Raw genomic sequence first — 115343 nt, forward strand, 5'->3', positions numbered from 1 at the left:
AGACATTGGCCGAGCGCAGCAACAGCGCGCTGGCGCGAAACTGGGCGGCGGCTCTGGCGCAGGCGGAGGCGCTTGGGGCCAGCCTGGGGCCGGTCTTGCGCGCGCAGGCGGCGCAATGCCGCAGCGATCGCCACACGAGGGCCGAGCAACTGGCGATGCAGGCGCCGGTGAAGATGCTGCTGCCGTTGATCGGCTGCATCTTTCCGTGCACGTTTATCGTGCTGGCGTTTCCGATTGCGGTTCAGTTATTGCAGAGCGTGCAATGAGCCGCCCCATGCCATTACGCGAAGGGCGCCTGCGGTTGCTGACCGTGAAGCGGTGGTGGGGGCGTATGCGTGGGTTGCTGGGGCGGGCCCCGCCGGGGCCGCGGGCAGGCGTGCTGCTGACTCCCTGCGCCGCGGTGCATACCTTTGGTATGCGCTACGCCATCGACGTGGCGTTTATCGGCCGGGACGGCCGGGTGGTGGGATTGCGCCGGGCGCTTGCGCCGTGGCGGGTGACGTTATGCCTGCGCGCCGTTGCCGTTGTCGAGATGCGTGCCGGGGTTATTGATGCCGAACACGGAGGTATAGGCCGGATAGAAGCTGCAGTACAGGACGCCGCCCGCCGCGATGTTGAACGGAATCTGCAGCGTGCCGGCAAATTGGGGCGATAAACCGACGGCAACCAGCAATCCGGCGCACAGGTCGATGAACAGGAACACCATGATCCAGCAAACGCCATACACCATGAACGGCAGCTTGTTGCGCCAGCACGCGATGCCGGAGAAGAACAGGGCTTGCGTCAGGCGCAGACCGTGCCAGGCCACCAGCACGGGCGCGTGCCAGAACAGGGCCGCGATCACCACGTAGCAAATTGCGAACAGCATCAGCGGCATGGCCATGGCCGACAGGATCGGCTCCATGCTCTTTTCGACCGAGGCGATGCGCATGCCTTCCATCATCGAATCGGAAAAGGGCAGGAAGATGGCCAGGCCTGTCACCAGGCAAAGGCCGGCATACAGCAGACCCATCAGGAACAGCTTGCGGAACACGCCGGGCTGCTTGAGCGGCTTGCCCCACATGGACGGCAGCATGACGCGGTCGGCCTCGACGTGCTTGCACGCCGACAGCGTCATCAGGGTGATGATGGGCATCAGGGCCACGACCAGCATCGGGCCGACCGGCGGCGTTGCCGATGCAAAGACGACGAGCAGGCTGATCGCCATGGCCCAGGTGAACATGGCCAGGGGTTGTTTGCGGAACAGACGGAATCCGTCGCGGACCCAAAGCCAGCCGGACGTCGCGGGTAGAAATGCTGCTTGCATGGCTCTCTAGAGGGGAGGTCTCTCAAATAGGGGATGCTGTTCCCATTATGGGGGGCGTAGCGGTTACGGCAAGACGGGCAGTTCCGAGCGGTGGCGCGCTTGCAACACTCTTTCGAAGTGGCGTGGGTCGTGCGGCTTGAGCGTCTGCGCCGGGCGGGGCAGGAAGAAGTCATACAACCGGGACAGCCAGAAACGCAGGGCTGCCGCTCGCAGCATCTGGGGCCAGACTTCGCGCTCGGCGTCCGTGAAGGGGCGCACCGCCGCGTAGGCAGCCAGCCAGGATTGCACCAGCTCGGGGATGAATTCGCCGGTGTCGCGCTCGATGCACCAGTCGTTGACGCTGACGGCCACGTCGAACAGCCAGGTGTCGCAGCCCGCGAAATAGAAGTCGATGATGCCGCCCATGAGCGGATCCTCGAAGGTGCCGGCAAAAAGGACGTTGTCCCGGAACAGGTCGCAGTGGGCGGGGCCGGACTGCAAGGCCTGCCATGCGGGAGTCTGGATGGCGGCCTGCTGGGCGGCCAGTTCGGACGTCAGCAGTTCGGCCTGGGCGGGGCTGAGAAAGGGCAGGACCTTGGGCGCGGTTTCGAGCCACCACGACAGCCCGCGCAGGTTGGGCTGGTGGATCGGAAAGTCCTGCGCCGCGACGTGGGCGCGGGCGAGGGTGGCGCCGGCGAGCGCGCAGTGGGCGGGGCCGGGGGCCGGCTCGTACCCGCCGGGCAGGCGCGACACGATGGCGCACGGCTTGCCGTGCAGCGTGGTCAAGCGGGTGCCGTCGCGCAGCGTCTGCGGCTGCGGCACCGGGATGCCGCGTTCGGCCAGGTGATACATCAGCTCAATGTAGAAGGGCAGCTGCGCCTGCGTCAGCACCTCGAACAGCGTCAGGACATATTCGCCCCGCGTCGTGTACAGAAAATAGTTGGTGTTCTCGATACCCGCCGTAATGCCTCGAAGCGAGACGAACTCGCCCAGATCGAAATGCGCCAGCAGGGCGCGCGCGTCGTCATCGGATACGGGGGTGAATACGGCCATGGATCTTCGGTATGAGGGTTGAACGGACGCGCGCACGGGCGTGCAGGGTCGCGGCGCCGCAATTTTAGACCACATGGCGGGCGGCCTCGGGCAGCGGTTCCACGTGGGGCGCCGATCCCGGCGGGCACAATGTCGCCAAGCACCGTAAAATACCGCATCCCCTTGTTTTGTAGAGTGATTCTTGGACTCCCCCGACTGGCGGCTTTGCGTCGCCCCGATGATCGACGTCACTGACCGCCACTGCCGGTACTTTCACCGTCTGCTGGCGCCGCGCGCCCGTCTGTACACCGAAATGATCACCACCGGTGCGCTGCTGCACGGCAACGTGGCCCGCCACCTGGACTTTGACGAGGCCGAGCATCCCGTCGCCTTGCAATTGGGCGGCAGCGAGCCCGACGCATTGGCGCACGCCGCCAAGCTTGGCAAGCAATGGGGCTATGACGAAATCAACCTGAATTGCGGCTGCCCGTCCGAACGGGTCCAGAAGGGCGCCTTTGGCGCCTGCCTGATGGCCGAGCCGGCCCTGGTGGCCGACTGCATGAAGGCCATGCAGGACGCCGTGGACATTCCTGTCACGGTCAAGCATCGCCTGGGACTGGACTACGACGAATCCTATGAGTTCGTGCGCGATTTCGTGGGCAAGGTCTATGACACCGGTTGCCGCGTGTTCATCGCGCATGCGCGCAATGCCGTGCTCAAGGGCCTGTCGCCCAAGGACAACCGCGAGATCCCCCCGCTGCGCTACGACGTAGTTGCGCAATTGAAGCGCGATTTTCCGGATTGCACGTTCGTGCTCAATGGCGGTCTGGCCGATGCCGGGCAGTCCGTGCAGGCGGCCGGAGCCTTTGATGGGGTGATGCTGGGTCGCGCCGCGTGGCATACGCCGCGCGTGCTGTCTGAAGTGTCAATGCAGTTGTGGCCGTCGGTGCGGCTGCCCAGCGATGCGCAGGTCGTGGACGCGATGACGGAATACGCCGCGCGTCAGGTTGCCAAGGGTGTGCCGTTGCGGGTGATGACGCGTCCGATGCTGGGGCTGGTGAATGGCCAGTCAGGAGCGCGCCGGTGGCGCCGGATGTTGTCGGATCCGGCCCTTTTGGCGGCGAACAATCCGGAACTGATCTACGACGCGTGGCGCAGCCAGCGGCATGCGCCGGGTGCGCGCGACGCGACGCGCGAGGCCGCGTCCGCCGGGATGTGAATCCGCAGCCGGCGCCGCAAGGGCGCCGGCGGGCTCAGGACTGGGCGGGCTCCGCGCTTTCGGCAGGCCAGTCGCGAATGTAGGCTTTCAGCATGTTGTTTTCGAACTGCTGCGCCGCGACGATGGCCTGCGCCATGTCGTAGAACGAAATGACGCCCATCAGGGTGGGGCCGTCCATGACGGGGATGTAGCGGGCGTGCTTTTCGAGCATCAGGCGCTGGACTTCGTCGGCGCTGGTGTTGGGCGAAACGCTGACCGGCGCGTCGTCCATGATGGAACGGATGGTCGTATCGCCTGCGCCGCCGTGCGCGTGCATGTGGCGGATGATTTCGCGGAACGTGAGCATGCCGGTCAGGGTGCCGAATTCCATGATGACCAGCGAGCCTATGTCTTGTTCGCTCATGGTTTGCACGGCCTGGGCCACGGGCATGTCGGGCGACGCCGTATAGAGCGTATCGCCCTTGACGCGCAAAATCTCACTGACCTTCAACATCGGTATCTCCTGGGGCGGACTGCGCCCTATGCTTTGCTATTTCTTGTTCGCTTCCAGTTGCAACACTGGGGCGACTCCATTTCCGGTATTTTGCGCTTCTCCGCAGAGTTCTTCCAGCGTTGGCGTGGTTTGCGGCGAATTTACGGACGATGCGATGCGCAGGATGTCGGGGTCATTGCGGACGCGGGATTGGCTTCGGTCCAGCAGGAAGCGATCCACGACGGGCGCCAGCGAGGTCTCGCGCGCGTCGCACGTCAGCATCCAGTTGTCTTCGGGACTGCGGGTGGCCAGTCCCATCTTGCTCAGCGTTTCCAGGACTTCATTGAGTTCATCCTGATGCAGCCGCAGCTCCGAGGCCAGCGTGTTGGCGGCCACGCCGCCGGGCGTCGAGAGCTGCGCGCGGCGCAGTGCGCGCAGCGCATCCAGCGCGTCGACGAACGAGGCGCCCGGGTAGCGGTTGATGTGCCAGCGTCCCAGCCGGATCAGCGGCGCGCTGGAAGCAAGCGTTGCGCCCAGCAGCACGGCCAGCCAGGACAGGTAGATCCACAGCAGGAAGATTGGCAGCGTGGCGAAGGCGCCGTAGATGACCGTGTAGGTGGGAAACCGGGTCAGGTAGAAGGCGAACGCCGACTTCATGATTTCCAGCACGATGGCCGTGACACAGCCCCCGATCAGCGCGTCGCGCCACAGCACATCGCGGTTGGGTACGACGACAAAGAGCGCGGCAAAGCCCAGGCCGGTCAGCACCAGCGGGATGAACGAGACGACGACACTGATGACTTCAGGGACGTCCTTGATGAGACCCAGCGATTCGCGGGCCACGAACGAGGTCGCCCACAAGCTGGCGCCCGCCAGGACGGGTCCGAGCGTGATGATGGCCCAGTACACCAGCGCCCGCTGCGGCAGGGGACGCTGGCGCGAGACGCGCCAGATGTCGTTGAAGGCCTGATCGATCGTCATGATCAGCAGCAGCGATGTGACCAGCAGGAACGCGCCGCCAATGGCGGTCAGGCGCGACGCCTGGTGCGCGAACTGGTTCAGGTAGTCCATGATGTTGTCCGACACGGACGGCGGCATCAGGCTGGTGGTGAGGAAGTCCTCGAGGGCGACCCGGAATTCCTGGAACACGGGAAAGGCCGTGAACAGCGACAGCACCACCGCGAGCATGGGGACGATTGCCAGAACGGTGGTGAAGGTGAGGCTGGAGGCAACCTGCAGCAGCTTTTCTTCGTTGGCGCGTTGGAGGACGAAACGAAATACGCGTCCGGTCCTCGCGACCCGGGAAATGCGCGAGGTTGGTCGTTCTTTGACCGCCGGCGTAGCGGCGGCGGGCTCGGCGGGGCGATTCATCAGGCGATAATAGCAGCATGAATCCCGAACTCAACCCCCGCTTGCGCCTCGTCGCCTCGGTTTCATTGTTTGCCCTGATCGTGCTGTGCGTCGCCTGGGAAACCGTGGTGGCGCCGGTGCGGCCGGGCGGTTCCTGGATGCTGCTGAAAGCCTTGCCGCTGGCGTTTCCGCTGCGGGGCATCGTGCGAGGCAATCTCTACACCTACCAGTGGGCGGCCATGCTGTCGCTGCTGTATCTGATGGAAGGCGTGGTGCGCGCCATGTCGGATCCGGCGCCGCTGTCCGTCTTGATGGCGTGGGGCGAGATCATCTTGTCCACCACCTTTTTCCTCAGCGCCATCTTTTATGTGCGGCCCGCCAAGCGCGCTGCCCGGAGTCAACGCGCATGAATGCCCAGTCCCTGTCCGAACTGCAAGCCGTCAACTCCTTTGCGGCCCTGCCCGAGGCTTTCTACACCCGGCTGGCGCCGCGCGGGCTGAACAATCCTCGTCTGCTGCACGCCAACGAACAGGCGGCCGCCCTGATCGGCCTGGATCCGTCGGTCCTGACCACCCCCGAATTCCTGCAGGTGTTTTCCGGCGGGCAGCCATTGCCGGGCGGCGATACGCTGGCCGCCGTCTATAGCGGCCACCAGTTTGGCGTGTGGGCAGGGCAGCTTGGCGACGGACGGGCGCATCTGCTGGGCGAGGTTCAAGGGCCCGAGGGCGCCTGGGAACTGCAGCTCAAGGGCTCGGGCATGACGCCGTACTCGCGGATGGGCGACGGGCGGGCCGTGCTGCGGTCTTCCGTGCGGGAGTACCTGGCCAGCGAGGCGATGTTCGGGTTGGGCGTGCCCACCACGCGCGCCCTGGCGCTGGTCGTTTCCGATGATCCGGTCATGCGCGAAACCGTCGAAACCGCCGCGATCGTGACGCGGATGTCGCCCAGTTTCGTCAGGTTCGGCTCGTTTGAACATTGGTCGTCACGGCGTCAGCCCGACATGCTGAAAACGCTGGCCGATTATGTGATCGACCGCTATTACCCCGAGTGCCGCGACGTGCCGACTGGCGATTCGGCGTCCGAGACGGCCCCGTATGTGAATCTTTTGCGTGAAGTCACGCGGCGCACGGCGTTGCTGATGGCGGACTGGCAGGCTGTCGGGTTTTGCCACGGCGTGATGAATACCGACAATATGTCGATCCTGGGGCTGACGCTGGATTACGGCCCTTATGGTTTCATGGACGGATTCCGGCTGGGTCATATCTGCAACCATTCGGATGCCGAAGGTCGGTACTCCTGGAATCGGCAGCCGTCCGTGGGGCTTTGGAACCTGTATCGGCTAGGCGGCAGTCTGCACTTGCTGGTGCAGGACGCCGACGCATTGCGCGCCGTGCTGGATGAATACGAAGCCATTTTCACGCGCGCGTTCCATGACAAGATGGCCGCCAAGATGGGTTTGGCGGCGTGGCGTTCTGACGATGAGGCGTTGCTGGACGATCTGCTTAAACTGATGGACGCCAATCAGGCGGACTTCACGTTGTCCTGGCGCCGGCTGGCCGACGCCACGCAGGGACAGCGCAGCGCCTTTGAGGATTTGTTTATCGACCGTCCCGCAGCTGGCGCCTGGCTCGACAAGCTGCTGGCCCGGCATGCGCAGGACGGGCGGCCTGCGACGGATACGGCGGTCGCCATGAACGGCGTGAATCCCTTGTACGTGCTGCGCAATCACCTGGCAGAACAGGCGATTCGCGCGGCCAAGGCCGGCGACGCCAGCGAAATTGAAACGCTCATGAAACTGCTGCGAAGCCCCTTCGTCGCCCAGGAGGGTTTTGAACGCTATGCCGGCCTGCCCCCGGATTGGGCTGGTGGAATCGAAGTGAGTTGCTCGTCATGAAGATAATTTTGCGATAACGTCGATGGCATTAATCCTGCGACATTCCCGGGATTAACAAAAAAATCTCGGTAAAAATGTGAAATATCGCCATTTTTTTCGCTGCAATCATTCGTTTCCATTGTAAAAGTCGTAAGATTGCCGGCTCCGGGGCATTTTTGATCGCGTGGGCGCTCCAGGGTTATTTGTCGACAATTTCAATGTAAAGCACTCTGAATATGCCTGGTGCAGATGGTTTGCTATGTATAGGACTGCTCGAGGACGACGCCGATTTCCGCGAGGAACTGGCGTTGGGCTTGGGCGGCTACGGTTTTCGCGTGGCGTTCGCTTGTGACAATGCAGTGGCGTTCTACCGCCGCCTGCAAGAGCAGCCGTGCGACATCGTCATTCTCGACGCCCATCTTCCCGGCGAAGACGGCTTTTCCGTTGCGACGCGCCTGCGTGCCTTGAGCCCGGTGGGCATCGTCATGCTGACGGGCCGCAGCGCCCTGGAAGACCGCGTCCGCGGCCTGGAGGGCGGCGCCGACGTCTACATGACCAAGCCGGTGGATTTGCTGGAACTCAGCTCCGTCATTCGCAGCCTGGCGCGCCGCATGCGGTTGGCCAAGGCGCCACGCCCGGCTGACGCCGAGACGCGCGCGTCGGCGGATACGAACTGGTCGCTGCAGGACGGCGGCTGGATCCTGGTGGCGCCCGACGGCGCCTCGCTGCACCTGAGCGCGCAGGAACGGACGTTCCTGGTGGCTCTGATGGACGCCGCGGGCAGTGCCGTCAGCCGGCAGGCGCTGGCTGAGCTCTTCCTGCCCGACAGCCCGGGCGGGTTTGAGTTGCGGCGTATCGACGTGCTGGTGAGCCGTCTGCGCGCCAAGGCGCAGAGCGCCGGACTCAAACTGCCGGTGTTGTCGGTGCGCGGTCAGGGCTACGTGTTCGCGGCCTGACCCGGCCGCGGCTGCGGCTGACGCCAAGGCCCGTGCAGCGCTTAAGCCGACTGCCCGTTGGCGGGCAGGGTGATGACAAAGCGCGTGCCCACGCCCACCTTGCTTTGCATCGTCAGCGAACCGCCCTGGCTCTGGCAGATGCGCCGGGCCAGATACAGCCCGATTCCCATGCCCTGGGTTTCGCGATGCGCGGACCGCCGAAAGCGTGGCTCGAAGATCCGGGCTTGTTCCTCTTCTCCAATCCCCGGGCCGCGGTCCACGACGGCTGCCCAGGTCATGGCCGTGTCGCCGACCCGTGTATGACCCGTCTCGATTCGCACCGGTTCGTTGGCCGGCGAATACTTGATGGCGTTGTGAATCAGGTTGCGCACGACGACGCTGGTGAGCGGGCGATCGCAGAACACCGGCTGCGGCGCTTGCGCTTCGAGCACCAGGGCATGCGCAGTATCCGGGCGCATGGCATTCACCACGTCGCGCACCAGGTCGGCCATGTCTGTCTGTTCGCCGCGCGGGCTCCAGGCATGTTCCTCGAGGCGATCCTGATTCAGCAACTGATCCATCAGCTCGGTCATCCGCGCAACCGACCGATGAATGCGCGCGAGCCGCGTGTCCACGGTTTCGCCACTGTCCGACAGGATCATGTCCAGCGATTGCGCCGCGGCGCTGATGGTGGCCAAGGGCGCGCGCAGCTCGTGCGAGATCAGCGCGTTCATCTGCCGTTGCGTGTCCAGCGCACCGGCCAGTTCGGCCAGCCGCAGTTCGCCTTGCGCCAGGTGTTCGGCGTCCGAGCCGGCGCCATTATTGCGCGCGGGCGCGGCACTGTTGGAGGCATCCAGCGCCAGCCAGACCAGCGTGCCCGACACCAGCATCAGTCGCAGCATTTCGAAGCTCGCATCCGTGGCGTCTGCGCCGCTTGCGTGCCACGCGTCGTGCCCGAGGATCCAGGCTGATGCGCCAAACGCGAGCATCAGCGCAAGGTTGGCCGGGCGGCCAGACCGCTGCCGCACCGCGCTGGCCAGGAACCACAGCGCCAGCGGCACGCTCAGCGCAGCGCACACGCCGGCAATGGCCGCAGGAAGCACTCCCGATTCCGTTTCATACACGAAGATCAGCGCCAGCGCCGCCACGCCGGACAGCGCAATGCTGATCCACCGGCACGCAACGCCCAGTCCGGTTGCAATGCGCGATCCCTGCAGCAGGGGCGCGGTCAGGGCGAGCAGGGCGGCATAAGAGGCAGCTTGCAGCGCGCCCGGCGGCATTAGATCGGGCAGCGAACGGAACAACCCTTCGACCAGCGCGAAGGCCATGCCTGCTGCATACAGCGCGTTGCGCGTGTGCGCCCAGGCCACGCCGCACACTATCGCGCAGGCGATGGCGACGCCGGCGGTCAAGCCTGAGTGCAGGTTCTCGTAGCCGGCATGTCCCCCGTCGGCATTCAACCCATAAGCGAGCGCGTAGGCCGGCCAGAAGCAGGCGCACAGCAGCAGACCGACTCCCGACCAGATGGTTGTCCGGAAGAAGCCGGGCTGGCTTGCGCGAAGGTGGCGAAAACGCCAGCGGGTGCGAAGAAACAATCCTTCCGTCAACTAGGAACCCATTGGTGATCATGCGCGAGGTCTTGCGCGTGGGCGGAGTTTACGACAGCTCCGCTTATCGCGCGGACGCCGATCCCTTCCAGCACGAGCTGCGTCGCCGTGTCCGGCACGTCAGCCGCATAGACCGACATGCCGAGCGTCATCGCGGTCGCGACTACGGTGGCGGCCAGGTGCTGGCTGCCGGGACTTTGCAGGAGACCGCCGATGAAACTGCCGCTCAGCGTCACGTACGAGACGGGAAATTCATGCAGGTGCTCCATGGCGCCAAATTGCTGTGACAGCCGCGCTACCCCGACCCGTCCGCCTGCGCCCATGACGATGTCGCAGAGTTGGCGCACATCGGCGCCTTGTTCGACGAGTCCCGCGGCGTCGACTTCCAGGATCAGCCGCGCCGACAGCGTGGGCCGGTCGTCGAGCATGCGTTCAAGACGCGCGAAGAAGGATCCTTGGGCAAGGGTGGCAAGCGATACCGGCACTGTGAGTGCGCCGTCATGAGTGAACAGCCAATCGAGACCCAGACGGATCGCCTGGATATCGCATTCGGCGGACAGGCCCAGGCGCACGGCTGGAGGCATGAAGATTGAAGCCGGCACGGGATCGGTGCCGGAAGCATCGTGCAGCGTCAGGCAGGCCTCGTGGTGCAGCAGGGTGCCCGACAGGTCATGCAACGGCTGTGCCGTCAGTGAGAACCGGTGCTGCTCCAGCGCCGTCACTAGCGCGTCGTGCCAGCTGTATTCACCGATGCGGGTGCTGTCGGCGGCCTGGCTTGCCGGCGTGATCTGGTCGTCGTCCGCGCTTTCGGCGCACATCAGCGCATGATCCAGACGCGCGAGGATGTCGCTCATGTTGTCGCCCGGCGCGAACGCCGCCATGGCCAGCGCCCACCGGCACCATCCGTATTTGTCCATCGGCACGCGCAGCGACCGCAGCTCGCGCCGCACGCGTTCGGCCAGCACGCTGGCCTGCGGCGCCGAAGTGCGCGGCAGCAGCAGGGCAAAATCCGATCCGCTGATCCGGGCGATCAGCGTGCCCGGACCGCCGAATTCCTGCACCAGCTTGCGCAGGCGGTCCGACGATGAGCGCAGCCACTGGTCGGTGAAGGCCCGCGACAGGTGCCGATTGATCTGTGCGAGGTCGCGTTGGCGGAACATCAGCAGATGGCCGCCGGCCTCGTCGGATTTATCTGCCAGCGCAAGCCGGAACTGGTCGACAAAATGCTTGCGGTTCGACAGGCGCGAGATGGGATCCCGGTAGATTTCGCTTTGCAGCGATTCGATGCGCGCATTCTGCTCCTCGACCGTGGCGGCGACCCGGCGCTGCGCATCGACCAGCGCCTGGTCCACACCGGGCACTTCGCACGAACCGCTCAGTGGCGCATCGGCGCCGGGCGCCAGCGCGCGCACGCGTTCGCAGATGTCGCGCGACGTGCGGGCTTCGATCCAGCGCACGAGATTGGTGGCGAACAGTGCCCAGAATGCGGCCGCGGCCAGCACCAGACCCAGAACGCGGATGCCGCCTTGCCACAGCGTGTCGCGAGCCAGGCGGGCATCGGCCTGCACGGTGAGGGTGCCTTTGCCTTGCCCGCCAGGGATGACGAACGGCCGGGAAATGGCCGGTGCTTCCATGTTCAGCCAGCCGGCGCGCCAATCGCGCTCCCGGCCTGCGGCAGCCGGTCCCGACCGGCGCTCCACACGCAGCGCGTTCCCTTCGTTCGTGATATTGACCAGCGAATACAGGCCCTGCCCGAACAATTCATCGGCAAGGGCGACCTGCTCGCTATGGCTGCCGGAACTGTGCGACAAGGCCCACGCGAGTGCATTGGCGCCCGATTCGCTTTGCTGGGCGAGCTGCGTATTCAGATAGCGGTGCGCCGCCAGCATCCCGAGGGCCTGGGCGCCCAGCAGGATAAAGCCGACCAGAAGGGCGGAGCATAAAAGCAGCCGGCGTAGTGTGGGCATGTATTGGCGAATCCCTTCCTGGGCCTGTGCGGGATAAAAACCTGGATATCAAACGTGACACACGTTACGAAACAACAGCCAGCAGCGGTGTCACGGTACTGGGACCTGTCACAGAACGCACAGAATATTACGAAATGCTCGATCGTATCCGACAAGGTGTGCAATTATTTCGCTCGTGAGAATTGGCCCTTTGAGAACTATTGAGACACTGCGTATTAATTTTTGGGGTTGCGGTGTCGTAGATGGGTCGAGGCGTGGCGAAAGGACCGGCCAGAGATCGCCAATCCGGGACCCCGCCATGACCGCTGCGAGCAACATAGGATCCGAAGAAAGTCAGGAGAAGGAGGCGCGTTGCCTCCGAAATGTGGCGTTTTTTTGCGAAAACAATGCATAATTTAAAATATGTTACAGCCCCTGGGCCCGTGATCGGGCCGCAACGCCGGGGGCGTTTGGATAGGGGGGCTCCGTGCGTGAGAGTTACCTGCTCGCACTGTGCCTGACGCTCGCGGGCGCACTTGCAGCGATCAGTCTGCTGTTCTTCCGCCGGGACCGCGCGCTGCGCCGCCGCCTGACGCGGGATGAACTGACCGGCCTCCTCAGCCAACAGGAGTTGCATCGTCGCGTGCGTACCTGGCTGGGCCAACCCCAGGGTACGACGCGCCGCGGCGCCTTTTTTCTCGTCAGTTTCGAACACTACGCGCAGATCAGCGCCATGCTGCGCGCCGGCGAAGACCAGGCATTGCTGGTGCAGGTGGCCGATCGCATCAGCCTGGTCGCACGCGCGCTCGGTGGGATGGCCGCGCGCTCCGGGGCCGATTCGTTCACCGTCTGTGTCCCCGGCGTGGACGAGGAGGGGGCTGCCCAGGTGTCCGCCAAGCTGCTGGCCGACCTGAGCGCGCCTTATGAACTGGGCGCCCGTCCCCTGATTGCCGTCTTCCGGATTGGCGCGGCGCTGTATCCCGCCCACGGCCGCAGTGTCGAGGAGTTGCAGCGCTGCGTGCAGGTGGCGATGGTGCCCCTCAAGGATCGGGGCGGCGAGGGCTGGAATCTCTTCGACTTCCGGCTGCTGGCGCGGCAACGGGATCAGCAGGGCCTGGAAAATGACCTGAGGCTGGCGCTGACGACACCGGCCATGGAGCAGTTTGAACTCTATTACCAGCCGGTCTGCGACAGCGCGACCGGCGTGGTGCAGGGGTGCGAGGCGCTGCTGCGCTGGCATCACCCCGTGCTGGGCAGCGTGTCGCCCGCCGTGACAATCGAATTGGCCGAGCGCAGCGGACTGATCGTGCCGCTGGGCGCCTGGATCCTGGAGCGCGCCTGCACGCAGGCGGCGCTCTGGCCGTCGGCGTGGCGCGTCCACGTGAACCTGTCGGTCAAGCAAATGAACGAAGACGGGTTGGTCCAGCTTGTATCGGACGTGCTGGCGGCCGCCCGGCTGTCGCCGCGCAAGCTGGTGCTGGAGATCACCGAATCCATCTTCATCCTGCACTACGAGCGGCACGTGAAGATCCTGAACACGCTGCGCGACATGGGCATCGGGGTAGCGCTGGATGACTTTGGTTGCGGCTATTCCAGCCTGAACCATCTGCGCCATCTGCCCATCGACTGGGTCAAGATCGACCGCAGCTTCATTTCAGCCCTGGAATCGGACGCCGGCAGCCGCGAGGTGGTCTCTGCGCTGTTCGGCTTGTGCCAGGCCATGCACCTGCCGGTCGTGGCCGAAGGCGTCGAAACCGAAGGGCAGCGCGAAATCCTGAAGTCGTTGGGATGCCGCGTGATGCAGGGCTTTCTGCTGGGGCGGCCGGCTCCCGCCGCCGAAATCCAGGCTTTGGCCGCGGCGGTGTCATAATCGGGGTTGCTTGCAAACCCGACCTGTTGACTCCTTATGCCCGGCAATACCCTAGGTACTCTTTTTACCGTCACGAATTTCGGCGAATCCCATGGGCCGGCCATCGGTTGCGTCGTGGACGGCTGTCCTCCGGGACTGGCCCTGGACGCATCCGATATCCAATACGAACTGGATCGCCGCCGCCCGGGCACCTCGCGCCACGTGACGCAGCGCCAGGAAGCCGACCAGGTCGAGATCCTGTCCGGCGTCTATAACGGGGTCACCACCGGCACGCCCATCGGACTGCTGATCCGCAATACCGACGCGCGCAGCAAGGACTACTCCAACATCGAGGACACCTTCCGTCCGGGCCACGCCGACTTCGCCTACTGGCGCAAATTTGGCGTGCGCGACCCGCGCGGCGGCGGACGTTCCTCGGCCCGGCTGACGGCGCCCACCGTGGCGGCCGGCGCCATCGCCAAGAAGTGGCTGGCCGAGCAATACGGCGTCAAGGTGCGCGGCTACATGAGCCAGCTGGGGCCTGTCGCCATCCCGTTCGTTTCGTGGGACGAAGTGCCCAACAATCCCTTCTATGCCCCCAACGCCGACGTCGTCCCCGAACTGGAAGCCTATATGGACCAGTTGCGCCGGGACGGCGATTCCATCGGCGCGCGCATCGAAGTCGTGGCAGAGAACCTGCCGGCAGGCTGGGGCGAACCCATTTACGACCGCCTGGACGCCGACATCGCCCACGTCATGATGGGCCTGAACGCGGTCAAGGGCGTTTCCATTGGCGCCGGCTTCGACTGCATCACGCAGCGCGGCTCGGAACATGGCGACGAGATCACGCCCGAGGGCTTCCTGAGCAACCACGCCGGCGGCGTGCTGGGCGGCATTTCGACCGGCCAGCCCATCACCGTGTCGCTCGCGATCAAACCCACGTCGAGCATCCGCGTCGAGCGCCGCTCGGTCAACCGCGCCAACGAGCCGGTGATGGTGCAAACATTGGGCCGCCACGACCCGTGCGTGGGCATCCGCGCCACGCCCATCGCCGAAGCCATGCTGGCGCTTGTGCTGATCGACCACGCGCTGCGCCATCGCGGTCAGTGCGGCGCGGCGCCCGTCTGATACGTTTTCCCGTAGTTGAATTGGCTTGGAGGCCGACATGAAACAGAAGCGACATTTTCTGCGCAATGCCGGGGCCGTGCTGTCGCTGGCCGTGCTGGCCGGCTGCACCAGCATGAACACCACGCAGTCAGGCGCCGTGGGCGTTGACCGCAAGCAATACATGTCCACGATGGTGCCGGCGCAGGCGCTGGAACAGGAAGCAAACCAGCAGTACGCCGACATCCTGCAGGAGGCCAAGTCCAAGGGCCTGCTGGATCGCGACGCCAAGCAAGTGGCGCGCGTGCGCGAGATCTCGCAGCGCCTGATCGCGCAGGCCGGCGTGTTCCGTCCCGATGCGGCCAACTGGAAATGGGAAGTCCACGTGCTGTCCAGCGACGAGGTCAACGCCTGGTGCATGCCGGGCGGCAAGATCGCCGTCTACACCGGCCTGATTTCGCAGATCAAACCGACCGACGATGAGCTGGCCGCGGTGCTGGGCCACGAGATCGCCCACGCGCTGCGCGAACATGCGCGCGAGCGCGTGTCCCAGCAGATGGCGACCAATCTGGGCTTGCAGGTGTTGTCCATTGCCACGGGATCCAAGGCGGCGTCGGACCTGGGCGGTGAGTTGACCAGCGTGATGTTCACTTTGCCCAACAGCCGCACGCACGAGACCGAAGCGGACCGGATGGGCGTGGAACTGGCGGCGCGGGCGGGCTACGACCCGCGCGCCGCTGTGACGCTGTGGCAGAAGATGGGCGCGGCCAGCCAAGGCAGTGCCCCGCCCGAGATCTTGTCGACCCACCCGTCGGCCGCCTCGCGGATCAGCGATCTGCAATCGGCTTCGCAGAAAGTGATGCCGCTTTACGAACAGTCCAAGGGTCAGGCCGCGCGTTAAGACGGCAAGGCGTTACGCTGACGACGCGGCCCGCGCGGCAATGCCTGCGCGGGCCGTTTTGCATGGTCCTTGCCTGGCGGTGGGGCCTGTCTGATCCCCCAACCGCAGGTCCTTGCGGTATTCCTTCGACTTACAAGGCGCTCGCCGTCTTGACGCCCTGGCCGCGCATGATCTCGATGCCCAGGCCGTGCAGAATGCGCTGCGTCTCCGCGTCCGGCACGTCTTCCGCGTAAACGGCAATTCCCAGCGAACGGGCCGTTTCCAGCACCGACGCCGTCAACTGCTGGCTACCCGGGCTTTGCGACATTCCCCCCACGAATCCCCCACCCAGCTTCACATAGGACAACGGCAGCGTGTGCAATTGCGCCACCGCGCCAAATTGCTGCGCCAGGCGGCGCACGCCGATGTGCGCGCCAAATTCCGCTGCGACACGCGCAAAGGCGGTGATCTGCTCGTGGCATTCCACCAGCCCGTGCGCGTCGATTTCCACGTACAGGCGGCGCGCCAGCGGACGGTTTTCGGTCAGCAGCAGTGCAAGCTGGCGCAGGAACTTCTGGCCGCGCAAAGAGGGCAGCGCCACGCGCACGGCAAGTTCGCCCGAATGGCTGGCCAGCCATTCCAGGCCAAGCCGCACGGATTCCAGATCGCATTCCGCCACCAAGTCCAGCCGCACGGCCGGCGGAATGAAGAGCGTGGCGGGGATCGGTTCCTGGTCGGGCGCGGTGCGCAGCATCAGCATGGCTTCGGTGCGCACGGTGCGCCCATCCAGCGCCAGCAAGGGTTCGGTGGACAGTTCGAACTGCCGGTTCTCCAACGCCGTCTGAATAGCGTCCTTCCAGGCGCGTTCGCCCGCTTCCGACGGCGACTGCATGTCGGTGGCGCCCGCGATCACGACCTGGTCGTTGCCCGCGCTTTCGGCGCGCATCAGGCCAAAGTCAAGGCGGGCCAGCACGGCGCCGGCCTGGCTGCCGTGACCGTAATCGGTCATGGCCTGCGCCCACCGGCAAAGATGGCCCTCACCAACCGGAATGCGCGAGGCATGCAGATCCGCGCGCACCTGCTCGGCCACCATCATGGCCTGCGGCGCCGCGCAGCCGGGCAGCAGCAGCGCAAAGTCCGACCCATTCAGCCGCGCCAGCATGGGGGCGGCGACGTGCATGCGCTTGAGCGTGCCCTGGATGCGTTCGCACGCGGTGCGCAGCCACTGGTCGATGAATTCGCGCGGCATGTGGCGGTTCAGGTCGGCCAGATCGCGCTGGCGGAACACCAGCACGTGCCCGCCGTCGATCCGCGACGTGCCGGCCGCGGGCCGGATTTCCAGCGCACGGCGGAACTCGTTGACGAAGTATTTGCGGTTGGGCAGGCCGGTGACCGGATCCTGGTTCAGCTCCAGTTCCAGCGACTCGATCTTTGCGTTCTGTTCTTCGACGCTGGCATGGATGCGTTCGCGCGTCTGGTTAAGCGCCTGCACTACGCCGGACAACTCCGGCACGCGCGCCTCGACCTGTTCGCCCGGCGCCTCGCGGCCGATGCCGCGGACGTGGTCGCTGATCTCGCGCAGGAGGCGGTTCTTGATCCATCCGACCAGCACGAAGGCAAACATGGCCCACAGGATGCCCGCGCCCACGACCAGCGCGATCATCTTCAGGCTGCTGCGCCACAAGGCTTCCCAGGCGTAGGCGTCGTTGGCGATCAGGGTGACTTCGCCGATCTGCCGCCAGCCGTCGCTGACCGCGTGGCTGGCCGCCTGGCTGTCCAGCGGCGCCAGCGCCTGGAACCACGCCGGCACGGAGGCGGCGGTGGCGGTCGACTTGCGTTCGATCAGGACCTTGCCGTCGGGATCCGTCAGGCGCACCAGCGAGAAGTGCCCCCCGTCGTAAAGCGCCGAGACCAGCAGTTCCTGCACGACCGGATCGTTGTTCGCCGGTTGCGACAGGGACAGGGCCAGGGAGACGGCCGCGTCGGTGCTTTGCACCTGAAGCTGGCCCGACAGGTACTCGCGCGCCGAATTGACGCTGAGCGCCAGCGTCCCCAGCAAAATCACGCTGATGGCGAGGGTCACACTGAGCAGTAGCTGACGAAGTATGGACATAGTCTTGTTTCCGGACATCAGGGGCGGATGCCTTCCCGTTCCATGCGTTGAAGTAGGTCGCGCCAGCGGCTAAGGCGGTCGACGGGCGCGGCCGCCTTGCCGTCCACGTAGACGCCGTCGGCGTTGAAACTGAAAACCGGCGTCAGGTCGCGCCGCTGCGTGGCCGGCAGGATGGTTGAGATCAGGCTGTCCAGCACCAGCGGGACGGCATTCGGGGTTTCGTAATAGCCCAGCACCATGTGGGCCACCTGGCTGCTGCTGGCCGCGCCGCCGATGCGGGCGCGTACGTAGATGAAGCGCAGCTTGTTGGCCGGTACGCCCATCGAGAGCAGGGTGAAATACTTGCCGATGACATAGTCTTCGCAATCGCCGGCGCCTTTGCCCAGCGACTCCAGTGGCGTGGCCCAGTAATCGGCTTGCTTCCAGATGATGGAATCCTCGCCGGAGAGCAGGGCGCGGTTCCAGAAGTCGTTGGCGACGGTGAGACGGTCGCGGTCGGTTGCGGGGGCCGGGCTGCGCAGCAGTTGCAGCCAGTTCGATACGGACTTTGCGCCCTTGGCGCCATAGCGGCTAGCCGACAGGCTTTGCAGCCTGTCGGTGTTGATCTCCAGCGCCGAGCTGCCGCTCCACCCGCAAGCCAGGCATAGCAGCGCCACACGGCACAGAGTCAGCGCGCTACGGTAACGGCGGGTTAAGGGCATGAAACGGATTTTCACATTTTTTCGGGTCGCTTAGACGTGCCCTTGAAAAAATGTGTCGGTCGGGAAGGGAGGGCCGAAGCCGGCCCTCCCGTCAGGTCGATGATCAATGATGATCGACGTTCAGCTTCCCCTTCTGCAGCAGGTCGTTGATGATGGCCTGGTTGCTGACGGCATGACCGTTGACGTCATGGGTGAGATCGACACCCTCCAGCACGATCTTCTGATCGGCACCCTGGCCGATCTGGCCCTTGGTGTTGATCTCGAGAATCGTATTGTTGGAGTTTGCCGGATCCTGCTTGAAGTTGAGGTAGTTGGACAGGTTGCCGTCCTTCTCGCCCACAAGCAGGTCCTTCAGGTCCAGCACATCGCCGCCGTCCGCGGGTTTGGCCAGGGAGAAGTCCTTGATCCGGTCCACGGCAGGGTTGGACGTCGTGCCCTGATCGTTGAACTCCCAGCGGAACGTATCCGAACCGTCGCCACCGATCAGGGTGTCGTTGCCCTTGCCGCCGACCAGCACGTCGTTGCCCTTGCCGCCGTTGAGGGTGTCGTTGCCATCGCCCGCAAGCAGGATCTCGCTCTTGTCGGTGCCCAGCAGCGTGCTACCCGCTTGATAGGCCACCGAAACATTGGCGCTATCGCTAAGGCCATCCGCCGTGTTGATCGTGTACGACGAATTCGCGGTGTCGGCAACGTGTGACGCGCCGGAGTAGTCGACGGTCATGGTGAGCATGTAGTCTTCTTCTCCCGTGCCGCCCCACGCCGATCCGTTGTCGTCGATGTTGACGATATGGATCTCGTAGCTGGCGCCGCTCGTCGTGGCAGGGATGGAGTCGCCACTCTTGAGCACGACGTAGTCGTCAGAGCTTCCGGCCAGGCGATATTCCATCCGGATCCAATTGGGTTGCAGGTTGTGATTCAGCGTCAGAACCTCTCCGGCCAGAAGGGCGAAGGTGATCGAATCCTGGTCATTGCCGCGGGCGGCGCCGACGCTACCGAGATATCCGTCCACCTTGATCTGCGCGCGATTCTGACCAACCTGGGCCAGGTCGGCGCGATTGACCGTCAGGAACTTGTTCGCGTTGTTGGTGCTGCTGGTGCCGTCAAATCCAAGCGTCTTGACCGACGAGGCAGCAAAGTCGCCTCCCTTTTCCTTCCAGCCCGTATTCACCGTCAGCGGTCCTACCGTCAACGCGCCCGTGCCGCGCACGTCATTGGCAAGCAACGATCCGGCCTGAACTGTCAGTTGCGAACTCAGGATGTTGGTGATCACCGTGTCGTTCACGGCATCCGGGTTTTGATGGACCGGCGCCGTGACCGTCAGCGTGAGGCTGGCGCTTGCCGTATCGCCGTCGCCATCCCTGACCGTGTACTGGACGGTGTCGGTGCCGGCGGTTTGCGGCTGGTAGCGGTAATCGCCCAGGTTTTCACCTGCCAGATCGATCGTGAACTTGCCGTGCGACGTCGTCACCGTCAGTTCGGACTTGGCCGAATCGAAGGTGAAGGTCGCGCCGGCGCTGGCCGTAACCTTGTTGGTCGCAACGTCGTAGTTGTACGTCTTGCCGTCGATCACCAGTTGCGTGATGCGCGCACCGGCCAGGTCGGCGCCCAGCGTGCCGCCCGCCGCGATGTCGCCGACGATCGGCGGCGCGATGGTGTCCGAAATCGCCGTATCCAGACCGTTCAGGTCCTTCACGATGATCGTGTTGCTGTCCTGCGGCTTGCTGGGGTTGTAGGACACCGGATCGATGTACGTGCCGGTGGCGGCGGTGCCCAGACCAATACCGTAGGAATTGATCTGGTTGTCCGTGAGGAACTTCTCCCACGTCGCCTGTTGAGCGGCGTAGACGGGACCGTTTTCGGGGTTTCCGTCGGTAAAGAAGTAGGAAATGTTCTGGACAGAGGCGCCTTCCAGCTTGCCCGTGCCAGAGTTGTTCCACGCGGTCATGGCGGCGTTCAGCGCAGCTTCGTAGTTGGTGCCGCCGCCGTAGCTCAAGCCATCGACAAGCGTCTTGGCCTGCGCCAGCGACATCCAGCCGCCTCCCTTCTGGCTTGCCGACGAGTTGAACTCCAGAATCATGACGCGCACGTCGCCGGACTCGCCGTACTGGTCGAGCAGCTTGCCGACCGAGGACTTCAGCACCTCCAGACGCGAGAGCTCGCGTTTGCCGCTGTAGACGCCGCTGCCGAAGTTCATGCTGCCGGACGTATCCAGCGTCAGCATGATGTTGGTGCCTCGTGACGACAGCGCGGCGCCGTCGGCGATCGGAACCAGCGTCGGCGCCGTGTCGGTGACCAACACGCCCAGGTCGCCCGTGGCCTTGCCGCCGAACTTGTCTTCGACCGTGACGGTGAAGTGGTCCTGGACGTTGGTGTCGTCGCCGGTGTGTTGCTGCGCGCCGCTGGTCTGGTACGTGTAGGTCACCTTGCCGGTGGCCGCGTCGTAGCCGGTGAGCGTCAGCGTGCCCTTGCTGGTGGTCAGCGTGAGCGGGTTGCTCGACAGGCCCGCCAGGCGGTCCAGGGTCAGCGTGGCATCGGCGTTGCCGGTGCCGTCGATCGAGATCGACTTCAGTCCGGCTGCAGCGGTGATCACGAAGGAACCGCTACCGGTGGCCTGCGCTTCGGACACGCTCAGGACGCCAGGGGCGCCGGCGTTGGTATCTTCGATCGTCAGGGTCGGTCCCGTCGGCTCGACACCACCGACCTGGAATTGGCCGTTGGCATAGTCGCCGTCCGCGTCCGTCACCTGGTACGTGAAGTCGATCAGCTTGTTGGCCGTGCCGTTCATGGGCTGGTACTGATAGAACTCCCACTTGCCGGTGGCCGGCGTCAGACGGATCTCGAACACCAGATTGCCGGACGCATCCAGACCCTGGATCAGGTTGCCGTTCGAAGCCACATTGGTCTTGATTGCGCCGCCATCACGCGTCGTCAGGCCGCTTTCCACGCCCGTCAGCTTCAGCGTGCCGGGGCCGTCAGCGCCGTACGCAAACTGCAGGTTGCCGTCGGCGTAGGCAATGGCATGGACATCCTGGCTGCCCAGGAACGTCACGCCAGTGACCGTGAAGTCGCTGTTGTCGCTGGACGAATTCTTGTGGTTGTCCGTGGCGGACACCACAATCGTGTCGAAACCGCCTTCCTCGACCCGGAAGTTCGCCGCGTAGTCGCCGCCGCTCTTGTCGGAGGTGAAGGTGCGTTCGGCGATCAACACGCCATCGCGATAGAAACGTGCAACGCCGCTTTCCACTTCGCCACCGTACATGGCGGCAAAGTCGATGGTTGCGCCGTAGGCGATCTTTCCGCCGGTGAGGCGGATCGTCAGTTCTTCCGACGCGCCTTTGCCGTTCAGTTCGCGGTAGTCCACCTCGTTCGCAATGTTGTGATACGGGGAACCCGTGCTCGCCACACCCAGCCCAGCGGTGCTCTGGTTGACCTTGGCGTCGATGAGCGTCAGGTCGTTGCTCGAGGTGAATCCCTTGGCCGAGACTTCCACCGCGCCGTTGCCGAACGTGAACTTCCATTGGCTGTCGCTGCTGGAGCTGCCCGCAAACGACACCTTGCCGGTGTAGACGTCCGGAATGCCGGCGGATTCGACGTTGACGGGCGCGTTCTGCTGCACGACAGGCGAATCGTCTTCGATCGTCACGTTCAGGTTGGTAGTGACCGGTGCATTGACGCCGTCAGCAACCTTGACGGTCACGGACAGGCTGACCGTGTCTTCCCGCGTCGTGTCAGGATGGTCCACCGGTGCCAACATCTGCACCGTGTAGGCGCCAGCGTTGTCGATCTTGATGATGATCGCGTCGGTGGAGCCGGCGCGGCCGGTCAGGGTATGACCATTGTCGGACAGGGTCCAAACAATTGGTACGCCGTCGGAGACGAGGCTGCCATTGGCCGGCGCCACCAGCGTGATTGTGTAGGCAGCTCCGCTGTTGTCGTCGGAGATGCTCAACTGGCCATTGGCCTTCGCCGAGTCGGTCGTGTCGGACGTGCCATTGCCGTCCTTGATGCCACCGGTCAAGCCTTCCTCGGACACCGCGACGGATGCGTTGCCAACGACAGGCGGCTTGTTGATATCCACGATGGCAGCGTTGCCGCTGTCCGAGATGCCGGCCGGCAGGGCCGTGCCGCTTGCGGTCTGACCGGAGAGCGTGGCGTTCAGAACCATGCTCTCGGTGCCTTCGTAGACGCCGTCCGCGGTCGTGGGCACTTGGACCACAATGCCACCGGTGGTGCCGGACGGAACCTTGACGCTGTACGAGCCGTCCGCGTTGGCCGTTACCGCCACCGACACGCCGCCGATCATCACGACGGGCTTGCCGTAGTCGGCTGCGGTGACCTGGCCTCCTAACGTGAAGGTGAGGGTGGTTTCGGCATCGACCGGCTTGCTCAGGGCGACGTTGAAGCTCGCCGTGTTGCCTTCCGTCACGTTGCCCGCGTCGGAGACATTGAGCGACGGCACATCGGCGCCCGGACCGCGGTCGTCAACGATGACGGCGCTGCCGGAATCCGTGATGTTGCCAGGCAGGGCGGCGCCGCTGGCGGTGTTGCCCGACAGCGTGGCGTCCAGCGTCAGTTGCTCGCGGCCTTCAAAGATGGTGTCGTTGATGGTCGGAACCGTGACGACGATGCCGCTGGTGGTGCCGGCAGGCACATTGATGCTGAAGGAGCCATCGGCGTTGGCCGTGACCGTGACGGTCTTGCCACCGATGGTGACCGTGGGCGTGCCGATGTCGCCGGTTTCGATCTCGCCACCGAGCTTGAAGGTGAGCTTGGTGTCGGCATCGACGGCCTTGGTCAGGGCCACGTTGAAGACGGCGCTGCTGCCTTCGTTGACGTCGCCTGCGTCGGACACGTTCAGGGCCGGCACATCGGCGCCCGGGCCGCGGTCGTCAACGATGACGGCGCTGCCCGAGTCGGTGATGTTGCCGGGCAGGGCGACGCCGCTGGCGGTGTTGCCCGAGAGCGTGGCGTCCAGCGTCAGCTGTTCGCGGCCTTCGAAGACCGCGTCGTCGGTGGTCGGGACGGTGACGACGATGCCGCCGGTCGTGCCAGCCGGCACGGTGACGCTGTAGGAACCATCGGAGTTCGCCGTGACGGTCACGGCCTTGCCGCCGATCATGACGGTGGGCGTGCCGATGTCGCCGGTTTCGATCTCGCCACCAAGCTTGAAGGTGAGCTTGGTGTCGGCATCGACGGCCTTGGTCAGGGCCACGTTGAAGACGGCGTTACTGCCTTCGTTGACGTTGCCGGGATCCGAGACGGTCAGGGCCGGCACATCGGCGCCCGGGTTCGGGTTGGACGGATCGGTGCTGTTGGTATCGACAATCGTGGCGCTGCCCGAGTCGGTGATGTTGCCCGGCAGGGCGACACCGCTGGCGGTATTGCCCGAGAGCGTGGCGTCCAGCGTTAGCTGTTCGCGGCCTTCGAAGACCGAGTCGTCGGTGGTCGGAACCGTGACGACGATGCCGCCCGTGGTGCCAGCCGGCACGGTGACGCTGTAGGAGCCATCAGCGTTGGTCGTGACCGCGACGGTCTTGCCACTGATGGTGACCGTGGGCGTGCCGATGTCGCCGGTTTCGATCTCGCCACCGAGCTTGAAGGTGAGCTTGGTGTCGGCATCGACGGCCTTGGTCAGGGCCACGTTGAAGACGGCGTTGCTGCCTTCGTTGACGTTGCCGGGATCCGAGACGGTCAGGGCCGGGATATCGGCACCCGGACCGCGGTCGTCAACGATGACGGCGCTGCCGGAGTCGGTGATGTTGCCCGGCAGGGCGACACCGCTGGCGGTGTTGCCCGAGAGCGTAGCGTCCAGCGTCAGCTGTTCACGGCCTTCGAACACCGAGTCGTCGGTGGTCGGAACCGTGACGACGATGCCGCCCGTGGTGCCAGCCGGCACGGTGATGCTGAAGGTGCCATCGGCGTTGGCCGTGACGGTGGCAGTCTTGCCGCCGATCGTGACGGTGGGCGTGCCGATGTCACCGTTTTCGATCTCGCCACCCAGCTTGAAGGTCAGCTTGGTGTCGGCGTCAACCGCCTTGGACAGCGCGACATTGAAGACGGCGTTGCCGCCCTCATTCACATCGCCCGCATCCGAGACGGTCAGGGCCGGCACATCGGCGCCCGGGTTCGGGTTGGACGGATCGGTGCTGTTGGTATCGACAATCGTGGCGCTGCCCGAATCGGTGATATTGCCCGGCAGCGCGACGCCGCTGGCGGAGTTGCCCGAGAGCGTGGCGTCCAGCGTCAGTTGTTCACGGCCTTCGAAGACGGCGTCGTCGGTGGTCGGAACGGTAACTACGATGCCACCGGTCGTGCCAGCCGGCACGGTGACGCTGAAGGAGCCATCGGCGTTGGCCGTGACGGTGACGGCCTTGCCGCCGATCATGACCGTGGGAGTGCCCACGTCGCCGGCTTCGATCTGACCGCCCAGCGTGAACGTCAGGGTGGTATTGGCATCGACCGGCTTGGTCAGCGCGACATTGAAGACGGCGCTGCTGCCTTCGTTGACATCGCCCGCATCAGAAACGGTGAGGGCGGGCACGTCGGCGCCCGGACCGCGGTCATCCACAATGACGGCGCTGCCGGAGTCAGTGATGTTGCCAGGCAGGGCGACACCGCTGGCGGAATTGCCCGAGAGCGTGGCGTCCAGCGTCAGCTGTTCACGGCCTTCGAACACCGAGTCGTCGGTGGTCGGGACGGTGACAACGATGCCGCCGGTCGTGCCAGCAGGCACCGTGATGCTGAAGGAGCCATCGGTATTGGCCGTGACGGTGGCAGGTTTGCCGCCGATCATGACGGTGGGAACACCCACGTCGCCGGCTTCGATCTGACCACCGAGCTTGAAGGTGAGCGTAGTGTCGGCATCTACGGCCTTGGTCAGGGCCACGTTGAAGACGGCGTTGCTGCCTTCATTGACGTCGCCTGCGTCCGAGACAGTCAGGGCCGGGACATCGGCGCCCGGGTTCGGGTTGGACGGATCGGTGCTTTCGGTATCGACAATCGTCGCGCTACCGGAATCGGTGATGTTGCCCGGCAGGGCGACGCCGCTGGCGGTATTGCCGGTCAGCGTGGCGTCCAGCGTCAGCTGTTCACGGCCTTCGAACACCGAGTCATCGGTGGTCGGAACCGTGACGACGATGCCGCCCGTGGTGCCAGCAGGCACGGTGACGCTGAAAGTGCCATCGGCGTTGGCCGTGACCGGGGCGGGCTTGCCGCCGATCATGACGGTGGGGGTACCCACGTCGCCGGCTTCGATTTCGCCACCGAGCTTGAAGGTGAGCGTGGTGTCGGCATCGACGGCCTTGGTCAGGGCCACGTTGAAGACGGCGTTGCTGCCTTCGTTGACGTCGCCGGCATCCGAGACGGTGAGCGCGGGCACGTCAGCGCCGGGGTTCGGGTTCGACGGATCGGTGCTGTCGGTATCGACGATCGTGGCGCTGCCCGAGTCGGTGATGTTGCCCGGCAAGGCGACGCCGCTGGCGGTAGTGCCCGAGAGCGTGGCGTCCAGCGTCAGTTGTTCGCGGCCTTCAAAGACGGTGTCGTCGGTGGTCGGGACGGTGACGACGATGCCGCCGGTGGTGCCCGCCGGCACGGTGACGCTGTACGAGCCATCGGCGTTCGCCGTGACCGTGACGGCCTTGCCGCCGATCATGACCGTGGGGGTGCCCACGTCGCCGGCTTCGATCTGACCGCCCAGCGTGAACGTCAGCGTCGTGTTGGCATCAATCGGCTTGGTCAGCGCGACGTTGAAGACCGCATTGCTGCCTTCGTTGACATCGCCTGCGTCCGAGACGGTCAGGCCCGGCACGTCGGCGCCCGGACCGCGGTCGTCAACGATGACGGCGCTGCCCGAGTCGGTGATGTTGCCGGGCAGGGCAACGCCGCTGGCGGTATTGCCGGACAGCGTGGCTTCCAGCGTGAGTTGCTCGCGGCCTTCGAAGACCGAGTCGTCCGTGGTCGGGACCGTGACAACGATGCCACCGGTGGTACCCGCCGGCACCGTAACGCTGTATGTGCCGTCCGGATTGGTCGTGACGGTGGCGGGCTTGCCGCCGATCATGACGGTGGGCGCACCCACGTCACCCGCTTCGATCTGGCCGCCCAGCGTGAACGTCAGGGTGGTGTCGGCGTCAACGGCCTTGGACAGGGCCACGTTGAAGACGGCGTCGTTGCCTTCATCGACGTCGCCGGCATCCGAGACGGTCAGGGCCGGGACATCGGCGCCCGGGTTCGGGTTCGACGGGTCGGTGCTTTCGGTATCGACGATCGTCGCGCTACCGGAGTCGGTGATGTTGCCCGGCAAGGCGACGCCGCTGGCGGAGTTGCCCGTCAGCGTGGCATCCAGCGTCAGCTGTTCGCGGCCTTCAAAGACGGTGTCGTCAGTGGTCGGAACCGTGACGACGATGCCACCGGTGGTGCCAGCCGGCACGGTGACGCTGAAAGTGCCATCGGCGTTGGCCGTGATGGTGGCAGGCTTGCCGCCGATCATGACCGTGGGAGCACCCACGTCACCGGCTTCAATTTCGCCACCAAGCTTGAAGGTGAGCGTGGTGTCGGCGTCGACGGCCTTGGTCAGCGCGACATTGAAGACGGCATTGCTGCCTTCGTTGACGTCGCCCGCATCCGAGACGGTCAGGGCCGGCACGTCCGCGCCCGGGTTCGGGTTGGACGGATCGGTGCTTTCGGTATCGACGATCGTGGCGCTGCCGGAGTCGGTAATGTTGCCAGGCAAGGCGACGCCGCTGGCGGAGTTGCCCGTCAGCGTGGCGTCCAGCGTCAGCTGTTCGCGGCCTTCAAAGACGGTGTCGTCGGTGGTCGGAACCGTGACGACGATGCCGCCCGTGGTGCCAGCCGGCACGGTGACGCTGAAAGTGCCATCGGCGTTGGCCGTGACCGTGGCAGGCTTGCCGCCGATCATGACCGTGGGGGTTCCCACATCGCCGGCTTCGATTTCGCCACCGAGCTTGAAGGTGAGCGTGGTGTCAGCGTCGACGGCCTTGGTCAGCGCGACATTGAAGACGGCGTTGCTGCCTTCGTTGACGTCGCCCGCATCCGAAACGGTGAGCGCCGGCACGTCGGCGCCCGGGTTCGGGTTTGACGGGTCGGTACTTTCGGTATCGACGATCGTGGCGCTGCCCGAGTCGGTGATGTTGCCCGGCAGAGCGATACCGCTGGCCGAGTTGCCGGTCAGCGTCGCGTCCAGCGTCAGTTGTTCGCGGCCTTCGAACACCGAATCATCGGTGGTCGGGACCGTGACGACGATGCCACCAGTGGTGCCAGCCGGCACGGTGACGCTGTAGGAGCCATCGGCATTCGCGGTCACGACGGCAGGCTTGCCACCGATCATGACGGTGGGGGCACCCACGTCGCCCGCTTCAATCTGACCACCCAGCGTGAACGTGAGGGTGGTGTCGGCGTCAACCGGCTTGGACAGGGCCACGTTGAAGACGGCGTCGTTGCCTTCGTTGACGTTGCCGGCGTCCGAGACGCTCAGGGAAGGCACGTCGGCGCCCGAGCCATGGTCGTCAACGATGACGGCGCTGCCGGAGTCAGTGATGTTGCCAGGCAAAGCGATGCCGCTGGCCGAACTGCCGGTCAGCGTGGCGTCCAGCGTCAGTTGTTCGCGGCCTTCAAAGACGGTGTCGTCAGTCGTCGGGACCGTGACGACGATGCCACCGGTGGTGCCAGCCGGCACGGTGATGCTGTAGGAGCCATCGGCGTTGGCGGTCACGACGGCAGGCTTTCCACCGATCATGACGGTGGGGGCACCCACGTCGCCCGCTTCAATCTGACCACCCAGCGTGAACGTCAGGGTAGTGTCGGCGTCGACGGGCTTGGACAGCGCAACGTTGAAGACGGCGTCGTTGCCTTCGTTGACGTCGCCGGCGTCCGAGACGCTCAGGGACGGTACATCCGCGCCCGAACCATGATCGTCAACGATGACGGCGCTGCCGGAGTCGGTGATGTTGCCCGGCAGCGCGATGCCGCTGGCCGAGCTGCCGGTCAGCGTGGCGTCCAGGGTCAGTTGTTCACGGCCTTCAAACACCGAATCATCGGTGGTTGGGACGGTGACAACGATGCCGCCGGTCGTGCCGGCAGGAACCGTAACGCTGTACGTACCGTCCGGATTGGCCGTGACCGTGGCAGGCTTGCCACCGATCATGACGGTGGGGCTGCCCACGTCGCCCGCTTCAATCTGACCACCCAGCGTGAACGTGAGGGTGGTGTCGGCGTCAACCGGCTTGGACAGGGCCACGTTGAAGACGGCGTTGTTGCCTTCGTTGACGTCGCCGGCGTCCGAGACGCTCAGGGACGGTGCATCCGCGCCCGAACCATGATCGTCAACGATGACGGCGCTGCCGGAGTCGGTGATGTTGCCAGGCAGGGCGATGCCGCTGGCCGAGCTGCCCGACAGCGTAGCTTCCAGCGTGAGCTGCTCGCGGCCTTCGAAGACCGAGTCGTCCGTGGTCGGGACCGTGACAACGATACCGCCGGTCGTACCGGCAGGAACCGTAACGCTGTACGTACCGTCCGGATTGGCCGTGACCGTGGCAGGCTTGCCACCGATCATGACGGTGGGGGTGCCCACGTCGCCCGCTTCAATCTGACCACCCAGCGTGAACGTCAGCGTGGTGTCGGCGTCAACCGGCTTGGACAGGGCCACGTTGAAGACGGCGTCGTTGCCCTCGTTGACGTCGCCGGCGTCCGAGACGCTCAGGGAAGGCACGTCGGCGCCCGAGCCATGGTCGTCAACGATGACGGCGCTGCCGGAGTCGGAGATGTTGCCAGGCAAAGCGATGCCGCTGGCCGAGTTGCCGGTCAGCGTGGCGTCGAGCGTCAGTTGTTCACGGCCTTCGAAGACCGAGTCGTCGGTGGTCGGAACCGTGACAACGATGCCACCGGTGGTGCCGGCAGGCACGGTGACGCTGTAGGAGCCATCGGCGTTAACCGTGACGACGGCAGGCTTGCCACCGATCACGACGGTGGGGGCACCCACGTCGCCCGCTTCAATCTGACCACCCAGCGTGAACGTCAGGGTGGTGTCGGCATCAACCGGCTTGGACAGGGCGACATTGAAAACAGCGTCGTTGCCTTCGTTGACGTCGCCGGCGTCCGAGACGCTCAGGGACGGCACGTCGGCGCCCGAGCCATGGTCGTCAACGATGACGGCGCTACCGGAATCGGTAATGTTGCCAGGCAGGGCAACGCCGCTGACGGTATTGCCCGACAGCGTGGCTTCCAGCGTGAGTTGTTCGCGGCCTTCGAAGACCGAGTCGTCGGTGGTCGGGACCGTGACAACGATGCCACCGGTGGTACCCGCCGGCACGGTGACGCTGTACGTACCGTCCGGATTGGCCGTGACCGTGGCGGGCTTGCCGCCGATCATGACGGTGGGGGTGCCGACGTCGCCGGCTTCGATCTGGCCGCTCAGCGTGAACGTCAGGGTGGTGTCGGCGTCAACGGCCTTGGACAGCGCAACGTTGAAGACCGCGTCGCTGCCTTCGTTGACATCGCCCGCGTCGGAGACGGACAGGGCCGGCACGTCGGCGCCCGGGTTCGGGTTCGACGGATCGGTGCTGTCGGTGTCGACAATGGTGGCGCTACCGGAGTCGGTGATGTTGCCCGGCAGGGCGATTCCGCTGGCCGAGCTGCCGGTCAGCGTGGCATCCAGCGTCAGCTGTTCGCGCCCTTCGAACACGGAGTCGTCGGAGGTCGGGACCGTGACAACGATGCCGCCGGTGGTGCCGGCAGGAACGGTGACGCTGTACGTACCGTCCGGATTGGCCGTGACCGTGGCAGGCTTGCCACCGATCATGACGGTGGGCGTGCCGACGTCGCCCGCTTCGATCTGACCGCCCAGCGTGAACGTCAGCGTGGTGTCGGCGTCGACGGGCTTGGACAGTGCGACGTTGAAGACGGCGTCGCTGCCTTCGTTGACGTCGCCGGCGTCGGAGACGCTCAAGGACGGCACATCCGCGCCCGAACCGTGGTCGTCAACGATGACGGCGCTGCCGGAGTCGGTGATGTTGCCCGGCAGGGCGATGCCGCTGGCCGAGCTGCCGGTCAGTGTGGCATCCAGCGTCAACTGTTCGCGGCCTTCAAACACCGAGTCGTCGGTGGTCGGGACGGTGACGACGATACCGCCGGTCGTGCCGGCCGGCACCGTGATGCTGTAGGAGCCATCGGCATTCGCGGTCACGACGGCAGGCTTGCCGCCGATCATGACGGTGGGCGTGCCCACGTCGCCGGCTTCGATCTGGCCGCCCAGCGTGAACGTCAGCGTGGTGTCGGCATCAACCGGCTTGGATAGGGCGACGTTGAAGACAGCGTCGTTGCCTTCGTTGACGTCGCCGGCGTCGGAGACGGACAAGGACGGCACATCCGCGCCCGAGCCATGATCGTCAACGATGACGGCGCTGCCGGAGTCGGTGATGTTGCCAGGCAGGGCGATGCCGCTGGCCGAGCTGCCGGTCAGCGTGGCATCCAGCGTCAGCTGTTCACGGCCTTCGAAGACCGAGTCGTCGGTGGTCGGAACCGTGACGACGATGCCGCCGGTCGTACCGGCAGGCACGGTGACGCTGTAGGAGCCATCGGCGTTGGCCGTGACGGTGGCGGGCTTGCCGCCAATCATCACGGTGGGGGTGCCGACGTCGCCGGCTTCGATCTGACCGCCCAGCGTGAACGTCAGGGTGGTGTCGGCATCGACAGCCTTGGTCAGCGCAACGTTGAAGACGGCGTCGCTGCCTTCGTTGACATCGCCCGCATCCGAGACGGTCAGGGCCGGCACATCCGCGCCAGAGCCATGATCGTCAACGATGACGGCGCTGCCGGAGTCGGTGATGTTGCCGGGCAGCGCGACGCCGCTGGCGGTATTGCCGGACAGCGTGGCTTCCAGCGTGAGTTGCTCGCGGCCTTCAAAGACCGAGTCGTCCGTGGTCGGGACCGTAACCACGATGCCGCCGGTGGTGCCAGCCGGCACGGTGATGCTGAAAGTGCCATCGGCGTTGGCCGTGACGGGGGCGGGCTTGCCGCCAATCATGACGGTGGGCGTGCCCACGTCGCCGGCTTCGATCTGGCCGCCCAGCTTGAAGGTGAGCGTGGTGTCGGCATCGACCGGCTTGGACAGCGCAACGTTGAAGGTGGCGTCGTTGCCTTCGTTGACATCGCCCGCATCCGAGACGGACAGGGCCGGCACGTCGGCGCCCGGGTTGGGGTTCGACGGATCGGTGCTGTCGGTATCGACAATGGTGGCGCTACCGGAATCGGTGATGTTGCCCGGCAGCGCGATACCGCTGGCGGAGCTGCCGGTCAGCGTGGCGTCCAGCGTCAGCTGTTCGCGGCCTTCGAACACCGCGTCATCGGTGGTCGGAACCGTGACAACGATGCCGCCGGTCGTACCGGCAGGCACGGTGACGCTGTAGGAGCCATCGGCGTTAACCGTGACGACGGCAGGCTTGCCACCGATCATGACGGCGGGGGCACCCACGTCGCCCGCTTCAATCTGACCACCCAGCGTGAACGTCAGGGTGGTGTCGGCATCAACCGGCTTGGACAGGGCGACGTTGAAGGTGGCGTTGCTGCCTTCGTTGACGTCGCCGGCGTCGGAGACGCTCAAGGACGGCACATCCGCACCCGAACCGTGATCGTCAACGATGACGGCGCTGCCGGAGTCAGTGATGTTGCCTGGCAGGGCGATGCCGCTGGCCGAGCTGCCGGTCAGCGTGGCGTCGAGGGTCAGTTGCTCACGGCCTTCGAACACCGAATCATCGGTGGTCGGGACGGTGACGACGATGCCGCCGGTTGTACCAGCCGGCACTGTAATGCTGTACGAGCCATCGGCATTCGCGGTCACGACGGCAGACTTGCCGCCGATCATGACGGTCGGCGTACCCACGTCGCCGGCTTCGATTTGGCCACCCAGCGTGAACGTCAGCGTGGTGTCGGCGTCGACGGGCTTGGACAGCGCGACGTTGAAGACGGCGTCGTTGCCTTCGTTGACATCGCCGGCGTCCGAGACGCTCAGGGACGGCACGTCGGCGCCCGTACCGTGATCGTCAACGATGACGGCGCTGCCCGAGTCGGTGATGTTGCCGGGCAGGGCAACGCCGCTGGCGGTATTGCCGGACAGCGTGGCTTCCAGCGTGAGTTGCTCGCGGCCTTCGAAGACCGAGTCGTCGGTGGTCGGGACCGTGACAACGATGCCACCGGTGGTACCCGCCGGCACCGTAACGCTGTACGTGCCGTCCGGATTGGTCGTGACGGTGGCGGGCTTGCCGCCGATCATGACGGTGGGCGCACCCACGTCACCCGCTTCGATCTGGCCGCCCAGCGTGAACGTCAGGGTGGTGTCGGCATCCACCGGCTTGGACAGCGCGACGTTGAAGACGGCGTTGTCGCCTTCGTTGACGTCGCCGGCATCCGAGACGGACACGGCCGGCACGTCAGCGCCCGGATTCGGGTTGGACGGGTCGGTGCTTTCGGTATCGACAATCGTGGCGCTGCCGGAATCCGTGATGTTGCCAGGCAGGGCGACGCCGCTGGCGGTATTACCCGAGAGCGTGGCGTCCAGCGTCAGCTGTTCACGGCCTTCGAAGACAGAGTCATCCGTGGTCGGCACCGTGACCACGATGCCGCCGGTCGTGCCGGCAGGCACCGTAACGCTGAACGTGCCGTCCGGATTGGCCGTGACGGTGGAGGGCTTGCCGCCGATCATGACGGTGGGAACGCCCACGTCGCCGGCTTCAATCTGGCCGCCCAGCGTGAATGTCAGCGTGGTGTCGGCGTCGACCGGCTTGGTCAGCGCGACATTGAAGACGGCGTCGCTGCCTTCGTTGACGTCGCCGGCATCCGAGACGGAGAGCGCCGGCACATCGGCGCCCGGGTTCGGGTTCGACGGGTCCGTGCTTTCGGTGTCCACAATGGTGGCGCTACCGGAATCGGTGATGTTGCCCGGCAGTGCGACGCCGCTGGCCGAGTTGCCGGTCAGCGTGGCATCCAGCGTCAGCTGTTCGCGGCCTTCGAACACCGCGTCGTCGGTGGTCGGAACGGTGACGACGATGCCGCCAGTCGTACCAGCCGGCACGGTGATGCTATAGGAGCCATCGGCATTGGCAGTCACGACGGCGGGTTTGCCACCGATCATGACGGTGGGGACACCGATGTCGCCGGCTTCGATTTGCCCGCCCAGCGTGAACGTCAGCGTGGTATCGGCGTCGACGGCCTTGGTCAGCGCGACATTGAAGACCGCGTTGCTGCCTTCGTTGACGTCGCCGGCGTCCGAGACGGTGAGGGCCGGCACATCGGCGCCTTCGCCCTGGTTGTCAACGATGACGGCGCTGCCGGAGTCGGTGATGTTGCCAGGCAGGGCGACGCCGCTGGCGGTATTGCCCGAAAGGGTGGCGTCCAGCGTCAGCTGTTCACGGCCTTCGAAGACCGAGTCGTCGGTGGTCGGGACGGTGACGACGATGCCGCCGGTGGTGCCGGCAGGAACGGTCACGCTGTACGTGCCGTCAGGATTGGCCGTGACGGTGGCGGGCTTGCCGCCGATCATGACGGTGGGGGTGCCGACGTCGCCGGCTTCAATCTGACCGCCCAACGTGAACGTCAGGGTGGTGTCGGCATCAACCGGCTTGGTCAGCGCGACATTGAAGACCGCATCGCTGCCTTCATTGACGTCGCCGGCATCCGAAACGGTGAGCGCAGGCACGTCGGCGCCCGGGTTCGGGTTGGACGGGTCGGTGCTTTCGGTATCGACAATCGTGGCGCTACCGGAGTCGGTGATGTTGCCCGGCAGCGCAACGCCGCTGGCGGTATTGCCCGAGAGCGTGGCGTCCAGCGTCAGCTGTTCACGGCCTTCGAAGACCGAGTCGTCGGTGGTCGGGACGGTGACGACGATGCCGCCGGTCGTGCCAGCCGGCACGGTAATGCTGTAGGAGCCATCGGCGTTGGCCGTGACCGTGACGGGCTTGCCGCCAATCATGACGGTCGGGGTGCCGACGTCGCCGGCTTCGATCTGACCGCCCAGCGTGAACGTCAGGGTGGTGTCGGCATCGACCGGCTTGGTCAGCGCGACGTTGAAGACAGCGTCGCTGCCTTCGTTGACATCGCCCGCGTCGGAGACGGACAGGGCCGGCACGTCGGCGCCCGGATTCGGGTTCGACGGGTCGGTGCCTTCGGTATCGACGATCGTGGCGCTACCGGAGTCGGTGATGTTGCCCGGCAATGCGACGCCGCTGGCGGTATTGCCCGAGAGCGTGGCGTCCAACGTCAGCTGTTCGCGGCCTTCGAACACCGAATCGTCGGTGGTCGGCACCGTGACGACGATGCCGCCGGTCGTGCCAGCCGGCACGGTGATGCTGTAGGTGCCATCGGCATTGGCCGTGACCGCGACGGGCTGGCCGCCGATCATGACGGTGGGGGTGCCGATGTCGCCGGCTTCGATCTGACCGCCCAGCTTGAACGTCAGGGTGGTGTCCGCATCGACCGGCTTGGTCAGCGCGACATTGAAGACCGCGTTGCTGCCTTCGTTGACATCGCCTGCGTCGGCTACGGTGAGGCTCGGCACGTCGGCGCCAGGACCGCGGTCGTCCACGATGACGGCGCTGCCCGAATCGGTGATGTTGCCCGGCAGCGCGACGCCGCTGGCGGTATTGCCCGAAAGCGTGGCGTTCAGGGTCAGTTGCTCACGGCCTTCGAACACCGAATCGTCAGTGGTCGGCACGGTGACGACGATGCCGCCGGTCGTGCCAGCCGGCACGGTGACGCTGAAGGAGCCGTCGGCGTTGGCCGTGACGGTGGCAGGCCGGCCGCCGATCATGACGGTGGGGGTGCCCACGTCGCCGGCTTCAATCTGACCGCCCAGCGTGAACGTCAGGGTGGTGTCGGCGTCGACCGACTTGGTCAGGGCGACGTTGAAGACGGCGTCGCTGCCTTCGTTGACTTCGCCCGCGTCCGAGACGGTCAGGGCCGGCACGTCGGCGCCCGGGTTCGGGTTGGTCGGGTCGGTGCTGTCGGTATCGACAATCGTGGCGTTGCCGGTGTCGGAGATGCCGGCGGGCAGCTGGGCGCCGTTGGCGGCCTGGCCGCTGAGCGTGGCCTCCAGCGTCAGGGTCTCGCGGCCCTCGAAAGTGTTGTCGTCGGTCGTGGGCAAGGTCACCACGATGCCGTTCGTGACGCCGGCGGGCAGCTTGAAGCTGTACGTGCCGTCTGCATTGGCAGTCACGGCCACGGCCACGCCGCCGATGGTGACGACAGGCACGCCGACATCCTGGGCTTCGACCTGACCACCGACCTTGAGCGTGATGGTCGTTTCACGGTCCAGATCGACCGTGTTGCCCAAGGTGATGTTGAACGTGGCGTTGCCGCCTTCGTTGATGACGCCGGCATCCGACACGGCGATCGTGGGCACGTCGAGCACGCCGACGATGGTGACGGCGACCGTTGCGGTCGAGGTGGCGCCCGACGGGTCGGTAATTGTGTAGGAAATGGTCGAGGTCGCGGTTTCGCCTTCGCCCAGGCCCTTGTATTCGCCGTTGGGATTGAAAACGTACGATCCGTCAGGAAATACCGTGAACGACCCGCCGTTCGAGCCGGGCACGGTCAGTCCGGCGCCGGTCATCGGACGGCCGTTGACGGATACCAGCGTCAGTGCGTCGCCATCGGCGTCCGCGTCGTTCGAGAGCAGGTTCCCGCGGATCGAATCGTCTTGGCGCGTGGAGACGGCGTCGTTCAGGGCATTCGGGGGCGTGTTGCCCGGAACCGGTGCGGCGGCGTCGCCGTCATCGCCGGTCAGGGCAGCGCCCGACACGCGCGGCAGCGTGTCGTCGCCACGCGCCGGGTTCGGGTAGGCCAGGTCCAGCGGGCTGGTGGTTTCCAGGATGCGGGCCAGGCGGACGAAGCTGCTGCCGCCGGCTTCGCCGCCGCCGGCCACGACCGCGGCCGTGGGATCCAACTCGTCGAACGGGTCGCGGCCGGCTTGCAGGGCGGCCAGCAGGCGATCGGAATCGGTGCCCGAGGGCGGCGCGACGGCGGCTTCCGTCGGATCGGCCAGCGGGCCGGTCATGTCGCCGTTGACGGCGACTTCGCGGCCTTCGCCGATCACGATCGGCATGCCGTTTTCAACCTGAAGCGAAACCGTGGCGCCCGAGGCAGTGACGATGTCGCTGCCGGCCGGGACTTTGCTGCCTTGATGCAGTTCGGTCAGGGAACCGTCGCTATTGCGTATCCACGCGCGACCGGAGATTTCGTTGACGACTGCGGGGGAGGAGTTGGCCATGTTGGTTCCGTTTCAGGGAGTTATCCAAGATGGCCAGATACTACGGGTCGCCGATGCCGGCGGATATTGTCCTTGAGGACAGGTTCACGCAGTGATTTTGCTGCGTGCGTCAGTGGGTGCGGAAATACCGTGGACCAGCAGGGCGAGCTGCAGGCGGTCGGTGACGCCGAGCTTGTCGAACACCGCCGACAGATGCGCCTTGACCGTGCGTTCCGTGATGCCCAGCGCCTCGGCGATCTGGGCGTTGGCCTGGCCGCTGGCGGCGTAGCGCGCGACGGTGATTTCGCGCTCGGTCAGCCGGCCGCCGTCCCAGGCGTGCGCGTCCTGCGCGCGCTCGGTGACAAGCTTGAGCAGGCGGGACACCAGTGAGCGTCCCATCCAGATGCCGCCGGAGGCGACGACTTCCAGCGCCTGCGCCATCGCGGCGGGCTGCGCATAGCTGTGGCAGTAGCCGTGCGCCCCGGCGCCCAGCGCCTGCGTGCCTTGCTCGTCGTTGGGGCTGGCGCTGGCGACCACGACATGCAGGCCGGCCAGCGTCGGCGTCCAGGCTGGATCGTGCCAGGAGGGGAGCTTGGGCACGTCGGCATCCAGCACCGCCAGCGTACGGCCTTGTTCTCGCCAGCGTTGCAGATCCGCCAGGCCTCGCCCGCGGGCTGCCATCCAGCGCGCCGGGTCAAGCGCGCGCCAGTGCTGCCAGAGCAGGTCGTCGTGCGTAATCAACAGGACGGGAATGGGTTTCATAAGGCCTTGAAGCTCTCCATTAACGTTCGGTGAAGGCGTTCGACTTCGCCCGCAGAATGGGCTTGAGCAGGTACTGGAGCACCGTGCGCTTGCCTGTCAGGATATGAACCTCTGCCACCATCCCGGGGATGATGGGCAACAGCTTGTCGCCTACGGTGCTGCGGTCCGTGCGCACGCGCACGACGTAGTAGGAATTGCCTTTCTCGTCGGTCACGGTGTCCGCGCCGATCTGTTCCACCCGGCCTTCCAGGCCGCCGTAGATCGCGAAGTCGTAGGCCGTGAACTTGACCTCGGCCTTCTGGTCCGCGTGCAGGAAACCGATGTCGCGCGGCTGGATGCGCACTTCGAGCAGCAGCGTGTCGTCCTTGGGGACGATCTCGATGATGTCCTTGCCCGGCTGCACCACGCCGCCGACCGTGTTGTTGAACAGGGTCTTGACGGTGCCGCGCACCGGGGCGCGCACTTCGGCCAGCTTGACGCGGTCGACCAGTGCGGCCTTGCCTTCGCGCAGCGTCGCCAGCTTGGTGTTGGTTTCAGACAGTTCGCTGCGGGCCTGGTTGCGGATGTTCAGCTCGGCTTCCTGGATCTTGCTTTCGGCTTCCTTGATGGAGGCCTGGAAGCGGTCGATCTGCGCCTCGGCGCCTTTCTGCTCCCCGCAATACCGGGCGACATCGCGTTGCAGGCGCAGGAGGTCGACCTCGGACACGGCGCCGCTCTTGAGCAGCGGCCGGGTCACCTGCAGCTCGCGCGAGGTCAGGCCGCAGCTTGCCGAGGCCTGGTCGCGCTTGGCGATGGTTTCGCGCAGGTCTTCCTGGCGTTGCTTGAGCTGTTCGCGGGCCACGTTGACGGTGGCGTTCAGCTCGGTGTTGCGTGCCTGCCAGGCGTTGCGTTCCATTTCGCCCAGGCCGGGCGCCTGCTTGAGCACTTCCTCAGGCGTGACGAAGGGCTCGCCCGTGGCCAGCGCTTTCAGGCGGGCGGACTTGGCCAGCAGCGATAGATACTCCGCATTGTTCTCGCCCAGCGACGAGGTGAAGCGGGTGGAGTCGATCTTCAGCAGGATCTCGCCGGCCTCGACTTCCTGGCCGGGGCGGACCAGGATCTCCTGGACGATACCGCCGTCCAGGCTCTGGATGATCTGCACCTGGCGGGACGGCACGACCTTGCCTTCGCCGCGGACCACTTCGTCGATGCTGCCAAAGCCCGCCCAGACGAGCAGACCCATGGTGGCCAGCAGCGAGGTCCACAGCAGGATGCGCGAACCGCGGGCCTGGGACTCGTGGATGACCCATTCGGCGTTGCCGATGTAGTCGGACCGCTGGACGGGTTTGCCTTTGTCGGCGCCGTCCAGGATGCGATCGAAGAAGAAGACGAAAAGGTTGCGCGGGGCGCGCAGCAGGTTGCCAAAGAAACCGTGCTTGGGGGCTCCAGGATTGTTCAGCATGGTCTTCTCAGCTTCCGCGTCCAACGCGTCCTTGACGCAGGGCTTCGACAACTTGTTCCTTCGGACCGTCGGCCACGATATGGCCGTTGTCGATCACGATAAGGCGGTCGACCAGTTCAAGGAGCGCGGTGCGGTGCGTCACCAGCAGGATCGTCTTGGTCGCGCTGGCCTCGCCCAGGCGCTTCCGAAGCTGGGCCTCGCTCTGGTGGTCCATGTTGCTGCTGGGCTCGTCCAGCAGCAGGATCGGCGGATCGTTGATCAGTGCGCGGGCCACGGCCACTGACTGGCGCTGGCCGCCGGAGAGCGATTCGCCGCGCTCGCCGATGATCATGTCGAAACCATTGGGGTGCAGGTTGGCGAACTCGGTCACGCCGGCCATGTTGGCCGCCGCCAGAATGCTGGCGTCGTCGGCGTAGGGCGCGCCCATCGCCAGGTTGTGCTTGAGGCTGCCGTAAAACAGCAGGGGATCCTGCGGAACGTGGCCGATGGCCCGGCGCACGTCGGCCGGGTCGATCTGGCGCACGTCCACGCCGTCCAGCAGCACGGCGCCTTCGGTGGGCTGGTACAGGGCGAGCGCCAGTTTTTCAAGCGTCGTCTTGCCAGAACCGATGCGGCCGATAATGCCGACCTTCTCGCCCGGCTTGAGCTTGAACGACACCTTCTTGAGCACCGGCTGCGTGCTGCCGGGATACGCGAAGGTCACGTCGCGGAACTCCAGGCCGCCGTGGAACACGGGGCGATGCAGGAATTCTGCCTCGGCCGGACGCTCGATCGGCATCTTCATGTAGTTGTCGATGGAACCGAGCGACGTGCGCGCGTTCTGGTACTGCATCAGCAGGCCGGCGACCTGACCGAGCGGCGCAAGGCAGCGGCCGGCGATCATGGATGCGGCAATGATGCCGCCCATCGACAGCGCCGATTCCTGGGCCAGATATACGCCGATGATCACGACGGCAATCGACACGAGCTGCTGGACCGCCTGCACGAAGCCCACCGTGGACGACGAGATCAGCTTGAGCTTGCCGCCCGTCTGCGCGATGAATTCGGTGGCGCGTTCCCAGTTGCGCTGGATTGCGCCCTGGGCGTTGAGCGTCTTGACGGCTTCCAGGCCGGTCAGCGCTTCGACGAGCGTGGCGTTGCGTTGCGACGAGGCCTGGAACGAGGCCATCGTCAGCGCTTCCATGCGCGCCTGCGCCGCCAGCGACACCAGCAGGATCAGCACAATGGCGACCAGCGGCGGCAGGATCATCCACGGTGAAATCCAGGCCAGGGCGGCCAGGAACAGCAGGATGAAGGGCAGGTCGACCAGCGTCGTGATGGTGGCCGAGGCGATGAAGTCGCGAATGGATTCGAACGAGCGCAGGTTGGCCGCGAAGGACCCGACCGAGACCGGACGGCCTTCCAGCCGCAGGTCCAGCACGCGTTCCATGATCTGCGCGGACAGGCGCACGTCGACCCGTTTGCTGGCGCTGTCCACCACATGGGACCGCGCCGTGCTCAGGATCATGTTGAAGATCACCACCAGCGTGATGCCGATGGCCAGCACCCACAGCGTTTCGACGGCGTTGTTCGGCACCACGCGGTCGTATACGTTCATGGTGAAGAGCGGCATCGCCATGGCGAACACGTTGATCAGCAGCGCCGCGACGAGGGCGTCGCGGTACAGCCGGCGGTTCTCCATGATGGCCGCCCAGAACCAGTGGCGCTCGCGCACCTTGGCGACTTCCGGGGCGCGGGCGTCAAAGCGGAATTGCGGGCGGACGAAGCACACCAGGCCGCTGTACTGCTCGGCCAGTTCGGCCGGGTCCATGTCGAAGGAGCTGCCGCCCAATTCAGGATGGCTGACCACGAATTTGCCGCCGTCCTTCTTGAGCAGCAGGCACGCGCGTTCGCCCTTGAGCAGCAGGATGGCGGGCAGGAGGTCCTGCGAGATGTCATCCAGGGTGCGCTTGACCACGCGCGCCGAAAGCTGCGCCCGCGCGGCCGCGCGGGGCAGCAGGGCGGGCGTGAGGCGGTGTTCTTCGAGGGGCAGGCCCGAGGACAAAGCTTGCGCGGTGGCCGTCACGCCATGCAGGCGGGTGATTTCCACCAGGCAATCGAGCAGCGGATCGTCGTGCGCGGCGCGGGCATCAGCGCGCCAATCCCGGGCGGCCTTCTCAGATAACTTGTCCATCTTCGTCATCCAACAGGTCGAGGTGTTCCGAGAGACGCGCACGCTGCTGCTTGCGCTGGGTGAGCTTTTGCTGGGCCTGGACAGGCAGGTCTGTCATCCGCAAGGTGCCGTTGGCGATCAACGCGTCAATTAAGTCTTCAAGGACGCGGACAAAATCCGCGTCCAACTGCGAGAAATCACTGCCCTTGTTTGCCATCGGGCCTCCTTGCGGCTGCGCCGGTCAGGGCCGGGCGGCAGGCGCGTTCACCGGCACCAGCGTGGGGGGCAGGGTGCCTTCGTTGTAATGCACGCGCACGGGAGCCAGTCGGGCGGTATCCGGAACGGTCGAATTGCACAGCTTGATCACTTCGTCCGACACTTCCAGCTTGCCGTTTTCCTCGGGCATCTCATTGCGCGCGGGTTGCAGCGCCAGCGCCGGCAGCAGGGTGTGGGACAGGGCCAGCCAGCGGTACTGCGCAAGACGCAGATCATAAATGGCATTGGTCAGCGCACGGCGCGATTCGAACAGTTCATTTTCCGTGTCCAGCAGGTCCAGCAGAGAGCGCTGGCCAATCTGGAACTGTTGCGCGTACGCATCACGCACCTTGGTCGTGGCCACCTCGTGGTCACGCAGGAAGGGCAGCTTCTGGTTCAGGCTGGTGATGTTGTTCCAGGCCACGGCCAGGTCCTGCTGCACGTTGCGGCAGGTGTAGTCGCGGATGTCGCGGGCGGCGTAGGACTGGTTGGCGGTCTGGCGCACGCGGGCGGAGTCCGCGCCGCCGCGGTACAGGTTGTAGCTCATCACGACCTGGACGCTGGAGCTCTGGATGTCGCGGCTTTGCGGGGTCGGATCGTTCTGGTCGCGGCCCGTGTTGGCCACGAATTCAAACTTCGGCGAGAACGCGCCCTTGGACGACTGCACGCCCGCCTGCGCGGCCTGCAGGCTCGCCTGCTTGGACAGGAAGCTGGGGTTGCGGCGCAGCGATTCGTTGAAATTGCCCGGGGCCTTGGGCAGCTTGTCGGCGATGTCAGGCGCCGGCAGCATCGATTCAGGCGGGAAGGCGCCGGTCACGCGCTGGAAGCGCTGTTGCACGTCCAGCAGGTTGGCCGTTTCGGTCATCAGGTTGGTCTGGGCCAGCGACAGACGGCCGCCGGCCTGTTCCAGGTCGACGCGCCGGCCCACGCCGGATTCCGTGCGCTCGCCGATCTGCTTGAGGGTGCTTTCGTGCAGCGAGTAGTTCTGGCGAGCCAGCAGCTCCATGTCGCGATAACGCTGCAGGTCGATATAGGCCTGCACGGCGGTGAAGGCGGTGTTGTCGCTGGTGGCCAGCACGTCATAGAAGCGCGCCAGCTTGTCGAAACCGGCCTGCTTGACGTCGTTGGTGGTGCGGAAGCCATCAAAAATCAGCTGGCGCAGTTCGACGCTCCAGCCGGGGCGGTTCCAGCTCTGCGAGCCGACGCCGGGCACGTTGTTGCGCCATTCGCGGCCCAGGTAACCCTGCGCATTGATCTGCGGGAAGTAGGCGGCGCGGGCGACGGCCTGGCCTTCCAGGGACGCCTGGAAGTCGTGGTACTTGGCCTGGATTTCGGGATTGCTGAGCAGGGTCTGCTCAACGATCTGATTCAACGTCACTTGCGGTTGCCCGGCGGGTGCGGCAGCGACGGGCGTCGCGGACTGTGCAAAAACGGCAGGGGCAAATGCAAGGGCAAGGACCGAGGTCGTGCTTTTGAGCAAAAACGAAGCCATAGTGATTATTCGCGAGTCAAGTTGAGATTGAATGGCCGCCATGTTGTATGTAAATGTCAGCTTTGGCGAGTCAAGATTTGTTAACTCTTGAGGATTATTGCTGGCGGTCCATAAGGTGAATTTCGCGCAACATCTAACTACTTCTTCGAATTTGCACGAACATCGCTTAACCTAACGCGGCTTATTTCTATTAATACGGATTATTACGTATTATTTCGAAGTAACAGCGTTCGGAGCGTGTGGCGATTATATCTATTTGAGAGTTCTGTATCTATTTTGTTTACCAATTTGTATCCGTCTCAAAAATATGAGCGTGGTTTATTTGTTATGCAACAAGTTGACATGGCGGTCGCTTTCGCCGGGGAAGCGCCGTCAGCATGGTAGTGGTGGTACTGGTATATAAGGTGTGCTTGTACTAGGTTTGGTGGCTGGGCATAATCCTTTTCATGCCGCAGCAGCCGGCGCGGCAGGGAAGCGTTTTACCCATCGCGCCGGACTCAAGCCGGATTGTCTATTTGCAGAGCGCATCCATGGCCCAAACCCTTTACGACAAACTCTGGGACGCCCACATCGTCCACCAGGAATCAGACGGCACCTGTCTGCTCTATATCGACCGCCACCTGCTGCATGAGGTCACCAGCCCGCAGGCGTTCGAAGGGCTGACGATGGCAGGCCGCAAGCCGTGGCGTACCGGCGCCAACCTGGCCGTGGCTGACCACAACGTGCCCACGATGAACCGTGCACAGGGCATCGACGACCCGATCTCGCGTTTGCAGGTTGACACGCTGGACGACAACTGCGGCAAGTACGGCATCACCGAATTCCGCATGAACGACCTGCGCCAGGGCATCGTCCACGTCATCGGACCGGAGCAGGGCGCGACCCTGCCGGGCATGACCGTGGTCTGTGGCGACTCGCACACCAGCACACACGGCGCGCTGGGCGCGCTGGCCTTCGGCATCGGCACGTCCGAAGTCGAGCACGTGCTGGCCACGCAGACGCTGCTCATGAAGAAAGCCAAGAGCATGCTCATCAAGGTCGACGGCGAGCTGCCGTTCGGCTGTACGGCCAAGGACGTGGTGCTGCACATCATCGGCATCATCGGCACGGCCGGCGGCACGGGTCACGCCATCGAATTTGCAGGCAGCACGATCCGCGCGCTGTCCGTCGAAGGCCGCATGACCGTCTGCAACATGGCGATCGAAGCTGGCGCCCGTTCCGGCATGGTCGCCGTCGACGACAAGACCATCGACTATTTCCGCGGCCGTCCGTTCGCGCCCACCGGCGTCGTCTGGGACCAGGCCGTCAAATACTGGCGCACGCTGCACACCGACGAAGGCGCCAAGTTCGACACCGTGGTTGAAGTCAACGCGCGCGACATCAAGCCGCAGGTCACGTGGGGCACGTCGCCCGAAATGGTGCTGCCGGTGGATTCCCGTGTGCCGGACCCCGACGGCGAAAAAGACGACGTGCGCCGCAGCGGCATGGAGCGCGCGCTGGAATACATGGGCTTGAAGCCCAACACTCCGCTGACCGACATCCGCGTGGATCGCGTGTTCATCGGTTCGTGCACGAACTCGCGCATCGAAGACCTGCGCGCCGCGGCCGTCGTGGCGCGCGGCAAGCGCGTGGCGTCCAATGTGCGCCAGGCGATGGTGGTGCCGGGCTCGGGCCTGGTGAAGCAACAGGCCGAACGCGAAGGCCTGGACAAGATCTTCATCGAAGCCGGCTTTGAATGGCGCGAACCGGGCTGTTCGATGTGCCTGGCCATGAACGCCGACCGCCTCGAACCCGGCGAGCGTTGCGCCTCGACCTCGAACCGCAACTTCGAGGGCCGGCAAGGGCAGGGCGGCCGCACGCACCTGGTCAGCCCGGCCATGGCCGCCGCCGCGGCCGTCGCCGGCCATTTCGTCGACGTCCGCACGTTCCGTTAAGCGACAAGCACCGAGTAGACATCATGCAAGCATTTACCACTCACGAAGGCCTGGTGGCGCCGCTCGACCGCGAAAACGTCGACACGGACCTCATCATCCCCAAGCAGTTCCTCAAGTCCATCAAGCGCACGGGCTTTGGCCCCAACCTGTTTGACGAGCTGCGCTATCTGGATCACGGCGAGCCGGGCATGGACAACAGCAAGCGTCCGCTCAATCCGGATTTCGTGCTGAACCAGCCGCGCTACCAGGGCGCCTCGGTCCTGCTGGCCCGCAAGAACTTCGGTTGCGGCTCCAGCCGCGAGCACGCGCCCTGGGCGCTGACGCAGTTCGGTTTCCGCGCCATCATCGCGCCGTCGTACGCCGACATCTTCTTCAACAACAGCTTCAAGAACGGCCTCTTGCCGATCGTGCTGTCCGAGCTGGAAGTGGCGCGCCTCTTCGATGAAGTGAAGGCGTTCCCGAACTACAAGCTGAACATTGATCTGGACCGCCAGGTCGTGATTGCCGCGGACGGCCGCGCCATGGGCTTCGACATCGAACCCTTCCGCAAGTATTGCCTCTTGAACGGCTTTGACGACATCGGCCTGACGCTGCGCCATTCGGACAAGATCCGCGCCTTCGAGGCCGAGCGCCTGGCCCGTCATCCGTGGCTCGAAAGCCGCCCCATCGCCTGATCAAACCATCGAAACAGGATCGTTTTTCAATGACCCACAACATCGCAGTCTTGCCGGGTGACGGCATCGGCCCGGAAATCGTCGAACAGGCCGTGCGCGTCCTGAAGGCGCTGGACGTTCCCTTCGACATCAAGGAGCAGCCGGTCGGTGGCGCCGCTTTCGACAAGTTCGAGCATCCGCTGCCGCCCGCCACGCTGAACCTGGCCAAGGAATCGCACGCCGTGCTGTTCGGCGCGGTTGGCGACTGGAAGTACGACACGCTGCCGCGCGAGTTCCGTCCCGAACAAGCCATTCTGGGCCTGCGCAAGGCGCTGGGCCTGTTTGCCAACCTGCGTCCGGCCATCCTGTATCCGGAACTGGCCAGCGCCTCGTCGCTCAAACCTGAGATCGTGTCCGGTCTGGACATCCTGATCATCCGCGAACTGACCGGCGACATCTATTTCGGCACGCCGCGCGGCGTGCGTTCGTCGCCGGACGGCGCCTTCACCGGCGAGCGCGAAGGCTACGACACCATGCGCTACGCCGAATCCGAAGTGCGCCGCATCGCGCGCATCGGCTTCGAATCGGCGCAGAAGCGCAACAAGAAGCTGTGCAGCGTCGACAAGGCCAACGTGCTCGAGACCTCGCAGTTCTGGCGCGACATCGTGATCGAAGTGGCGCGCGAGTACCCGGACGTGGAGCTGTCGCACATGTACGTCGACAACGCGGCGATGCAGCTGGTGCGCAACCCGCGCCAGTTCGACGTCATCGTCACCGGCAATCTGTTCGGCGACATCCTTTCCGATGAAGCGGCCATGCTGACGGGTTCGATCGGCATGCTGCCCTCGGCCTCGTTGAATGCCAGCGGCCAGGGCCTGTACGAGCCCAGCCACGGTTCGGCGCCGGACATCGCGGGACAGGGCATCGCCAACCCGTTGGCGACGATCCTGTCGGCCGCCATGTTGCTGCGCTACTCGTTGAACCTGGCGCCGCAGGCGGATCGCATTGAAGCGGCTGTGCGCAGCGTGCTGGCCAGCGGCCTGCGTACCGCCGACATCTTCGAGCCTGGCACGACGAAGGTCAGCACCGCCGGCATGGGCGACGCCGTCCTGAAGGCCCTGGGCTGATCCCTCGCGTTGGACTGCTGCGAGGCGGTCCTGACCAACGCGCGCTGCGTTAAAAGCGTGCAGCGGTATATATACAGAGGGGCCGCCCGGCGGGTGGCCCCTCTGTTTTGGGGGGCATGCATTGCTGTTGCCGCGATGCGCCGGACTCTTCCTCCCGGGCTTGCGGCCCCGTTTTTTTCGAGCTGCAGTGCAACATCCCTGCGTGCATTCTGATAAATTGTTGAATTGCACGAAATTTCCCCCTCCTTATCTTGTCACCCCCTTTAAAGAGCGATTGAAATGAATCAAGCAGTAGGCCTTGTCGGCTGGCGCGGTATGGTCGGCTCGGTGCTCATGCAACGCATGCGCGACGAGAACGACTTCGCACTGATCGAACCGGTGTTTTTCTCCACCAGCAACGCTGGCGGCGCCGCGCCCACTTGGGCAACTGGCGCAGGTCCGCTGCAAGATGCCTACAACATTGACGCTCTGAAAAAACTGCCGATCATCGTGACGGCGCAAGGCGGCGACTACACGTCCGAGGTCTATCCCAAGCTGCGCGGCGCGGGCTGGAACGGCATCTGGATCGACGCGGCCAGCACCCTGCGCATGGCCGACGACGCCATCATCGTGCTGGACCCGGTCAACCGCCCGGTGATCGACGCGGCGCTCAAGCGCGGCGTGCGCAACTTCATCGGCGGCAACTGCACCGTCAGCTGCATGCTGATGGGCTTGGCCGGCCTGTTCAACAACGACCTGGTGGAATGGATGACCTCCATGACCTACCAGGCCGCGTCCGGCGGCGGCGCGCAGCACATGCGTGAACTGCTGACCCAGTTTGGCGAGATCAACCAGTCGGTCAAGTCCCTGCTGGACGACCCGGCTTCGGCCATCCTGGAAATCGACCGCGGCGTGCTGGCCAAGCAGAAGGACGACGCGCTGCCCCACGAACACTTTGGCGTGCCGCTCGGCGGCAACCTGATTCCCTGGATCGACAAGGACCTGGGCAACGGGATGTCCAAGGAAGAATGGAAGGGCGAGGTCGAAACCAACAAGATCCTGGGCCGCGGCGCCGCCTTCGGCACGGCGCCCACTCCGATCGATGGCCTGTGCGTGCGCATCGGCGCCATGCGCTGCCACAGCCAGGCGCTGACCATCAAGCTCAAGCGCGACGTGCCGCTGGACGAGATCGAAGCCCTCATCGCGCAGGGCACGCAGTGGGCCAAGGTTGTTCCCAACACCAAGGAAGCCACCGTTTCCGCGCTGACGCCCGTCGCTGTCACCGGCACGCTGGACATTCCGGTGGGCCGCCTGCGCAAGCTGTCGATGGGCTCGCAATACCTGGGCGCCTTCACGGTGGGCGACCAACTGCTGTGGGGCGCTGCCGAGCCGCTGCGCCGCATGCTGCGCATCGCGCTGAACGAAGCCTGATGCCGGGGCGGGCGGCTGTAACAGCTGCCCGATTCACGCAACGATGCAGTCAGGGCACCTTCGGGTGCCCTTGTTTTTTGGTGCGCGGTGGGATGTGCGAAAGCGTCGGGTGCACCAACGTGGCGCAGCCGGGAAGCGCGCGGCGCGCGGCCCGGTTCGCAAAACGTCCCGGGTGTGCCCGCCGGCCAACGTGCGTGCCCCGTTCAGGTTTGTGAAATGCGCTTGATCCATTACACTTTTCGGGTGAATTGAGGCTGTTTTTTGCGCTGCAAATGGCGCGAATGGGCCGAGGCCCGTAATTCGATTACAAGAACGGAATTCCAGCTTATGACCCAGCGTTCGCGCCACGTGAAGCATGCCCGCCGTTTGAAAGCCCTTCAGTGGGCCATTGCGCTGGCGATCGGCTCAAGCGTCTGCGGGTCGGCGCTGGCCATGCGCGTCGGGCACTCTCGCGTCGTTTCCGTGCCGGGCGCGCCGCTGCAGGCGACCGTGGGTCTGCAGGAATTGACGCCCGAAGAAATCAGCTCACTCAAGGTTTCGATTGCCGACGAAGCTGCCTGGCAGCGCGCGGGCGTCAAGCCGCCGGTGCCGCTTGCCAGCATGGTGGTTCGCGTCGAAGACGGAATCGACCCGACGCGCAAGAATCTGCGGGTGCGGTCCACGCAGGCGCCGGCTAGCGGAGCCGTGGATCTGCTGCTCGACATCAATTCCAGCTCGGGACAGCGGCAGGTACAGGTCAGCATCCTGGTGCCGCTGCGCGGCACCAGCGCAGATGTCTCGCCCGCCGCCGTGGGCGCCCCTGGCCGCACGGGCGGCACGTCGGGCACGGTCACGGTCAAGTCGGGCGATTATCTGTTTGCCATTGCCCAGCGCAATGCGGTGCCGAACGCGTCGGTCTACCAGATGCTGGTCGCGCTGTGGCGCGCCAATCCGCAGGCCTTCATTCAGAACAACATGAATCTGGTGCGTTCCGGCCAGACGCTCAAGATCCCGGACGCCGCCACGGTGCGCGCCATCGATCCGGCCGAAGCCCGCCGCATCTTCAACGAGCATGCCGAGGCGTACGCAAAGTACCGCGGACGGGTGGGCGCAGCGGCAGGTGCGAATCCGTCGGTGGTCAAGGGCCAGGACGCCGCCTCCGGCACGGTCGCCCCGCCGGCCGATTCGGGCGTCGCCACGGCTGCACCGACGCAAGATCGCGTGCGTCTGTCGACCGGCCAGGCCCAGGACAGCGCCGCCGCGCAGGCCGAGGCGCAGGCAGACGCCAAGACGTCCGCCGACCGCGCGCTCGCGGACACGCAAGGGCGGGTGAATCAGCTTCAGGCCAATGTGGACGAACTGACGAAGGCTGTTGCGCAGCAATCGGCTGCGGCCAGCGCGGCTGGTGCAGGTGCGGCTGGCGCTTCGGGCGGCGCCGGTGCGGCCGGTGCGCCGGGCGCGGCAGGCACTCCGGGTGCTGCAGGTACTCCGGGTGCTGCAGGTACTCCGGGTGCTGCAGGTACTCCGGGCGCAGCAGGTACTCCGGGCGCAGCAGGTACTCCGGGTGCAGCAGGTACTCCGGGCGCCGCAGGCACTCCAGGTGCAGCAGGCACGCCGGGCGCAGCAGGCACGCCGGGCGCAGCAGGCACGCCGGGCGCAGCAGGCACTCCGGGCGCAGCAGGTACTCCGGGCGCAGCAGGTACTCCGGGCGCAGCAGGCACGCCGGGCGCAGCAGGCACTTCGGGTGCCGCGGGCACTCCGGGCGCAGCAGGTGCTCCGGGCGCAGCAGGTACTCCGGGCGCGGCAGGTACTCCGGGCGCAGCAGGCACGCCGGGCGCAGCAGGCACTTCGGGCGCAGCAGGCACTTCGGGCGCAGCAGGTACTCCGGGTGCAGCAGGCACTTCGGGTGCAGCAGGCACTTCGGGTGCAGCAGGCACTTCGGGTGCAACAGGCACTTCTGGTGCAGCAGGTACTCCGGGCGCAGCAGGTACTCCGGGCGCAGCAGGTACTCCGGGCGCAGCAGGTACTCCGGGCGCAGCAGGTACTCCCGGCGCAGCAGGTACTCCCGGCGCAGCAGGTACTCCCGGCGCCGCGGGCACGCCGGGCGCAGCAGGCGCTCCAGGCGCAGCAGGCACCCCAGGTGCAGCAGGCACCCCGAACGCGGCAAGCACCCCCGGCGCCACCACCTCCTCACCCTCCGACGCCGACAAACCCGTCGGCACGCTTCCGGACAAAACTGTGCAAACTGGCATGCCCGGCTGGCTGGCCGACAATCTTCTCGTAATCGTTACCGCGGTGCTGGCGCTGGTCGCCTTCGCCATTGCCTGGCTATTGCGCCGGGCCGCCGCGCGGCGTGACGACGATGACGAGGACAGCTATACCTACAACGAGCCCGCGCTGGATACGGCAGCGCTGAACCGCAAGCTCGACACCATCAATCTCGACCTGGACGTACCGCCCACGGACGAACCGCGCCGTATCGGCGGTCCTCGGGTTTGAAGCATGTCTAGAGTTGCATTGGGGCTGGCGTATGACGGCTCCGCCTGGCAGGGTTGGCAGACACAGCCGCACCGGCAGACGGTGCAGGATTCGCTGGAATCCGCCCTGGCCAGTTTCTGTGGCGTCGCCGATCCGGTGCCCACGATCTGCGCCGGGCGCACCGATACCGGCGTGCATGGCGCGATGCAGGTGGTCCATCTGGACACCGCGCTGAACCGCAAGACCGAATCCTGGGTGCGTGGCGTCAATGCGTTTTTGCCGCCCAGTATCTCCGTGCAATGGGCAGAAGAAGTCTCCGACGAGTTCCACGCGCGTTTTTCGGCGCGCGCCCGCACTTACGTCTATCTGCTCTGGCGCGGCCGGGTGCGTCCGGCGCTGTGGGCAGGGCGTGCGGGCTGGTGCTTTCAGCCGCTGGATGTGGACGCCATGCGCGCGGCTGCGCAGGCGCTGGTCGGCGAGCATGATTTTTCCAGCTTCCGTTCCTCGCAATGCCAGGCCAAGCATCCGGTGCGGCACATGCACAGCCTCGAGATCGAAGAGCGCGGACCGTTCCTCGTCTTCACGCTGAAGGCAAATGCCTTTCTGCATCACATGGTGCGCAACATCATGGGGGCGCTGCTGCAGGTCGGGCAGGGCAGGGAATCGGTGGACTGGATGACGCAGCTTCTGGCGTGGCGTGACCGCAAACGCGGCGCGCCCACCTTTGCGCCGGATGGCCTGTACCTTGCCAGCATCGATTACCCGGAAGCCTTCGGGCTGCGCGAACTCGATGGCGGGGCGTCGCTGCTGTCGCCCTTTACTCAATCCTATTAGGGAAGCCGCCGCTCAGCCGGCGGGATCCCGCGCCTTTCTGGAGGCATGCGCCATGCAACGCCGCGCGTTTCTGAAGCAGACCGCCCTGGGCGCCGCCGCCGGCAGCGCCGTGCTGGCCGTTCCCGCCATTGCGCAGGAAGCGCCCAACCTCACCTGGCGGCTGGCTTCGGATTTTTCGGCCGATGCGGTGACGCTGTTTGCGGGGGCCGCCGACGTCGCGCGTTATGTGGCCGAGGTCACGGACGGGCGCTTCAACATCGAGGTCTTTCCGGCCGGCCAGTTGTTCCAACCGGGCCAGACGCTGGAAGCCGTGCAGCACCGCATCGTCGAATGCGGCCATGCGGCATCGGCCAAGTTTTTCACTACCGATCCGGCGCTTTGCTTTGACGGTGGCGTGCCATTTGGATTGAACACGCGCCAGATGAACGCATGGATGCGGAAAGGCGAGGGTCTGACGCTGACGCGCGAGGCCTTCGCCAAGTTCGGCATCCTGAACTTTCCCTGCGGCTATACCGGCGCGCAGATGGGCGGGTGGTTCCGCGGCGAGATCAAGACCGTTGATGACCTGCGCGGCCTGAAGGTAGCGGCCGATGGCTTTGCCGCCCACATCCTGTCGCGACTGGGGGCGACGCCGGTCGACATACCCGCGAGCGATGTGCATGCCGCGCTGGCGCAGGGCGTGGTGGACGGGGCGGCGACGATCGGCCCGTTCGACGATGAGCGGTTTGCGTTGTTCGAGGTCGCGCGCAATTATTACTTTCCGGGCTGGTGGGCCGGCACGCAGCAGTTGTCGCTGTACGTCAATCAAGACGCGTATGGCGAGCTGCCCAAGGCCTATCAGACCGCGCTGTCCCTGGCCTGCGCCGCCGCATGCAACGACATGATTGCCGCGTTCGATGCCAACAATCCCGATGCACTGCGCCGGCTGGTGTCGCAGGGTGCGCAATTGAAGGCGTATCCGCGGCCAGTGCTGCAAGCTGCGCACGAAGCCACGGTGGCGTCCTGCAATGAATTAAGCGCGAAAGACGCGACGTTCAAGAAGCTCTACGACAGCATGCTGGCTTTCCGCGGCAAGCAGGTCCCGTGGTTCCGCATGGCCGAGGGCAGCTTCGACAACATGGTGGCGACGCTGGGCGCGCCCGGGGCGTAGGGGCCGGATATACTGGCCTATCCAGTCGCCGCGGGGCGACACATCCAGAAAATGCCATGCGTACACGCATAAAGATCTGCGGGCTGACCCGCGAAGAAGACATTGAAGCCGCCGTTTCGGCAGGCGCCGACGCGATCGGTTTCGTCTTCTATCCCAAGAGCAAGCGCTGTCTCACGCCTGTTCGCGCCGCGCAGTTGCGCCGCGGGGTGCCGGCGTTTGTCGACGTCGTCGCGCTCTTCGTGAATGCGCAAGAGGAAGAGGTGCGCACGGTGCTGGGCGAAGTCGGGCCCGACCTGCTGCAATTCCACGGCGACGAAACGCCGCTGGAATGCGCGCGCTACGGGCATCGCCACCTGCGGGCCTTCCGTGCCGGCGCGCCCGGCCTGGAGACGGCGGAAAACCTGGCAGCCACTTGCCGCGCATACGGCCAGGCCGCGGGATGGTTGTTCGACAGCTACAGCGCCGGTTATGGCGGCAGCGGACATGGTTTCGACTACGCGTTGCTGGATGATGTGCGGGCCGATCCCATGTCCCGCCCGTTGATTCTGTCCGGCGGCTTGAATGCAGAAAACGTCGGCGCGGCCATCGAATCCGTGCGGCCTTGGGCGATTGATGTGAGTAGTGGCGTCGAAGTCGAGCAAGGAATAAAAAGTTCTGATAGAATCTCGTTCTTCGTTGCTGCGGCACATGACGCAGACGCGAAATTGAAGGAAAAGAAGTAGTGCTTTAAAGCGCTTTAGAGCGTGTTGCGAAAGGGCAGTTTGGCAAGGCCGCAAGGTAAATGCCGCAAAACCCGAAACGCAATAAAAACTGCAAAAAATCTTCCAAGACGATTTGCACAGTTTAAAAAAGCACTATATAATTCTTCTTCTTTGCAGGCGGTTAGCTCAGCTGGTTAGAGCGCCACGTTGACATCGTGGAGGTCGTTGGTTCGATTCCAATACCGCCTACCAAATTCCTGCAAAGGTGTGTTCGATAGAGCTAGTCGGACACAGACCTGAAAAGCCGCGACAGTCTTATGACTTCGCGGCTTTTTGCTTTTCCGCGTGCGACGGTGCTTCTAGCAAATCAAGCGCGCGGCGCGATCCTCGCATCGGTTCGCACCATCGCTGCATGGGTTCGCACCATCGCCGCATCAGTATCGCAACGCTGTTGCCTTGGTATCGCAATAGCGTCGCATCAATACCCACGCAGGTATATTCCTTCTTTCCCAATTCAAAGCCCGCCCATGCACTGCACGTTGAAGGCGTTCGTTCTGGCTCAGTTGCTGTGGCTGCCCGGCTGCGCAATCAAGGCGCCGTCGCCGGCGCAAACGGCTAGCGACGAGGCGCCGATGTATGCCGGCGCAGATCGCCGCGCGGCCGCAGCGTTGCGCGCGGGCGATGAACAACAGGTTGCACTGGCCGCAAAGGCGTTTGCATCGCCATCGGCGGCGGCGCAGGCGCGGGTCGAAGAGGGCTATCGTCTTTTCCGTGAAGACCAGCCCGGCCAAGCCATGCGGCGCTTCAATCAGGCCTGGCTCCTCAATCCCGATAACGCCGAGGTATACGCAGGTTTCGCGGTCATTCTGGAAAGCCAGCGCAAAGTCTGCCAGGCGATGAGCATGATGGACCGCGCGATCAGTTTGAATCCGCCCGCGTTTCGCGGCATTTATGCGGACGCGGGCCGGATCGCGGCGCGTTGTGCAGCAGAAGACAAGACGCTGCCGCCCGAGGCGCGCATCGCGGCCACGACGCGTTCCGACGAGTGGTACCGCAAGGGCGAGGCCGTCGAGCCGGACAAGGGTTATCTGTATGCGTCATGGGCCACTTCCTACTACTGGCGCGGCCAGTATGGCGAGGCGTGGGCCATGGTTCACCGGTCGCGTGACGCCGGCGGCAGCCCTGATGCGGAATTCGTCAGGATGCTGCGCGCCCGCATGCCGGAGCCCGCCGCATCCTGAGCCGGTCGATGCTGGGGGCGTCGAAGATAATGCGGGCAGGGCAGACGTTGCGGGCACGGCAGACGATCCGGGCGGAGCAGGCAATGGACGCGGCACGAAGCAGCCGGTTCCGCTCGGGCCCATTTGCGATATCCTGCACACCATCATGATGAGAGCACTTTGGTTATGCCTGGGCTGCCTGATGCTGGCGCTGGGCGTCATCGGCGCCTTTCTGCCGGTGATGCCGACGACGATCTTCCTGATCCTGGCCGTGGGCTGCTTTTCGCGCTCGTCGCCCCGGCTCGAGAAATGGCTGCTGGACAGTCCGACATACGGTCCATCGCTGCGCGCCTGGCGTGAACAGGGCGCGGTATCGCGCAAGGGCAAGACGTACGCCAGCCTGGGCATGGCAGCGGGCTATGTGTTGTTCTACTGGAGCGCAAATCCCTCGCCGTTGCTGGCCATCGGCGTGGGCATCTTCTTTCTGGCCAGCGCGGCCTACGTGCTCAGCCGGCCCGGCCCGCGTGCCGATAGCCAGGCCACTGACCCCGCAGCCGAACCGCTCACCGAACCGACCACCGAACTGCCCTCCGACGCAACGACAGAATCCGCCTCGGACCCGGCCGACACGCCTGCTCGCAAATAGCCCGCACGGCCCGCATACCTCAATGCGAATGCCGCGGATCCCCGCGCGTCTCCACCACCTTCAAATACAGCGTCGCCGCCTCCAGGCACCCGCCCGTAGACAGTTGTCCCACGGTCTGCCGGTAGAGCTCCTGCCAGGGCGTCTGCGACGGCGGCGCTTCGTATGCCGGTTCCTGGCGGCGCCGTTCCAGTTCCGATTCATCCACCTGCAAGATGACCGACCGTTGGTTCAGGTCCACGCGGATCCGGTCGCCGGTGCGCAGAAGCGCCAACCCGCCGCCCACCGCGGCTTCGGGCGACATGTTCAGGATGGACGGGCTGGCCGACGTGCCGCTCTGGCGGCCGTCGCCCATGCAGGGCAGCGAGTCGATGCCGCGCTTGATCAGATGCGACGGCGGCGCCATGTTCACGACTTCCGCGCTGCCGGGGTATCCCACGGTGCCCGCGCCGCGGATCACCAGAATGCAATGTTCGTCGATGTTCAGGGCCGGGTCTTCAATGCGGGCGTGATAGTCCTCCGGGCCTTCGAAGACAATGGCGCGGGCGTCGAAGGCGTTTTCCGAACCGGGCTCCGACAAGTACGCGCGGCGAAATGCCTCGCCCACGACCGACATCTTGATGATGGCGCTGTCAAAGAAGTTGCCGGACAGCACGATGAAGCCGGCGCGGTGCTTGAGCGGCGTGTCGCAGCTTCGGATGACGTCGGTGTTATGGGTCTTGGACGCTGCGGCAATGTCGCCGATGGTCTTGCCCGACACGGTCCCGCAGTCAGGATGCAGACGGCCCGCGGCCAGCAGCTCGTGCAGCACGGCCGGCACGCCGCCCGCGCGGTGAAAGCCTTCGCCCAGGTGCTCGCCGGCCGGCACGCAGTTGACCAGCAGCGGCACGTCTTCGCCCAGCCGCTGCCAATCGTCCAGGCTCAGGTCGACGCCCATGTGGCGCGCAATCGCGATCAGATGCGGCGGGCAGTTGCTGGACGCGCCCAGTGCCGAGGCAACGACGATGGCGTTTTCGAACGCCTGCCGCGTCATGATGTGCGAAGGCCGCAGGTCCTCGCGCACCATGTCGCAGATGCGCATGCCGGTGGCGTAAGCCATCTGGCCGCGTTCGCGATACGGCGCGGGAATGCTGGCACAGGTGGGCAGCGACATGCCCAGCGCTTCGGCCAGCGAATTCATGGACAGGGCGGTGCCCATGGTGTTGCAGTGGCCGATCGACGGCGACGATGCCGTGGCCAGCGTCATGAAGCCTTCGTAGTCCAGCTTGCCTGCGGCCATCAGGTTGCGCGCGTGCCAGATGACGGTGCCCGACCCCACGCGCTGCCCCTCATGCCAGCCATCCAGCATGGGTCCGCCGGACAGCACGATGGCAGGGATGTCCACGGTGGCCGCGGCCATCAGGCACGCGGGCGTGGTCTTGTCGCATCCGGTGGTCAGCACCACGCCGTCCAGCGGATAGCCGTGCAGGATTTCAACCAAACCCAGATACGCCAGATTGCGATCCAGCGCCGCGGTGGGCCGTCTGCCCTGTTCGGCCAGCGGATGCACCGGGAATTCCATGGGGATGCCGCCGGCGTCCCGGATGCCCGCCTTGATGCGTTCGGCCAGCGCCAGATGATGGCGATTGCAGGGCGCCAGGTCGCTGCCCGTCTGCGCGATGCCGATGATCGGCCGCCCCGACTGCAGTTCCTGGCGCGTCAGGCCGTAGTTGAGATAGCGCTCGACGTAGATCGCCGTCATGTCGGCGTGCGAAGGATCGTCGAACCATTTCTGGCTGCGCAGTCGGCGGGGTGTCTGGGACATGGCTGTCTCGCTTCGGTTGCATACTGGCCCGGACCAAAAGCGGATCCGGGCCACCATTGGCGCTAGTTGCGCGCCTTCTGGATTTCGTCGTTCAGCTGCTTGACCAGTTCCGGGCCGAGCTCTTGCGTGTACTTGTCGACCACGGGCTGCACCTTCTGGCGCATGCGGGCCACTTCTTCCGGCGTGACGGTGTTGATCTTCATGCCGTTCTTTTCAAGCGTACCCATGGCCTTGGTGGAATCGGCGCGGCTGTCCTGCCGTTCGAAGTCGCGCGACGACGCGGCGGCCTGGCGGATCAGCTTCTGCTCGTCGGGCGACAGCGTGTCCCACCACTTCTTGGACGCCAGCACCACCCACGGCGTGTAGACGTGGCGCGTGATGGTCAGGTAGGGCTGCACCTCGTAGAACTTGCTGCTCTGGATCGTGGTGATGGGATTTTCCTGGCCGTCGACCGTGCGCGTTTCCAGCGCGGTGAACAGTTCCGAGAACGGCATCGGCACCGCGTTGGCGCCCAGCGTGTTGAACACACCCAGCGCGATCTGGTTCTGCATGACGCGCAGCTTGATGCCCTGCAGGTCCTCGGCGCGCGTGATCGGCCGCTTGGAATTGGTCATGTTGCGAAAGCCGTTTTCCCAATAGACCAGGCCGACCAGACCTTTGGCTTCCAGCTTTTTCAGCAGATCCTGCCCAAGCGGGCCGTCCAGCACCGCGTCGGCCTCTTTTTCGCTGTTGAAGAGGAACGGCAGGTCGAACACGCCGAATTCCTTGACCATGCCCGCCAGCGGAGCGGTGGATCCCACCATCATTTCCTGCGCGCCGCCCACCAGCGCGCTCTGCATCTGCTCGTCCGAGCCCAGGTTGGCCGAGCCGAAGGTCCGCATCTTGAGCTTGCCGCCGCTGACTTTTTCAAGTTCCTGCGCCAGATGGCGGGCCGCGCGGCCCTGCACGCTTTCCTCGTTCAGTCCGTAGCCAAAGCGGATGAGGCGCGGCTTGACGTCCGCGGCCGCGGCCACCCCGGCGACGGTGCAGGACAGCACCGTCGCCAGGACAAGAATGCGGGTCTTGAATTGCTTGATCATGGTGTTTCTCCTCGGGGGTTTTCAAGTGCCGCTAGTGCATCCAGCGTGCGGGTACGGTGATCAGTTCGGGGAAGATCACCAGCAGGACCAGCAGCAGCGTGTAGGCCACGACGTAGCGCCACACCCCTCTGCAGATGGTTTCCATATTGATGCGGGCCACGCCGCAAACCACGTTCAGCACCGTGCCCACGGGGGGCGTCAGCAGGCCGACGCTGCCGACCATGACGAACATGACGCCGAAGTAGACGGGGTCGATCCCTGCCTTGATGACGACGGGCATGAGTACGGGGCCGAGGATCAGGATGGTCGGCGTCAGATCCATCACCGTGCCGACCAGCGTCAGCAGGATCAGCAGCGCGAACATCAGCATCTTTGGCTGATCCATGACCGGCTCAAGCAATGCGATCAGGTCCTGCGGCAGGTCCGCCAGCGTGATCATGTAGGACGAGACCATGGCGGCCGCCACCAGAAACATGACCACGGCGGTGGTGCGCGCCGCGTTGATGAAGAGCGGTCCCAGGTCGCGCCAGCCGATTTCGCGGTAGACGAAGAGGCTGACCAGCAACGCATACACGGCGGCGACGACGGCCGCTTCCGTGGGGGTGAAGATGCCGCCCCGCAGGCCGCCGATGATGATGACCGGCAGGAACAGCGCCCATAGCGAGCCGCGCAGCGCCTTAAGGCGATTGTTCCAGGGCTCACGCGGCGCGGGCTTGATGCTGCCGTGCTTGCGCGCCACCCAGGTCCACACCGCCACCAGCGTCAGCCCCATCATGAGGCCCGGTGCGATGCCGGCGAAGAACAGCTTGGTGATCGACACATTGGTGGCGACCCCGAAGATGATGAACGAGATCGACGGCGGGATGATGGGCGCGATGATGCCGCCGGCGGCGATCAGGCCCGACGCCTGGCCGGCCTCATAACCCTTTTCGCGCAGCATCGGGATGAGCAGTGATCCCAGCGCCGCGGCGTCAGCCACGGCCGAGCCCGACAGGGACGCCAGCAGCACGCTGGCGAAAATGGCCACATATCCCAGGCCGCCCTGGATGTGGCCCACGAACGTGTTGGCCAGATGCACGATGCGCCGCGAGATGCCGCCGGCGTTCATCAGTTCGCCGGCCAGCATGAAAAGCGGCACCGCCATCAGCGTGAAGCTGTTGGCGCCGGACAGCATGTTCTGGGCGAGGAGCTGGGTGTCGTAGAAGTCCAGCTGGAACATCATGACGATCGCGCTGATGATGAGCGCGAAGGCGATCGGCATGCCCAGGGCGATCAGCCCCAGCAGCACGACTAGGAAGACGGTCAGGATCATTGCGGATATCCGGGCAGGTGATTGGGGGCGGGGAGGGGCGGGTTCACACCGCCGGGTCTTCCGGACTGGACTCCGCCGGCAGCGGGCCGCCCGCAATCACGCGGACCAGGTCGATGAGGGTCAGGATGCCCATCGCCACGGCGGCATACAGGCCGGCTGCGTTAAAGACGGCCAGCGGCATGCCGGTGACCGGCAGCACGGTGTCCATGCCGATCACAGTCTGGACCCAGCCGCCTTCAGCCATCAGCCACAGCACCCACAGGATCATCAGCTGGCAGGCAATGTGCGACACGCGGCGCGCGCCCGGGCCGAAGCGTTCCACCATCATGGTGACCCCGATGTGCTGGTGTTCGCGCAGCGCGATCACCGCGCCCAGGAAGATCATCCAGACAAAGGCCAGGCGCGAGACCTCGTCGGACACGTTGATGCCGGAGTTGAAGAGATAGCGCAGCGCCACGTTGCCGAACAGCAGCACGACCATCACGATCAGACAGGCCACCATCAGCCAGGTCTGCAGCACAAAACACCAGTCCGCAGCGCGGGCCAGCGGTGACCGGCCGGGACGCGACGGCCCCGGCCGCCCCAGTGGGGAAGCTTGCATGGTTGTCTCCTCTCCGTTTTTCCGGAGTTTTCTAATCATTTGATGCGGATCATGTTAGCGCTAACATTTTTGCTTTGGCAAGCCTCTTTTTTTCCGTCAGACTACGCGCTTGCATTCACCGCGAGGGTCCATGTCCATCCGCAAACCCCGAAGCTCGCGCGCCGGCCGCGTCACCATGCAGGACGTCGCGCGGCGCGTCGGCGTCAGCGCCATCACGGTCTCGCGGGCGCTGCGCACGCCGGACAAGGTGGGGGAAGACCTGCGCGAGCACATCGCGCGGGTGTGCCAGGAGCTTGGCTACGTGCCCAACCACGCCGCCAGCGCGCTTGCGTCGGCGCGGTCGCAGACCATCGTGGTGCTGATTCCGTCGCTGAGCAACGTGGTCTTCGTGGACATCATCACGGGCATCAAGGACGTGCTGGACCAGCACGGCTACCACATGCTGATTGGCGTCACGGGCTACTCGCCGGACGAAGAAGAGGCGCTGCTGCGCAAGTACCTGCAGCACTCGCCCGACGGGTTGGTGCTGACCGGCATCGATCACAATCCGGGCGTCTGGGAACTGCTGCGCGCGCAGGCGATTCCCACGGTGCACACGATCGAAACGCTGGAAGGCAACGACGACATGAGCGTCGGGTTCTCGCAATTCGACTCGGGCTACGCGGCCGGCCGTCATCTGGTGGAACGCGGCTACCGCCGCATCGGCATCATTGGCGCGCAGTTGGATCCCCGGTCGCTGCGCCGTTGCGAGGGGTGCCGGCAGGCGCTACGCGATGCAGGCTTGTATGACGTGGCGCTGGAAATCATGACGCCGGAGAAATCGTCGATCAGCCTGGGGGCCGCGCTGATGCAGGACCTGCATACGCGCCACCCGGATTGCGACGCCGTGTTCTTCTGCAACGACGACTTGGCGCAGGGCGCGGTGTTCCAATGCGGCCGCGACGGGTTGCAGGTGCCGGCGCAAATGGCGATCGTCGGGTTTCATGACCTGGCGGGCACGGCCTGGACCACGCCGCCGCTGTCCACCATCGCCACGCCGCGCTATCAGATCGGGCTATCCGCCGCGCGATTGCTCATGCAGCATCTGGCGGGCGAACCCGTGCCCGAGCGGCACGTGGATCTGGGTTTCGAACTGGTCCAGCGCGAAACCAGCTAACCGCCCTCCAGCATCGCCATCAAACCGATGATCAGCGCCTGCATGCCCTGATCCAGTTCCACTTCCATTTCGGATTCTTCCGCCGTGCGCGCGGCGTCGACAACCGGCTCCAGCCCGGCAACCGAATACACCGTGTCCGCCACCGCAAGGCCGTGAAACGCCACGGTCGCCAGCAGGATGCGCGATTGTTCCTTTGAGATGCCATAGGCGTCGGCGATGTGGCGCTGATGCCCGTCGATCTTCGCCAGCATGGACGGCGTCGCGGCCAGCCGCCGGATGACGTAGGGCGTCACGCCCGGATGCGCCTTGACGAACTCGCGCACGGATGTCGCGAACACCGTCAGGTAGTCCTTGAGATCGCCGCGATCGTGGCTACAGGCCTGCGGAATCTGCCACCGATTGAAGATCTCCTCGGCGACCAGGCGCTTGAGCTCTTCCAGGCTGGGCACGTGCTTGTACAGCGCCATGTGGCTGACGCCCAGCGCCGCTGCGACGCCGACGAACGTGATGTTGGGCAGGCCCACGGCGATGCCGGCATCGGCGATCCGCTCGCGGGTGATGGTGGGAGGGCGTCCCCGTGCGGGGCGGCGCTCTGGCGGCTGCATGTCTGATCCCTGGTGTTGGCGTCGGCGATCCCGCACTTTAACCCGTCCCGCAATTATTTAGTTTATTGCTATGCAACTATTTCAAGATTTAGTTTATAGTGATGCAAATAATTATCAACTTCGTCCTGGTACTTCGTTCATGAGCACTTCCGGAGCCGCGCCGGCCCACGCTAAACACCCCGGCCCGCTCAGCCTGGTGTTGACCCCGATTCGCGGGCAACTCATTGCCGCAGCCGCGCTTGCCGCAGTTGGCACCATGCTCACGCTGGCGCCGCTCGCCGCCATCGCACACATTGCTCGCCTCATCCTGGAAGGTCCCGAACCAACGGCTCCCGAGCTTTGGTGGACTGTCGCCGCTGCCGTCGCGTGCCTGTTCACGGGCATGGCGCTGGCGTCGGCTGCCGAACTGACCGCCCACCTGGCCGACAACCGGATCACGCATCATCTGCGCCTGGCCGGCGCGAGGCGGTTGGCGCAAGTGCCGCTGGGCTGGTTCACGGAGCGGGCCTCCGGCGAGGTCAAACAGGCATTGCAGGACGACATGGCGACGCTGCACAGCCTCACCGCGCATTTCTTCACGGCGGTGGGACGCGCCGGCGGCGCCATCGCGGCGTCGGCCGTCTACCTGTTTGCGCAGGACTGGCGCCTTGCCATCGCGGCGTTGCTGCCGTTTCCGGGCTTCTTCCTCTTTCTGCGGCGGGCCATGAAGGCCGGCGGCGCGAACATGCCGGTGTTCATGGAACGCCTTGGCCGCCTCAACGGCGCGACCGTCGAATTCGTCAATGGCATACCCGTGGTCAAGGCGTTTGGCGATGCCGGCAAGGCGCATCGCGGCTACCGGGACGCGGTGGACGGCTTTGCCGCGGCTTTTGCCGACTTCACCCGGCCATTGGTCGCCGCGATGGCGCGGGCCCACGCGCTGATCGCGCCGGTCACGGTTCTGGGCGTGGTGCTGGGCGCGGGCGCGCTGTTCGTGGCGCTGGACTGGATGGCGCCGGTGGACGTGCTGCCTTTCGCATTGGTGGCGCCGGGCATCTGCGCGCCGATGCTGTTGCTGCACACGCTGTTGCACGATCTGGGCAGCGCCACGGGCGCGGCGCAACGGGTGCTGGCGCTGATGAATACCCCCGTCCTCGAAATGCCGCCGGCGGGGTGCGGACAACTGCCCGAAGGCCACGAAGTCCGGTTTGAAGACGTGGGCTACCGCTACGGCGATGGTCACGAGGCCGTGTCCGGCATCACGTTCACGCTGGCGCCCGGCACCGTGACCGCCATTGTCGGCCCGTCCGGCGCCGGCAAATCCACGCTCGCCCGCCTGCTGGTGCGCTTCTTCGACCCGGCGCGAGGGCGCATCACACTCGGCGGCGCAGACCTGCGCCAGATCGAGAGCGCGCAGCTCTACCGGCGCATCGGCTTCGTGCTGCAGGAGGTGCGGCTGATCCACGCCAGCGTGCGCGACAACATTGCGCTGGGCCGGCCGGGCGCCACCCAGCAAGAGATCGAAGCTGCCGCGCGGGCCGCCAACATCCACGAACGCATCCTGGCCCTGCCGCGCGGCTACGACGCCGTGATCGGCGAAGACGCGCAGCTCTCGGGCGGCGAACGCCAGCGCGTGAGCATCGCGCGCGCCGTCCTGCTGGATCCGCCCGTGCTGGTGTTGGACGAGGCCACGGCCGCAGCCGATGCCGGCAACGAAGCGGCCGTCCAGGAGGCGCTGTCGCGCTTTGCGCGGGGTCGTACGCTGCTGGTGATCGCGCACCGGCTGGACACGGTGGTTCATGCCGATCACATCCTGGTGCTGGAAGACGGGCGTATCACTGAACAGGGACGGCACGACGCGCTGCTGGCGCAAGGCGGCTGCTATGCGCGGCTGTGGGCGCTGGGTGGTCATGCGATCGACGCGGCGCAAGAGGAGCCGGCATGGTAAAGACCTTTGTGCGCCTGCTTGGCACGGATGTCCAGGTGCTGCGCCGCTACGCGTGGCTGGCCGTCGCCTACGGGCTGGTCTGCGGGCTGACCATTGCCGCCACGGCTCCGCTTCTTACCCATCTGCTGGCCGGCGACACGCGGCAGGCCGCTGCGTGGCTGGCTGCGGTGCTCGCCGGGGTGGTGTGCTGCGGGGCGCTACGCCTGCCGGTCGAACGGGCCGGCGTGCGTGTGGGCGTCGCCATCCTGCAGGCTGGCCGCCATCGGCTGGGCGACCATGTGGCGCGCCTGCCTGTCGGCTGGTTCACGCCGCAGAACACCGCGCGTCTCAGCCATGTCGTCACGCAGGGCATGATGACCGTGGCCCAATTGCCCGCGCACGTCTTCACGCCGCTCATCGCGGGCGTGGCCGCGCCCCTCGTGCTGGTGGCGGCGCTGTTCGCGCAGCATTGGCTGCTGGGGCTGATCGCACTGACGGCGCTGCCGCTGCTGGCGGGCGTGCTGGCGCTGACCGCGCGGCTGGCGGGGCGCGCCGACGCCGAGTTTCATCGGCGCTTTGCCGAAACCAGCCAGCGCGTGGTGGAGTTTGCGCAGGCGCAGTCGGTGCTGCGCGCCTTCAGCGCGGAAGGCGGCGGCATGCGGCACATCGAGCAATCCCTCGACGCGCAGCGCCGATCGGGCACGCGCCTGATCTGGCGGTCGGCGGCCGCGGCCGTCCTCAACGTCTGGGCGGTCCAGGCCGTCTTTGCCGCCCTGCTGATCGCGGCAGCTCTGTGGCTCAACGGACTGCTCGCCGCCGGCGCCGCTACCGGGGAATTGGTGGCCGCCGTTGTCGCGATGCTGCTGGCGGTGCGCTACATCGACGGCTTGCTCGAGGTTGCCGGCTACGGCGAGGTGCTGCGCGGCGCGCGCGCCCAGCTTGATGAGATCGACGCGCTTTTTGCGGCGGCGCCCTTGCCGGAGCCCGCCGCACCGCAGACGCCGCGCGACGCGTCTATCGAATTGCGCGACGTGCGCTTTCGCTACGCGCAGGACAGGCCCGACGTGCTGCACGGCCTGAACCTGCGCATCGAGCCGGGCAGCATGGTCGCCCTGATCGGCGCTTCGGGGTCCGGCAAGACCACGCTGGTGCGGCTGATCGCGCGATTCTTCGACGTGACGCAAGGCAGCGTGCACATCGGCGGCGTTGACGTGCGGCAGATCGCCAGCACGCAACTGGCCGGCCACATCAGCCAGATATTCCAGGACACCTATCTCTTTACCGGCACCATTGCCGACAACATCCGTGCCGGCCGGCCGGGCAGCGATGATGCCGATGTCCTGCAAGCCGCGCGGGAAGCGGGCGTGGACGAGATCGCCGCGCGCCTGCCGCAAGGCATGGACACGCCGGTGGGCGAGGGCGGCGCGCGGCTGTCGGGCGGCGAGCGCCAACGCATCGCCATCGCCCGCGCGCTGATCAGCAACGCGCCCATCCTGCTGGTGGACGAGGCCACCGCGGCGCTGGACGCGGGCAATCAGGCCGTCATCGCCAGCACGCTGGCGCGCCTGCGCGGCAAGCGGACGCTGGTGGTCATTGCGCATCAGTTGTCGACGGTGGCGATGGCTGATGAGATCGCGGTGGTGGAGGACGGCCGGATCGTCGAAGCGGGCGCGCCGGCGGCGCTGCGCGCGAGCGGCGGACGGTACGCGCAATTCCTGACGCAGCGCGAGGCCGCCAAGGGTTGGCGCATCGCCGGAGACCGCGTCTGATGCGTGCCGGGCTGTTGGTGCTGTTCGTCGTGCTGTGCGGCGCGTCCCTCCTGGTCGGGGCGCGGCAGTTGGCCTGGACGCAGCTGTTTACGTTATCCGGCGACGCGTGGCTGACGCTGACCGCCAGCCGCCTGCCGCGGCTGGCCGCTCTGGTGCTGACGGGCGTCGGCCTGTCGGTGTGCGGCGTGATCCTGCAGCACATCGTGCGCAACAAGTTCGTCGAACCCGCCACCTGCGGCGGGCTGGACGCCGCCAAGCTGGGCATCCTGGTTGCGCTGACGGTGGCGCCGTCGATGGGGCCGGGCGGGCGGATGGCGTTTGCGCTGGCATTCTGCTTTGCGGCCAGCCTGGCCTTCGTCATGATCGTGCGCCGCATCCGGTTCAAGAACACGGTGCTGGTGCCCGTGATGGGGCTGATGTTCGGCGGTGTGCTGAGCGCGCTGGCCGAATTCCATGCCTATCGCAACAACATCCTGCAAAGCATGCAGGGCTGGCTGCTGGGCGACTTCTCCAAGATCGTGCAGGGCAATTACGAGATCATCTATCTCATCCTGCCGATCGTCGTGCTGACGTACCTGTATGCGCACCGCTTCACGGTGGCCGGCATGGGCGAGGACATGGCCGCAAGCTTGGGGCTGAATTATCCGGCCACCGTCGCGCTGGGCCTGATGCTGGTGGCGGTCACGGTGTCGGCCACGGTCATCACGGTGGGCGCGATTCCGTTCGTGGGTTTGGTGGTGCCCAATCTGGTCGCGCTCCACTACGGCGACAACCTGGGCCGCACGCTGCCCGTCGTCGCCTTGGGCGGCGCGTCGCTGCTGCTGGTCTGCGACATCCTGGGGCGCGTGCTGATCTATCCGTTCGAAGTGCCCATTGGCCTGACGGCGGGGGGCGTGGGCGGCGTCCTGTTCCTGGCGCTGATTCTCTGGAAGCACCGATGATGCGCGCAGCTTCCCGGAACGCGGTCTGGATGGCGGTCATCGCGTTGGCCGTGGTGTTCCTGTTTTTCCGGTCGGGCCTGGACTTCGACTATGTCATCCCCAAACGCCTCGCGCGGCTGGCGGCCATGGTGATCGGCGGCGTCTGCATCGCGTGGTCGTCGATCGTGTTCCAGACCCTGACCGGCAACCGGATCCTCACGCCCGCCATCATGGGCTACGAGGCGGTGTACCTGCTGCTGCAGTCCGTGTTGATCCTGGCGCTGGGCACGCAAAGCCTGGTGCTGCTGGGGCCGAACGGCAACTTCCTGTTCTCGGTCCTGGTGATGCTGGCGTATTCGTGGATTCTGCATCGCTGGCTGTTCCGCCGCGGCAGGCAGAACGTGTATTTCCTGCTGCTGGCGGGGCTGGTGCTGACCATGGTGATCGGCACCTTCACGCAGTTCGTGCAACTGAAGACCAGTCCGGGCGAGTTCTCGATCCTGCTGGGCTTTACCCAGGCCTCGTTCGGCAAGGCCGAACCGGCGCAGTTGCTGGCATCCGCCGCCGTTGTTGCCGCGGTATGCCTGGCCGGACGCAGGCAATTGCCGACGCTGGACGTCCTGTCGCTGGGGCGTGACCAGGCCATGTCGCTGGGTGTTGACCATCCGCGCGCCGTGCAACTGCATCTGGCCTTGATCGCGGTGCTGGTTGCCGTTTCCACCAGCCTGTTGGGACCCACGGCGTTCATGGGCATCTTCGTGGCCAACACCGCGTATGCGCTGGCACGCACACGCCGGCATCGCGTCACATTGCCCACCGGCTGCGCCATCGCCGTCGGCATGTTCATCCTGGCCCAGCTCGCGGTCGAACACATCTTCAACTACAAGACCACCGTCGGGATCCTGGTCAACCTGGTGTGCGGCGGCTGGTTTCTCGCGCTGATGGCGCGCACGCGGGGCGCCGCATGATCACGACCAGAAATCTTTGCAAAATCCATGGCGCGAAAGCCGTCCTGCGCGACGTGAGCCTGCAGTTCCCCGAAGGCAAGCTGACATCGCTCATCGGCCCGAACGGCGCGGGCAAGACCACGCTCCTGATGATGATGGCGCGGTTGATGGAACCGACGCAGGGCGACGTCTTCATCGGCGACCGCAACGTGGCGGACATGCGCCGCGCCGATTACGCGCGGCGCGTCGCCACCTTGCGCCAGTCTCCCGACTTCAACCTGCGGCTCACGGTGGAAGACCTGGTGGCATTCGGGCGCTTTCCCTACAGCCGCGGCGCCTTGACGCCGCAGGACATGCAGGCGATCGACGAGGCCATCACGTTTCTATCGCTGGAGCCGCTGCGCCGCGCCTACCTGGACGAGCTGAGCGGCGGCCAGCGGCAGATGGCGTTCATGGCCATGACCATCGCGCAGCAGACCGATTGCCTGCTGCTGGACGAGCCGCTGAACAACCTGGACATCCGGCACGCAGTCCAGATCATGCGTGCGCTGCGCCGCCTGTGCGACGACCACGGCCGCACCGTGATCCTGGTCGTGCACGACATCAACTTCGCGGCCAGCTATTCGGACCATGTCGTCGCGCTGAAGGGCGGGGTGGTGCATTGCGCGGGCGCAGTGCATGAGGTCATGACCGAAGACCGGCTGCGCGACCTGTATGGACTGGATTTCGAGATCACGCAGGGCGATCGCGGTCGCCTGTGCAACTACTTCAATCCCCCTGGAGAACTGAAATGATCCTGTCGCACTGGCCGAGGGCGCTGCTGCTAGCCGCGGCATTGGCCGCAACAGCAGCGCTGCACGGTTGCGGGCAAGCCACGGACACGCCCAAGGCCGCGGCGGCATCGGCCGCCGCGGCAACGGCCGCCGCGGCACCCGCGGATGCGCCGTCGCAGAATGCCTATGTCCCGATCACCGTCAAACACAAGCTGGGCCAGACGGTGATCGACCGGCTGCCGCAGCGCGTGGTGGCGCTGGACATGAACGAAGTCGATTTTCTGGACGAGCTGGGCGTCCCCGTCGTGGGCATGCCCAAGGACTTCGTGCCGCATTTCCTGGCCCGCTATCGCGACGCGCCCGACGTGCAGGACATGGGCGCCATCGTCCAGCCGAATCTGGAGCGCGTGCACGCGGCAAAGCCGGATCTCATCCTGATCACCTCGCTGCAGGCGAACCACTACAAGGAGCTGAGCCAGATCGCGCCGACCATCCACTTCGACGTGGACTACCGCGACAGTCAGGCCGACCACATCGAGATCGTGAAGGACCATCTGCTGACGCTGGGACGCATTTTCGGCAAGGAGGACCTTGCCCGCAGGAAGGCGGCCGATCTGGAAGCCAAGGTTGAAGCGGCACGCGCGCTCATCCGCGATCGTCCGGAAACGGCGCTCGTCGTGCTGCACAACAACGGCGCCTTCAGTTCGTTCGGCGTGCATTCCCGTTACGGCTTCATCTTCAAGGCGCTGGGCGTGAAACCGGCCAGTCCCTTGGCCGATGGCGGCCTGCATGGCCAGCCGATCTCCAGCGAATTCATCCAGCAGGCGAACCCGGGCATCGTCTACGTGGTCGACCGCACGGCCGTGATGGAACGCCGGCCGGCCCTGAACGCCGAGACGCTGGGCAACCCGCTGCTGCGTCAGACGGCCGCGTGGCAAGACGGCCGCGTGGTCTTTGCCGACGCCGAAGCCTGGTATGTCACTGCCGCCAGCGTGAAGTCGCTGCATCTCATGATCGACGAAGTCATGAGGCCTTACCGGAACTGATTTCTCAAGACGCCCCGCGCGTCATTGCCGATCCAAACGTAAATGATTCCCAGTCGCCCGGATTGCCGGGCGATCCCAGCTCAACCGAACGGAGCATTCCATGAGCAAACGTCGCCATAGCGGCCGCGTCGCACGTCCTTCGCCGCTAGCCGGGCAGGCAAAGCCCGCCTTTTCCTTGAACCCTCTCGTCGCCGCCGTGTTCGGCCTTACGCTGGGCGCCGCGGTTGCGACGCCGGCGTGGGCGCAGCAGGAGGCGGGTGTGAAGACCCTGCCCACGGTGACCGTCACGGGCCAGGCCGATGCGCAGGAAGCGCCGTCAACGCCCTACGCCGGTGGCCAGGTCACGTACGGCGGCCGTGTGGGCTTCCTGGGCGACAAGGACTTCATGGACACGCCGTTCTCCGTCATCAACTACACGGAAAAGTACATCGAGGACCTGCAGGCCAAGGACATCACCGATGTCATCGCCCGCACCGACCCGTCAGTGTTCAGCAACGGCGTGTCGGGCGCGTGGAGCGAAAACTACTCGGTCCGCGGCTTCTCGTCCGCCACCACCGACATGACGTTCAACGGACTGGCCGGCATGGCGCCTTACTACCGGACGTCGCCCGAGATGTTCGAGCGGATCGAGGTCTTGAAGGGCCCGTCCGCCTTGCTGAACGGCATGCCTCCCGGCGGTTCGGTCGGCGGCACGGTCAACCTGGTGTCCAAGCGCGCCGGCGCCGAGCCGCTGACGCGCCTGACCGCCACCTACATGTCGGACGCGCAGTTCGGCGGGCACCTGGACATGGGGCGGCGCTTCGGCGAGAACCAGCAGTTCGGCATCCGGTTCAACGGCATGTACCGCAACGGCGACGGTCCCGTCGACGACCAGAAAAAGCGCGCGCAACTGGCGTCGCTGGGCCTGGACTGGCGCGGCGAGCGGGTCCGCATCTCCGCCGATCTGTACGACACCGATGAGCGCATCGATGGCGTGACGCGCGGCATCAACCTGGCGCCCGGCATCGGCGTGCCCAAGCCGCCCAAACCCGAAACCCTGTTGAACCCGGATTGGGCCTACGTGAAGAACCAGGATCGCGGCGCCATGATCCGCGGCGAATTCGACGTCACCGACAAGCTGATGGCGTACGCGGCCATCGGCACCAGCCGTTCCGAATACACCTACAGCGGCGCCATGTCGGCGCAGGTGTTCAACGATGCCGGCGACTTCCGCACGTCGATGGGGCAACTCAACATGGAGGTGGACAAGACCTCCGGCGACGCGGGCCTGCGCGGCAAACTGCAGACCGGCGCGATCAAGCATCAGTGGGTGCTGAACGCCACGTACTACTCCGATGATCAACACGATTACGGCCGCCGCTCGGTGCCCGGCGCGGACTGGGTCACCAACATCTACAACCCCGTCTGGGGTCCGGCGCCCGCCGGCGTTTTTCCCCCCATCATGCACAGCAAGACGCGCATGATCAGCTATGGCCTGGCCGACACCTTGTCCTTTGCGGAGGACCGCGTGCAGCTGACGCTGGGCGCGCGCCGCCAGGAGGTCCGCACCGACAGCTTCAGCGTCGCCACCGGCGCGCGCACCAGCCGCTATGACGCCCACGCCACGACGCCCGCCGCCGCGCTGCTCGTCAAGGCGACGGACAACATTTCCGTGTACGCGAACTACATCGAGGGCCTCTCCAAGGGTCAGTCCGCGCCCGCCACCGCGGCCAACGCAGGCGAGCTCTTTGCGCCCTTCAAGACCAAGCAGAAAGAGATCGGCCTGAAGGTCGACCTGGGCGACTTCACCCATACGCTGGCGCTGTTTGAAATCGAGCGCCCCAGCAGCTACACCGATCCGGTCACAAACGTGTTCTCGTTCGGCGGCGAGCAGCGCAACCAGGGCGTGGAATGGGGCTTCTTCGGCGAACCGCTGCGTGGCGTGCGCCTGATCGGCGGCGTTGCCTATATCGATCCCAAGGTGACGAAAGCCGCCGTCGCGGCTAACGAGGGCAAGCAGGCCACGGGCATCCCCCGGCTGCAGGGCAAGCTCGGGGTGGAATGGGACGTGCCGGCGGTGCAGGGCCTGACGTTGACCGCCAATGCGACCTCGGTGTCCAAGCAATACATCAGCGCGGACAACTCGCTGTCGGTGGGCGGGCGCACCACGTACGACATCGGCGCGCGCTACGCCACGAAGGTGGCGGACCGCCAGGTGGTGCTGCGCGCCGCCATCAACAACCTGACGAACAAGGCCTATTGGGGCATGCCGCAGCTCTCCAGCCTGGCGCTGGGCGCGCCGCGCACGTTCATGCTGTCGGCGTCGATGGACTTCTAAGCGGGCGCAGCGCCAGAAACACCCCGGCCGCCATGATGAGCCCCATGCCCGCCAGCGCCAGCGCGTCTGGCGGGCGCTGGAACCAGAACGTGCTGAAGCCCAGCGCCAGCAGCAACTGGAAGTAGTTCAGCGGCGCCAGCGTCGCGGCCGGGACGCGCTGGAAGGCGGCGATCAGCAGGATCTGCGCCAGTCCGCTGCACGCGCCCAGTGCAAGAATGATGGCGGTGTCCGCCGGCCCCGGCCAGGGATCGGGCAGGAAGAAGGGCGCCGGCAGCGCCGTCACGATGAGGCAGATGAACGCGGTGTACGCATACTGCACCGGCCCCGGCACCTTGTTCGACAGCTTGCGCGTCAGCACCTGGAAGATCGCGTAACTGACGGCGGACACCGCCATCAGCAACGTGCCCAGCAGAGGCAGGTCGCCGCCGGGCCGCACGATCAGCAGCATGCCGCCAAACCCCGCAGCCACGGCGCCCCATTGCGCCGCGCGGACGCGCTCGCCCAGCATCCAGGGCGACAGCGCCACCATGATGAGCGGGGCCGTGAAGTAGATGGCGGTGGCTTCGGACAGCGGCATCCAGATCAGCGCGGTCATGAAGCAAGTGGCCACCGTGGCCAGCATGACGCCGCGCAGCACCAGCAGCGGCTTTTCCGGCGCGTCGCGCAGGCGCAGGCCGCGCCCGTGGCGCCACAGCATGCCCATCGCCAGCGTCACCACCGCCAGGTAGCGCATCACGTTCAGGAAGGGCGCGGGGTAGCGTTCCAGCAACTGCTTGGCGCCCGCGTCGAAGGTGGCGAAGGCCACCAGCGCCGCAAAGAACAGCAGGATGCCGGTCTGGCGCGCGGGCGTTGATCCGGTCAGGGCGCTCATCCGGCGCACGTGCTCATGCACGCCTTTGCGCACCCCCGGGCATGGTCACTTGCCGCCACGGTCGAATCCTTCAAGAAACGCGTCCAGCGCCGGTCCGATCGCCTCGACCATGTAGCCGCCTTCCTGCACCACCACGGTCGGCACACCCAGACCGGCGACGCGCGCGCCGATGTCGCGGTAGGCGTCGATGTCCAACCGGAGCACGCTGATGGGATCGTCCTTGTACGTGTCGAACCCCAGCGGCAGAACCAGCGCTTGCGGCGCATAGCCCGCCAGGGCGTCCAACGCGATGTCAAGCGCCTGCAGGAATTCCGTGTTGCCGCAGCCGTGCGCCAGCGGCAGGTTCAGGTTGTAGCCTTCGCCCGCGCCGTGGCCGCGTTCGTGCGCGTAGCCGGTGTAGAAGGGGTAATAGCCCGCCGGGTCGGCATGAAGCGACACCGTCATCACATCCGGCCGCTGGTAGAAGATGTTCTGCGTGCCGTCGCCGTGATGCGCGTCCACGTCCAGCACCGCCACCTTGGACCACGTCTGCAGCAGCCGGCTGGCCGCGGCGGCGCTGCTGTTCAGGTAACAGAAGCCGCCCGCGCGATCGCGATGGGCGTGGTGGCCGGACGGCCGGCACAGCGCATACGCCACCCCGCCACCGCCCGCCACATGATCCGCCGCCGCCAGCGCGCTATGGGTGGACCGCAGCGCCGAACGCCACGTCTGCGGCCCGATGGGGCAGGACAGGTCGCTCAGGTAGTACCCGGTCTGCGCCACGATGGACGGCGAGGGGCAGGGGCCGCGCCCGGCGGCATCGATGCGGCCGTTGTAGTACGGCGAGAGATTCGGCAGAACCTCCGGCCCGGGATCGACCCCCGGCGCCTTCAACGCCTGCCAGCGCGCAAAGGCCGTTTCCAGATAATCCAGGTAATCCGCGCTGTGGACGTGTTCGAGCGGCTTGCGTCCATAGTCGGCCGGCGCTTCGACCTTGATGCCGCGGGCGGCCAGCGCCTGCTGCAGGTTCTCGGCGCGCGACGGCAGGTCGGTCGGGGCGCTGATGCGGCCCAGCCGCATGAATTGGCGGGGCGAATGCAGCAACTGTTCTTCGGAAAAAAAGGCCTTCATGGATATCCTCGCTCAGACCGTCCGGGTCAATGCCAGATGCGCGGGGCTCATGCCCGCTTCAGTTCGATCTCGACGAACACGAATTCCGTGTCGCTGGGATTGATGACGTTGTGCTCCACGCCGACCGGCCGGTAGTACGCCACGCCGGTGGTGAGCTGGCTGGTGACCTGGCCGGTGGGCGTGTCCAGCAGCAGCGGGCCGGTGGTCTGCGGCACCACCACGTAGTTCATGCCATGGCGGTGCCAGCCCGTCTCGCCACCCGGCGGGAAGCGCCACTCGGTGACGGTGACCTGCTCGTTGTCGATCTGTACTGTGGGGATTGCGGCGGGGCGTTGCATAAGCGGTTCTCCTGAATGGCGATGACGGAATGGCGGTCAGGCGGCCTGCGCCTTGGTCGGGTCCCAATGCTGGCCCGGCACCGCGGCGATCAGCTGGCGCGTGTATGCATGCTGCGGGTTGTCGAAGATCTGGGCGGGCGACCCGTACTCGACCACCTTGCCGCGGTGCATGACCAGCACCGAATTGCAGATCTGCGCCGCTACGCGCAGGTCGTGGGTGATGAACACCAGCGCAATCTTCAGCCGCTGCTGCAGGTCGTGCAGCAGTTGCAGCACCTGCGCCTGCACCGATACGTCCAGCGCGGAGACCGATTCGTCGGCCACCAGCACCTTGGGTTCCAGCGCCAGGGCGCGCGCGATGCCGATGCGCTGGCGCTGGCCGCCCGAAAACTGGTTGGGATAGCGATCGAAGGCAGACGGATCCATGCCCACCAGCGACAGCAGCTCGCGCGCCCGGGCCTCGGCCTGCGCCCGCGACACGCCGTTGGCGACAGGGCCGTCGCTGATGATGCGGCCCACGGTGTGCCGGGGGTTGAGCGAGGCAAACGGGTCCTGGAAGATCATCTGGATTTCGTGCCGCATCGGCCGAAAGCGGGACTCGGGCAGCGTGGCGATGTCCTGCCCGTTGAACAGCAACTGGCCGCCATTGATGCCGACAAGCTTGAGCAGGCATTTTCCGATCGTGGACTTGCCGGACCCCGATTCGCCCACGATGCCCAGCGTCTCGCCGCGCCGCACGGCAAAGCTCACGCCGTCCACCGCGCGCACCTCGCGCTTGTTGCCCAGCCAGCCGTGGCCGATCACGTAGGTCTTCTTCAGGTCCTTCACTTCCAGCACCGGTCTGTCGTCCGCGATTCCGGCTCGTTCCTCGCCGCGCCGGTGAGGCACCGCCGCGATCAGGCGCTGGGTATACGGATGGCGCGGACGGTTGAGCACTTCGTCGGCAGGGCCTTGCTCCACCAGAATGCCTTTCTCCATGACGGCGACGCGATGGGCGATCTCGGCCACCACGCCGAAGTCGTGCGTGACGAACATCACGCCCATGCCTTTCTCTTTCTGGATCCGCGCGATCAGCGCCAGGATCTGCGCCTGCGTCGTCACGTCCAGCGCGGTCGTGGGCTCGTCCGCGATCAGCAGCGCGGGTTCCAGCGCCAGCGCCATCGCGATCATGACGCGCTGGCGCTGTCCGCCAGACAGCCGGAATGGGTAGACGTGATAGAGCGTCGCCGGGTCCGGCAGGCCCACGAATTCCAGCAGTTCCAGCGTGCGCTTCAGGCGCTCGGCGCCTGGGTAGGCGTCATGCACGCGCATCACCTCGCTGATCTGCTCGCCCACTGTCATCAGCGGGTTCAGGGCCGACAGCGGCTCCTGGAAGATCATCGCCATGTCCTTGCCGCGCATGGCCTGAAGCGCCGGCTCGTCCAGCTGCAGCAGGTCCTGGCCGCGGAACAGGATGCGGCCCTGCTGCGGCGTCAGGTAGTCGGGTAGCAGTCCCATGATGGCGTTGGCGCTCATGGACTTGCCCGATCCGGATTCGCCGACGATGCACAGGATTTCCCCGGCGCGGATGTCGTACGAGACGTCCTGTACGGCGTAGGGGCGATCGCCACCCTTGGGCAGCGCGATGGTCAGGTTCTGGATGGACAGCAGCGGCGTCGATTCTGGGGTTGGATTCATGCCGGCCTCCTATTCGCCGCGCTTGCGCAGTTGCGGGTTGAGGGCGTCGTTCAGGCCTTCGCCGATCAGGTTGATGGCCAGCACGGTCAGCAAAATCGCGACGCCCGGCCACACGCTCATCCACCAGGCTTCGCGGATCATCGTGCGCGCCGCGCCGATCATGAAGCCCCAGCTCATCAGGTTGCGGTCGCCCAGGCCCAGGAAAGACAGCGACGATTCCGTCAGGATGGCGGTCGCCACCATGAACGAGGCCGACACGATGATGGGCGACATGGCATTGGGCAGGATCTGCGTGCCCACGATGCGCGCCGGCGTCTGGCCAATCACGATGGCCGCCTGCACGAATTCGCGCTGCTTGAGCGTCATGAACTCTGACCGCACCAGCCGCGCGGCCGGCGGCCAGGACACCACGGCGATCGCGCCCATGATCGAATACACCGACGGACTCAAAATGGCGACCAGCACCACGGCCATCGCCAGTTGCGGAATGGTCTGGAAGAACTCGGTGAAGCGCATCAGCGCGTCGTCCACGCGGCCGCCGCAATAGCCGGCCACCGACCCCACCAGGATGCCGAACAGCAGCGCGACGGCGGTCGACAGCAAACCGACCATCAGCGACACGCGCGCGCCCCACACCAGGCCGGCCGTGATGTCGCGGCCCAGCATGTCCGTGCCGAACGGATAGTCCGCATTGGTGAACGGCGGGATCAGCGGATCGGCCACCATCATCCATGGCGATTCCTCGTACAGCAGCGGCGCCGCCAGAGCCACGGCCACCACGATCAGCATGATGACCAGGCCGGCCACCGCCCCGTAATTGCGCATGTAACGTTGGGCGAATGACTTCATGCGGAGGCTCCTTGCTGCGCGCCCGCGCCGATGCGCGGATCGATCAGGCGGTACAGCACGTCGGTCAACAGGTTGAAGACGACGACCATGATGGACGTGACCAGGAAGATGCCCAGCAGAAGCTGGTAGTCGCGTTGCAGCAGGGCGTCAAACATCAGACGGCCGATGCCGGGCCACGCGAAGACGGTTTCGGTCAGGACCGCGCCGCCCGCCATCTGCCCGAGCTGGATGCCGGCAAACGTGATGACCGGCAGCAGCGCGTTGCGCAGCACGTGCGCGCGGATCACACGGCTGGGGCTCACGCCCTTGGCGCGGGCCGTTTTCACGAAGTCCATGCCGATCACTTCCAGCATCGACGCGCGGGTCAGCCGCACATAGACGGCCATGAAGAAGCAGCCCAGCGTCACGGTCGGCAGGATGAGGTGCAGGGCGATGTCGCCCGCGCGCGCCCAGCCGGTCAGGTTGGCGCCCACGGTTTCCATGCCGAACGCCGGCAGCCAGCCCAGCACCACCGAAAACAGCAGAATGCCCATCAGCGACAGCCAGAAGAGCGGCGTGGCGTACAGGAGCAGGGCCCCGGTCATCACCGAGCTATCGATCCAGCGGCGCTTGTTGCGGTAGCGCGCCTTGGCCGCCACCACGCCCAGCAGCACGCCCAGCACGATGGAAAACACGAACGCGCACGACATCAAGAGGAACGTGGCGGGCAGGCGCTCGACGATCAAGTCCAGCACCGGCACGTGGTTGCGGTACGAAAACCCCAGGTCCAGCTGCACCACGCCCTTCAGATAAAGCAGGAGCTGCGTCAGGATCGGCTTGTCCAGCCCGAAAGCGACACGCAGCTGGTCCACGTAGGCGGCATCGCCCGCGCCGGCCTGGCCGGCGAGCACGGCGGCGGGGTCGCCGGGCGCCAGCCGTATCAGGAAGAAATTGATGATCACCACGCCCAGCACCACCACCAGGGCCTTGCCGATGCGGGAAAGCAGGAAAGACAGGAATCTCATGCTCGGGTCCTTTCAGGACGGGCTTTGCCGGCGGCAAGCGGGCCCATCGCGCAGCGGGGCGCCGCCGCGGGTCAAACCCACGGCGGCGCTTCGGCAGCGCTTACTTCTTCTCGATGTAGACGTCGTCGAACGACTCGTTCAGACCGATGGCGGTCTTGACCAGGTTCTTGACGTTGGCGCGAGACAGGGTGGGGAACTCCATGTCGACCAGGAATCCGTTGGCCACCTCGTTGACGAGGGTCGTCTGGATCTTGGTGTAGAGCTCCTGGCGCTTGGCCGGATCGACCTCGGAGGCGGCGGCCTCCCACAGCTTGTCGGTCTCGGGATTGCTGTATCCCTGCACGTTGGCGAAGGGCGAACCCTTGACGATGTTCGACGAGATGTACAGCCGCTGCACGCCCAGCGCGGGGTCGCCGTACTGGTAGGTGAAGGTGGTGGTCAGGTCGAAGTCCCAGTTGCCGGTGCGGCTGGCCCAGCCGCCCGCGTCGGTCGATTCCACATTCACCTTGAAGCCAAGCTGTTCCAGCGCCTGCTTGGTGTATTCACCCAGGCGATCCCAGGTCGAGCCATACGGAAAACTCAACTGGCGGATCGTGTAGTCGCCCGGCTTGATGCCTGATTCCTTGATCAGCGCGCGCGCCTTCTTCATGTCGAACGGCATCGGCGGCATGTTCTTGTCGTAGAACATCTCGGTCGTCACGAACGGGCTGGTCGACACCTTGCCCAGGCCGAAGAAGATGTTGTTGACCACCATGCTGCGGTTCATGGCCGCCATCACCGCCTGGCGCACCTTCAGGTTGTCGAAGGGCGGCTTGCGCATGTTGAAGATCAGGTAGGCCTGAGGCGAGAACATCTCCCAGCCCGCAGTGGTGTATTCCACGTTGGGCAGGCCGCGCAGGCGCTTGATGTCGACGTTGTCCACGTCGCCGCCGCGCAGCACGTCCACGCTGCCGCGCTCAAAGGCCACGGCGCGCGAGGCAGCATCCGGAATCACGTTGAACACCAGCTCATCCAGATAGGGCTTGCCCGGCTTCCAGTAGTCGGGATTGCGCGCCAGCTTGATGTATTCGCCGCGCTTCCATTCCTTGAAGACGAACGGGCCGGTGCCCACGGGCTTCTGGTTGGCGGGGTTGGTCATGTAGTCCGTGCCGGCGTACAGATGCTTGGGCATCATCGGCGCAAAGCCGGGTTCGAACATCAGCATGAAAGCGGGGAACGGCGTCTTCAGCTTGATGACCACGGTTTTGGCATCCGGCGCCGTCACGGAATCGACGAACTTGTTCAGGATGACGCGGGCACGCGCATGGGTCTTGGGCAGCATCTCCGCCAACGAGAACACCACGTCTTCGGACGTGAACGGTTTGCCGTCATGCCACTTCACGTTGTCTTGCAGATGGAAGGTGTAGGTCAGCCCGTCCGCGGCGGCTTCCCAGGACTTGGCCAGGCCAGGTTGCGGCTTCAAGTCGGTGGAGTAGGTCAGCAGGCTTTCGTAGATCTTGCCTGCAACGAATTGCGTTGGCCCCTGCTGATTGATGGCCGTCACGATGACCGGCGGTTCAGGCTGCACGATCATGTTCAGCGTGCCGCCTTTGGTCTGGGCGAACGCCTGCGTGGCGGGCAGCGCGGCCGCAAGGACCAATGCGCCGATGCTTAGGGAAAACCAGTTTTTCGATTTCACTGCGAGCCTCCGGGCTGGAAAGGGTCGGACAGGCGGCCGCCTAGACGCGGCGATAGCCGTGCCGAATCAAGCAAACCTCATGCCACCTGCGTTTCTTGGGTACTGCGGGTGGAGCTGCTGCAACAATGCTTCGTTCAGGTGCTGGTTAAGGCGCCGCGCACCAATGCGGAGAATTCAATGGTGCTTCGCCAGGGCGGCGAAGGCGGCGCGGTCGTCGGCTGCGGTGCGGTGAGTGTCCGGCTGCAAGTTTTTCCCCTTTGCATTTTTTGTTGGACGAATCAGGCGTGCTGGCTACGGCTTGGGCAAATCATTCAGGGCGCTGACTGGCGCCATTGGCCCGCGCCACCATGGCGTCGAGCAAGACGTTGCACCCGGCCTCCAGATGCTCGGGCCGGGCGTCTTCGATTTCGTTGTGGCTGATGCCGTCCTTGCACGGCACGAAGATCATGGCGGTGGGCGCGACGGCGGCCATGTAGACGGCATCGTGTCCGGCGCCGGTGACGATGTTCATCGCGGGCAGACCACGGTTCGCGGCGCCTTTGCGCACCTTGTCGACCAGATCGGAATCGAACGGCGTCGGCGGAAAGTACTGCACATCCTTCACCTCGACACGCACGCCATGCGCGACGGCGATGTCGTCGCAGACGCGCCGCCAATCCTGGTCCATGCGGTCCAGCGTCGCCTCGTCTTCGTGGCGCAGGTCGGTGGTGAAACGCACCTGGCCCGGGATCACGTTGCGCGATCCGGGAAATGCGTGGATCTCGCCTACCGTGCCGCGTCCATGCGGCTGATGGGTGTTGGCGATGTTCACGACCGCCTGGAGCAGGAAGCTCGTGGCAAAAAGCGCGTCGCGGCGGATTGCCATCGGTGTCGGGCCGGCGTGCATTTCCATGCCGGTCACCGTGACGTCGTACCAGCGCAGCCCCAGCGACCCCGTCACCACGCCGACGGTCTTTTCCTCGTGCTCAAGGATCGGGCCCTGCTCGATATGCGCCTCGAAATAGGCGTCGACGGGGCGGCCGCCCACGGGATCGGCGCCCGCGTACCCGATGGCGGCAAGCTCGTCGCGCACGCTGATGCCCTGCGCGTCGCGGGCCGACAGCGCGGTTTCCAATGGGAATTTGCCGGCGAATACGCCCGATCCCATCATGACCGGCACAAAGCGCGAGCCTTCCTCGTTGGTCCAGATCGCCACTTCCAGCGGGGCGTCGGTCTGCACGCCCGCGTCGTTCAGGGTGCGGATGACTTCAAGCCCGGCCAGCACGCCATAACAGCCGTCGAACTTGCCGCCGGTGGGCTGTGTGTCGATGTGACTGCCCGTCATGACAGGCGGCAGGCTGTCGTCGCGGCCCGCGCGCCGGGCAAAGATGTTGCCCACCTGGTCCACGCGCACCGTCATGCCGGCATCGCGCATCCAGCCGGTCACCAGATCGCGCCCCTGGCCATCGAGCGCGGTTAGCGCCAGGCGGCAGTTGCCGCCCTTGGGCGTCGCGCCGATCTGCGCAAGATCCATCAAGGATTGCCACAGCCGGTTGCCGTTGATGGACAGGGTGGGTGTCGTCATAGATCGCCTCGGGGGTTGGAAACGTCGCCAAAGTCCTCGCGCAATCGCGCCAGGATGCCAAGCAGGTGTGCGTGCATGGCGTGGCGCGCCCGCATGGGGTCGCGCGCCACGATCGCAGTCAGGATGCGCTGGTGTTCGGCGTGGGCGACGGCCCACACCTTGGCGTCGACGAAGTAGTCCTGCATCCGGCGGTACACCGAGCTGGACTGGGTCAGGTTCCACAGGTGGCCCACCGCGGCGGCCAGCGCGGCGTTGCCGCAGGCGGCAGCGATCGCGCCGTGGAATTCGCGGTCGTGCCGACCGGGAGACTCCGTCAGCGACATGCCCTCATGGGCTTCGCGGATCGCCGCAAGCTGGGCGGGCGTGGCGTGCTGGGCCGCCATGCCGGCGCATTCGGGTTCGATCAGGAGGCGGGCTTCCAGCAGGTCGAACGGGCCGATGTCGTCGGTGCTCTGCGCCGCACTGGCGTTCGGCCCGGCGCCCCACGCCGCGCCGCCGCCTTCCTTGTCCGCCACGAAAACACCGGTGCCGACGCGGACCTCGACGTAGCCCTCGATTTCAAGTGCGATCAGCGCTTCGCGGATCGACGCGCGGCTGACCTGCAATTGTTCGGCCAGATCCCGCTCTGACGGCAACCGCCGGCCGCGCGGAAAGTCGCCGGCCCGGATGCGTCCCGCGATCTGGTCGGCGATCATGCGATACAGACGAGTGACAGCGACGGCTTGAAAGGTGCTCATCGGGCGGTCTGCGCAAAGGGTTGGCCTGGTGGTCAGGCCACCAATATAGGCACCTCGCCCTTGAAACAAAAGGGGAAACCGCCGCTTTCAGGGAAAACGATGTGAGGGAATCCACTGCTGTTCGTCTGGTGGTCAGGCCAGTTGGAGGTTATTGGCCTGAGTTCGACGCATGTCTACTGCCCGTCGTCGTCCGGTTCGGGCGTTTGCGTAAACGCCCGAACCAGGCGGGCGATGCCGTCGAGTTCGTCATGGGCGCCCACCACCCATTCCGGCTTGCCGAACGGACTGTCGGCCGGCGTGTTGTCCAGATTGGCCTTCAGGTCGCCCAGGAGTTCCAGCGCCATGTCGGTGGCCTGGGGGCTGCTGCGGGTCGACAGGGCGATCGCAATCGCCAGTGCTTGGCGCATGGCCAGCAGGCGGCCTTCCAGTTCGGTTTCCATTGATTGATCCTTGTTTGCTGCGGGAATCTCGCGGCGGGAGTCCGTGGCGGGAATCGGGCTGCGCGATTCTCGGCATGCACGTCTTGCCCGGTGTGTCGCGGCATTTTACGGGGCAGGGCGGCGCAGCAGGATGGCGCTCGCTCGCCGTGGCAAAGCTTGCCCCGCGGCAGACGCGGTGCTCGCCGTTTGCGCAAGATCAAAGTGCCGGGGGGCGGGCAGGCGAATAATCCGGGTTATGCAAGCCGCTCTACGCCCTCAATCTTCGGAATCGCCGGCGCCCGCCACCGCCGAGCCGTTTTTTCCACCCCAACTGCTGGCCCGGTTGGACAAGAACGGGCCGCGATACACCTCGTATCCCACGGCAGACCGTTATCACGGAAGCTTCGGCGAGCAAGACTACCGCCTCGCCCTGCAGCAGCGGCGCGCAACCAGCCCGGCCGAGCCACTGTCGCTCTACGTGCACATTCCTTTCTGTGAATCGGTCTGTTATTACTGCGCCTGTAACAAGGTGGTGACCCGCCACCACGACCGCGCTGCCCGCTATCTGGATGCGCTGTCCAGCGAAATCGCGCTGCATGTGCAGGAACTGGGCCCGGGCGTGCCGGTATCGCAACTGCATTTCGGGGGCGGCACCCCCACGTTCCTGTCCAACGAGGAACTGGCGCGGCTGATGGGCGATCTGCGCGGCGCCTTCCGCTTTGAGCCCGATGCCGAAATTTCCGTCGAAGTCGATCCTCGCACCGCTACCCCCGAGCGCCTGGCCTTCCTGCAGCAACTGGGCTTCAACCGCTTGAGCTTCGGCGTCCAGGATTTCGACGAACGCGTACAGGTCGCGGTGCACCGGGTCCAATCGTACGAAGACGTCGCCGCGCTGATGCATAGCGCGAGGGCCTTGGGCTATGCGTCGGTCAACGTGGACCTCATCTATGGGCTGCCGCTGCAAACCACCGAATCCTTCGCCCGCACCATCGAGCAGGTCATCTCGCTGCGTCCCGACCGCATCGCACTCTATGCCTACGCGCATCTGCCCGAACGCTTCAAGCCGCAGCGCCGCATTCAAGAATCCGACCTGCCGGACCGCGCCACGCGAGTCGGCCTGCTCAGCTCCGCCATCCAGGGCTTTCTGAAGCAGGGCTACACGTATATCGGCATGGACCATTTCGCGTTGAACACCGACGCACTGGCCATTGCCAAGCAACGCGGCGAGCTTCACCGCAATTTCCAGGGTTACAGCACACAGCCGGATCGCGACCTCATCGCGCTGGGCGTGTCGGCCATCGGACGCATCGGCGACACCTACAGCCAGAACGCGAAGATCCTCGACGAATACTACGCGGCCATCGAATCCGAGAAGTTCGCCGTCGAACGCGGTCTGGCCCTTAGCCCCGATGATCTGGTCCGCCGCGAAATCATCATGGACATCATGTGCCAGGGCCGCGTGGACTTCGCCCGCATCGAGGCCAAGCATGGCCTGCAATTCGGCGACTACTTCAGCCGCGAGCTCTCGCAGGTGGCCAGCCTGGCCGAACTGGGCCTTGTGAATCTGCACCTGGGCGAATTGCGGGTCACCGGCCTGGGCTGGTACTTCGTGCGGGCCGTGGCCATGGCCTTCGACAAATACCTGCGATCGGCCATTCCCACCGCCACGTACTCCCGCATCATCTGATCTCTCGCGCGGCCAACCGGCCGCGCGATTCATTCGGCAAACTTGTCGCGCAAGTACAGCGCCAGCGACAAATCATCCGACAGCCCCAGCTTGCGCATGGCGCGGCGCTTGTGGGTGCTGACTGTCTTCTTGCTGCGCACCAGCCTGCGGGCAATCTGTGTCACTGACAGGCCCTGCCTGATGTGGCGCAGCACCTCCACTTCCGACGTCGTCAGCAGCGCATGCGGCGCCGTCGGCTCCATGCTGCAGATCTGTCCGTCTTCGACCGTCAGGAACGGCGTATTGGCCTCGACCACGCCGCGGATCATGTCCGGCAGCAGGACCAGACCCCATTGTTTTGCCAGGTAACCGGCGGCGCCGGCCCGAAAGGCGGCGTACTCGGTCTCTTGGCGATTGCCTGCGGAAAAGGTGATGACCGCCATGTTGGGGTGATAGCGGCGCACCCGCCGCAGGTAGTTGACGCCATCGAAGGGTTCCAGGGGCAGATAGAAGTCGATCAGCGCGACGTCGCACGGCTGCTTGGCCAGTTTCTCCAGCAAGGAGCGCGCGGAGGTCTCGCGGTGCACCACGTGAAATCCAGGGCGGCTTTCCAGAAAGGCGCCAATGCCCAGCGCGACGACGGGATGGTCGTCCAGGACCGCGACCCGGATCACCGGCGGCGGCCGCGACAGCAGCAGGTGCTTGCGGGCCTCTAAGCCGTCCGCCGGCGCGATAAGCGGGCCGTGAAGCGAGCCGCCGGTCATCTGGCTTGCAGTCTCTGAAACGCGATTCATCGTTGCTCCACGATCGGATGGGGGGCCAGGGCAATCCGCGCGGCCACGACGCGGCGGTCGCTGACGCATTTCCGTGCGCGGCCCTGAAATTCGTGGGCAGATTACGTGTTCGGCGCGCGTTTGAGTTACCAAACGGGCCAAAATCAGACCGATCCGTCGGCACTAAACATCTCGCTGCGTCCCCGGTGCGCTCACTGCAATCCTCCGTGGCGTTTTCGCCACGGAAAGCCCGCAAACGGTGCTACAATCGGCAACGATCCATGCAGCTATTTCGGCTGCATTTGTTTTGCTGCACCTTGATTCGCGCCCCGCAGTGCGCGCACCAACAGGCCCAAACATGTTTTTCCCGCCCGCACGAACTACGACCCGGAACTTTCGCCCCATGTCGCGTTAGTTTTTTCGTGCGTCGGGTTTCACCGTGTCAGGTCAGCGGTAGGACTCATCAAGACAATCAAATGAACGCGGCTACCAGGCCGCGTTTTTCGTTTCTGTTTTCGTTTTTCAGTTCCAAGAACCCCAGGAAGCACTCCCGATGGTACAGATCACATTGCCCGATGGTTCGCAGCGCCAATATCCGGAACCGGTAACGGTTGCCGAAGTGGCGCAATCGATCGGTACGGGCCTGGCGAAGGCTGCCCTGGGCGGCCGCGTGACGTTCGACGGCGCGGAATCCAAGCTCGTCGACACCAGTTTCCGCATCGCAGAAGACGCCCGTCTGGCCATCGTGACGGCCAAGGATGCGGACGGCCTGGATCTGATCCGCCACTCGACCGCCCACCTGCTGGCCTATGCCGTCAAGGAGCTCTTCCCTGATGCCCAGGTCACCATCGGCCCTGTGATCGACAACGGCTTCTACTACGACTTCTCGTACAAGCGCCCCTTCACTCCGGAAGATCTGGCCGCCATCGAAAAGAAGATGGCCGAACTGGCCAAGAAGGACGAAGTCGTCACGCGCGAAGAATGGTCCCGCGACGACGCCGTCGAATTCTTCAAGGGCATCGGCGAAAAGTACAAGGCGGAAATCATCGCCTCGATCCCGTCCAACGAGACGCTGAGCCTGTACCGCGAAGGCGACTTCATCGACCTGTGCCGCGGCCCGCACGTGCCGTCCACGGGCAAGCTCAAGGTCTTCAAGCTGATGAAGGTGGCAGGCGCCTACTGGCGCGGCGACAGCAAGAACGAGATGCTCCAGCGCATCTACGGCACCGCCTGGGCAACGAAAGAAGAACAGGAAGCCTACCTGCACATGCTCGAAGAGGCCGAGCGCCGCGACCACCGCAAGATCGGCCGCGAACTCGACCTGTTCCACTTCCAGGACGAGGCCCCGGGCCTGATCTTCTGGCATCCCAAGGGCTGGGCCCTGTGGCAGCAGGTCGAGCAATACATGCGCAGCGTGTACCGCGACAACGGCTACCAGGAAGTCAAGGCGCCGCAGATCCTGGACATTTCGCTCTGGAAAAAGACCGGCCACTGGGACAACTACCGTGAAAACATGTTCACGACCGAGTCCGAAAATCGCGTCTATGGCCTCAAGCCCATGAACTGCCCGGGCCACGTGCAGATCTTCAACGCCGGCCTGCATTCCTACCGCGAACTGCCCCTGCGCTACGGCGAATTCGGCCAATGCCACCGCAACGAGCCCTCCGGTTCGCTGCACGGCATGATGCGCGTGCGCGGGTTCACGCAGGACGACGGCCACATTTTCTGTACCGAAGACCAGCTCCAGGACGAATGCGCCGATTTCACGGCGCTCTTGCAGAAGGTCTATCGCGACTTCGGCTTTACCGAAGTCCTGTACAAGGTCGCCACGCGTCCTGAAAAGCGTATCGGCACGGACGAAGTCTGGGATACGGCCGAAGCCGCCCTGATGGAAAGCCTGCGCCGCACGGGTTGCGAATTCGAAATCTCGCCGGGCGAGGGCGCCTTCTACGGTCCGAAGGTCGAATACACGCTCAAGGACGCCATCGGCCGTCACTGGCAGTGCGGCACGATCCAGGTCGATTTCTCCATGCCCGTGCGCCTGGGCGCCGAGTACGTGGACCAGAACGACCAGCGCCGCCCGCCGGTCATGCTGCACCGCGCGATCCTCGGTTCGCTCGAGCGCTTCATCGGCATGTTGATCGAAAACCACGCCGGCGCCATGCCGCCCTGGCTGGCGCCCGTGCAAGCAGTTGTATGCTGCATTTCCGAACCTTCGGCCGATTATGCTGCCGAAATCACGCAAAGCCTGAAAAAACAAGGCTTTAGAGTAGAGTCCGATTTGCGCGGTGAAAAAATCACTCGTAAAATTCGGGAACACAGCCTGCAAAAGGTGCCGTACATTCTTGTCGTCGGCGACAAGGAAAAGCAAAACGGTACTGTCGCGGTACGTGGATTGGGCGGCCTGGACCTTGGCGCCATCCCGTTCAACGACTTTGTGTCCCGGTTGTCCGAAGACGTCGCCACCCGTCGCGACGTCAATCAACCCGATAGCAGCGCTGCTTAACATTTCTAGGAGCTTTCAACATCGCCACTGAAAAAGCCAATCGCATCAACGGTGAAATCCGCGTCCCCGAGGTGCGCCTGATAGGTCTGGACGGAGAACAGCTGGGCATCGTCAAGATTGCCGACGCGTTCCGTCTTTCCGAGCAAAACGACGTGGATCTGGTGGAAATCGCGCCGAACGCCGAGCCGCCGGTCTGCCGTCTGATGGACTACGGCAAGTTCAAGTACCAAGAGCAAAAGCGCCAAGCCGAAGCCCGCTCCAAGCAGAAGGTCATCCAGGTCAAGGAAGTCAAATTCCGTCCGGCGACCGACGAGGGCGACTATCAGGTCAAGCTGCGCAACCTGCGCCGCTTCCTCGAAGAGGGCGACAAGGCCAAGGTGACGTTGCGTTTCCGTGGCCGTGAAATGGCTCACCAGGAACTTGGCATGCGCGTCCTTGAGCGCGTGCGCGACGATCTCCTGGAGCTTGCCCAGGTCGAAGCCATGCCCAAGCTCGAAGGCCGTCAGATGGTCATGGTGCTGGCGCCGAAGAAAAAGGCTGTGCCCGCAGGCAAGCCCGAATCGGCAGCCTGAGCGCCCGCCGTATCCGGTTCATGCAAGGCTCCGCCTTGCGGTCCTGCAACCCGCCGTGTCCGTCTCGTGACCGGCGGGTTCGCTTATTGACCGGCTCTACGCTACGATGTCACAAAGCATAGCCGCCTTCCCACCAGGGGAGGCGGCGTCCGTTCAGGGTGTCGCGATGCACGTTTTGTTCGTTTTGGATCCCTTGCCGCTGCTCAAGGCGTACAAGGATAGTTCGGTCGCCATGATGCGTGCCCTCGTGGCGCGCGGTCACACGCTCAGCGTGGCCATGCAGGGCGACCTCTACATCGAGGCGGGCGTCGTCAAGGCGCAGACCACGCCGATCGAGCTGGTGGCGGATGCCGACCTGCACGGTCACGACTGGTGGCGCGAATCCGCTTCCCAGGATCTGCCGCTGGCGGATTTTGGCGCGGTCGTGATGCGCAAGGACCCCCCGTTCGACATGGAATACGTGTATTCCACGCATCTGCTCGAATACGCCGAGGCGCAGGGCGCCTGCGTGTTCAACGGCGGTGCGGCCATCCGGAACCACCCGGAAAAGTTGGCAATCACCGAAATCAGCGAGTTCACCGCGCCCACGCTGGTCACCCGCAACATGGCGCGTCTCAAGGCGTTCCACGACAAGCACCAGGATGTCATCGTCAAGCCGCTGGACGGCATGGGCGGCACGGGCGTGTTCCGCCTGCAGCCCAAAGACCCCAACCTGAACGCCATCCTGGAAACGCTCACCGACAACGGCGCGCGCACCATCATGGCGCAGCGCTTCATCCCTGACATCGTCAAGGGCGACAAGCGCATCCTGCTGATTGGCGGCGAACCCGTGCCGTATTCCCTGGCCCGCATTCCCCTGGCCGGCGAAACGCGCGGCAATCTGGCCGCCGGCGGCCGTGGCGTCGCGCAGGAACTGTCTGCCCGCGACCGCGAAATCGCCGAAGCCGTGGCGCCCAAGCTGGCCGCCCGCGGTCTGCTGCTGGTTGGCCTGGACGTCATTGGCGACTTTGTTACCGAAGTCAACGTCACCAGCCCCACCTGTTTCGTGGAAATCGCCGAACAGACCGGCTTCGACGTGGCCGGCATGTTCGTGCAGGCGCTCGAAAAGGCCGTGGCGGCCAAGGCCGCCAGCGCCGCCTCCGTCGCTGCCTGATTTTTCGGAACCGACATGACCACGGGTATTGTGATCGTCGTGCACGCGCCCCTGGGCGCGGCAATGCGCGAATGCGCGAGCCACGTCATGGGCGATCTGGACGGCATGCTGGCAATTCATGACATCCTGCCTGAAGACTTGCCGGATGACCTGGCGCCGGATGTCCTGAAAGACATCCTCGAGCAGGACCACGGCGCGGGCGTCCTGGTGCTGACCGACCTGATCGGCGCCACGCCCGCCAACATCTCCAAGCGCGCGGTCGCCGATGCGCAGGCACAGGGCATCCAGTGCTGTGTGCTCGCGGGTCTCAACACGCCGATGCTGTTGCGCGCGTTGACCTACCGCAACCTGCCGCTGGCCGAAACCCGCGAAAAGGCGCTTGCTGGCGGGGTGCAGGGCGTCTTGCGGGTAGACTGACGGGCGGAAAATTGCCCTATTATGTCGGCTATTATTTCAAGCCGACGATCGGTACGACGATTGGCTGCGATCAACACTGCGGCATAGCCCGCGGTCACCACCTTTCCTATGCCTAATACTGACATTGTCATCAGCAACAAACTGGGATTGCACGCCAGGGCCGCCGCCAAGCTGACGCAGCTGGCCAGCAAGTTTTCCAGCGAGATCTTCATTTCGCGCGGTGCGCAACGCGTGAACGCCAAGAGCATCATGGGCGTCATGATGCTGGCAGCCGGACTGGGCGTCACCGTCAAGCTGGAGGCCTCCGGCAGCGATGCCGAGCAAGCGCTTTCCGAAATCGAAACTCTGTTCGACAGCAAATTCGGTGAGCAGGAATAGACCCTCTCCTGAAGCAACCGGCCCGGCTCGGGCCGGTTTGCCCGTAGCGGCAACCGGCTTGCCCACGACCGGCGCGCCCGCGACCAGCGCACCTCAAGCGGCTGGTTCTGCCGGCCCCGTTGTGTGTCTTTACGGCAAGGGTGTCGCCAAGGGCTACGCCATCGGCCGCGCCGTCGTCATGGGGGCTGCGGCCCTTGAAGTCGCGCACTACCGGATTTCGCCGGAAGACGTGCCCGCGGAAAGCGCCCGCCTGACCGAGGCCCTGGCGTCAGCCCAGCAGGAACTGCTGCAACTGGCCGACACGCTGCCGGCCGACGCGCCGCGCGAGCTGGGCGCGATGCTCAACGTACACAGTCTGCTATTGGGCGATCCGCTCCTGGCCGAACAGACGCTCGCCTTGATCGCCGAGCGCCATTACAACGCCGAATGGGCGCTGACGACGCAGGGCCAGATTCTGGGCCAGCAGTTCGACGCCATGGAAGACGAATACCTGCGCGAGCGCGGGGCGGACGTGCGCCAGGTGATCGAGCGCGTGCTGCACGTGCTGGCCGGCACGTCGGCGATCCTGCCCGACATGTCCCACATGGGCGGCGACGACGCCCTTGTCGTGGTGGCGCACGATATCTCGCCCGCCGACATGCTGCGCTTGCGCGGCGGGCGTTTTGCCGCCTTTGTCACTGACCTGGGCGGACCGACCTCGCACACCGCGATCGTGGCGCGCAGCATGGGCGTGCCCGCGGTGGTGGCAATGGGCAATGTGCGCGAACTGGTCCGCGACGGCGACATGCTGATCATCGACGGCTCGGTTGGCGTCGTGGTGGTCAATCCGTCCGAACGCATCCTCCAGGAATACCGCCGCCGCCAGGCCGCCTACGCCGACGAGCGCGCCGAACTCAGCCTCCTGCGCGACGAACCGTCCGTCACCCTGGATGGCATCGACATCGTGCTGCACGCCAATATCGAGCTGCCGGACGAGGCCGCGCTGGCGCTGGCTTCCGGCGCGCACGGTATCGGGCTGTTCCGCAGCGAATTCCTCTTCATGGGCCGGCCCGACCTGCCCGGCGAAGAAGAGCAGTACGAGGCCTATGCTTCGGTCGTCAAGGTGATGGCCGGCCGTCCGGTCACGATCCGCACACTGGACATCGGCTCTGACAAGACGCTGGACGGCGAGGCCACCGTAGCCACCAATCCCGCCCTGGGGCAGCGTGCTATCCGCTACTGCCTGGCGCGCCCCGAGATGTTCGCGACTCAGTTGCGGGCCATCCTGAGGGCCTCCGCCCACGGACCGGTGCGCTTGCTGATCCCGATGATCGCGCATATGCACGAGGTCGTCGCGACCAAGGCCGCCATCGAGGCCGCCCGGCGCGAACTCGATGCCCGTGGCCAGGCCTACGCGCCGCACATGGAAGTGGGCGCGATGGTTGAAGTTCCCGCCATCGCCATCGCCATCGAACCCTTTGCCCAGGCGCTGGACTTCCTGTCCATCGGCACCAACGACCTGATCCAGTACACGCTTGCCATCGACCGCGGCGACCACGACGTGGCGTCGCTTTACGATCCGCTGCACCCGGCGGTGCTGCGCCTGGTCGCCAACACCATCAATGCCGGCGAGCGCGCGGGCAAACCGGTGGCGGTCTGCGGTGAAATGGCAGGCGATTCGCGCATGACCCGCCTGCTGCTCGGGCTGGGTCTGACCGAGTTCTCCATGCACCCGCAGCAGCTGCTGGACGTCAAGCGAGAGGTCCGCCGGGCGCACTCCAATGCGCTTCGCATCAAGGTGGCGTCGGCGCTGAACCGCGCCTTGCCCGTCGACCTGGACGCGCTCGGCCCCGTCTGATTCGTCCTTCGCGGCGATGGCTGAACCAGGTGTCTGACACCCGTCGAGTCGCTGCCACAAGCTGACGATCATCCCTGCCGGGTGTCTGGCACCGTCCCAAGCAAGCAGACATAAAAAAGAGCCCTTCATGTTGAAGGGCTCTTTCAATTTCGGATCCGCCCCGCCGCGAGTCGCGGCGGGAGCATCGCAGCACCTTAGCTGTGATACGCGGATTCGCCGTGGCTGGTGACGTCCAGGCCTTCGCGCTCCTGGTCTTCCGGCACACGCAGGCCGCACAGAGCATTGGCGATCTTGTAGGCAATCCATGCCACCACGCCGGACCAGACGATGGTCAGCAGCACGCCTTCCAGCTGGACCCACAGTTGGTGCGCAATCATGGAGGGCTCGGCCAGGCCGGGGCCGCCGAAGACCTGTGCATTGAACACGCCGGTGAGCAGGGCGCCCACAATGCCGCCCACGCCGTGGATGCCGAACACGTCCAGCGCATCGTCGGCACGCAGCATGCGCTTCAGGCCGTTCACGCCCCAGACGCAGACCACGCCGGCAACCACGCCGATGATCAGTGCGCCCACCGGACCGACCAGGCCCGCGGCGGGGGTGATGCCGACCAGGCCGGCGACGGCACCCGAAGCGGCGCCCAGCATCGAGGGCTTGCCCTTGATGGCCCATTCCGTGAACAACCAGGCCAGGACGGCGCCCGCCGTGGCGATCATGGTGTTGAAGAAGGCCAGCGTGGCGTTCTCGTTGGCGGCCAGGGCCGAACCTGCGTTGAAGCCGAACCAGCCCACCCACAGCAGGGCGGCGCCCACGAAGGTCATCGGCAGGTTGTGCGGCTGCATGGCTTCACGGCCATAGCCCACGCGCTTGCCAACCACATAGGCGCCCACCAGACCGGCCACGCCGGCGTTGATGTGCACCACGGTGCCGCCGGCAAAGTCCAGCGCGCCTTGTGCGTTCAAGAGGCCAGGCGCCGTTTCAGAGGCGAACCACACCATGTGCGCGATGGGGATGTAGGCGAACGTGAACCAGATCACCGTGAACACCAGCACGGCCGAAAACCGGGCGCGTTCGGCAAAGCTGCCGACCACCAGGGCGCAGGTGATGCCAGCGAACGTGGCCTGGAACGAGGCAAACAGCAGCTCGGTCAGGGAGTTCGACATGGCGTACGTGCCGTCGGCGGGATTGAACATGCCAGAGAAGAAAGCGCGCGAGAGGCCGCCGAAGAAGGCATTGCCCTCGGTGAATGCCAGGGAATATCCATAGATGAACCAGAGAACCAGGCCCAGCACGAACGTGCACAACACTTGCAGCAAGACGGACAGCACGTTTTTGCTGCGCACCAGGCCGGCGTAGAACATGGCCAGGCCGGGTACGGCCATCATCAATACAAGCAGGGTAGAGACGAGCAACCAGGAAATATCTGCTTTATCCATTTTCAGGCTCCATTGAGTCTTTATTTATTTACAGCGCAGCTTCGCCGGCTTCGCCAGTTCTGATACGGATGACTTGTTCAAGGGGGGCGGCAAAGATCTTGCCGTCGCCGATCTTGCCGGTGCGGGCGGCTTGTTCGATTGCTTCGATGACCTGGTCCACAAGGTGGTCGGGCACGGCGGCCTCGACGCGCAGCTTGGGCAGGAAGTCAACGGCGTATTCCGCGCCGCGATAGAGTTCGGTGTGGCCTTTCTGGCGGCCAAAGCCTTTGACTTCGGTGACGGTCAGGCCCTGGACCCCGATTCCGGATAGAGCCACCCGCACTTCGTCGAGCTTGAAGGGCTTGATGATGGCGATGATGAGTTTCATGGCATTTCCTCTCTTGGTTGCACGCTCCGTGGTTAAAGCAATATCCATGCCATGTTGGCCAGCGCTGGCGATGCCCGGGAACGGCGCAAAAGTTGTGCAAAACGGCACCGTTGTGGTGCGCGATGCACCGCAGGCCGGCCTCAATTTGGTGCGCAACAACGCGTAGCAGTCACATGCAACCACATGTGATCCGCACGAGGGATTTGTAGCCATTTAATGCGAGCGCTTGGGGTGCGGTCACGTGTCGGCGCTCGTGCGTGGTCGCGTCAATAGAACGTGTCATCCGGCGCTCAGCGTTGCGGGCTGCGGTTCTTTGCCCACCGACGGCCCTTCAACTCCAGCTGGAATTCGTTTGGACCCGTCCAAATTGGGGCGCGACCGTGATACGAGGGTTTACACGGGTCGGCTTGTTGACCGGTGTGGGCTCGAGTTGAATCGGATTCAGGACGTGCATCCGCCATATGGACGATGCACTGCGCGGTCGAATAGACCGGTGGCAAGGTTAGTGGTGTTGGTAGGGGGTTGCCGTCAGGCGGCCCGGTTTTCTCCTGTGCTTTGAAGGGCGGTCACCGCATGCGGCCCGCCCTTTTTTTTGCGGCGGCGCAACCGGCCCCGCCTGAAACAATCTGGCCGACGCACTACACTTGAGCCATCAAGAACATCGAGAGGCCCATATGAACAATCGCACCCAGTGGATGGAAGACCTTCAGAAGAATATTTCCGACCTGATCGCGCGCAGCCCCGCGGCGGACGTCGAGCGCAACGTGCGCGCCATGATGACGCAGGCGTTTTCCAAGCTGGATCTGGTCACCCGCGAAGAGTTCGACGTGCAGGCCGACTTGCTCGCACGTACGCGCGCCCGGGTCGATCAGCTGGCCGCCCAGGTGCAGCAGATGGAACAGCGCCTGACGGGTCTGGACAAGGGTCCGGCGACAGGCCTGGACAAGTAAGCAAGCGCCGCGCACCCGCCACGCGCGGGTCCAGCGCGAGATCGTTTTGTCACGGCCGCTCTCCGCGGCCGTTTGTTTTTGCGGATACTGGCGTCCCGAACTCATCCGGAGACCCCCGTGACGCTTGCCGTACTCGCCAGCAGGGCCCTCAGCGGCATGCACGCCCATGCGGTCCGCGTCGAAACACACCTCGGGCCCGGCTTGCCAGGATTCAACGTGGTCGGGCTGGTTGATACCGAGGTCCGGGAAAGCCGCGAGCGGGTCAGGGCCGCCATCATCAACAGCGGCTTCGAGTTTCCGGCGGGGCGTACTTGCAAGTCTTTCAAGGGAAAGTGCAACCGCAAAGTTCTATCGCAATGGACATAAGGGCGCGTACCAATCCCAGGATGTGACGCAAACTAGCCTTCAGCGATCAACCCGTTAAGTAGCCCAAAAGCGAATTTCGCGATATACGTAACCCATTGATTTAAAAAGAATAATTGAAAATTTTGTTGCTCTCGTAGTACGCTCGATCGGTCTGGAGTCTAAAGGGGGGCGCCATGCGCCGCAGGTATCGAGCACAACTATGGAAAGAGAGGCGTCGCCGGTCGGAGGACTTTGCTCCAGTCGAAGCGTCTTCCATCAGGCCAGGCGTCAAGTGTGCTGCGTTCCAAAGCACCAGGCGGTTAGTCCCGCTCTTCCATACGATCGGACCCGCATATCCGTGCTTGAACACAGGTCGAAAGTGCCTTCTCGCCAAGTGTTTATTGGTACTAGCCGCCTTGTGCTCTTTACAACAGAGCACGAAAACGGATCTCGTTATCCGCCAAAAGTACAGGGGGAAAACTCTTTTTCGATGGAGCGAATGCGCGCCGGGATGCGATTTGTTGCGCCGGCTCCACGGAATCAAATCTTCGATTTTGATGTGATTGGGGATTTCTATGGGCGGATCCGCGCGCAAAATTTTAATTCCCTCCTTTCAGTTGTCCGTTCTGGCTGCTCCTGCTGACGAGGGCGCCATTAAGCGCACTCTGAGGATACCCAATGATCATGTAGATTTCAGCTATTACCATCGCCCCGATAAAAGTGTAGACGGCGGGCGAATCTATAGCCTGTTCCCTATGGTAATCGATAAGCGCGGCGCGCCTTGGAAGATTGGCCTTCTTTATCTGCTTTCGAAGATCGAGGATGAGGTGGATCCCGTGATGGCTACTCTCGAGTCATCAGCCACAGATTTGGCCGCCTTCAAAGACTGGATAGATAATATTGGTCTGGATGATGATTTCATCTTTAACATTGATGAGAAAAAGCAGCGACGTCCAACTTATCGCTATTTGAATTTTCTTCGTCTAAGTGTTCAAGCTGGGGTTATAGCGCGGTCGACCGCCAAGCGCAGAATGAGAACGGTGATTTCGCTATATAGATGGTTGATCAAAGTGGGGGAAATACCGTCTGATAGTCCATTCTGGGAAAATAAATTTTACAGAATCGAAATCCGAGGGGCTGAAGGGAGACCCATGCTTAGAGGTATAGAGAGCACAGACCTAATTATTCCAGGCGCGGAAAATAAGACTCCGTTCGATGGAACTATTAAGGATGGAGGGAGTCTACGGCCACTACTCCATAACGAGCAAAATTGGATCTTGGAGGCCGCGATTGCCAAAGGAAATACAGAGTGTTTTCTGATCCAACTTTTTATTCTCGGAACTGGTGCTCGGATAGAGTCAGCATGCACGCTCAGGTTAAACCACTTTAGCAACCCCGCGCCTGAATACACTCGAGATAAGATCAGCGGCGGCGAAGTTTACAGACTACGCGCTGGGCCTGGAACTGGGATTGACACCAAAGGGAGTAAGTCGGGCGTCTTCCAAATCCCTCGGCAGCTCTATGAGGCGCTACATATTTATGGACGTTCGACAAGGGCGGTTGTGCGTAGAGAGCGTCTGGCGCTTCAGTATGGAACTCATCCCAATATTTATTTATTTATAACTAATCGAGGTTCGCCCTACTACGCATCGAAAGACGACCGCGCCGCGTTCATGTCAAGGCGTGGTCGAAGATACGTAATTAACGGACAGTCTGTGAGGCAGTTTGTAAAAGATCACGCAGTACTTTATGTCCGAGAGCGATACGATCGAGCATTTAATTATCGCATCCATGACCTTCGTGCGACATACGGCATGAACATTACGGAATTGCTAATGCAAAAAGTCGGCGTGAACGAGCTTACGCTGGATCGCGCCCGTAATTTGGTCAAAGAGTTAATGTGGCACGCCTCTACAGAAACCACTGATCTGTATATAAACTATCGCGATGAGATTGATCGGTACTTCGCGGCTATCGACGGCTACGGAAAATATCTAGGCGAATGGGCAGATCGTGCCATGAAGGGCTCGGTCAATGGCAATTAGACAGCGCTCCGCTGCATTTTCGTCTCGTCCCGTCTTCACTGTCCAACTTCCCTTGCGGGGCGAAGCCGAACAGTTAGTTCCATCTCAGACGCTGCTAAAAATTGGTGATGATTATTTTGACGTCGGTGCAATTTGCTATGCGGAACGAGCGCCACGGAAAAAACCACGAGCAGGCCGAGAAGTAGTCGTTAACTCCTATCTGCCCATGCGAGAGATTCCGGTTTCCAAAATCATTGATACGCTATGCTGGCTGTCATGCGAGGGAGGGGCGTCCGAGGAAACGACTTCAAAATATGCAAGAACGTTTTTCGAGTTTGTTGATTGGGCTGACGCTAACGGCTTTAGCGAGTGCCTGGCGGGTTCAGACGGAACGCGCTCGGCGTTTAATTCGTGGGCAACTTTTATTCACGAGAGATATCGGCAGCGGGCAATTGGAGCCACGACCAGGAACAGCAGAATACATCAGGCGGGCACGATTCTCGAACGCTCGATCGGTCCTGACAATTTGAAAAGCGGAATTGCGAGGGTCGTCGTCAACGCTTCAGTCGGTGATGGTGCGGAGGTGCCTGATATAGGGGGGTTGTCTCATGCATTGGCAATTAATCAAGCTCTGTTTGATGGATTCTGCGACCTCGTATTAGGCAAAAAATCGTTTCCCCATAAGATCGAGTTGCCTCGCTCACTCGGGTGGGAGTCAAATCATCTATGGGTGTTCCCGACAAATGTTTGGGGACTCCCGCCACTGTTCCGAGAACATGACGCCAGATCGCGCAGCGTTAGGGGAAATTGGGTCTACGACTACCACCATGGTTGCATAGCGAACATAGAGCTTCTGATGGAGAAATATCACGGGCCAATCTCGAAGCGTAGACGACTAGCTGAATTAAGCATCTCGAGAGCTCAGAATTGCATCGATGAGGCAAACGCAGATATGCAGGGAGGTTGGCGACATACCTTTGGTATGGTTGCGCTTCGTGCGTTTGAGTTCATGCTTTTGTGCCATAGCGGAGCAAACAACGCAACCATTAGGACCCTAAATGCACACTGGGAGGTTGAGCGCCAAGCCACCAATCCTGGTTTTCGGAACATCAAAGCCCGGGCGGGCGGCAAGCCGGTAATTGTAGTCGTTCCACAGGCGCTTTTTCCGCGGCTGAGACGTTTTATGGAATTGCGCGAATTTCTGCTTCAGGGAAGGTCCACGCCGTATCTGTTTTTCAGTTGTGGCAATCGAAATAATGAGTCTCCTCGCCGGATAAGCTCTTACGAATTGGCTATCCATTTTCGAACCCTGCAAAAGCGCATAGACCCAGATTTAAAAGGGTACGGTGCGCAGGCGTTACGCGCTAGCGCGCAGGATCATCATTTGCACCATAGCGGGGCTGCTACTTCGGCATTAATCATGGGGCACAGCGAGCACACTGCCCGGCGGCATTACGGTCGAGGCTCCAGTAAAGTGCATCAGGAACAAATCGCATCATTTTTCGTTCAAGTATCAAAGGTCGCGCGCAAAAGAAGCAACAGTGATGATTTGAACGCATCACGCCTGCATCGACCGTTGGAGCATGGTGGCTGCTGCGCGAGCTATGGAAACGCAAAGGTTGCTATCAAAAATCCGCCGGTCACGCCTAATTGTGAAACCCCCGGTTCCGGTTGTGTTTTTTGTGCTCATCGTATTCTTATCGCGGACGAGGAAGACGTTCGAAAAATCACGTCCGCCGTCTACGTCTTGAGGCAAATCTACGAGCATACGCAAGCTAAAAATGAGATTGAATCCGTGATTGTTCAGTTCGAGAAAGACCTAGAATCAATTGCCGGAATTCAAAAGTCCCGCGCCATGGTCGAGCAGATTAGCGAGGATGTGTATGAACGAGAGAATATGACGCCGTATTGGACTGCAAGATATCAATTGCTTCTAGATTTGGGGCTGATCTTGTGAAACTGAACGTACGTTTTTCTCTAAACTCAGGGATTGCCCCTGACTGTTGGGATGATGCGTGGAATCATCATCTGCCTTCTAATCACATCATATGTTGGGACGTAGACGGAAAGCCCCACCACGTGACAGATTATGTTTGGCCTTGGACTGCCTATACTCAGCACCTTCGTCCTCTATTGCTGCATTTCTATTATTGGAACGTGCGAAGTGGCCCCTTAGGCCGGCTTGAGAGGGAAGTTTCCGCGGATCGCGCAGCCCGTATCCGGGAAATACAGTTCTTGATGACGAGACAACTTTACTACGGGAAACAGAACGCGCCCAACACCTTGGAAGGAAAGCTAGGCGTGCTACGTCTCCTAGCCCGATTTGCCGAGAGTCATGACTGCTCGGTGGCGCACGTGCTTCAAACTCAGCTCATCAATGATTTTTCTACCACCTTGCGAGGCGGCGCTTCAAAAATCTGGCTGACGATGCTATCGCTATATCGAAAGCTGGACATAGATCAAACATTAGGTTTTTCACTTTCTCCACTCCAGCGTGAGCGAGACTTGAGAAAGCGGGTTAGGCTCTATCGGGAAAATCACCTTCAGACTGCCCCGTTGCCGACTCGAATATATGGCGCATTGATAACAAGCCTGTCGTTGGAACTCAAGGATGTCGAGGAGCACGCTTCACGGTTGCTGGCCGCCTTGAGCGAAGCAGTAATCGCTCATGGCTTGGCTGAGAAAAAGGCGAACAGGAAAGATATCAGCATTGGACCTGGCTTGGTGACGAAATATGGGCTTCAAGAATATCTAACACGGCGAGGCTTTAGCGTGACGCACCGGGTATTACATGCCCTTTCCGGTGCAATTACAGAGGCGTTTCAGCTCTGCAAGCTGCAAATTCACGTCTTTACAGGAATGAGACACGGCGAGGCACGGTCGTTGCCGTACCACTGCATGGTGACTAGGATGGGGGAGGGCGGAAAGGTGCATTGCCTCATAGCCGGTGCTACGACAAAGTTTAACCGGGGGATGCCGCTGCGAGCCCATTGGGTTACCACCGACCAAGATGGATCTAGAGCGGTTCGGCTCGCTCAAAAATTTGCCTCGTTTATATATCGGACCTTGGAAGTGAAACCTAGTCGAGCAGAAAAGGATCGAGATTTATATCCTCTATTTTTGTCGACTGATCTGCTGCCATGGGGCCGCCGAAGTAAACCAAAGCGCAGGATCCGACCTATGAGCCAATCTTTATATGAGGTGAAGCCGGAACTGGCTGAACGTCTATGTCCGATTATGGTCCAGGAGGACGTTGCGGAGCTAGAGGATGTCGACCAATGCCGGGCGTGGCGAGATGAGCCGAGATTTCGTGTTGGGAACCGTTGGCCTCTAGCAACCCATCAATTGCGACGTTCCCTGGCGCTCTATGCGAATTCGAGCGGGTTGGTTGACGTAACGTCCCTTCGAAGACAACTTCAGCACATAACGCGTGAAATGAGCATGTATTACGGAAAGGGCAGCACGTTTTGTAAGGATTTTCTGGGTGGGAGCAAAAATGCCTTCAATGCTCACATGTCTTCCGAATGGCTACAGGGCGAGAAGGAGGCAATCGTTGCACTCTTTTATCGTGACGTGCTGAATACCCGTGAACCTCTGTTTGGCGGTGCGGGGATGTTCTTCCAGAAGCAGAAAGATAGCGGGGTAGTTATATCGCGCGACGAGGTTATGAAAGATGTCGCGGCAGGTTTGTTTTCCTATCGACCCAGCCCCTTTGGTGGGTGCACGAAGACAGGCGCGTGCGACCAGCGGAAGGGGCCTACGCTGTTTGGAGTTCTTTGTGTGACTGAGAATTGCAAAAATCTTGTGGGAAAACACTCCAAGTTGGTCAGTTTCATTAATCTGTGGAAAAAAGCGATTTCTCGTGGCGAATCAGTGTCAATTGAGGCACAGGCCGAGATGGAAGATTTGATCGAGTTGGAGAAGGTGGAGCGCGTCTGGCGTCTTTCGATTCCGGTAGCAATCGGGGGAAAAAAAAATGTCTAATGCCCTGAAGGAATTTTACGAGGCCCTAGATCGGCTTTCACGAGGAACTCCGATTCGAGTGCCCCCCTCAACTCGAATCACCAACGATGCAGTCAGCTTGGAGGCGGGCCGCAAGAAAGGGGCGATTAAGAGGTCTAGACACCAACATGTCGAACTTATCGCAGCTATCAAGGTTGCGACCCTCAACAGGCCGTTAAGTACAATCGAAACGCTGCAACTGCGACTTCAGGAAGCTAAGACTGAGGCCGCCACGTATCGGGCCATGTACGAGGAAGGACTGGTCAGGGAAGTTTCTTTGCTAAAGGAGTTGAATGATTTGCAGGGGAAGTTGCTCGCCAATGATCGCCAAAAGGTGAGGCCCCTGTCGGGAAGAGACGGAAAAGCCATCGAGCGCGGCGACTAAGGCGGAATCGCTCCACTGCTCACGAATTCCGATAGTTCCAGAAGCATATTTTCAGGTTTCGGGGTTCACCCCTGAAGGCGATTTCTACTCTCTCGGCCACTGGACCGCCAAAGCTGGGTGATCGCGGTCAGGCCTTTTGCTTTGACTCACAGGTGTGAAGCGAGGGACCGCATCGGGTTGGGAGATCTGTCATCAAAGACGGCTCTCGGCGAAGTGCCGTCATGCGTGATCGGCTTGTTTTCTGAAGCGAATTTTCTTGCTTCAGCTTTCAAGGCCAATTTCATATATGAATGAAACCACCTCCATCTGTAGCTTTACCGCCGCACCAAGCCAGGACCCAAGGAGATCTTAATTTTTTCTTTAACAGCGATGCGCTCTCGACAGATCAGCGATAATCGTCAAAGTGAAAATTTCTGCGTATTACACAGACCAAACGGTTCAATTTTTAACATTGCATGGGGTTAAAGTCGTGAATTTTGTATCTTACTCTCTTACTACAGAGGATCTGATTCGAAACTTTGATAATTTACTGAAAAGATTTAGAGATCTTAGGGAACGCACAGGATCGGGCGCACCTATCGAAAACACCAAGCTATGGACCTACCGAAAGAACCTGGATTCTCTCAATCAGATGGACCCACTTGATGCTGCTGCACTTGTTGGCATAGTCAATAAATACTGCTCAATAAATTCGCTGTTTGATGTTGGAGAAGATATCAAGATCCCCGAGCAGAAGCTGCTTGACCTTCTTTATGGCCGGTACCTTCTTCAGGATGAAGATGAAGAATACAACAATACATTCTTTGAGCTTGCCATGGCTCTTAGAATCTCACAAAGTATGGGTAATGAAGGGGGAATTGATCTTTCAACCGATTGCGACGTTATCTGGTACGACAAAGATCTAGCCATTGAGTGCAAATACCTACATAGCGAAAAAAAGTTCAGAAAAGAACTTTCTAAGGCGCTAGATCAGCTAGAAAGGCGCTTGAGTGATGGATTGGCAAACATGGGGCTTGTTGCGTTCGATTTGAGCAATTTGGTTGACCATAAGATTATTTTCGAATTTTCGCGTTCGACGTTCTACGCATTTGTAAAGAATTATGAGTGCCTGATTGAGCGTCGATCTATATTCGCTCAAGGCATTAGTGAGGAAGGGGTGCCAATGTCAGTCATACAGGACAGAAATTTTATCAAAATATTGACAAGCTTTGCCTCTCACCAACTTGAAGCGGTGTTCTATAGGAATTTCAAGAAATCTGAGCTGTCGAAACTCAGCCATAATAAAGTTGGCGTAATTTTTCAGCTTAATATCAGCCTCTTGTTTGAGTATCAAGGCGAAGTTATCCCAATTCCTTCTAGGGCGATGTCTTACTACATCAACAAAAATATCAATGAAAATAAGCGCGACAGAGTACAGAAGCTAATTCACTCCTTAGCCACCGGAATTTAATGGAAATTGCTCATAATTATTTCCTGATGCGCATGGAAAACACGTTGAAAATTACTAGTTTTCAATCAAGTTGTTGAGCATCAAAGCATCAAAAATAGAGTAAGGCTTCCATTTTTTGTAAAGCCTATTTTTGGCTATAGAAAAAATCACCACAACTGTGAACTCGCGGTATAACGGTCTGCTATGGTTGCCAATCAGCCAGCCACAGAAGCCTATACTGCACAGTGCGCCGTGTCGGCCGACCCACGTGAGCGTCGGGTTCCCGAGCATCCACTTCGAGTTCCGGCTTTCCTGCTCTTTTATCCTTGTTTCCGCTATCAATCCACGTGTCGCGACTTGGAATACCAGTGAGGAGCGTGAGGCCTTGTTGTCCTCGTTCCTCGCCTACTAGAGCCCCCAGCGACCTCACCTGGCACTAGGCTATTAGCCACTCATTTCTAGGCTTGGCGACCACAACTTATTGTCCGCCTCCCACCCGCCATGCAGCATTCGTCCTGGAAGCGAATACCCATAATTAGGTATTTCCATTTCCGCCTCCTGATTGGAAGATGAGGAAATTCCGTGTGCTACTGAGCTATGTTGCTCGTAACATATTTTTTTTGACGATTATGGGGAAGCGATAATGAGTGGTGAAATTAGCAATGAGGGAGGCGGGCTTGCGGCAGCGGACAGAAAGTTGAAGCAGGTTTTATCTCAAAACTTGGGGCCGGCCGCATCAGACCTTCTGTTAATAGCGCGAGACGGCTCCAGTTCGCCCAGGCTTTCGTTCAATTTATCGGCTGCGATGGGCTATTACTCAGCCTATTGTGCCCAGGGTGCGGGCAACGACTGTCCGGACGGCTCGTTCCCACTGGACTGTACTCATTTTGTTGCTCACGGTTTATCCAAGAGCGAAATTCTCGTAAATCTACCTACTGTCGTATGTTCAAACGGCGTCTGCGTTCGAGTTGCGGAACTAGCGGCAGCTTTCATGAATTCCACTGGCAGATACACCAACGTTAGACGAATTAATGACCTGTCGGCTTCAAGAGCCGGGGACTTTTGTTTTGTTGTGAGCTGGCTCGGATTGGCCAAGGACCATGTAATGATTCTTGCCGACACCATTTCAGGCGCGAAGGGCAGAGTGTATGGTCATACGAATAATCGATGCGGGGAGTCGGTTGACCTGACTGACCAGGACCTAGTGATCTATCGCATCGAATAGCATCGGCCTCCTGTGCTGTCGTTTGCGAGCTTTCAAATCGCCCCTTCACGCAGCCCGAATCTGATGCGGAATTTCGGGAAGGAATGTAAAGCTGACAAATTTGTCGGCGGCGCATCAGTAGGTTAATTGGTGAGAAAGCGGGCCGGTGCGCTTTATCTGCTTCAGACGTCGTAGTGTCGCACTGGTTTCGTCGCACACGCTCGCGATGGCCCCCACCAAAAATACTAGTAGTTTTATGCTGGGGGTTCACCCGCTAAGGGAAAATACGCACGATTAACGAGTGTATTGGCTCCTTCAGAATCTTGCATCGGATAAAAACCGATGATAATTTTATTGCCACTTGATGATTCCCGCTCGCCGTCCAGCGCTAAGAGAAGGTCTCAAATAACGCGTATGGACTTCGGTGTCGTGCAGGCGCGTTTTCATAGATATCAGGAGGTTGTATGCCAAAGCTCAACGAAGTTGAACTCGCCGCGCTTGATCTATTGATTGCCATGAAGAAGTCCGGGACGGCGCCTGCTAATTTTATAAATGCCAATTTGTCTGTGAACAATTTGGGGGACGTCGCCGTAGCCGCGGCGTCTATTGCTGCCGTCGTTGCAGCCGTTGCTATGACTCCGGCACCTGGAAAAACACTTTATGCGGGATCTGCGGTGGGCAGTGGATTGTCCTTGCAGGAGCTTGAGGAGGTCCGTAGCCGAGCTCTGAAATCCTAGTTATGGTGATGCATCATGTCTGGAATCGGATTTTTCGCTCTGGTATGTGTGGCGATTTGGCTGATTTTGACCGTTCCGTGCCAGTTTCGCTCGATATCAGTCTTGTTAAACAAATTTGATCCATTTAGGTTGTTGCCGGTCTGGACATTTTTTGCACCAAATCCAGGAATTTTTGATTATCACGTCGTGGCTAGAGGGCTGCGCGAAGATGGAACGTTCTCGGCGTGGGTGGCAATTGAGGTTGGACAGGACCGACATTCTGTTAATCTGATTTGGAATCCACAAAAAAGGCCCAAGAAAGTCATACTTGATGCGGTTCAGTCCCTGCTTATTATTGCCACGCGTATGCCAAGGACGCCGGGGCAAGAGATTATTTCAATTCCCTATCTGCTGATTCTGCATCTTGCGCAACTGGTGCGGGATGAGCGCCTGGATGGCTGCTCGAGGCAATTTGCGATTGTCCAAACTAGCGGCCATGAAAAGCGTACCTTGGAAGTGATTTACTTATCTCAGGTCCATAACAATTAATGAGTTCTAAATTCCATGTCGAGTGCGGTCTTCCTTGAGATCACGAAGATCTTTGTCGGCTGCTGGGCAATTCTATCCGGCATGGAGTGGTTGGCTAATCGCCGCCTCTTTTTACGAACTGGATTGCTAGCGTGGCATGTGTTGCGCCTCCGATCAGGAATCACTATGCGACTCGGGCCTGCCTTAAGTTCAGCTTTCGGTGCGGCTCCGTCATTCGCCGCGGTTCAGATCTTGCGAATAGCTTGCGGTGTTGGAGTGTTGTTTTCGAGTAATTATTTGTTGCTATCAATGCTTTTGACAGTTCTCTTTTGTTGCTGTGCTTGGACCAACTATCGCGCGTGCTTCGGAGGGGACGGCTCCGACCAAATGGGTTTGGTGGTGACTTCCGGAACCTTGATTGTTTCTCTAGGAATGGTTGGAAATGACGATTATCTGGCCTACGCGGGCATAATTTTAATCGGCGGGCAGGCCGTTTTAGCGTATTTTTTTGCTGGGGCGTCAAAGATAATCTCACCTGTTTGGCGCGGCGGCGAAGCAGTTAAGGGTGTAATGAACACTGCGAATTTCGGCAACCCCTGGGCTGCGCGTCTGCTGATGCGCCACCCAAAGATCTCGTTGGTGGTTGGTTGGTTGGTGATCATTACGGAAATGATGTTTCCCTTAGTACTTGTCATGCCTGACTCGCTATTGGCTATGAGCTTAATGGGGTTTTTCTTGTTTCACCTCAGTAATGCCTATTTTATGGGTCTCAATTCGTTTGTGCTGTCGTTTGTGGCGACTTACCCTGCGATAGTAAAAATAAACTATGCCCTTAGGGAAATATTTTAGTGATGGCTACGGAGAGTCGCAATGGCAAACATAACTTTTAAAAATTCTCTTAATAGAACTATTTATATTAATATGAGAATTGGACCGATCAATGTGCCGCCCAACGAACGTGGGGAGAAAAATGACGTGATCAAGCCCGGAGAGCTTGTTGATGTTCCTGTGGGGGATGGCGATGCCTGGTTTTGCTACGGTAACCAGTTGATTAGCTCGGTGGAGAATCCCCCGTTGTGCAATGCGCCGGGTGGGTCGAAAGTATTGCTTGTTAACACACTGCCGTGCTACATCGACAATTGAGCTAAAGGGCACGAATAGTTGATGCAATCCCCGTATTGGGGACTCAACAAAAGCCATCTCTGCCTGGCATCAAGCGCGTGATCTACACGGCCCAGGCCATAAGAGCTCGAACATACAGCCGCGTAAGATCATCGAGACGCGAGATACCTCGCCACCGGTTAGCCGTCTAAGGCTCTTGAGACCGCGGCGCTGAGCAGTGCTCTCGCCAAGTCAGTGAGGCCGGCCTTCGGCTGGAAGACGGCCATGAGCCCATTTGCAGTGCTCATCGGCAGTCGCTTTACCGATGCGCGGTGATAACAACACACGAAAGCGCCAAGCCTAGAAGAATACGGACTCGCTCAGGCAATCCTTTTGGACGCCGGTCACTTAGCTACTGCCTGACTGCGATGAGCAACGCGCGCAGCGAGCTTGTCTGTCTGCCTTCACTGGACATTGTGGCTGAGGTTGGGGTGCTGAATCTGTGATGCCTGAGAAGCACGCTCATGCGCGATCAGTGGTGGGCTCCACGCCGGGCAACTGGATGTTGACCACTTGAACGCGTCGTTACGTCCTACACCGGCGGACCCACCAAGCAACTACAATTTGCGCCTATTGAGATTTGGGCATTTCGGCCAGTGGGGTGCGAGGATTAGCGTGCGAATTTTTGCGCGGGTGATGCCGACTCGGGGAACTCGTCGACTCTGAAGATATGGCTCAGCATCGTCACACCACAAGAGGGATGGCTCAACGCCTGCTCTTTTTCAATTGTGCATTAGCAGGACATCGAGGCTCCCGATCGCACTTACGATATGAGTCGCCACTGCCAACGGCGCGTCGTGCCCATGTTGAGATAATTCCGAAGGCAGATCGATAGCTTGAACTTTTTATTTACTAAATCTTACAGATTTGGTATACCTTGGAAGTTGTTAAGAGAGCCGTTCCGGATGCATTTTTTCGATGATTTTTGCAGTGGCTCTGGTCGGGATGCCGTGCAGGAAGCCGCTGAGCGGTCTGCGTTCTCGACTTGCGGTGGGTGACAAAATTTTGCTTGGCGGATGCCTCGATCGGTAGCTGCCCAGCGTAGGAGACGGGATGAGTGGTGGGGAAACAGCGCCTACGGCGGAGATGGCGAATCGAATTTCTCGTGAAATATTCGATTGGTTCAAGTGGAAACGGGTGGCTCTAATGGACCAAAACTTTACGTGCGTGAAAGTCGGCAAGCATGCGGGCTCCGATAAACCAAGCCACTCGCACCCTGTCGATGTTGTATTTAGCTACGTGGATCCCTATTTGAATCGACGGATTCTGATGAATATGGATTTAAAAAGCTATGCCGCGGCCAGCATTTCGGGCGGCCCAGTGCGCTCCGCTCTAAAATCTCTCGCGCAAACGATTGACTGTGCCCGATCGAGTGAGGAATGGTCGAATAGGTACGATCTTGAAACGGGCGACAGCGAGATACGGGGCGCTTTGTTCGTTTATAATCACGACGCCGAATACCACAAAAACTTTTTTGAAATATTCAACCCTAAGAAATCTGGGCGCGACGAAAACGGTATTCGAACGGAGAATTTACCGCTTGAGCCAGATATGCTACTTCATGTAATTGATCCTCTGCTGATCAATTACATGACAACCATTATTTCGGATGCGAATCGGCTACATCGAGAGGGTACTTTTCCAGAATCTTCGTACCAGTTCTTTTATCCCGAGTTGCGGAGGCATCGCGTCCTGGTGAGGGCTGACGAAGCGCCTGCCACCATTGAGCTTATTTCAGGGCCGTTTTTGATAATCCGGCACGACACTGTGGTGAAGTTCGACGAGAAGAGTCGCACCACCCTTGAGCGACACGGCCCTGGATATGTCATTTACTACAACCGCCCAGGTAGTAGTTCGGCCGAGTTCATATATCTGTTCGATAGTTTGGCGACCTATCAGATACCCCAAGCAGGACAGTCGTTGCGTATCCGGGTGGCGCACCATGAACCTCACCCAGAAGTTCGTAGTAACTTTGTTCGAGCGATAGATGCATATCTGCGAGACTGGGGTTTTGACTTGGCCAAGCGCGAAATGCTCGAAGCGATTCAATTGGATGTCCTTGAAATAGAGAAGAAGACGTTCTCAAGGATTGAACTGGGCTGGGAAAAGAAGGGGGTGTGAATGGCAATTTACAGTGCGGGCGACAAGGCCCTCTTTGATGCTCTAAACCTTACAACCGTTACGAATCATCACCTTCGCGAATTGTTTATTAGCCGCGGCATAATCGTTTCGAAGGGGTCTTCACGACGTAGTCTCGCGGATTACTATTCACGCCTTTCTCATGACTACCAGGACTATCAGACGCTAGCGAAGCTATTCGGATCGCCTGTGCGTCGGGAACGCCTCTCCTCATTGAGAGTGACCGCAAAAGCCCTAGATTTGGGCCAATTCGAAGCGTCGGCACATAAACTGTGCAAGGCTATTAAAGCGGGTGGGGATTCGGCTGACGTCCGGGTTAGAAGAAATGGGAACTTTGATATCGTCATTAAATATCAAGTTACTCAGTTCAATCACACGGAGTTTCGGCAGGTGGTCGCGAAAGAGGCCATCATAACTGTGGAGGCCTCGGCGCGATCTATTCAGATTAGTGGTCCGCATAATGATAACGTGGATGACTGGACTCGAACGTTGATAGCTGACGTTGAGAAAAATAATGTGGACGGCCTGGAAATTGATGAGGTGTCGCTCGAACACATTATCGACCCCGCTAAGCGGTCGGAGTTTTTCATCGAACTCATAAAAGGCGTGAAGGGGTTTAAGTTGCACGACGTCACGGATGCATTCGTGTACAAGCCGAAGCTGAAAGCGGACGGTGACGACGACGATGCCGGGACGACAATTGACCTTGGTGTTCATATCACGAAAGCCTCTCTGAAGGGTGAAGGTGTGCTACAAACAGAGGAGTTGCGTGGACTTTTTGCCAAGGGCTTCTATCTATGGAAGATCGTGTGGCAGGCAATATCGGAGAGCAAAGAATCGCCGGATCTCTATGAATTCGAGGCGCAGTTCTCCGAGCCAGAGACGTGTACGAGGTTTTCCTATTTACCTCGCGGACTCTACAAGATTCAAGAAGATTGGAGTTTCAATAAATCCCGAACCGGGTTGGCCCACGGTGAGGACACCAGCCTCGGACGACGCATTGAAGATGCGGCGCGCGCGGTTATAAGAAAGCTGTGAGGCGGATTGCGACATGGCAACGGCGAAGACAAAATGGATTGAGTTGAATGCCGATCTGGGAATGCGGGCAATCGCCGCCCGATTGTCTAAGGCACCTTTCACGCTGCACAACAGTTTAGGCTTTGAGTTGTTGGAGGCTCGGGGGAAACGGCTCGAGGCGCGTTACATTGAGCGGTTTGTTCAGCATGAGTCCGTCGTGGATCCGTTCGGGCACGTTCAGCAAGTTGAGACTGTGCGGTACACCATCTTCCGGTTCTATCTGCTGGTCTTGGAAGAGGGGCGTTACGTGATGGTGCTGATCAACGCTCCTCGTTCGGTACGGTCGTTTGTAGACGCTTTTTCTAGCGTCCTGAATGCGGGCATGTCGGTGGCGGTCTCGCGTTTTGATGTGCTGAGTCTTATGCACATCATTCGCTCGGCCCCGGGGATCGGAAATCTGACGGTTCGCAAGATTAAAGCCTCTGGACCTATTCTGGACGGCCAGGCAAGTGTGCGTCTCGAACTCCAGTCGCGTGGTAATGCTTCTGACGATCTGCGCAAAGCATTTCCAAAACTAAATGCAGTGGTTGAGCGAGTTTGCTTTCAGTTTTTCCATGACGGGGCTGTAGAGTCTGGTGAGCTTTCATCGTCGGGAGTGCTCGCGATCAGTGAGCACTTGGTGGACTTATTTGTGGATTTAATGGCTCCGACAATCACATCGGCTCAGCGATGAAGGGTGCAGGTCGTTCGAGCCTCCACATACTAGATAGCAGGGAGGATCCGATTCCATTTACGATATAAGTAGGCAGCCACTGCCCTTTCAAATTTACTTTGGTATCGCCCAAAAAATTACTTTGGTATTGGGGGGGGGGGCGGCATGCCTTTGATAATTTAGGCTGCTCCCAATTCCTACCAAGAAGCGGACATTCCAGAGGAGTTTGTCAAGGGACTGCGCCAGCCGGCCCGATCAACGCCTCTTAAGTGGACCGCCTTTAGCCTGATCTGTCTTTTCCGTTTTCCAAGCCGGATTGCGCTCCTCGTCTGCCGGTTGCTCGTGTTGCAGCATGAAATCAGGCGCCATCCTCTTCGCATCGAACCAGTTATGCCATGAGTCGCCAGCAGGCGTTGCGATTCGACTATGGTTGATCCGGTGCCTCAGCTCGTGGAGGGTGTTCTCCAACTCCCGGTCCGACGTAACGTAGGGGTGGCTAAAGCAAGCAACCCTCACCCATTGTTCGCGCTGCCCGCGGTGTACGTAGCCTTCGAAGTCGTCCACGAGAAGGCAGTCTTCAAGAGCGGCACTGGGAATCAGAGCCAGGTCCTTCGTTTGCCCGTTCCAATCGACTACTTCAAGCTCCGCAAACCAGTCTGGCGCTTCGCCTTCGGAGACGAGTAAGCGCGCTATTGCGCGAAAGCGGGCTTCGCTCACCGTCGTGTACATGACAATGCGCGGAAAGAGCGCGCGACAGCTGATCAAGAAGCTCGAAAGCCCCGGGCGGGGGATCTGGCTGATCGCATTTGAAATCAAGGTCCCTTCTAAGTCGAGGGCAAGGAGGGAGATTTGAGGCATAGCAACGATTTGGCTGAGGAGCCGGCCGCAGTTTCACTCGAACCGGTAGTGCTTGAACAGTTGCCCGCAATTGAGTGGTACATCAGGCGGCAAGTGTTGAAGGGAAGATGAACCAATGAGGGGGGATTCATTGAAGCTAGAATGGACGCCGGGCTTCGCCACGCCCGTGAGGCTTCAGAATATGCTCTGCCACCTTTCATTCGTCGCGGACTCCGGTCTAATCGGCCAGATCAATTATTGACTCTTCCACAAGGTTGCGCGGCGCGGCAGCCAGGTGCTCGTTGTGCATCTGGCTAGCACAGCAAAGCAGGCTCAACACCGCGTGCCAGTATCCCGCGCCTAAGTCCCAGTCCCGCTGGGCTAGCTGTCCTATCACCCGCTTGGTGGGAGTTAGATCGACCTTCTCACAGGGATATTAGATGGCATTCTTTGTGATGATTGACTCGTCACGCCCCCTTTTCCTTTGATGCCTGGTGCAAGAGCCAAGCCCGAATCGAAGCTACCCCCTTTGTGCGCCCGGTGGCGCTGCTACCAGCCATGAAGCATTCGAAACCTGAATCTAGCTCTGTGAATCTCGCCTGATGCTCGCGAGCGAAATCGGTACCCATTAGCTCGAGCAGCTTGTCTGCGTCCAGAACTCGAACGCTGACGGGCCGCTCATCCACGACGTACGTATCAGTGCCGTCGACATAAGTCAGGCCGGACGTCCCAAGTCGTAGAGCTGTGACCCCGCCCGCTATGAGCATCGCCTGGATGAGCCCGACCCCAGAAAGGTTTTCGGGCTCGCCGATCTGTTTTCCCCAGGAGAAGCCGTCTTCATGCAGTGCTGGGTTATGTGGCGCCTTCGGTCCCATAAGCGCGTCCAGGGCCCGACTCATGCTATGCCTACTCACGTGTGGTTCCGTCCATGGTTGATTCACGATATACCACTAAGAATAGTCGATTTTGGACTATTTTGAAATGAACTTCAACCTTTGTGCCAGTCAACAGCGCTGGCACACACATGGACAAGTCGATCTACACCTACAACTACGGGCAAATGTTGAAGCTTCTCATCGCAGCTCGGGAGAGCGTCAAGATGACGCAGGAAGATCTCGCGGCGGCGCTGGAGGAGACGCAATCGTTCGTCAGCAAGTGCGAGAGAGGCCAGAGGCGGTTAGACGTCGTGGAGTTACGGATGTGGTGCTCAGCATTGAATGTTTCGTATACGAAGTTCATGCGGGAATTAGATAGCGTGTCAATTCCTCCGGCTTTGCCGTAAGCAGCATCGTGCCAATGGACAAGAGGCCATTGATCCGTCCATCGAGTTGAACGATTGAATGGACATTCATGCGATAGCCGTGATCGTTGATTACATTGAGTTTTCTCTTGTCTGTTTTTGCGCTACTTGCAGGTACTCCGCCATCACCGTCAATCTGTCGCCGGCAGACATGCCCAAGGAGTCCGGCCGCTTCGATCTGCCGATCGCGCTGGGCGTGCTGCTAGCGTCCGGTCAATTGGCCGCGCCTGCGCAAGATGGCGCGCAGGCGGGCCGGCAGCGGGGCGGACGTTCCAGTGGGGATTCGGGTGAACAGTCCGCAGATCGCTGCGCCGGGCGCTCCGGCGAACTTCCTGGCGAACGTCCCGGTGAGCATCCCGGCAAAGATCCCGACGGCACTTCCAACGAACCTGCCGGCGACAGCCTCGGCGCACATGCCGCGGGACTTGCGGGCGAGCGTCGCGCAGATCAGCCTCGTGCGCCCGATCCCGCGCTCTCCCGCCTGGTGCTCGCCGGCGAACTGTCCCTCACCGGCGCCCTCGTGCCGGTCGCCGCGCCGCTGGTGATCGCCTTGAGCGTCGCCCGCGACGCGCCCGATGCCACGCTGATCCTGCCGGCTGGCAGCGCCGAGCAGGCCGCCTGGGTCCCGGGGTTGCGCGTCCTGTCGGCGCGTTGCCTGGCGGACGTGGCGGCCCATGCTGCGGGCGCGTCGCTGCTGCCCGATGCCGTGCCCGCACCGTGGCCTCCGGTTGCGCCCGTCCCGTGCCTGTCCGACGTGCGCGGCCAGCCCGGCGCGCGGCGCGCGCTGGAAGTCGCGGCGGCAGGCGGGCACAGCCTGCTGATGCTGGGGCCGCCCGGCGCGGGTAAGAGCATGCTGGCCGCGCGCCTGCCGGGCCTGCTGCCGCCGCTCGAGCGGAGCCAGGCGCTGGAAGCGGCTGCGGTGGCGGCAATGGCCGGCATGCCCGATGCGGTGACCGGCCAGCCGCCTTTCCGGGCGCCGCATCATTCGGCGTCGGTGGCGGCGCTGGTGGGCGGGGGCGGGCGGCCGCGTCCCGGCGAAATCAGCCTGGCGCATCACGGCGTCCTCTTCCTGGACGAACTGCCCGAGTTCAGCCGCCGCTCGCTCGAGGCGCTGCGAGAGCCCCTGGAAGCGGGTAGGGTGGTCATCTCCCGGGCGCTGCACGCGGCGCAGTTTCCCGCGCGTTTTCAGCTCGTCGCGGCGATGAATCCGTGTCCTTGCGGCTGGCGGGGCCATCCGGCGCGGGCGTGCACCTGCACGCCGGATCAGGTGGCGCGCTACGCGGGCAAAATCTCGGGGCCGCTGCTTGACCGGATCGACCTGCATGTTGCCCTTCCTCCCTCCGATCCCGCCTGGATGACCGCGCCGCCGGGCGAAGCGTCTCAGGCTGTCCGGGAGCGCGTCGTCCGTTGCCGCGAGCGTCAGCTTGCCCGGCAGGGCAAGATCAACGCCGCGCTGGCCGGGGCCGAGCTGGACGAGTTCTGCGTCATGGAAGCCGACGCGCAGGCGCTGTTGCATCAAGCCATGCGGCGCCTGACTGGCTCCGCCCGGGCCATGCACCGGGCGCTCCGTGTGGCCCGCACGATCGCGGACCTGGACGGCCAGGCCGTGCTCGCGGCCAGTCACGTCGCCCAGGCGGTGCAGTACCGGCGAACAGCCGTATGATCCCCGCCTCCTGTCCCCGTTGTTCGCGGAGCACTCTCCGACTCGACAAAGTCCAGGAAATCACCATATAATCAAAGGCTTTTCCGGATGTGGGTAGCTATTTGTCCGCCTTCGGGAAAGATCCGCGAATCAACGTTGCAGTTCAAAAATCGTTGGTTGCGACCCCCAGAAGTGGCAACAGGTCTACAAGTTTTGGCGTCTTTGGCGTCAAGCACCTGGCGTCATGTAAATCAACAATGCGTGTTTTAGTTTAGGGAATCATCATGCCCAAGATGAAAACCAAGAAAAGCGCTTCCAAGCGCTTTAAGGTGCGCGGCAGCGGCTCCATCAAGCGTGGTCAGGCGTTCAAGCGTCACATCCTGACCAAGAAGACCACCAAGGCCAAGCGTCAACTGCGCGGCTCTGCAGCGGTTCATGACTCCAACGTGGCCTCCGTCAAGGCCATGATGCCTTTCGCTTGATCTAAGGGAGATCTACTATGCCTCGCGTCAAACGCGGCGTAACTGCCCGCGCACGTCACAAGAAAGTCATTGCCGCCGCCAAGGGTTACCGTGGCCGCCGCGGTAATGTGTTCCGTATTGCCAAGCAAGCAGTCATGCGCGCTGGCCAATACGCCTACCGCGACCGTCGTAACAAGAAGCGCACGTTCCGCGCTCTGTGGATCACGCGTATCAACGCGGCCGTCCGCGAGCATGGCGTCAGCTACAGCGTGTTCATCGCTGGCCTGAAGAAGGCTTCGATCGAACTCGACCGTAAGGTCCTGGCCGATCTGGCCGTGCGCGACAAGGCCGGCTTTGCCGCCATCGTGCAGCAAGCCAAGGCTGCCTTGGCTGCCTGATCGCGCGCTTTAACTCATCGCGCATCGCTGCAAACGGGGCTGTAATAGCCCCGTTTGCGTTTTGAAGGCTGGATTTCATGACTCGATTGGTTGACGACCTGGTAGACCAGGCGCAAGAACGGTTCGCCGCGGCCTCGGACGCCGCCGCACTTGAGAACGCAAAAGCTCGCTTCCTGGGCAAGGAAGGCGCCTTGACGGTGCTGCTCAAAGGCCTGGGCAAGCTCGATCCCGAGCAGAAGCGAGAAGCGGGCGCGCGAATCAACCAGGCCAAGCAGAAGATCGAAGAGCTTCTGAACTCGCGCCGCGCCGAACTGGCGCAGGCGGAGCTGGATGCCCGTCTGGCATCCGAAACCATTGACGTCACCCTGCCGGGCCGCGGTCGCGCGCCGGGCGGCATCCATCCGGTGATCCGGACCTGGGAACGTGTGGAAGAGATCTTCCGTTCCATTGGCTTCGACGTGGCCGACGGCCCCGAAGTGGAAAACGACTGGACCAATTTCACCGCTTTGAACAACCCGCTGGACCATCCGGCGCGTTCCATGCAGGACACGTTCTACGTCGACATGAACGACGCGGACGGCCTGCCGCTGCTGCTGCGCACGCACACCAGCCCCATGCAGGTGCGTTACGCCCGCATGAACAAGCCGCCCATCAAGGTCATCGCGCCGGGGCGCACCTACCGCGTCGACAGCGATGCCACGCACTCGCCCATGTTCCACCAAGTGGAAGGGCTCTGGATCGCCGAGGACATCTCGTTTGCCGACCTGAAGGGCGTGTACACCGATTTCCTGCGTTGCTTCTTTGAAAGCGACGATCTGGTCGTGCGTTTCCGTCCGTCGTTCTTCCCGTTCACGGAACCGTCCGCCGAGATCGACATGATGTTCACCTCGGGTCCCAACCGCGGCCGCTGGCTCGAAATCTCCGGATCCGGCCAGGTGCATCCGCAGGTGGTGCGCAACTTCGGGCTGGATCCCGAGCGCTACATCGGCTTTGCCTTCGGCTCCGGGCTCGAGCGCCTGACCATGTTGCGCTACGGCGTCAACGATCTGCGCCAGTTCTACGAAGGCGATTTGCGCTTCCTGCGCCAGTTCAACGAATAACAGACGGCTGATCATGCAATTTCCCGAATCCTGGCTGCGTACGCTGGTCAATCCTCCGATCGCAACCGATGAACTCGCGCACCGGCTCACGATGGCCGGCCTGGAAGTCGAAGAAACCGAGCCCGCTGCACCGGCATTCACCGGCGTGGTCGTCGCGCACATCGTCGAGATCGCGCCGCACCCTGACGCCGACAAGCTGCGCGTCTGCCAGGTCGACGACGGCTCCGGTGAACGCCTGCAGATCGTCTGCGGCGCACCCAACGCTGCTGCCGGCCTGAAAGTGCCGCTCGCCCGCGTGGGCGCAGAACTGCCCGGCGGCATGAAGATCGGCGTCGCCAAGATGCGCGGCGTGCAGTCTTCCGGCATGCTTTGCTCGGCCCGCGAACTGGGTCTGTCGCAAGACCATGCGGGGCTCCTCGAGCTGCCCGCCGACATGGTCCCCGGCCAGTCCATCCGTGAAGCGCTGGACCTGGACGACACGCTGTTCACGCTCAAGCTGACGCCCAACCGCGCCGACTGCCTGTCGATCCTGGGCGTGGCGCGTGAAGTGGCCGCGTTG

At 63.1% G+C, this 115343-nt stretch carries 87 protein-coding genes, 1 tRNA gene and 2 pseudogenes (2 of these 90 cut by a window edge); 56 read left to right on the top strand and 34 right to left on the bottom strand.

Features of this window, described 5'->3' with window-relative positions:
• Together AB3147_RS09205 and AB3147_RS09210 are read left to right on the top strand one after the other, a co-directional pair.
• Positions 1-266 carry the 3' portion of a type II secretion system F family protein gene (locus tag AB3147_RS09205; RefSeq protein WP_438860969.1) on the top strand. 607 nt of this gene lie to the left of the window's left edge, so the window shows 266 of its 873 coding nt (coding positions 608-873); the start codon falls outside the window, past its left edge; it ends in the stop codon at positions 264-266.
• Positions 267-331: 65 nt separating this feature from the next.
• Positions 332-496: pseudogene (locus AB3147_RS09210) on the top strand (DUF192 domain-containing protein); the annotation flags it as partial.
• A gap of 6 nt (positions 497-502) precedes the next feature.
• Here the strand turns inward: AB3147_RS09210 and AB3147_RS09215 are convergent.
• Positions 503-1306 carry a BPSS1780 family membrane protein gene (locus tag AB3147_RS09215; protein ID WP_224776787.1) on the bottom strand — a complete coding sequence of 268 codons (804 nt, stop codon included), beginning with the start codon at positions 1304-1306 and terminating at the stop codon, positions 503-505.
• 63 nt (positions 1307-1369) lie between these two features.
• Entirely contained in the window at positions 1370-2338 is a 969-nt protein-coding gene (locus tag AB3147_RS09220; RefSeq protein WP_175125013.1) for a homoserine kinase, read from the bottom strand.
• Between the two features lie 217 nt (positions 2339-2555).
• Here AB3147_RS09220 and dusA point away from each other — a divergent pair, with 217 nt between their 5' ends.
• A complete protein-coding gene (gene dusA, locus AB3147_RS09225; RefSeq protein ID WP_239214670.1) occupies positions 2556-3536 on the top strand; it encodes a tRNA dihydrouridine(20/20a) synthase DusA in 981 nt (326 codons plus the stop codon).
• A 34-nt stretch (positions 3537-3570) separates the two neighbouring features.
• Here the strand turns inward: dusA and AB3147_RS09230 are convergent, their stop codons facing one another.
• A complete protein-coding gene (locus AB3147_RS09230) occupies positions 3571-4029 on the bottom strand; it encodes a CBS domain-containing protein (protein WP_056315762.1) in 459 nt (152 codons plus the stop codon).
• A gap of 36 nt (positions 4030-4065) precedes the next feature.
• Positions 4066-5379: a YihY family inner membrane protein gene (locus AB3147_RS09235; protein ID WP_175125011.1), complete on the bottom strand. Its 1314-nt coding sequence runs from the start codon at positions 5377-5379 to the stop codon at positions 4066-4068.
• 17 nt (positions 5380-5396) lie between these two features.
• On the opposite strand from AB3147_RS09235, the gene AB3147_RS09240 reads away from it, so the two are divergent.
• The 3 genes from AB3147_RS09240 (at position 5397) to AB3147_RS09250 (ending at position 8187) form a co-directional block, all read left to right on the top strand.
• Entirely contained in the window at positions 5397-5768 is a 372-nt protein-coding gene (locus AB3147_RS09240) for a DUF2069 domain-containing protein (RefSeq protein ID WP_056571311.1), read from the top strand.
• The gene (locus tag AB3147_RS09245; protein ID WP_367351766.1) at positions 5765-7252 is read left to right on the top strand and encodes a protein adenylyltransferase SelO; all 1488 of its coding nucleotides are present in this window, start codon (positions 5765-5767) and stop codon (positions 7250-7252) included. The genes AB3147_RS09240 and AB3147_RS09245 overlap by 4 nt, the downstream gene beginning before the upstream one ends.
• A gap of 215 nt (positions 7253-7467) precedes the next feature.
• The gene (locus tag AB3147_RS09250; RefSeq protein WP_043518814.1) at positions 7468-8187 is read left to right on the top strand and encodes a response regulator transcription factor; all 720 of its coding nucleotides are present in this window, start codon (positions 7468-7470) and stop codon (positions 8185-8187) included.
• Between the two features lie 41 nt (positions 8188-8228).
• Here the strand turns inward: AB3147_RS09250 and AB3147_RS09255 are convergent, their stop codons facing one another.
• Both AB3147_RS09255 and AB3147_RS09260 read right to left on the bottom strand, forming a co-directional pair.
• Positions 8229-9761 (bottom strand): sensor histidine kinase, encoded by a 1533-nt coding sequence (locus AB3147_RS09255; RefSeq protein ID WP_218345264.1) that lies wholly within the window; start codon positions 9759-9761, stop codon positions 8229-8231.
• A gap of 8 nt (positions 9762-9769) precedes the next feature.
• The gene (locus AB3147_RS09260; RefSeq protein WP_367351767.1) at positions 9770-11740 is read right to left on the bottom strand and encodes a bifunctional diguanylate cyclase/phosphodiesterase; all 1971 of its coding nucleotides are present in this window, start codon (positions 11738-11740) and stop codon (positions 9770-9772) included.
• 466 nt (positions 11741-12206) lie between these two features.
• On the opposite strand from AB3147_RS09260, the gene AB3147_RS09265 reads away from it, so the two are divergent.
• The 3 genes from AB3147_RS09265 to AB3147_RS09275 are packed head-to-tail and all read left to right on the top strand — an operon-like array spanning position 12207 to position 15573.
• Positions 12207-13589 carry a putative bifunctional diguanylate cyclase/phosphodiesterase gene (locus AB3147_RS09265; RefSeq protein WP_175125007.1) on the top strand — a complete coding sequence of 461 codons (1383 nt, stop codon included), beginning with the start codon at positions 12207-12209 and terminating at the stop codon, positions 13587-13589.
• A gap of 36 nt (positions 13590-13625) precedes the next feature.
• Entirely contained in the window at positions 13626-14696 is a 1071-nt protein-coding gene (gene aroC, locus AB3147_RS09270; RefSeq protein ID WP_218345262.1) for a chorismate synthase, read from the top strand.
• 37 nt (positions 14697-14733) lie between these two features.
• Positions 14734-15573 carry a M48 family metallopeptidase gene (locus tag AB3147_RS09275; RefSeq protein ID WP_175125005.1) on the top strand — a complete coding sequence of 280 codons (840 nt, stop codon included), beginning with the start codon at positions 14734-14736 and terminating at the stop codon, positions 15571-15573.
• A 130-nt stretch (positions 15574-15703) separates the two neighbouring features.
• Here the strand turns inward: AB3147_RS09275 and AB3147_RS09280 are convergent, their stop codons facing one another.
• From AB3147_RS09280 to AB3147_RS09315, 8 genes are all read right to left on the bottom strand, one after another.
• Positions 15704-17665 carry a bifunctional diguanylate cyclase/phosphodiesterase gene (locus AB3147_RS09280; protein ID WP_367351768.1) on the bottom strand — a complete coding sequence of 654 codons (1962 nt, stop codon included), beginning with the start codon at positions 17663-17665 and terminating at the stop codon, positions 15704-15706.
• A 17-nt stretch (positions 17666-17682) separates the two neighbouring features.
• Positions 17683-18366: a transglutaminase-like cysteine peptidase gene (locus AB3147_RS09285; RefSeq protein ID WP_175125003.1), complete on the bottom strand. Its 684-nt coding sequence runs from the start codon at positions 18364-18366 to the stop codon at positions 17683-17685.
• Between the two features lie 103 nt (positions 18367-18469).
• The gene (locus tag AB3147_RS09290; protein WP_367351769.1) at positions 18470-36640 is read right to left on the bottom strand and encodes a retention module-containing protein; all 18171 of its coding nucleotides are present in this window, start codon (positions 36638-36640) and stop codon (positions 18470-18472) included.
• 84 nt (positions 36641-36724) lie between these two features.
• Positions 36725-37381, bottom strand: a complete 657-nt coding sequence (locus AB3147_RS09295) for a response regulator transcription factor (RefSeq protein WP_175138570.1) — start codon at positions 37379-37381, stop codon at positions 36725-36727.
• 19 nt (positions 37382-37400) lie between these two features.
• The gene (locus AB3147_RS09300; RefSeq protein ID WP_175123990.1) at positions 37401-38822 is read right to left on the bottom strand and encodes an HlyD family type I secretion periplasmic adaptor subunit; all 1422 of its coding nucleotides are present in this window, start codon (positions 38820-38822) and stop codon (positions 37401-37403) included.
• Between the two features lie 7 nt (positions 38823-38829).
• On the bottom strand, positions 38830-40995 hold the full coding sequence (locus AB3147_RS09305; protein WP_370633017.1) for a type I secretion system permease/ATPase: 2166 nt from the start codon (positions 40993-40995) through the stop codon (positions 38830-38832).
• Positions 40979-41191 (bottom strand): hypothetical protein, encoded by a 213-nt coding sequence (locus AB3147_RS09310; RefSeq protein WP_105238190.1) that lies wholly within the window; start codon positions 41189-41191, stop codon positions 40979-40981. The genes AB3147_RS09305 and AB3147_RS09310 overlap by 17 nt, the downstream gene beginning before the upstream one ends.
• A 24-nt stretch (positions 41192-41215) precedes the next feature.
• Entirely contained in the window at positions 41216-42721 is a 1506-nt protein-coding gene (locus tag AB3147_RS09315) for a TolC family outer membrane protein (protein ID WP_218343322.1), read from the bottom strand.
• A 530-nt stretch (positions 42722-43251) separates the two neighbouring features.
• Here AB3147_RS09315 and leuC point away from each other — a divergent pair.
• The 11 genes from leuC (at position 43252) to AB3147_RS09370 (ending at position 54853) form a co-directional block, all read left to right on the top strand.
• A complete protein-coding gene (gene leuC / locus AB3147_RS09320; protein WP_218343323.1) occupies positions 43252-44655 on the top strand; it encodes a 3-isopropylmalate dehydratase large subunit in 1404 nt (467 codons plus the stop codon).
• Between the two features lie 23 nt (positions 44656-44678).
• Complete coding sequence (leuD, locus tag AB3147_RS09325) at positions 44679-45329, top strand: 3-isopropylmalate dehydratase small subunit (RefSeq protein ID WP_218343324.1); 651 nt, start codon at positions 44679-44681, stop codon at positions 45327-45329.
• Positions 45330-45358: 29 nt separating this feature from the next.
• Entirely contained in the window at positions 45359-46435 is a 1077-nt protein-coding gene (gene leuB, locus AB3147_RS09330; protein ID WP_175123995.1) for a 3-isopropylmalate dehydrogenase, read from the top strand.
• 279 nt (positions 46436-46714) lie between these two features.
• A complete protein-coding gene (asd, locus tag AB3147_RS09335) occupies positions 46715-47845 on the top strand; it encodes an aspartate-semialdehyde dehydrogenase (protein ID WP_175184985.1) in 1131 nt (376 codons plus the stop codon).
• A 327-nt stretch (positions 47846-48172) separates the two neighbouring features.
• Positions 48173-50323 (top strand): type IV pilus assembly protein FimV, encoded by a 2151-nt coding sequence (locus tag AB3147_RS09340; RefSeq protein WP_367351770.1) that lies wholly within the window; start codon positions 48173-48175, stop codon positions 50321-50323.
• A 3-nt stretch (positions 50324-50326) separates the two neighbouring features.
• Complete coding sequence (truA, locus tag AB3147_RS09345) at positions 50327-51136, top strand: tRNA pseudouridine(38-40) synthase TruA (protein ID WP_218343325.1); 810 nt, start codon at positions 50327-50329, stop codon at positions 51134-51136.
• 52 nt (positions 51137-51188) lie between these two features.
• Complete coding sequence (locus AB3147_RS09350; protein WP_367351771.1) at positions 51189-52286, top strand: TRAP transporter substrate-binding protein; 1098 nt, start codon at positions 51189-51191, stop codon at positions 52284-52286.
• A 56-nt stretch (positions 52287-52342) separates the two neighbouring features.
• Entirely contained in the window at positions 52343-53008 is a 666-nt protein-coding gene (locus AB3147_RS09355) for a phosphoribosylanthranilate isomerase (RefSeq protein ID WP_218343327.1), read from the top strand.
• Between the two features lie 154 nt (positions 53009-53162).
• Positions 53163-53239: transfer RNA gene (locus AB3147_RS09360), tRNA-Val, on the top strand.
• A 65-nt stretch (positions 53240-53304) separates the two neighbouring features.
• A complete protein-coding gene (locus AB3147_RS09365) occupies positions 53305-54228 on the top strand; it encodes a tetratricopeptide repeat protein (RefSeq protein WP_255595375.1) in 924 nt (307 codons plus the stop codon).
• 145 nt (positions 54229-54373) lie between these two features.
• Positions 54374-54853 (top strand): YbaN family protein, encoded by a 480-nt coding sequence (locus tag AB3147_RS09370; protein ID WP_367351772.1) that lies wholly within the window; start codon positions 54374-54376, stop codon positions 54851-54853.
• A 19-nt stretch (positions 54854-54872) separates the two neighbouring features.
• Here AB3147_RS09370 and AB3147_RS09375 read toward each other — a convergent pair whose 3' ends face one another.
• The 4 genes from AB3147_RS09375 to AB3147_RS09390 all read right to left on the bottom strand — a co-directional run bounded on the left by AB3147_RS09375 (position 54873) and on the right by AB3147_RS09390 (position 59646).
• Entirely contained in the window at positions 54873-56654 is a 1782-nt protein-coding gene (locus AB3147_RS09375) for an IlvD/Edd family dehydratase (RefSeq protein ID WP_175123999.1), read from the bottom strand.
• A 62-nt stretch (positions 56655-56716) separates the two neighbouring features.
• Entirely contained in the window at positions 56717-57733 is a 1017-nt protein-coding gene (locus AB3147_RS09380) for a TRAP transporter substrate-binding protein (protein ID WP_175124000.1), read from the bottom strand.
• A 31-nt stretch (positions 57734-57764) separates the two neighbouring features.
• Complete coding sequence (locus AB3147_RS09385) at positions 57765-59045, bottom strand: TRAP transporter large permease (protein ID WP_367351773.1); 1281 nt, start codon at positions 59043-59045, stop codon at positions 57765-57767.
• Positions 59046-59088: 43 nt separating this feature from the next.
• Positions 59089-59646: a TRAP transporter small permease gene (locus tag AB3147_RS09390; RefSeq protein ID WP_175138561.1), complete on the bottom strand. Its 558-nt coding sequence runs from the start codon at positions 59644-59646 to the stop codon at positions 59089-59091.
• A 130-nt stretch (positions 59647-59776) separates the two neighbouring features.
• On the opposite strand from AB3147_RS09390, the gene AB3147_RS09395 reads away from it, so the two are divergent.
• Positions 59777-60802: an HTH-type transcriptional regulator GntR gene (locus tag AB3147_RS09395; RefSeq protein ID WP_367351774.1), complete on the top strand. Its 1026-nt coding sequence runs from the start codon at positions 59777-59779 to the stop codon at positions 60800-60802.
• Here AB3147_RS09395 and AB3147_RS09400 read toward each other — a convergent pair.
• Entirely contained in the window at positions 60799-61407 is a 609-nt protein-coding gene (locus AB3147_RS09400; protein ID WP_367351775.1) for a TetR/AcrR family transcriptional regulator, read from the bottom strand. The two genes, AB3147_RS09395 and AB3147_RS09400, sit on opposite strands and share 4 nt — an antisense overlap.
• A gap of 139 nt (positions 61408-61546) precedes the next feature.
• Between AB3147_RS09400 and AB3147_RS09405 the strand changes: the two genes are divergently transcribed.
• The 7 genes from AB3147_RS09405 to AB3147_RS09435 all read left to right on the top strand — a co-directional run bounded on the left by AB3147_RS09405 (position 61547) and on the right by AB3147_RS09435 (position 71085).
• Complete coding sequence (locus AB3147_RS09405) at positions 61547-63334, top strand: ABC transporter ATP-binding protein (protein WP_367351776.1); 1788 nt, start codon at positions 61547-61549, stop codon at positions 63332-63334.
• Entirely contained in the window at positions 63328-65082 is a 1755-nt protein-coding gene (locus AB3147_RS09410; protein ID WP_367351777.1) for an ABC transporter ATP-binding protein, read from the top strand. The genes AB3147_RS09405 and AB3147_RS09410 overlap by 7 nt, the downstream gene beginning before the upstream one ends.
• Positions 65082-66023 carry an ABC transporter permease gene (locus AB3147_RS09415; protein WP_175124007.1) on the top strand — a complete coding sequence of 314 codons (942 nt, stop codon included), beginning with the start codon at positions 65082-65084 and terminating at the stop codon, positions 66021-66023. Before AB3147_RS09410 ends, AB3147_RS09415 begins: the two co-directional genes overlap by 1 nt.
• Entirely contained in the window at positions 66023-66970 is a 948-nt protein-coding gene (locus AB3147_RS09420; RefSeq protein WP_367353526.1) for an iron chelate uptake ABC transporter family permease subunit, read from the top strand. Before AB3147_RS09415 ends, AB3147_RS09420 begins: the two co-directional genes overlap by 1 nt.
• A complete protein-coding gene (locus tag AB3147_RS09425) occupies positions 66967-67743 on the top strand; it encodes an iron ABC transporter ATP-binding protein (protein WP_367351778.1) in 777 nt (258 codons plus the stop codon). The genes AB3147_RS09420 and AB3147_RS09425 overlap by 4 nt, the downstream gene beginning before the upstream one ends.
• A complete protein-coding gene (locus AB3147_RS09430) occupies positions 67740-68768 on the top strand; it encodes a siderophore ABC transporter substrate-binding protein (RefSeq protein WP_367351779.1) in 1029 nt (342 codons plus the stop codon). Before AB3147_RS09425 ends, AB3147_RS09430 begins: the two co-directional genes overlap by 4 nt.
• A 100-nt stretch (positions 68769-68868) precedes the next feature.
• A complete protein-coding gene (locus AB3147_RS09435) occupies positions 68869-71085 on the top strand; it encodes a TonB-dependent receptor (RefSeq protein WP_367351780.1) in 2217 nt (738 codons plus the stop codon).
• Here the strand turns inward: AB3147_RS09435 and AB3147_RS09440 are convergent.
• From AB3147_RS09440 to AB3147_RS09485, 10 genes are all read right to left on the bottom strand, one after another.
• Positions 71057-71956, bottom strand: coding sequence for a DMT family transporter (locus tag AB3147_RS09440; protein WP_175184999.1), 900 nt, complete (start codon positions 71954-71956; stop codon positions 71057-71059). The genes AB3147_RS09435 and AB3147_RS09440 overlap by 29 nt on opposite strands.
• A 45-nt stretch (positions 71957-72001) precedes the next feature.
• Positions 72002-73066, bottom strand: a complete 1065-nt coding sequence (locus tag AB3147_RS09445; protein WP_367351781.1) for a histone deacetylase family protein — start codon at positions 73064-73066, stop codon at positions 72002-72004.
• 47 nt (positions 73067-73113) lie between these two features.
• Positions 73114-73404, bottom strand: a complete 291-nt coding sequence (locus tag AB3147_RS09450) for a cupin domain-containing protein (protein ID WP_056569641.1) — start codon at positions 73402-73404, stop codon at positions 73114-73116.
• A 36-nt stretch (positions 73405-73440) separates the two neighbouring features.
• Complete coding sequence (locus AB3147_RS09455) at positions 73441-75081, bottom strand: ABC transporter ATP-binding protein (protein ID WP_367351782.1); 1641 nt, start codon at positions 75079-75081, stop codon at positions 73441-73443.
• A 9-nt stretch (positions 75082-75090) separates the two neighbouring features.
• Complete coding sequence (locus AB3147_RS09460; RefSeq protein ID WP_056569649.1) at positions 75091-75930, bottom strand: ABC transporter permease; 840 nt, start codon at positions 75928-75930, stop codon at positions 75091-75093.
• Positions 75927-76934, bottom strand: a complete 1008-nt coding sequence (locus tag AB3147_RS09465) for an ABC transporter permease (protein WP_056569653.1) — start codon at positions 76932-76934, stop codon at positions 75927-75929. Before AB3147_RS09465 ends, AB3147_RS09460 begins: the two co-directional genes overlap by 4 nt.
• Before the next feature lie 100 nt (positions 76935-77034).
• On the bottom strand, positions 77035-78612 hold the full coding sequence (locus AB3147_RS09470; RefSeq protein ID WP_367351783.1) for an ABC transporter substrate-binding protein: 1578 nt from the start codon (positions 78610-78612) through the stop codon (positions 77035-77037).
• Between the two features lie 307 nt (positions 78613-78919).
• The gene (locus tag AB3147_RS09475) at positions 78920-80176 is read right to left on the bottom strand and encodes a Zn-dependent hydrolase (protein ID WP_175138550.1); all 1257 of its coding nucleotides are present in this window, start codon (positions 80174-80176) and stop codon (positions 78920-78922) included.
• Positions 80173-80913: a FadR/GntR family transcriptional regulator gene (locus AB3147_RS09480; protein ID WP_313065576.1), complete on the bottom strand. Its 741-nt coding sequence runs from the start codon at positions 80911-80913 to the stop codon at positions 80173-80175. Before AB3147_RS09480 ends, AB3147_RS09475 begins: the two co-directional genes overlap by 4 nt.
• A gap of 173 nt (positions 80914-81086) precedes the next feature.
• A complete protein-coding gene (locus AB3147_RS09485) occupies positions 81087-81353 on the bottom strand; it encodes a hypothetical protein (RefSeq protein WP_175124017.1) in 267 nt (88 codons plus the stop codon).
• A 235-nt stretch (positions 81354-81588) separates the two neighbouring features.
• On the opposite strand from AB3147_RS09485, the gene hemN reads away from it, so the two are divergent.
• Positions 81589-83019, top strand: coding sequence for an oxygen-independent coproporphyrinogen III oxidase (hemN, locus tag AB3147_RS09490; protein ID WP_367351784.1), 1431 nt, complete (start codon positions 81589-81591; stop codon positions 83017-83019).
• Positions 83020-83048: 29 nt separating this feature from the next.
• On the opposite strand, the gene AB3147_RS09495 is transcribed toward hemN, so the two are convergent.
• Complete coding sequence (locus AB3147_RS09495) at positions 83049-83762, bottom strand: response regulator transcription factor (protein WP_175124188.1); 714 nt, start codon at positions 83760-83762, stop codon at positions 83049-83051.
• Positions 83763-84324: 562 nt separating this feature from the next.
• Between AB3147_RS09495 and thrS the strand changes: the two genes are divergently transcribed.
• The 6 genes from thrS to ptsP all read left to right on the top strand — a co-directional run bounded on the left by thrS (position 84325) and on the right by ptsP (position 90634).
• A complete protein-coding gene (gene thrS / locus AB3147_RS09500) occupies positions 84325-86277 on the top strand; it encodes a threonine--tRNA ligase (protein ID WP_175124019.1) in 1953 nt (650 codons plus the stop codon).
• 20 nt (positions 86278-86297) lie between these two features.
• The gene (gene infC / locus AB3147_RS09505; protein WP_076812461.1) at positions 86298-86849 is read left to right on the top strand and encodes a translation initiation factor IF-3; all 552 of its coding nucleotides are present in this window, start codon (positions 86298-86300) and stop codon (positions 86847-86849) included.
• Positions 86850-87015: 166 nt separating this feature from the next.
• Positions 87016-88002, top strand: coding sequence for a glutathione synthase (gene gshB, locus AB3147_RS09510; RefSeq protein ID WP_218343342.1), 987 nt, complete (start codon positions 87016-87018; stop codon positions 88000-88002).
• Positions 88003-88017: 15 nt separating this feature from the next.
• Entirely contained in the window at positions 88018-88419 is a 402-nt protein-coding gene (locus AB3147_RS09515; protein ID WP_056569684.1) for a PTS sugar transporter subunit IIA, read from the top strand.
• A gap of 108 nt (positions 88420-88527) precedes the next feature.
• Positions 88528-88797 (top strand): HPr family phosphocarrier protein, encoded by a 270-nt coding sequence (locus tag AB3147_RS09520; RefSeq protein WP_006387993.1) that lies wholly within the window; start codon positions 88528-88530, stop codon positions 88795-88797.
• On the top strand, positions 88733-90634 hold the full coding sequence (gene ptsP, locus AB3147_RS09525; RefSeq protein ID WP_367351785.1) for a phosphoenolpyruvate--protein phosphotransferase: 1902 nt from the start codon (positions 88733-88735) through the stop codon (positions 90632-90634). The genes AB3147_RS09520 and ptsP overlap by 65 nt, the downstream gene beginning before the upstream one ends.
• 194 nt (positions 90635-90828) lie before the next feature.
• Here the strand turns inward: ptsP and amt are convergent, their stop codons facing one another.
• Complete coding sequence (gene amt, locus AB3147_RS09530; protein WP_175124021.1) at positions 90829-92067, bottom strand: ammonium transporter; 1239 nt, start codon at positions 92065-92067, stop codon at positions 90829-90831.
• A gap of 28 nt (positions 92068-92095) precedes the next feature.
• Positions 92096-92434 (bottom strand): P-II family nitrogen regulator, encoded by a 339-nt coding sequence (locus tag AB3147_RS09535; RefSeq protein ID WP_006218735.1) that lies wholly within the window; start codon positions 92432-92434, stop codon positions 92096-92098.
• Between AB3147_RS09535 and AB3147_RS09540 the strand changes: the two genes are divergently transcribed.
• The 15 genes and pseudogenes from AB3147_RS09540 to AB3147_RS09610 all read left to right on the top strand — a co-directional run bounded on the left by AB3147_RS09540 (position 92433) and on the right by AB3147_RS09610 (position 109067).
• Positions 92433-92600 (top strand): hypothetical protein, encoded by a 168-nt coding sequence (locus tag AB3147_RS09540; protein WP_175138546.1) that lies wholly within the window; start codon positions 92433-92435, stop codon positions 92598-92600. The genes AB3147_RS09535 and AB3147_RS09540 overlap by 2 nt on opposite strands.
• 508 nt (positions 92601-93108) lie before the next feature.
• On the top strand, positions 93109-93384 hold the full coding sequence (locus AB3147_RS09545; RefSeq protein ID WP_056315890.1) for an accessory factor UbiK family protein: 276 nt from the start codon (positions 93109-93111) through the stop codon (positions 93382-93384).
• Positions 93385-93501: 117 nt separating this feature from the next.
• A pseudogene (locus AB3147_RS09550) lies at positions 93502-93693 on the top strand (magnesium chelatase domain-containing protein); the annotation flags it as partial.
• 611 nt (positions 93694-94304) lie between these two features.
• Positions 94305-95774 carry a hypothetical protein gene (locus AB3147_RS09555; protein ID WP_367351786.1) on the top strand — a complete coding sequence of 490 codons (1470 nt, stop codon included), beginning with the start codon at positions 94305-94307 and terminating at the stop codon, positions 95772-95774.
• Positions 95764-97710: a hypothetical protein gene (locus AB3147_RS09560; RefSeq protein WP_367351787.1), complete on the top strand. Its 1947-nt coding sequence runs from the start codon at positions 95764-95766 to the stop codon at positions 97708-97710. The genes AB3147_RS09555 and AB3147_RS09560 overlap by 11 nt, the downstream gene beginning before the upstream one ends.
• A 281-nt stretch (positions 97711-97991) precedes the next feature.
• Entirely contained in the window at positions 97992-99737 is a 1746-nt protein-coding gene (locus AB3147_RS09565) for a hypothetical protein (RefSeq protein WP_367351788.1), read from the top strand.
• The gene (locus AB3147_RS09570; protein ID WP_367351789.1) at positions 99730-100140 is read left to right on the top strand and encodes a hypothetical protein; all 411 of its coding nucleotides are present in this window, start codon (positions 99730-99732) and stop codon (positions 100138-100140) included. Before AB3147_RS09565 ends, AB3147_RS09570 begins: the two co-directional genes overlap by 8 nt.
• Positions 100141-100609: 469 nt before the next feature.
• The gene (locus tag AB3147_RS09575; RefSeq protein ID WP_367351790.1) at positions 100610-101590 is read left to right on the top strand and encodes a hypothetical protein; all 981 of its coding nucleotides are present in this window, start codon (positions 100610-100612) and stop codon (positions 101588-101590) included.
• Between the two features lie 1647 nt (positions 101591-103237).
• Complete coding sequence (locus AB3147_RS09580) at positions 103238-103510, top strand: hypothetical protein (protein WP_367351791.1); 273 nt, start codon at positions 103238-103240, stop codon at positions 103508-103510.
• Between the two features lie 15 nt (positions 103511-103525).
• Entirely contained in the window at positions 103526-104038 is a 513-nt protein-coding gene (locus tag AB3147_RS09585) for a hypothetical protein (RefSeq protein ID WP_367351792.1), read from the top strand.
• Positions 104039-104053: 15 nt separating this feature from the next.
• Positions 104054-104866 (top strand): hypothetical protein, encoded by an 813-nt coding sequence (locus tag AB3147_RS09590; protein ID WP_367351793.1) that lies wholly within the window; start codon positions 104054-104056, stop codon positions 104864-104866.
• A 21-nt stretch (positions 104867-104887) separates the two neighbouring features.
• Complete coding sequence (locus AB3147_RS09595) at positions 104888-105160, top strand: hypothetical protein (protein ID WP_367351794.1); 273 nt, start codon at positions 104888-104890, stop codon at positions 105158-105160.
• Positions 105161-106231: 1071 nt separating this feature from the next.
• Positions 106232-107299: a hypothetical protein gene (locus AB3147_RS09600; RefSeq protein ID WP_367351795.1), complete on the top strand. Its 1068-nt coding sequence runs from the start codon at positions 106232-106234 to the stop codon at positions 107297-107299.
• Positions 107300-108355, top strand: coding sequence for a hypothetical protein (locus tag AB3147_RS09605; RefSeq protein ID WP_367351796.1), 1056 nt, complete (start codon positions 107300-107302; stop codon positions 108353-108355). It abuts the gene before it with no gap.
• Positions 108356-108368: 13 nt separating this feature from the next.
• Positions 108369-109067, top strand: a complete 699-nt coding sequence (locus AB3147_RS09610; protein WP_367351797.1) for a hypothetical protein — start codon at positions 108369-108371, stop codon at positions 109065-109067.
• Positions 109068-109301: 234 nt separating this feature from the next.
• On the opposite strand, the gene AB3147_RS09615 is transcribed toward AB3147_RS09610, so the two are convergent.
• Positions 109302-109904, bottom strand: coding sequence for an NIF family HAD-type phosphatase (locus AB3147_RS09615; protein ID WP_367351798.1), 603 nt, complete (start codon positions 109902-109904; stop codon positions 109302-109304).
• A gap of 446 nt (positions 109905-110350) precedes the next feature.
• The gene (locus tag AB3147_RS09620; protein ID WP_367351799.1) at positions 110351-110782 is read right to left on the bottom strand and encodes a hypothetical protein; all 432 of its coding nucleotides are present in this window, start codon (positions 110780-110782) and stop codon (positions 110351-110353) included.
• A gap of 125 nt (positions 110783-110907) precedes the next feature.
• Here AB3147_RS09620 and AB3147_RS09625 point away from each other — a divergent pair, with 125 nt between their 5' ends.
• The 6 genes from AB3147_RS09625 to pheT all read left to right on the top strand — a co-directional run.
• A complete protein-coding gene (locus AB3147_RS09625; RefSeq protein ID WP_367351800.1) occupies positions 110908-111165 on the top strand; it encodes a helix-turn-helix domain-containing protein in 258 nt (85 codons plus the stop codon).
• A gap of 82 nt (positions 111166-111247) precedes the next feature.
• Positions 111248-112846 (top strand): YifB family Mg chelatase-like AAA ATPase, encoded by a 1599-nt coding sequence (locus AB3147_RS09630; protein WP_438861018.1) that lies wholly within the window; start codon positions 111248-111250, stop codon positions 112844-112846.
• 263 nt (positions 112847-113109) lie between these two features.
• Positions 113110-113307 (top strand): 50S ribosomal protein L35, encoded by a 198-nt coding sequence (gene rpmI, locus AB3147_RS09635; RefSeq protein WP_008159912.1) that lies wholly within the window; start codon positions 113110-113112, stop codon positions 113305-113307.
• 17 nt (positions 113308-113324) lie between these two features.
• The gene (gene rplT / locus AB3147_RS09640) at positions 113325-113684 is read left to right on the top strand and encodes a 50S ribosomal protein L20 (RefSeq protein ID WP_006218741.1); all 360 of its coding nucleotides are present in this window, start codon (positions 113325-113327) and stop codon (positions 113682-113684) included.
• A gap of 77 nt (positions 113685-113761) precedes the next feature.
• A complete protein-coding gene (pheS, locus tag AB3147_RS09645; protein ID WP_175124022.1) occupies positions 113762-114784 on the top strand; it encodes a phenylalanine--tRNA ligase subunit alpha in 1023 nt (340 codons plus the stop codon).
• A gap of 13 nt (positions 114785-114797) precedes the next feature.
• On the top strand, positions 114798-115343 hold the 5' end (the start) of the coding sequence (gene pheT, locus AB3147_RS09650; RefSeq protein ID WP_286939365.1) for a phenylalanine--tRNA ligase subunit beta. It continues 1872 nt past the right edge of the window; the window shows 546 of its 2418 coding nt (coding positions 1-546); its start codon is at positions 114798-114800; the stop codon falls past the right edge of the window.

This window comes from Achromobacter animicus (assembly GCF_040775605.1).
Lineage (GTDB): Bacteria > Pseudomonadota > Gammaproteobacteria > Burkholderiales > Burkholderiaceae_B > Achromobacter > Achromobacter animicus.

Coding starts and splice junctions, on each gene's coding strand:
- AB3147_RS09215 (WP_224776787.1), bottom strand. CDS start 1,306: ATGCAAGCAGCATTTCTACCCGCGACGTCCGGCTGGCTTTGGGTCCGC.
- AB3147_RS09220 (WP_175125013.1), bottom strand. CDS start 2,338: ATGGCCGTATTCACCCCCGTATCCGATGACGACGCGCGCGCCCTGCTG.
- dusA (WP_239214670.1), top strand. CDS start 2,556: ATGATCGACGTCACTGACCGCCACTGCCGGTACTTTCACCGTCTGCTG.
- AB3147_RS09230 (WP_056315762.1), bottom strand. CDS start 4,029: ATGTTGAAGGTCAGTGAGATTTTGCGCGTCAAGGGCGATACGCTCTAT.
- AB3147_RS09235 (WP_175125011.1), bottom strand. CDS start 5,379: ATGAATCGCCCCGCCGAGCCCGCCGCCGCTACGCCGGCGGTCAAAGAA.
- AB3147_RS09240 (WP_056571311.1), top strand. CDS start 5,397: ATGAATCCCGAACTCAACCCCCGCTTGCGCCTCGTCGCCTCGGTTTCA.
- AB3147_RS09245 (WP_367351766.1), top strand. CDS start 5,765: ATGAATGCCCAGTCCCTGTCCGAACTGCAAGCCGTCAACTCCTTTGCG.
- AB3147_RS09250 (WP_043518814.1), top strand. CDS start 7,468: ATGCCTGGTGCAGATGGTTTGCTATGTATAGGACTGCTCGAGGACGAC.
- AB3147_RS09260 (WP_367351767.1), bottom strand. CDS start 11,740: ATGCCCACACTACGCCGGCTGCTTTTATGCTCCGCCCTTCTGGTCGGC.
- aroC (WP_218345262.1), top strand. CDS start 13,626: ATGCCCGGCAATACCCTAGGTACTCTTTTTACCGTCACGAATTTCGGC.
- AB3147_RS09275 (WP_175125005.1), top strand. CDS start 14,734: ATGAAACAGAAGCGACATTTTCTGCGCAATGCCGGGGCCGTGCTGTCG.
- AB3147_RS09280 (WP_367351768.1), bottom strand. CDS start 17,665: ATGTCCATACTTCGTCAGCTACTGCTCAGTGTGACCCTCGCCATCAGC.
- AB3147_RS09285 (WP_175125003.1), bottom strand. CDS start 18,366: ATGCCCTTAACCCGCCGTTACCGTAGCGCGCTGACTCTGTGCCGTGTG.
- AB3147_RS09290 (WP_367351769.1), bottom strand. CDS start 36,640: ATGGCCAACTCCTCCCCCGCAGTCGTCAACGAAATCTCCGGTCGCGCG.
- AB3147_RS09295 (WP_175138570.1), bottom strand. CDS start 37,381: ATGAAACCCATTCCCGTCCTGTTGATTACGCACGACGACCTGCTCTGG.
- AB3147_RS09300 (WP_175123990.1), bottom strand. CDS start 38,822: ATGCTGAACAATCCTGGAGCCCCCAAGCACGGTTTCTTTGGCAACCTG.
- AB3147_RS09305 (WP_370633017.1), bottom strand. CDS start 40,995: ATGGACAAGTTATCTGAGAAGGCCGCCCGGGATTGGCGCGCTGATGCC.
- AB3147_RS09310 (WP_105238190.1), bottom strand. CDS start 41,191: ATGGCAAACAAGGGCAGTGATTTCTCGCAGTTGGACGCGGATTTTGTC.
- AB3147_RS09315 (WP_218343322.1), bottom strand. CDS start 42,721: ATGGCTTCGTTTTTGCTCAAAAGCACGACCTCGGTCCTTGCCCTTGCA.
- leuC (WP_218343323.1), top strand. CDS start 43,252: ATGGCCCAAACCCTTTACGACAAACTCTGGGACGCCCACATCGTCCAC.
- leuD (WP_218343324.1), top strand. CDS start 44,679: ATGCAAGCATTTACCACTCACGAAGGCCTGGTGGCGCCGCTCGACCGC.
- leuB (WP_175123995.1), top strand. CDS start 45,359: ATGACCCACAACATCGCAGTCTTGCCGGGTGACGGCATCGGCCCGGAA.
- asd (WP_175184985.1), top strand. CDS start 46,715: ATGAATCAAGCAGTAGGCCTTGTCGGCTGGCGCGGTATGGTCGGCTCG.
- AB3147_RS09340 (WP_367351770.1), top strand. CDS start 48,173: ATGACCCAGCGTTCGCGCCACGTGAAGCATGCCCGCCGTTTGAAAGCC.
- truA (WP_218343325.1), top strand. CDS start 50,327: ATGTCTAGAGTTGCATTGGGGCTGGCGTATGACGGCTCCGCCTGGCAG.
- AB3147_RS09350 (WP_367351771.1), top strand. CDS start 51,189: ATGCAACGCCGCGCGTTTCTGAAGCAGACCGCCCTGGGCGCCGCCGCC.
- AB3147_RS09355 (WP_218343327.1), top strand. CDS start 52,343: ATGCGTACACGCATAAAGATCTGCGGGCTGACCCGCGAAGAAGACATT.
- AB3147_RS09365 (WP_255595375.1), top strand. CDS start 53,305: ATGACTTCGCGGCTTTTTGCTTTTCCGCGTGCGACGGTGCTTCTAGCA.
- AB3147_RS09370 (WP_367351772.1), top strand. CDS start 54,374: ATGATGAGAGCACTTTGGTTATGCCTGGGCTGCCTGATGCTGGCGCTG.
- AB3147_RS09375 (WP_175123999.1), bottom strand. CDS start 56,654: ATGTCCCAGACACCCCGCCGACTGCGCAGCCAGAAATGGTTCGACGAT.
- AB3147_RS09380 (WP_175124000.1), bottom strand. CDS start 57,733: ATGATCAAGCAATTCAAGACCCGCATTCTTGTCCTGGCGACGGTGCTG.
- AB3147_RS09385 (WP_367351773.1), bottom strand. CDS start 59,045: ATGATCCTGACCGTCTTCCTAGTCGTGCTGCTGGGGCTGATCGCCCTG.
- AB3147_RS09390 (WP_175138561.1), bottom strand. CDS start 59,646: ATGCAAGCTTCCCCACTGGGGCGGCCGGGGCCGTCGCGTCCCGGCCGG.
- AB3147_RS09395 (WP_367351774.1), top strand. CDS start 59,777: ATGTCCATCCGCAAACCCCGAAGCTCGCGCGCCGGCCGCGTCACCATG.
- AB3147_RS09400 (WP_367351775.1), bottom strand. CDS start 61,407: ATGCAGCCGCCAGAGCGCCGCCCCGCACGGGGACGCCCTCCCACCATC.
- AB3147_RS09405 (WP_367351776.1), top strand. CDS start 61,547: ATGAGCACTTCCGGAGCCGCGCCGGCCCACGCTAAACACCCCGGCCCG.
- AB3147_RS09410 (WP_367351777.1), top strand. CDS start 63,328: ATGGTAAAGACCTTTGTGCGCCTGCTTGGCACGGATGTCCAGGTGCTG.
- AB3147_RS09415 (WP_175124007.1), top strand. CDS start 65,082: ATGCGTGCCGGGCTGTTGGTGCTGTTCGTCGTGCTGTGCGGCGCGTCC.
- AB3147_RS09420 (WP_367353526.1), top strand. CDS start 66,023: ATGCGCGCAGCTTCCCGGAACGCGGTCTGGATGGCGGTCATCGCGTTG.
- AB3147_RS09425 (WP_367351778.1), top strand. CDS start 66,967: ATGATCACGACCAGAAATCTTTGCAAAATCCATGGCGCGAAAGCCGTC.
- AB3147_RS09430 (WP_367351779.1), top strand. CDS start 67,740: ATGATCCTGTCGCACTGGCCGAGGGCGCTGCTGCTAGCCGCGGCATTG.
- AB3147_RS09435 (WP_367351780.1), top strand. CDS start 68,869: ATGAGCAAACGTCGCCATAGCGGCCGCGTCGCACGTCCTTCGCCGCTA.
- AB3147_RS09440 (WP_175184999.1), bottom strand. CDS start 71,956: ATGAGCGCCCTGACCGGATCAACGCCCGCGCGCCAGACCGGCATCCTG.
- AB3147_RS09445 (WP_367351781.1), bottom strand. CDS start 73,066: ATGAAGGCCTTTTTTTCCGAAGAACAGTTGCTGCATTCGCCCCGCCAA.
- AB3147_RS09450 (WP_056569641.1), bottom strand. CDS start 73,404: ATGCAACGCCCCGCCGCAATCCCCACAGTACAGATCGACAACGAGCAG.
- AB3147_RS09455 (WP_367351782.1), bottom strand. CDS start 75,081: ATGAATCCAACCCCAGAATCGACGCCGCTGCTGTCCATCCAGAACCTG.
- AB3147_RS09460 (WP_056569649.1), bottom strand. CDS start 75,930: ATGAAGTCATTCGCCCAACGTTACATGCGCAATTACGGGGCGGTGGCC.
- AB3147_RS09465 (WP_056569653.1), bottom strand. CDS start 76,934: ATGAGATTCCTGTCTTTCCTGCTTTCCCGCATCGGCAAGGCCCTGGTG.
- AB3147_RS09475 (WP_175138550.1), bottom strand. CDS start 80,176: ATGACGACACCCACCCTGTCCATCAACGGCAACCGGCTGTGGCAATCC.
- AB3147_RS09480 (WP_313065576.1), bottom strand. CDS start 80,913: ATGAGCACCTTTCAAGCCGTCGCTGTCACTCGTCTGTATCGCATGATC.
- AB3147_RS09485 (WP_175124017.1), bottom strand. CDS start 81,353: ATGGAAACCGAACTGGAAGGCCGCCTGCTGGCCATGCGCCAAGCACTG.
- hemN (WP_367351784.1), top strand. CDS start 81,589: ATGCAAGCCGCTCTACGCCCTCAATCTTCGGAATCGCCGGCGCCCGCC.
- AB3147_RS09495 (WP_175124188.1), bottom strand. CDS start 83,762: ATGACCGGCGGCTCGCTTCACGGCCCGCTTATCGCGCCGGCGGACGGC.
- thrS (WP_175124019.1), top strand. CDS start 84,325: ATGGTACAGATCACATTGCCCGATGGTTCGCAGCGCCAATATCCGGAA.
- gshB (WP_218343342.1), top strand. CDS start 87,016: ATGCACGTTTTGTTCGTTTTGGATCCCTTGCCGCTGCTCAAGGCGTAC.
- AB3147_RS09515 (WP_056569684.1), top strand. CDS start 88,018: ATGACCACGGGTATTGTGATCGTCGTGCACGCGCCCCTGGGCGCGGCA.
- AB3147_RS09520 (WP_006387993.1), top strand. CDS start 88,528: ATGCCTAATACTGACATTGTCATCAGCAACAAACTGGGATTGCACGCC.
- ptsP (WP_367351785.1), top strand. CDS start 88,733: ATGCCGAGCAAGCGCTTTCCGAAATCGAAACTCTGTTCGACAGCAAAT.
- amt (WP_175124021.1), bottom strand. CDS start 92,067: ATGGATAAAGCAGATATTTCCTGGTTGCTCGTCTCTACCCTGCTTGTA.
- AB3147_RS09540 (WP_175138546.1), top strand. CDS start 92,433: ATGGCATTTCCTCTCTTGGTTGCACGCTCCGTGGTTAAAGCAATATCC.
- AB3147_RS09535 (WP_006218735.1), bottom strand. CDS start 92,434: ATGAAACTCATCATCGCCATCATCAAGCCCTTCAAGCTCGACGAAGTG.
- AB3147_RS09545 (WP_056315890.1), top strand. CDS start 93,109: ATGAACAATCGCACCCAGTGGATGGAAGACCTTCAGAAGAATATTTCC.
- AB3147_RS09555 (WP_367351786.1), top strand. CDS start 94,305: ATGGGCGGATCCGCGCGCAAAATTTTAATTCCCTCCTTTCAGTTGTCC.
- AB3147_RS09560 (WP_367351787.1), top strand. CDS start 95,764: ATGGCAATTAGACAGCGCTCCGCTGCATTTTCGTCTCGTCCCGTCTTC.
- AB3147_RS09565 (WP_367351788.1), top strand. CDS start 97,992: ATGACGAGACAACTTTACTACGGGAAACAGAACGCGCCCAACACCTTG.
- AB3147_RS09570 (WP_367351789.1), top strand. CDS start 99,730: ATGTCTAATGCCCTGAAGGAATTTTACGAGGCCCTAGATCGGCTTTCA.
- AB3147_RS09580 (WP_367351791.1), top strand. CDS start 103,238: ATGCCAAAGCTCAACGAAGTTGAACTCGCCGCGCTTGATCTATTGATT.
- AB3147_RS09585 (WP_367351792.1), top strand. CDS start 103,526: ATGTCTGGAATCGGATTTTTCGCTCTGGTATGTGTGGCGATTTGGCTG.
- AB3147_RS09590 (WP_367351793.1), top strand. CDS start 104,054: ATGTCGAGTGCGGTCTTCCTTGAGATCACGAAGATCTTTGTCGGCTGC.
- AB3147_RS09595 (WP_367351794.1), top strand. CDS start 104,888: ATGGCAAACATAACTTTTAAAAATTCTCTTAATAGAACTATTTATATT.
- AB3147_RS09600 (WP_367351795.1), top strand. CDS start 106,232: ATGAGTGGTGGGGAAACAGCGCCTACGGCGGAGATGGCGAATCGAATT.
- AB3147_RS09605 (WP_367351796.1), top strand. CDS start 107,300: ATGGCAATTTACAGTGCGGGCGACAAGGCCCTCTTTGATGCTCTAAAC.
- AB3147_RS09610 (WP_367351797.1), top strand. CDS start 108,369: ATGGCAACGGCGAAGACAAAATGGATTGAGTTGAATGCCGATCTGGGA.
- AB3147_RS09615 (WP_367351798.1), bottom strand. CDS start 109,904: ATGCCTCAAATCTCCCTCCTTGCCCTCGACTTAGAAGGGACCTTGATT.
- AB3147_RS09620 (WP_367351799.1), bottom strand. CDS start 110,782: ATGAGTCGGGCCCTGGACGCGCTTATGGGACCGAAGGCGCCACATAAC.
- AB3147_RS09625 (WP_367351800.1), top strand. CDS start 110,908: ATGGACAAGTCGATCTACACCTACAACTACGGGCAAATGTTGAAGCTT.
- rpmI (WP_008159912.1), top strand. CDS start 113,110: ATGCCCAAGATGAAAACCAAGAAAAGCGCTTCCAAGCGCTTTAAGGTG.
- rplT (WP_006218741.1), top strand. CDS start 113,325: ATGCCTCGCGTCAAACGCGGCGTAACTGCCCGCGCACGTCACAAGAAA.
- pheS (WP_175124022.1), top strand. CDS start 113,762: ATGACTCGATTGGTTGACGACCTGGTAGACCAGGCGCAAGAACGGTTC.